This window comes from Allorhizobium paknamense (assembly GCF_030815125.1).
Taxonomy (GTDB): Bacteria; Pseudomonadota; Alphaproteobacteria; order Rhizobiales; family Rhizobiaceae; genus Allorhizobium; species Allorhizobium paknamense.
This window is the reverse complement of sequence record NZ_JAUSWH010000019.1, coordinates 1-90,463: the sequence shown is the minus strand read 5'-3', so window position 1 is coordinate 90,463 and position 90,463 is coordinate 1. Positions and strand designations below refer to the sequence as shown.

81 protein-coding genes, 1 riboswitch and 1 other annotated feature are annotated in these 90,463 nt (G+C 60.8%); of the genes, 31 read left to right on the top strand and 50 right to left on the bottom strand.

The window, feature by feature from the left end:
• Window positions 1-280: 280 nt before the first annotated feature.
• From rpiB to QO005_RS21165, 20 genes are all read right to left on the bottom strand, one after another.
• Window positions 281-742 (bottom strand): ribose 5-phosphate isomerase B, encoded by a 462-nt coding sequence (gene rpiB / locus QO005_RS21260; protein WP_307160018.1) that lies wholly within the window; start codon window positions 740-742, stop codon window positions 281-283.
• 12 nt (window positions 743-754) lie between these two features.
• Window positions 755-1,516 carry a triose-phosphate isomerase gene (locus QO005_RS21255; protein ID WP_307160017.1) on the bottom strand — a complete coding sequence of 254 codons (762 nt, stop codon included), beginning with the start codon at window positions 1,514-1,516 and terminating at the stop codon, window positions 755-757.
• The gene (locus QO005_RS21250; protein WP_307160016.1) at window positions 1,513-2,454 is read right to left on the bottom strand and encodes a sugar phosphate isomerase/epimerase family protein; all 942 of its coding nucleotides are present in this window, start codon (window positions 2,452-2,454) and stop codon (window positions 1,513-1,515) included. Before QO005_RS21250 ends, QO005_RS21255 begins: the two co-directional genes overlap by 4 nt.
• Before the next feature lie 3 nt (window positions 2,455-2,457).
• A complete protein-coding gene (locus tag QO005_RS21245; protein WP_307160015.1) occupies window positions 2,458-3,306 on the bottom strand; it encodes a TIGR01459 family HAD-type hydrolase in 849 nt (282 codons plus the stop codon).
• Window positions 3,303-4,589, bottom strand: coding sequence for an FGGY-family carbohydrate kinase (locus tag QO005_RS21240; protein WP_307160014.1), 1,287 nt, complete (start codon window positions 4,587-4,589; stop codon window positions 3,303-3,305). The genes QO005_RS21245 and QO005_RS21240 overlap by 4 nt, the downstream gene beginning before the upstream one ends.
• On the bottom strand, window positions 4,586-5,641 hold the full coding sequence (locus tag QO005_RS21235; RefSeq protein WP_307160013.1) for a class II aldolase/adducin family protein: 1,056 nt from the start codon (window positions 5,639-5,641) through the stop codon (window positions 4,586-4,588). Before QO005_RS21235 ends, QO005_RS21240 begins: the two co-directional genes overlap by 4 nt.
• Window positions 5,642-5,652: 11 nt before the next feature.
• Complete coding sequence (locus QO005_RS21230; RefSeq protein WP_307160012.1) at window positions 5,653-7,164, bottom strand: glycerol-3-phosphate dehydrogenase; 1,512 nt, start codon at window positions 7,162-7,164, stop codon at window positions 5,653-5,655.
• Window positions 7,165-7,178: 14 nt separating this feature from the next.
• Window positions 7,179-7,853, bottom strand: a complete 675-nt coding sequence (locus tag QO005_RS21225) for a class II aldolase/adducin family protein (RefSeq protein WP_307160011.1) — start codon at window positions 7,851-7,853, stop codon at window positions 7,179-7,181.
• 10 nt (window positions 7,854-7,863) lie between these two features.
• Window positions 7,864-8,901 (bottom strand): 2-hydroxyacid dehydrogenase, encoded by a 1,038-nt coding sequence (locus QO005_RS21220; protein ID WP_307160010.1) that lies wholly within the window; start codon window positions 8,899-8,901, stop codon window positions 7,864-7,866.
• The gene (locus QO005_RS21215; RefSeq protein ID WP_307160023.1) at window positions 8,898-10,472 is read right to left on the bottom strand and encodes an FGGY-family carbohydrate kinase; all 1,575 of its coding nucleotides are present in this window, start codon (window positions 10,470-10,472) and stop codon (window positions 8,898-8,900) included. The genes QO005_RS21220 and QO005_RS21215 overlap by 4 nt, the downstream gene beginning before the upstream one ends.
• Window positions 10,472-11,596 carry an ABC transporter ATP-binding protein gene (locus QO005_RS21210; RefSeq protein ID WP_307160009.1) on the bottom strand — a complete coding sequence of 375 codons (1,125 nt, stop codon included), beginning with the start codon at window positions 11,594-11,596 and terminating at the stop codon, window positions 10,472-10,474. Before QO005_RS21210 ends, QO005_RS21215 begins: the two co-directional genes overlap by 1 nt.
• On the bottom strand, window positions 11,593-12,711 hold the full coding sequence (locus tag QO005_RS21205; RefSeq protein ID WP_307160008.1) for an ABC transporter ATP-binding protein: 1,119 nt from the start codon (window positions 12,709-12,711) through the stop codon (window positions 11,593-11,595). Before QO005_RS21205 ends, QO005_RS21210 begins: the two co-directional genes overlap by 4 nt.
• A gap of 4 nt (window positions 12,712-12,715) precedes the next feature.
• Window positions 12,716-13,573, bottom strand: coding sequence for a carbohydrate ABC transporter permease (locus QO005_RS21200; protein ID WP_307160007.1), 858 nt, complete (start codon window positions 13,571-13,573; stop codon window positions 12,716-12,718).
• 10 nt (window positions 13,574-13,583) lie between these two features.
• Entirely contained in the window at window positions 13,584-14,510 is a 927-nt protein-coding gene (locus QO005_RS21195; protein ID WP_307160006.1) for a carbohydrate ABC transporter permease, read from the bottom strand.
• 123 nt (window positions 14,511-14,633) lie between these two features.
• Window positions 14,634-16,079, bottom strand: a complete 1,446-nt coding sequence (locus QO005_RS21190; RefSeq protein WP_307160005.1) for an ABC transporter substrate-binding protein — start codon at window positions 16,077-16,079, stop codon at window positions 14,634-14,636.
• 303 nt (window positions 16,080-16,382) lie between these two features.
• The gene (locus tag QO005_RS21185; RefSeq protein WP_307160004.1) at window positions 16,383-17,330 is read right to left on the bottom strand and encodes a sugar-binding transcriptional regulator; all 948 of its coding nucleotides are present in this window, start codon (window positions 17,328-17,330) and stop codon (window positions 16,383-16,385) included.
• Window positions 17,331-17,512: 182 nt separating this feature from the next.
• Entirely contained in the window at window positions 17,513-18,463 is a 951-nt protein-coding gene (locus QO005_RS21180; RefSeq protein ID WP_307160022.1) for a hypothetical protein, read from the bottom strand.
• 340 nt (window positions 18,464-18,803) lie between these two features.
• Window positions 18,804-21,881 carry an efflux RND transporter permease subunit gene (locus QO005_RS21175; RefSeq protein WP_307160003.1) on the bottom strand — a complete coding sequence of 1,026 codons (3,078 nt, stop codon included), beginning with the start codon at window positions 21,879-21,881 and terminating at the stop codon, window positions 18,804-18,806.
• Window positions 21,881-22,957 carry an efflux RND transporter periplasmic adaptor subunit gene (locus QO005_RS21170; RefSeq protein WP_307160002.1) on the bottom strand — a complete coding sequence of 359 codons (1,077 nt, stop codon included), beginning with the start codon at window positions 22,955-22,957 and terminating at the stop codon, window positions 21,881-21,883. The genes QO005_RS21175 and QO005_RS21170 overlap by 1 nt, the downstream gene beginning before the upstream one ends.
• The gene (locus QO005_RS21165) at window positions 22,954-23,571 is read right to left on the bottom strand and encodes a TetR/AcrR family transcriptional regulator (RefSeq protein WP_307160001.1); all 618 of its coding nucleotides are present in this window, start codon (window positions 23,569-23,571) and stop codon (window positions 22,954-22,956) included. Before QO005_RS21165 ends, QO005_RS21170 begins: the two co-directional genes overlap by 4 nt.
• Before the next feature lie 213 nt (window positions 23,572-23,784).
• On the opposite strand from QO005_RS21165, the gene QO005_RS21160 reads away from it, so the two are divergent.
• Entirely contained in the window at window positions 23,785-24,402 is a 618-nt protein-coding gene (locus tag QO005_RS21160; RefSeq protein ID WP_307160000.1) for a DUF922 domain-containing Zn-dependent protease, read from the top strand.
• Here the strand turns inward: QO005_RS21160 and QO005_RS21155 are convergent.
• Window positions 24,374-25,294 (bottom strand): LysR family transcriptional regulator, encoded by a 921-nt coding sequence (locus tag QO005_RS21155; protein WP_307159999.1) that lies wholly within the window; start codon window positions 25,292-25,294, stop codon window positions 24,374-24,376. The two genes, QO005_RS21160 and QO005_RS21155, sit on opposite strands and share 29 nt — an antisense overlap.
• 192 nt (window positions 25,295-25,486) lie before the next feature.
• Between QO005_RS21155 and QO005_RS21150 the strand changes: the two genes are divergently transcribed.
• The 5 genes from QO005_RS21150 (at window position 25,487) to QO005_RS21130 (ending at window position 30,605) form a co-directional block, all read left to right on the top strand.
• A complete protein-coding gene (locus tag QO005_RS21150) occupies window positions 25,487-26,662 on the top strand; it encodes an acyl-CoA dehydrogenase (RefSeq protein WP_370878128.1) in 1,176 nt (391 codons plus the stop codon).
• A 9-nt stretch (window positions 26,663-26,671) separates the two neighbouring features.
• A complete protein-coding gene (locus QO005_RS21145) occupies window positions 26,672-27,817 on the top strand; it encodes a CaiB/BaiF CoA transferase family protein (protein WP_307159997.1) in 1,146 nt (381 codons plus the stop codon).
• A 96-nt stretch (window positions 27,818-27,913) separates the two neighbouring features.
• Window positions 27,914-28,402 carry a nuclear transport factor 2 family protein gene (locus QO005_RS21140; RefSeq protein WP_307159996.1) on the top strand — a complete coding sequence of 163 codons (489 nt, stop codon included), beginning with the start codon at window positions 27,914-27,916 and terminating at the stop codon, window positions 28,400-28,402.
• A 265-nt stretch (window positions 28,403-28,667) separates the two neighbouring features.
• Complete coding sequence (locus QO005_RS21135; RefSeq protein ID WP_307159995.1) at window positions 28,668-29,723, top strand: P1 family peptidase; 1,056 nt, start codon at window positions 28,668-28,670, stop codon at window positions 29,721-29,723.
• Between the two features lie 15 nt (window positions 29,724-29,738).
• A complete protein-coding gene (locus QO005_RS21130; RefSeq protein WP_307159994.1) occupies window positions 29,739-30,605 on the top strand; it encodes a D-amino-acid transaminase in 867 nt (288 codons plus the stop codon).
• Between the two features lie 123 nt (window positions 30,606-30,728).
• Here the strand turns inward: QO005_RS21130 and QO005_RS21125 are convergent, their stop codons facing one another.
• From QO005_RS21125 to QO005_RS21100, 6 genes are all read right to left on the bottom strand, one after another.
• Window positions 30,729-31,337 (bottom strand): thiamine phosphate synthase, encoded by a 609-nt coding sequence (locus QO005_RS21125; protein WP_307159993.1) that lies wholly within the window; start codon window positions 31,335-31,337, stop codon window positions 30,729-30,731.
• Complete coding sequence (locus QO005_RS21120; RefSeq protein ID WP_307159992.1) at window positions 31,334-32,107, bottom strand: thiazole synthase; 774 nt, start codon at window positions 32,105-32,107, stop codon at window positions 31,334-31,336. Before QO005_RS21120 ends, QO005_RS21125 begins: the two co-directional genes overlap by 4 nt.
• A 1-nt stretch (window position 32,108) precedes the next feature.
• Entirely contained in the window at window positions 32,109-32,306 is a 198-nt protein-coding gene (thiS, locus tag QO005_RS21115; protein ID WP_307160021.1) for a sulfur carrier protein ThiS, read from the bottom strand.
• Entirely contained in the window at window positions 32,306-33,274 is a 969-nt protein-coding gene (gene thiO / locus QO005_RS21110; protein WP_307159991.1) for a glycine oxidase ThiO, read from the bottom strand. The genes thiS and thiO overlap by 1 nt, the downstream gene beginning before the upstream one ends.
• 1 nt (window position 33,275) lies before the next feature.
• Complete coding sequence (thiC, locus tag QO005_RS21105) at window positions 33,276-35,093, bottom strand: phosphomethylpyrimidine synthase ThiC (protein ID WP_307159990.1); 1,818 nt, start codon at window positions 35,091-35,093, stop codon at window positions 33,276-33,278.
• An 86-nt stretch (window positions 35,094-35,179) separates the two neighbouring features.
• Window positions 35,180-35,304, bottom strand: a riboswitch (TPP riboswitch).
• A 29-nt stretch (window positions 35,305-35,333) separates the two neighbouring features.
• On the bottom strand, window positions 35,334-36,371 hold the full coding sequence (locus QO005_RS21100; RefSeq protein WP_307159989.1) for a dipeptidase: 1,038 nt from the start codon (window positions 36,369-36,371) through the stop codon (window positions 35,334-35,336).
• Window positions 36,372-36,542: 171 nt separating this feature from the next.
• Here QO005_RS21100 and QO005_RS21095 point away from each other — a divergent pair, with 171 nt between their 5' ends.
• A complete protein-coding gene (locus QO005_RS21095; protein WP_307159988.1) occupies window positions 36,543-38,039 on the top strand; it encodes a serine hydrolase domain-containing protein in 1,497 nt (498 codons plus the stop codon).
• An 18-nt stretch (window positions 38,040-38,057) separates the two neighbouring features.
• Here the strand turns inward: QO005_RS21095 and QO005_RS21090 are convergent, their stop codons facing one another.
• From QO005_RS21090 to QO005_RS21080, 3 genes are all read right to left on the bottom strand, one after another.
• Window positions 38,058-40,055 carry a primary-amine oxidase gene (locus tag QO005_RS21090; RefSeq protein ID WP_307159987.1) on the bottom strand — a complete coding sequence of 666 codons (1,998 nt, stop codon included), beginning with the start codon at window positions 40,053-40,055 and terminating at the stop codon, window positions 38,058-38,060.
• A 130-nt stretch (window positions 40,056-40,185) separates the two neighbouring features.
• Complete coding sequence (locus QO005_RS21085) at window positions 40,186-40,359, bottom strand: hypothetical protein (RefSeq protein WP_307159986.1); 174 nt, start codon at window positions 40,357-40,359, stop codon at window positions 40,186-40,188.
• Window positions 40,356-41,795: an APC family permease gene (locus QO005_RS21080; protein ID WP_307159985.1), complete on the bottom strand. Its 1,440-nt coding sequence runs from the start codon at window positions 41,793-41,795 to the stop codon at window positions 40,356-40,358. The genes QO005_RS21085 and QO005_RS21080 overlap by 4 nt, the downstream gene beginning before the upstream one ends.
• A gap of 39 nt (window positions 41,796-41,834) precedes the next feature.
• Here QO005_RS21080 and QO005_RS21075 point away from each other — a divergent pair, with 39 nt between their 5' ends.
• A complete protein-coding gene (locus tag QO005_RS21075) occupies window positions 41,835-42,005 on the top strand; it encodes a hypothetical protein (RefSeq protein ID WP_307160024.1) in 171 nt (56 codons plus the stop codon).
• Entirely contained in the window at window positions 41,944-42,927 is a 984-nt protein-coding gene (locus QO005_RS21070; RefSeq protein WP_307159984.1) for an AraC family transcriptional regulator, read from the top strand. The genes QO005_RS21075 and QO005_RS21070 overlap by 62 nt, the downstream gene beginning before the upstream one ends.
• A 12-nt stretch (window positions 42,928-42,939) precedes the next feature.
• Here QO005_RS21070 and QO005_RS21065 read toward each other — a convergent pair whose 3' ends face one another.
• The gene (locus QO005_RS21065; RefSeq protein WP_307159983.1) at window positions 42,940-43,641 is read right to left on the bottom strand and encodes a pentapeptide repeat-containing protein; all 702 of its coding nucleotides are present in this window, start codon (window positions 43,639-43,641) and stop codon (window positions 42,940-42,942) included.
• A gap of 426 nt (window positions 43,642-44,067) precedes the next feature.
• Here QO005_RS21065 and QO005_RS21060 point away from each other — a divergent pair, with 426 nt between their 5' ends.
• From QO005_RS21060 to QO005_RS21025, 8 genes are all read left to right on the top strand, one after another.
• A complete protein-coding gene (locus QO005_RS21060) occupies window positions 44,068-44,655 on the top strand; it encodes an ANTAR domain-containing response regulator (RefSeq protein ID WP_307159982.1) in 588 nt (195 codons plus the stop codon).
• A gap of 145 nt (window positions 44,656-44,800) precedes the next feature.
• On the top strand, window positions 44,801-46,072 hold the full coding sequence (locus QO005_RS21055) for a CmpA/NrtA family ABC transporter substrate-binding protein (protein ID WP_370878127.1): 1,272 nt from the start codon (window positions 44,801-44,803) through the stop codon (window positions 46,070-46,072).
• Between the two features lie 346 nt (window positions 46,073-46,418).
• Complete coding sequence (locus QO005_RS21050; RefSeq protein WP_307159980.1) at window positions 46,419-47,717, top strand: CmpA/NrtA family ABC transporter substrate-binding protein; 1,299 nt, start codon at window positions 46,419-46,421, stop codon at window positions 47,715-47,717.
• A 69-nt stretch (window positions 47,718-47,786) separates the two neighbouring features.
• Window positions 47,787-48,683, top strand: coding sequence for a nitrate ABC transporter permease (gene ntrB, locus QO005_RS21045; protein ID WP_307160020.1), 897 nt, complete (start codon window positions 47,787-47,789; stop codon window positions 48,681-48,683).
• Window positions 48,684-48,694: 11 nt separating this feature from the next.
• On the top strand, window positions 48,695-49,489 hold the full coding sequence (locus QO005_RS21040) for an ABC transporter ATP-binding protein (RefSeq protein WP_307159979.1): 795 nt from the start codon (window positions 48,695-48,697) through the stop codon (window positions 49,487-49,489).
• A 5-nt stretch (window positions 49,490-49,494) separates the two neighbouring features.
• On the top strand, window positions 49,495-51,954 hold the full coding sequence (nirB, locus tag QO005_RS21035) for a nitrite reductase large subunit NirB (protein WP_307159978.1): 2,460 nt from the start codon (window positions 49,495-49,497) through the stop codon (window positions 51,952-51,954).
• A gap of 4 nt (window positions 51,955-51,958) precedes the next feature.
• On the top strand, window positions 51,959-52,297 hold the full coding sequence (gene nirD / locus QO005_RS21030; RefSeq protein WP_307159977.1) for a nitrite reductase small subunit NirD: 339 nt from the start codon (window positions 51,959-51,961) through the stop codon (window positions 52,295-52,297).
• Window positions 52,298-52,300: 3 nt separating this feature from the next.
• A complete protein-coding gene (locus QO005_RS21025; protein WP_307159976.1) occupies window positions 52,301-55,090 on the top strand; it encodes a nitrate reductase in 2,790 nt (929 codons plus the stop codon).
• On the opposite strand, the gene QO005_RS21020 is transcribed toward QO005_RS21025, so the two are convergent.
• Complete coding sequence (locus QO005_RS21020) at window positions 55,033-55,398, bottom strand: ArsR/SmtB family transcription factor (protein WP_307159975.1); 366 nt, start codon at window positions 55,396-55,398, stop codon at window positions 55,033-55,035. The genes QO005_RS21025 and QO005_RS21020 overlap by 58 nt on opposite strands.
• A 161-nt stretch (window positions 55,399-55,559) precedes the next feature.
• Between QO005_RS21020 and QO005_RS21015 the strand changes: the two genes are divergently transcribed.
• The 4 genes from QO005_RS21015 to QO005_RS21000 are packed head-to-tail and all read left to right on the top strand — an operon-like array spanning window position 55,560 to window position 58,181.
• On the top strand, window positions 55,560-56,504 hold the full coding sequence (locus QO005_RS21015; protein ID WP_307159974.1) for an MBL fold metallo-hydrolase: 945 nt from the start codon (window positions 55,560-55,562) through the stop codon (window positions 56,502-56,504).
• A gap of 3 nt (window positions 56,505-56,507) precedes the next feature.
• Window positions 56,508-56,927 carry a YeeE/YedE family protein gene (locus tag QO005_RS21010; RefSeq protein ID WP_307159973.1) on the top strand — a complete coding sequence of 140 codons (420 nt, stop codon included), beginning with the start codon at window positions 56,508-56,510 and terminating at the stop codon, window positions 56,925-56,927.
• Window positions 56,928-56,934: 7 nt separating this feature from the next.
• The gene (locus QO005_RS21005; RefSeq protein WP_307159972.1) at window positions 56,935-57,399 is read left to right on the top strand and encodes a YeeE/YedE family protein; all 465 of its coding nucleotides are present in this window, start codon (window positions 56,935-56,937) and stop codon (window positions 57,397-57,399) included.
• A gap of 5 nt (window positions 57,400-57,404) precedes the next feature.
• A complete protein-coding gene (locus QO005_RS21000; RefSeq protein ID WP_307159971.1) occupies window positions 57,405-58,181 on the top strand; it encodes a sulfite exporter TauE/SafE family protein in 777 nt (258 codons plus the stop codon).
• Window positions 58,182-58,562: 381 nt separating this feature from the next.
• Here QO005_RS21000 and QO005_RS20995 read toward each other — a convergent pair whose 3' ends face one another.
• Window positions 58,563-60,044 (bottom strand): SulP family inorganic anion transporter, encoded by a 1,482-nt coding sequence (locus tag QO005_RS20995; RefSeq protein ID WP_307159970.1) that lies wholly within the window; start codon window positions 60,042-60,044, stop codon window positions 58,563-58,565.
• 66 nt (window positions 60,045-60,110) lie between these two features.
• Window positions 60,111-60,166, bottom strand: a sequence feature (sul1 is cis-regulatory element that is thought to sense ions involved in sulfur or methionine metabolism; They are found in Alphaproteobacteria).
• 181 nt (window positions 60,167-60,347) lie between these two features.
• Between QO005_RS20995 and QO005_RS20990 the strand changes: the two genes are divergently transcribed.
• The gene (locus QO005_RS20990) at window positions 60,348-60,749 is read left to right on the top strand and encodes a four-helix bundle copper-binding protein (RefSeq protein ID WP_307159969.1); all 402 of its coding nucleotides are present in this window, start codon (window positions 60,348-60,350) and stop codon (window positions 60,747-60,749) included.
• Here the strand turns inward: QO005_RS20990 and QO005_RS20985 are convergent, their stop codons facing one another.
• Window positions 60,750-62,075 (bottom strand): NAD(P)/FAD-dependent oxidoreductase, encoded by a 1,326-nt coding sequence (locus QO005_RS20985; protein ID WP_307159968.1) that lies wholly within the window; start codon window positions 62,073-62,075, stop codon window positions 60,750-60,752. It abuts the gene before it with no gap.
• Window positions 62,076-62,301: 226 nt separating this feature from the next.
• Here QO005_RS20985 and QO005_RS20980 point away from each other — a divergent pair, with 226 nt between their 5' ends.
• Complete coding sequence (locus QO005_RS20980) at window positions 62,302-62,778, top strand: Lrp/AsnC family transcriptional regulator (protein WP_307159967.1); 477 nt, start codon at window positions 62,302-62,304, stop codon at window positions 62,776-62,778.
• A gap of 66 nt (window positions 62,779-62,844) precedes the next feature.
• A complete protein-coding gene (locus QO005_RS20975) occupies window positions 62,845-63,888 on the top strand; it encodes a LacI family DNA-binding transcriptional regulator (protein WP_307159966.1) in 1,044 nt (347 codons plus the stop codon).
• On the opposite strand, the gene QO005_RS20970 is transcribed toward QO005_RS20975, so the two are convergent.
• The 6 genes from QO005_RS20970 to QO005_RS20945 are packed head-to-tail and all read right to left on the bottom strand — an operon-like array spanning window position 63,889 to window position 71,999.
• Entirely contained in the window at window positions 63,889-64,944 is a 1,056-nt protein-coding gene (locus QO005_RS20970) for a carbohydrate ABC transporter permease (protein WP_307159965.1), read from the bottom strand.
• A 1-nt stretch (window position 64,945) separates the two neighbouring features.
• Window positions 64,946-65,938, bottom strand: a complete 993-nt coding sequence (locus QO005_RS20965) for a carbohydrate ABC transporter permease (protein WP_307159964.1) — start codon at window positions 65,936-65,938, stop codon at window positions 64,946-64,948.
• Window positions 65,928-67,031 carry an ABC transporter ATP-binding protein gene (locus QO005_RS20960; RefSeq protein WP_307159963.1) on the bottom strand — a complete coding sequence of 368 codons (1,104 nt, stop codon included), beginning with the start codon at window positions 67,029-67,031 and terminating at the stop codon, window positions 65,928-65,930. The genes QO005_RS20965 and QO005_RS20960 overlap by 11 nt, the downstream gene beginning before the upstream one ends.
• Before the next feature lie 19 nt (window positions 67,032-67,050).
• Window positions 67,051-68,379 carry a polygalacturonase PglB gene (pglB, locus tag QO005_RS20955; RefSeq protein WP_307159962.1) on the bottom strand — a complete coding sequence of 443 codons (1,329 nt, stop codon included), beginning with the start codon at window positions 68,377-68,379 and terminating at the stop codon, window positions 67,051-67,053.
• A 6-nt stretch (window positions 68,380-68,385) separates the two neighbouring features.
• Window positions 68,386-69,468, bottom strand: coding sequence for a beta-galactosidase BglB (gene bglB, locus QO005_RS20950; RefSeq protein WP_307159961.1), 1,083 nt, complete (start codon window positions 69,466-69,468; stop codon window positions 68,386-68,388).
• Window positions 69,469-69,479: 11 nt separating this feature from the next.
• Window positions 69,480-71,999, bottom strand: coding sequence for a hypothetical protein (locus QO005_RS20945; RefSeq protein ID WP_307159960.1), 2,520 nt, complete (start codon window positions 71,997-71,999; stop codon window positions 69,480-69,482).
• A gap of 227 nt (window positions 72,000-72,226) precedes the next feature.
• Between QO005_RS20945 and QO005_RS20940 the strand changes: the two genes are divergently transcribed.
• The 5 genes from QO005_RS20940 (at window position 72,227) to QO005_RS20920 (ending at window position 77,458) form a co-directional block, all read left to right on the top strand.
• Window positions 72,227-73,465: an ABC transporter substrate-binding protein gene (locus QO005_RS20940; protein ID WP_307160019.1), complete on the top strand. Its 1,239-nt coding sequence runs from the start codon at window positions 72,227-72,229 to the stop codon at window positions 73,463-73,465.
• Window positions 73,466-73,570: 105 nt separating this feature from the next.
• Complete coding sequence (locus QO005_RS20935) at window positions 73,571-74,311, top strand: FadR/GntR family transcriptional regulator (protein WP_307159959.1); 741 nt, start codon at window positions 73,571-73,573, stop codon at window positions 74,309-74,311.
• A 267-nt stretch (window positions 74,312-74,578) separates the two neighbouring features.
• Window positions 74,579-75,919, top strand: coding sequence for an MFS transporter (locus QO005_RS20930; RefSeq protein WP_307159958.1), 1,341 nt, complete (start codon window positions 74,579-74,581; stop codon window positions 75,917-75,919).
• Between the two features lie 210 nt (window positions 75,920-76,129).
• The gene (locus QO005_RS20925) at window positions 76,130-77,299 is read left to right on the top strand and encodes a zinc-dependent alcohol dehydrogenase (RefSeq protein ID WP_307159957.1); all 1,170 of its coding nucleotides are present in this window, start codon (window positions 76,130-76,132) and stop codon (window positions 77,297-77,299) included.
• A gap of 18 nt (window positions 77,300-77,317) precedes the next feature.
• Window positions 77,318-77,458: a hypothetical protein gene (locus QO005_RS20920; protein ID WP_307159956.1), complete on the top strand. Its 141-nt coding sequence runs from the start codon at window positions 77,318-77,320 to the stop codon at window positions 77,456-77,458.
• Here QO005_RS20920 and QO005_RS20915 read toward each other — a convergent pair whose 3' ends face one another.
• From QO005_RS20915 to QO005_RS20880, 8 genes are read right to left on the bottom strand one after another with little or no spacing between them, the layout of a single operon-like run.
• Window positions 77,459-78,175, bottom strand: a complete 717-nt coding sequence (locus QO005_RS20915; RefSeq protein ID WP_307159955.1) for a TIGR04290 family methyltransferase — start codon at window positions 78,173-78,175, stop codon at window positions 77,459-77,461.
• On the bottom strand, window positions 78,175-79,218 hold the full coding sequence (locus QO005_RS20910; protein WP_307159954.1) for a UDP-glucuronic acid decarboxylase family protein: 1,044 nt from the start codon (window positions 79,216-79,218) through the stop codon (window positions 78,175-78,177). The genes QO005_RS20915 and QO005_RS20910 overlap by 1 nt, the downstream gene beginning before the upstream one ends.
• Window positions 79,219-79,267: 49 nt before the next feature.
• Window positions 79,268-80,368: a CgeB family protein gene (locus tag QO005_RS20905; protein ID WP_307159953.1), complete on the bottom strand. Its 1,101-nt coding sequence runs from the start codon at window positions 80,366-80,368 to the stop codon at window positions 79,268-79,270.
• On the bottom strand, window positions 80,365-81,477 hold the full coding sequence (locus QO005_RS20900; protein ID WP_307159952.1) for a CgeB family protein: 1,113 nt from the start codon (window positions 81,475-81,477) through the stop codon (window positions 80,365-80,367). The genes QO005_RS20905 and QO005_RS20900 overlap by 4 nt, the downstream gene beginning before the upstream one ends.
• Window positions 81,474-82,601 (bottom strand): CgeB family protein, encoded by a 1,128-nt coding sequence (locus tag QO005_RS20895; protein WP_307159951.1) that lies wholly within the window; start codon window positions 82,599-82,601, stop codon window positions 81,474-81,476. The genes QO005_RS20900 and QO005_RS20895 overlap by 4 nt, the downstream gene beginning before the upstream one ends.
• Entirely contained in the window at window positions 82,601-83,722 is a 1,122-nt protein-coding gene (locus QO005_RS20890; RefSeq protein WP_307159950.1) for a glycosyltransferase family 4 protein, read from the bottom strand. Before QO005_RS20890 ends, QO005_RS20895 begins: the two co-directional genes overlap by 1 nt.
• Entirely contained in the window at window positions 83,719-85,764 is a 2,046-nt protein-coding gene (locus QO005_RS20885) for an NAD-dependent epimerase/dehydratase family protein (protein ID WP_307159949.1), read from the bottom strand. The genes QO005_RS20890 and QO005_RS20885 overlap by 4 nt, the downstream gene beginning before the upstream one ends.
• On the bottom strand, window positions 85,761-86,870 hold the full coding sequence (locus QO005_RS20880; protein WP_307159948.1) for an NAD-dependent epimerase/dehydratase family protein: 1,110 nt from the start codon (window positions 86,868-86,870) through the stop codon (window positions 85,761-85,763). The genes QO005_RS20885 and QO005_RS20880 overlap by 4 nt, the downstream gene beginning before the upstream one ends.
• A gap of 183 nt (window positions 86,871-87,053) precedes the next feature.
• Between QO005_RS20880 and QO005_RS20875 the strand changes: the two genes are divergently transcribed.
• The gene (locus QO005_RS20875; protein ID WP_307159947.1) at window positions 87,054-88,037 is read left to right on the top strand and encodes an MDR/zinc-dependent alcohol dehydrogenase-like family protein; all 984 of its coding nucleotides are present in this window, start codon (window positions 87,054-87,056) and stop codon (window positions 88,035-88,037) included.
• On the top strand, window positions 88,037-89,056 hold the full coding sequence (locus QO005_RS20870) for a Gfo/Idh/MocA family protein (protein WP_307159946.1): 1,020 nt from the start codon (window positions 88,037-88,039) through the stop codon (window positions 89,054-89,056). Before QO005_RS20875 ends, QO005_RS20870 begins: the two co-directional genes overlap by 1 nt.
• A 98-nt stretch (window positions 89,057-89,154) precedes the next feature.
• Here the strand turns inward: QO005_RS20870 and QO005_RS20865 are convergent, their stop codons facing one another.
• Both QO005_RS20865 and QO005_RS20860 read right to left on the bottom strand, forming a co-directional pair.
• On the bottom strand, window positions 89,155-89,403 hold the full coding sequence (locus tag QO005_RS20865) for a hypothetical protein (protein WP_307159945.1): 249 nt from the start codon (window positions 89,401-89,403) through the stop codon (window positions 89,155-89,157).
• 12 nt (window positions 89,404-89,415) lie between these two features.
• The gene (locus QO005_RS20860) at window positions 89,416-90,273 is read right to left on the bottom strand and encodes an SDR family oxidoreductase (RefSeq protein WP_307159944.1); all 858 of its coding nucleotides are present in this window, start codon (window positions 90,271-90,273) and stop codon (window positions 89,416-89,418) included.
• Window positions 90,274-90,463: the final 190 nt, after the last annotated feature.

The following is a 90,463-nucleotide window of genomic DNA, read 5'->3' as shown; positions in this document are numbered from 1 at the left end:
TCTCTTCAATTGTCAAATAACAGACACATCAAAGTGTCAAAAATTCCCGCAAGGCCAAACCGTTAAACCCGGCCCCAATCAGCATCTCAGCCAATTCCTGAAATTTAAAGTCAACCAGATCCAGCACCGTCCGGCGCTGCAACCCGTCGTCTTGTGAAGCGGTATGTAGTCCTGGGGCCGGGCCAAGTCAACAAGGTTTTTACAAAAATACGACGATAGCAGTCGAAAAACTTCCATCCGTCTGTAAAATCACGACTTTCCGATTCGCACGGGCTCTGCGTCAACGCTGCGCACGGTAGCTGTCGTCGATCGCTTCCATTTTCTGAACCTTGATGGCCGATCCGCCTCCCTGGAACTCATTGGCGAGGAAGATATCGACATACATCTTCGCCACATTGATCCCGGTGACGAGGGCTCCCAGCGTGATGACCTGGGCATTATTCGACGCGATGGCGCGTTCGGCGGTGTAGGCGTCGTTCACAGCCACGGCGCGGACGCCCGGCACCTTGTTGGCCGTAATCGCCATGCCGGCGCCTGTTCCACAAACCAGAATGCCGCGCTCGAATTCATGAGATGCAATGCGCTTTGCCAATTCGACGGCAACATCGGGATAATCGACAGGCTGGGTTTCATGGACACCGATATCCTCCACCGTCCAGCCCTTCGCTCTTAAATGATCCGCGATGGCGTTCTTCATCTGCAGACCGAGATGATCCGTACCGATAACGATCTTCTTTTCCATGGGATGTCCTCCTCAGCGTGTGACCGTTGCGCGCGCGACGCGGTCGAGAATGTCGAGATAGCCGTCTGCACTCCAGGCGGAACGGCCGATGAAAAGCCCGTTGATGTGAGGCTGTGCGATCAATTCCTCGCAGTTTTGCGGATTGACGCTGCCGCCATAGAGAACAGGCACCGGCCTTCCCAGGCAGGCCTCCGCGACCTCGGCAATTCTGGCGTGCCGCTCATCCGCATAGTCGGCGGTTGCCGGAATACCGTTGACGCCGATGGCCCAGACAGGCTCATAGGCAAGAAGCATAGGTGCTTGTTTCTGGTCGTCGCCGAGGCGGCTGAAGGCCATCTCCACCTGCCGCTTGAGCACCGGGTCCGCCGCCCCCTGCTCCCGCTCCGCCAGTGTTTCACCAATGCAGATCAGGGGCGTAAGGCCATGACGAACAGCCGCCTCTACCTTGAGCGCGACGGTGGCATCGGTTTCACCGAAATGTTCGCGACGTTCTGAATGGCCAAGCTCGACAAGGTCCAGTCCGCAATCCACCAGCATGGGAGGCGATATTTCACCCGTCCACGCGCCTTGATCATCCCAATGCATGTTTTGGGCGCCGACCTTGATGTCGGTTTGCGCCAGGGCAGACTTTGCCTGCCGTACGGCGGTGAACGGCGGAATGATGAAACGCTGAATGCCGGAGAACAAGCGGCCATCCGCCTTGAGGTGTTCGCAAAAGGCCAGCGTCTCTCCAAGCGTCTTGTTCATCTTGAAACTGGTGCCGATCCACATCATGCAGCACCTCGCTTGGACTGGTTGAAGCCGGTATCGATGAAGGGTTCCCAATAGGCAACGGATTCGCGGATCATCTCCACCACGAGCCGATCCGTCGGCTCCCGTTCACGGAAGGAGAGTTCCAGGCAGATTTCGTTGTCGGTTCCGCCGCCGCTTCGCACGGCCGCCAAAAGCTTTTCCGGCGTGATGCGGCCGTCAGCGTTGTAGGCGGCAGTAAAGGGCCAATGTCCCCCCTTGTTCATGGAGGATTGCTTGATGTGGATGATCGGCGAGCGTTGCGGGAAGGCTTGCGCCCAGGCGTAGGGGTCGATGTCGCGCGGATCCGGCGACGTCACATCCCCGTGGTCGATATCGACCATCATCTTCATCGGGATCGGCAGACCGGCGGCAGCGAGGCGGGCATCCAGCCGCCTGCACTCCTCGATCGTGTGGCCAAACTCCCGGCCCACCGACATCGGCTCCCAGAAGAGATAGTCGAGACCGGCAGCCTTGGCGTGTTCTGCCACCTCGTGCCAGCAATCGATGGCGATATTGATCAACTCTTCGCGGCGGCTTTCATCGTCATAGTCACGGTGGGTGAAGATCGCGAACTGCGTGCCCATGCCGTAAGCGCCAAGATTGGCGGAAATGTCGGCAAAGGTCTTGAACCAGTCGATATAATAGCGCCGCACATCGGCATCGGGATGGCCGAAATGGTTGAGACGGCCATAGGGGCCGGTCATGCCGGAGGTGACACGCACCCCTGTGCGCTCGAGCGCCTTGAACATGCGGCGCTCCATCTTGGTGATGGTCGCCGCCGGCCAGCCCGGATTGATGAATTCATGCGTCAGTTGAAGATAACCGATGCGAATGCGCTCAGCGACCGTTTCAATGAGATCGTCGGGATCGGCAAAGCGATTGACCAGTGGATTGGTGTTAAGGGAGAGCTTGAAGCCCATAGCCTAGCCTTCCTGCCATATAAAAGAGGGAATGATGAAATCGGGGATGGCCCCGTGGGCCTCAAAAAGCTCGGCCCTTTGCTCCGGGCTGGCGTTTGCCAGTATACCGGTGGTGACAAGCACGCTTTTCAACCCTGCTCCGGCCGCACCGGCAATATCGTGTTCGACGCTGTCACCAAGGCAGCACACGCGCGTGAGGTCCGCCGGTTTCAGAAAATCGAGGGCAGCTTGGTAAATGGCCGGAAAAGGCTTGCCGATCCACTCCACTTTGCCGCCGAGGCTCTCATAAAGTTCTGCGATACGGCCCGCGCCGAAGGCAGGACCATCCGCCGTCAACATGATCTTATCGGGATTGGTGCAGAGACAGGGCACATCCCGAAGCGCTGCGGGAGCAAGCAGATCATGGTAATGATCGATGCTGAAACGATCGCCTTCACTGGCCGCAATCAGGACAAGATCGGCCTCATCCGCATTTTGCGTCGGCGTGAAAGGGAGATCCTGAAGCGGTGAAAGATCCCCGTCCCGGCTGATCAGCAGGCAGCGCCCGGCGGAATGCGAAGAACGGCGCTCCGCCATCTGACGCCATGCAACCTCGCCGGAGGTGAGAAACCAATCCCAGCTCCCGGGCTGGAAACCGATCCCGGCCAGCCGCCGATCATTCTCCGCTGAACGCTTGCCGGAATTGGAGAGAATGACGATGCGTTTGCCTGCGGCCTTCAGCCTTTCCAAGGTCGCAGGCGCTTGCGGATAGGCTTGTTTGCCATCTCGCAGCACGCCGAACTGGTCGATGAGAAAATCATCGAAGCGATCCGCCAGGGCCGCAATGCCGGGAAGATGCTGGGGGGCGCTCATGAAAGCCCTCCCAGACCGGCGCCCTTCAACGCCAATCTTGCCGTTCCTGCCGCAGCCTCCTCGGAACACGCCGAGAGGAAGGGAACCTGCAATTTGTTCTGACGGATGGCAGACCACACCCTGTTTTGCGCACCGCCGCCAACGCTGTAAAGCCCGGCCAAAGGTGGCGCGCCCAGCGCCTCAAGCCGTCCATAAGCCAGTTTTTCGATATTGGCGATGCCCTCCAGCAAGGCATGCAGGAAATCCTCATCCCGCTCCGGGCGGGGCGTCATGCGCGGCTGCAAACTGGGGTCGTTCAAAGGGAAACGCTCCCCCGGCTTCGAGAGCGGATAGAAATCGAGCCCGCTTTCCTGTGCAGGATCAATCCGCGCAGAGAGTGCGGCCATCTGTTCCGCCGTGAAATGCGCCGCCAGAACCGCACCGCCGGAATTGGAGGCACCGCCAGCCAGCCACATATTGCCGATCCGATGACTGTAGATCCCGTATTCGGGTGCAAAAAGCGGGCGGTCGCAGAGCATTTTCACCGTCAGCGTCGAGCCGAGCGCCGTTACGCCATCGCCGAGATGACTGGCCCCGGTGGCGAGAAAGGACGCACAGCCATCCGTGGTGCCGGCAATGACGAGCACATCCTCCGGCAATCCGAAAACCCGGCCGACTTCTGCTGAGATCACGCCCATCGGCTCGCCCGCGGCAAGTACTTTCGGCAGGAGATGGCGGTGAAGACCGGTTTTTTCCATCCAGTCCGGCCACTGCCGCGCCACCGGATCATAGCCCGTCTTCAGCGCATTATTCTCATCTGTCAGATCGAAGCGGCCCGAGAAACGGCCTGCCAGCCAGTCGGCCTGATGCAGAATATGCGCTACATCAGGCAAGACCTGTAGAACGAGCGCCTTGGCAAGACCGGAGGTCGCGCCATGGGCGGCGCTGTCTGGCGGCGCATGGGCCGCAATCCGGTAAAGAATGGCCTCATCCTTTACCGGGTCATTATACATCATCGGCGTGGTGAGCACGGTACCCGAAGCGTCCACGGCCAGAATGGTCCCGGATGTGCCGTCAATGGCAAGCGCCCGCACCCGCTCCCTGTCCACCTGATCCAGAACCTGCCGCAGTGCGCTGCCGATGACCGTCCACCAGGCCTCCGGGGAGCGATGATCTTCGCTCACATCGGCAAGCCGCCTTGCACCTGTGGCAAGAACCACGCCATCCGGGTTCATCGCCACCGCTCTTGCGCCGGAGGTTCCCATATCAAGGCCAATGACGAGATCGCTGGATACCCCGGTCATTGCAGCGCCTGCCCGGCTCGCAACAGAGCCTGCCGGTATTTTTCCGCGTCCCACCCCAGCAGTTCGGCATTTTCCGCCGCCGTGAGATAGCGAAGCTGTGCGCCCTTTTCCAGCCTTGCGGTGACATCGCAGAGGCAGCGCGCCATGGCATAGGCGCCCTCGTTCAGGTCGCGCAGCACCAGCACGCCGCGCCCGGGAAAAAGCAGCAGGGGCGGCAGGCTCATCCCTTGTTCGGCATAGCGCATCTGCAAGGCGGCGGCATTTTCATTCGCCTTGGCAATCACCACGCCCTCTCCGAGGAACACCACATGATCCGGGTAGAGCGAGCCGCCCGCCGCCAATTGGCAGCTCACGAGATCGGTTGCCACATCATGCAGGCGCTCGTCACGCGGCAGGCCATAGGCGGTTCCCGCTGCCATGCGGTCCAGCACGGCAAGGTCCGGCACCGGCGCTTGCCGTGCCCTTAACCGAAGACGGCCTGTCACAAGAGAGAGCAGTGCTTCGGCCTCGGCCACCGTATCGCCCGCCACCACAAGACCGTGATTGGCAAGCACAAGGATATTCGTGTCAGGGCGCATCCGCTCCGCAATGGCTTTTGCCAGGGGCAGGCCCGGGCGGGCATAGGGAATGACGGCATAGGCAAGACCGGCAAGCTTTTCCGCCACCAGATGCGGCAGACCGCGTTGAACCGCATGGGCGATGGTCTCCACGCAATGCACATGCACCACGATCTTTTGCGGCATCAGGGCATGAACGGTGGTCTCAATCGACGGGCGAAGACCGGAGGCATTGGCGTCCTCGTCCACGAACCCTTGAGGCTTTTCAGTTGCCGGATCATCACGCTCCAGCGCGTCCAGCAGCGGATCGAGCCGCACCGGCACCATGATATCGCGTTGCAGGGCCTGGCGCAGCCAGAGACCGGAGGCCTTGATCCACATCAGGCCACCTTCCTTGATCGAGGTATTGCCGCCCGCCCCCTGCACCAGCAGGGGATCGGCCCCAACACTGGCAGACAGGGCCAGGAGCGCCTCGAATTCGGGAGATCGCATCATTACCCCTCCCCTCACGCCGCGATCCGGCGTTCAGCACACCAGGCCTCGAAGACCTCACGCTCATCCGCCGTCATGTGCAGGCCGTGCTTGGTGCGGCGCTCCAGAATATCGGCGGCGGTTTCGGCCCATTCCGTTTCCATGAGGAAGGACGCCTCACGTTCATAAAAGTCCGGGCCGAAACAGAACCCAAGATCCTCCATGCGCTCGCAGCCGGAGAGAAGCCGCTCCAGCCGCGTGCCGTAAAGGCGGGCATAATGCTTGAGCAGACGGGCCGGAAGCCAGGGATAGCGCGCCCGCATCTTGCCAAGAAACAGCTCGAAATCGGCATTGGGCATGTCGCCTCCGGGCAGAAACCCCTTGGCCGTCCAGGCTGGCCCCATGGCCGGAAAGAACGGTTTCAACCGGTCCAGCGCATGTTCGGCCAGCTTGCGGAAGGTGGTGATCTTGCCACCGAAGACCGAGAGCAGCGGCGGCTGGCCGCCTGCATCATCCAGTTCGAAGATATAATCCCGCGTCACGGCGGAAGGATTTTCGGCGTTATCGTCATAAAGCGGGCGCACGCCCGAAAAACTGTGCAGCACATCCCGCTCGGAAAGCTGCTGCTTGAAATAGCGGTTCACGGATTTCAGGAGATAGGCAATCTCGCTCTGATCGGCGGCAACATCCTCCGGCCGCCCTTCATAGGGAATATCCGTGGTGCCGATCAGCGCCATGTCCTTTTCGTAAGGGTTGATGAAGATCACCCGCTTGTCGGGGTTCTGCACCAGATAGGCCTGCTGCCCCTCCCAGAATTTCGGCACAATAATGTGGCTGCCCTTGACGAGGCGCACATTGCGGGCGGAATTGAGCCCGGCCACCCGGCCGATCACATCATTCACCCAGGGACCGGCGGTGTTCACCACCACCCGGGCCTGAACCTGCCGCTTCTTGGCGGTGAGAAGGCTGGTCAGTTCTGCCTCCCACAGACCATTGCCCCGGCGCAGCGTGGTGCAGGCGGTGCGGGTCAGCACCTCTGCGCCGCGCGCGCTGGCATCCAGCGCGTTCAGCACCACAAGCCGGGCGTCATCCACCCAGCAATCGGAATACTCAAAAGCCTTGCTGAACTCCGGCTTGATCGCCGCCCCTTCCGGCGCGGTGCGCAGATTGAGGCTGCGGGTGCCGGGCAGCCGCTTTCGTCCGCCCAGATGGTCATAGAGAAAGAGGCCCAGCCGCACCAGCCAGGCAGGCCGGTCCTCAGCATTATGCGGCAGCACGAAGCGCATGGGCCAGATGATATGCGGGGCGGAATTCAGCAGCACTTCCCGCTCGATCAGCGCCTCGCGCACCAGCCGGAATTCGTAATATTCCAGATAGCGCAATCCACCATGCACCAGCTTACCGGAACGGGAACTGGTGCCCTGCGCCAGATCGTCCTTTTCACACAGCAGCACGGAAAGCCCGCGTCCCGCAGCGTCACGGGCAATGCCTGCCCCGTTGACGCCGCCGCCGATGACGAGAAGATCATAAACCTTGTCGGAGGTCATGGCCGGTCCTCCCCTCAATGCGCCGCTTGCGACGGTTGCGGGCGATCTTGCAAGCCGTAGGAGGCAAAGCCCTGCAAAACACCGGCGATCTCCTCATCGGGCAGGATCACCGGCCCGCCGATCAGCAGGCTGTGGTAATATTGCTTGGCAATGGTCTCCAGCTCCACCGCCGCCCACATCGCCTTTTTCAGCGTCAGCCCGGTTGCCACCATGCCGTGATTGGCCATCAGGCAGGCGCTGCGGCCTTCCAGCGCCGTGGTCACGGCCTCGGAAAGTTCGGGCGTGCCGTATCGGGCATAATCGGCCACCTTGACGTCATTGCCGCCAAAGGCGGCGATCATGTAATGACAGGCCGGAATGGGCTTGCGCGCCATGGCCAGAATGGTCGCATACATGGAATGGGTATGCACCACTGCCCCGATTTCCGGACGCGAGCGCAGAATGTCGAGGTGAAAACGCCATTCCACCGAGGGCTTTTTCGGCCCGTGCCATTCGCCGTCGCGCCCGTTGAGCGGCATGGAGCAGATCATGTCCGGCATCATCTCGCCATAGGGAATGGCCGAGGGGGTGATCAGCATCCGGTCGCCATAGCGGGCGGAGATATTGCCGGATGTCCCCTGATTGAGGCCGCTGGCATTCATCATGCGGCAATGTTCGATGATCGAGCGGCGAAGTTCCTGTTCGTCCATCACGGCCTCCTCAGCAAGGGTTGACCGGCGGCAGACCGGCAATATAACGGCGCACTTCCTCTGCGGCCATTTCCGCGGCATAGGTCACGGTGCGCACGGAAGCACCCGCGATATGGGGGGTCAGCGTCACATTGGGCAGCTTCAAAAGCGGCCAATCCGGCGGCACCGGCTCTACGGCGAAGGTTTCCAGCATGGCGCTGGCAAGCGCACCGCCGGTCAGTGCCTCATAGAGCGCATCATAGTCGCAGAGCGGCCCACGGGCGGTGTTGATGAAAATCGCGCCCGGCTTCATCCGCTCGAAGGCGGCCTTGTTCATCATGCCTCTGGTTTCATCCGTCACGCGGGGATGCAGCGTGACGATATCGGCCTCGCCCAACAGCCGCTCAAAGCTAACCTGCTCCACCCCGGCATTGAGGTCATCGGCGGAAAGCTGCACATAGGGATCATGCACCAGAATGCGACAGCCAAAAGCGCGCAAAAGCCGCACCACCTTCGTGCCGATATTGCCATAGCCCACCACCCCGACCGTCATTTCCGAAAGCTCACGGCCCGTGCGGTCGGCGCGGTAGAGATCGCCCCGCCAATCCCCGGTCCGCAGGCTCTCATGCCCCAGCCGGATCAATCGGGTTTCGGCGAGGATCGCGCCAATAGTGAATTCCGCAACGGCGCTGGCATTGCGGCCGGGCGTGTTCACCACCCTGACACCCGCCTCGCGCGCCGCCGCCATGTCGATATTGACCGGCCCGCCCCGAGAGACCGCCACCAGCTTCAGATCCGGCAGGCGCTCGAACATCGACCGCGAAAAGGGCGCAAGCTGGGTGATGACGATTTCCGAATTGCCGATGAAATCGATCAGTTCCTCGGGCTTGCCCATATATTCCTTCAGGCCGTCCATGCCCTCCACGGCATAGCCGTGCTCCATCGGCTCATCCGGCCAGGGCTGTTCCAGAAGGCGAATGTCGTGCCCCTCGCCGCAGGCTGCCAAAACCTTATCGCGAAAGACGGTGGGCAACATGAAACGGTCGCCGATAATGGCTATCTTCTTCATTGCAAATGACCTTGATGTTCTGTGGCAGCCCCGTTGAGCAGCGTGTGCCAGACAGGGCGCAGCGCCAGACGCGACTGCTGATAGGCCGGGAACATCCCGGCATAGCGGCGGCTGAGGCCCGCATCCGGGGTCTCGATGCCGCCCTGGAAGGGCGTTACCCAATCGGCCACGCAGGCCGCCATATCGGGGTAGATGCCAAGCGACACGGCGGCGATCATCGCCGCCCCGGCAGCACCGGCCTCTTCGCGGTGATTGGTCTGGATTTCCGCCCCCAGCACACCGCCCAGAATGCGGCGAAGCGAGGCCGAGCGTGCCGCCCCGCCGGTCAGCCGCACGCGGGCGGGCAGCGGCCCCATCTCGCCGTAGCAATCGCGCGCGGCAAAGGCCAGGCCGTCAAACACCGCCTTCACCAGATCGCCAAAGCCATGGGCCATGGAAAGCCCGACAAAGGAGGCCCGCGCCGAGGCATCGACAAAGGGACCGCGCTCGCCCGCATCGGAAATATAGGGATGGAAAACCAGCGGCGATTCACTCGCCTCCGCCAGCCAGTCCTCGACATGGGCAAGGAGATCCGCCTTGCTCGCCTCCCGCCCCATGCCCTTCAGCACGCCTGCGGCCAGCGACAAAACCCAGTCGATATTCAGCGTTGCCGCCATGTTGGATTGCATCTGCGCATAAATGCCGGGAATAGGCATACACATGGTATAGCCGGTGAGATCATGGTTCAGCCGCACATCATCCGGCCCCAGCGCCAGCCGCATATGCATGCCGGTGGAGCCGATGATCGAGCAGCCGGTTTCCGTGCCCGGCTCGTAAAGCCCAGCCCCGAGCGCGGTGCAGACCACGTCCACATAGCCCAGCACCACCGGCGTTCCGGCCATCAGCCCCGTTTGCGCCGCCGCCACATCGGAAAGCGCATGCCAGGTGGTCGTCCCATCGACAATCTCCGGCAGGATCGGGCGAAGCGCGTTCAAACCCAGAAAGCCGATGACATTGGCGCTATAGCTGCGGCTGCGAAAATCGCCGAAGGTGAAGGAGGCCTCAGACGGATCGGTCGCCCGCTTGCCCGTCAGCTTGAAATAGAGCCAGTCCTTGCAGTGAAAGGCCGTGGTTACACCACTCAGCATTTCCGGCGCTTCATCCTTCATCCAGCGCAGTTGCGGGCCCTGCTGGCAGGCGGCAAGCCCGGCGCCGGTGGCGCGGAAACGGTCAATATCGCCGTTTTCGCCGCGCAACCGCTCCACCACCTCGCCCGCGCGGGCATCCAGCCACAGCCAGCCTTTGCCCACCGGCTCGCCCGCCGCATCGATCATCCAGGTGCCGTCGCCCTGTCCCGTCACGGCAATCGCCGCCGTGCGGGCGCCGAGATTGCCCAGCTTTTCGCCAAGGGCCTTCAGCACCTCAGCGGTATCGGCCCAGGTGCGGACCATGTCCTGCACCACACCGGCGCGGCATACGGTTTCATAGCTGTTGGGCCGTGCTGCCACGGCGATCTGCTGGCCGGACAGCGTGAAGGCAATGGCCTTGATGACCGATGTGCCCGCATCGATGCCGATGATGAGGTCGCGCATCATGCCAGTTCCTCGCCATGGCAGATGGCCCGGCCATTCTGCGGATCGAAGACATGCAGGCTTTCGGGAGCAAGACGAATGCCAATGACATCACCGGGCTTCAACTGCACCCGGTCATGCTCCACCAGCACCATGGTGTTTCCGGCAAAATCGGCGGCGATATGGGTCTGGTCGCCCAGCCATTGATTGACGGCCACCTTCACCGGCATGCCGCCTTCGGCCCGGCGCACGGAATAGGGCCTGACACCCAGCATCACCCGCTCGCGCTTCAAAAGCTCATCCCGCACGGCAGGCGAGAAATCCTGGGCGGCATAATCCAGCCGCAGGCCGTCCTTGAGGCCGAAGGAAATCCGCTCCGCAGAGCCGGAAACGCCTGCCTCAAACACATTCATCGGCGGTTCGCCCACAAAGGTGCCGGTAAAGAGATTGGCGGGCCGTTCCTTGATCTTCTGCGGCGTATCGAATTGCTGCAGAACACCGCCTTCCATCACCGCGATCCGGTCTGCCAGCGCATTGGCTTCGGTCTGGTCATGGGTAACGAGAATGGCGGTGAGGCCGCGTTCCTTGATGAAATGCTTGATGCGCCCGCGCAAAAGTGCGCGCAATTGCGGCTCAAGCTGGCCCATGGGTTCATCGAGAAGATGCAGGTCGGCATCGCGGATCAGCGCCCGGCCCAGGCTGGCGCGCTGCTGCTGGCCGCCGGAAATCGAGCTGGGATAGCGACCGAGAATATCCTCGATCTCCAGCAGCTTGGCGACTTCCGCCACCCGCTTTTCAACCTCGGCCTGCGACAGCCGGGCGGCTTTCAGCGCAAAGGCCATGTTTTCCTTCACCGTCAGCGGCGGGTAGAGCGAATAGCCCTCGAAGGCCATGGCGACATTGCGCTTCACCGGCGGCAGCATGTGCACAGGCCGTCCGCCAAGCGCAATCGACCCGCGCGACACCGCCTCGAAACCGGCGATCATCCTGAGCGTCGAAGTCTTGCCGCAGCCGGAAGAGCCGAGCAGCGCGATAATCTCGCCCTTCCTCACCTGCATGGACAGTTTCTTCACGGCATGCAGGCCGAAATCCACCGGACCGTAGAATTTATCGACCTGATCAAGAACCAGCTGGGCGTTGCTCATGCGGCTTCTCCCTTGCGCATGCGATGAAGATCATGATCGGAAATCCGCGCACCGCTTTCCTTGTCGAACAGGAAGGCATGGCTGCCATCGACCCGGATAAAGGCGGCGCCCGAGGTCGGCCCCGGCGTCCCGGCAGGCCGTGACACCAGAATTTCGCGCCCGCGCAGCGTGCGCACCAGCGTCACCGTCTTTTCGTTAAGCGGCGTTTCCGCCTCCACCTCAACGGGGATTGCGCCCTTGACCCCACCATCGGCAAAGCCCAGCGTTTCCGGGCGAAGGCCGATGACGCAGGCCCGGCCCACAACGCTTTCCGCCACATGCGGCAGCGCTACGCGGACATCGGAGAGTTCGACATAGACCCCTGCCCCATCCTTCTTTGGCGTCACCTCGAGAAGATTGATGGTGGGATCGCCAAACAGCCGGGCAATCTCGATATTGGCCGGGCTGTTATAGATCTCGTCCGGCGTGCCGAGCTGCGAGACCCGCCCGCCGGCCATCACGGCAATCCGGTCGCCCAGCGCCATGGCTTCCTTATAATCTTGCGTGACGTAGAGAACGGTCGCGCCCTGTTTTGCCAGAAGGCGCGGTAGCTCCAGCCGCATCTCGAAACGCAACTTGGCATCGACATTGCGCAGCGGATCGTCCAGCAACAGCACCGGCGGCTGGCCCGCAAGGGCGCGCGCCAGCGCCGTGCGCTGCTTCTGGCCATTGGAAAGCTGCTTGGGATGATGGCTCAGCACATGGTCGATCTTCAGGAGCTTCGCCACCGCTTCGACGCCTGCCTTGATCGCGCCCTGCTTTTCCCGGCGCGCCGTGAGCGGTGTGGCGATGTTGTCGAAAGCCGTCATATGCGGAAACAGCGCGAAATTCTGGAAGGCCATGCCGATGCCACGATATTCGGCATCGAGATCGGTCACATCCTCGCCGCCGATCAGGATCTTGCCCTGATCGGGATCGATCACGCCCGCGATCAGCCGGAGCAGCACCGTCTTGCCGGAGCCGGAAGGGCCGAACAGCACCAGCCGTTCGCCATCCTTCAGCGAGAGGCTGAGATCATCCAGCACCACATGGGTCTTGAAACGCTTGGTGATGTTTTTCAGTTCGAGTGTTGCCATGATCCTATCCCTTCACGGCGCCGAGCGAGAGGCCCTCGACCAGGTAACGCTGGGCATAGAGCGCAATGGCGAGCGTGGGCGCGATGGACAGCACGATGGCCGCCGCGATTTGTCCGTATTGAATGCCGGAGGCCGTGACGAAAGCGAGCGCGCCGACCGTCACCGGCTGCTTGTCGGCAGAAGCCAGCACCAGCGCGAAGACGAAGTTGTTCCAGGCAAAGATGAAGGCGAGCAGGCCTGCCGCCGCGATGCCGGGGCCAGCCAGCGGCAGCGCGATCTTGCGGAAGGTGGCGAACCAGGAATGACCTGCAATGCGATAGGCATATTCCACATCCGCCGAAATATCCTCGAAATAGCCGCGCACGATCCACAGGATCAGCGGCAGGCAGATGAGCTGGTAGACCCAGATCAGCCCCACATAGGTGTCGGAAAGGCCCATCCACTGGAAATACTGGGTGAGCGGCAACAGCACGAGCAACGGTGGCGCAAAACGGAAGGACAGGAGCGTGAAGGCAATATCCTCCGAGCCGCGGAACTTATGCCGGGCAAAGGCATAGGCCGCAGGCACGCCGAGGATCAGCGCGATCGCCACCGAGGCCACCGACAGAAAGACGGAGTTGCCGAGATTGCGCATGAAGGCGATATCCAGCGTGCCCGCCGCCGACGTGAGCTTGCCGGTGATAAGCGCCGTGTAATTTTCCAGCGTTGGCGTAAAGGCGAGCTTCGGCGGGATCGTCAGGATGGTCTCGTTGGTCTGGAAGGACATGAGCACGATCCAGATGATCGGGAACATGAAGAAGATGACGACGAGGGTCAGCGCAATGCCCCTCAGAACGGTTTCAAGTGGAGATGTCTGTTCCATTGCGGCCTCCTCACGCCTCGCCACGGGCGCGTTCGCGCAGCCGGAGCCAGTTCTTGATGAAGATGTTGGAGAGCAGGTACGTGATCGCCCAGAGGATGATCATCAGCGCTGCCGAGCGGCCGACATTGGTGGCCTGGAAGAAGTTGAGATAGGCTTCGACCTGGAACACCGTCAGCGTATCGCCGGGGCCGCCCTGGGTCATGGCGTAGATGATGTCGAACTGCTGGATGCTGTCGAGCAGGCGAAACAGCGTTGCCGTCAATATATAAGGTGTCAGCATCGGCAGAGTGATGCGGAAGAATACGAAGCTGTGCGGCACGCCATCGAGGCTCGCGGCCTCGAAGGGCTGGGTCGGCAGCGAGCGCAAGCCAGCCAGAAGCAGGATCATGATGAAGGGCGTGTAGACCCAGATATCCACCAGCACCACAGTCAGCAAAGCCGTGGAGGGCGAGGATGCCCAACGGAAATCATGCAGGCCGATCAGGCTTGCCAGATAGGACAGAATGCCGAAGCCGGGATTGGTCATGAGCTTCCACATCAGCGCAGCCAGGGCAGGCGCGGTCATCAGCGGCAAAAGCAGCATGATCGAGATGAAATTGTTGAGCGCGGAGCGCTTGCGCAGCAACAGCGCAATGCCAAGCCCCAGAAGAAGCTCGATCACCACCGTCAGAACCGCATAGGTCAGCGACACCTTCACCGTGTTCCAGAAGGCCGGATCGGTGAAGAAGGTGAGGTAATTCTCACCCCAGTTGAACTTGCGCGCCCAGGGCTGGCTGAGGCGATAGCGCTGGAAGGAATTCACCACGGCGGTGAAGAAAGGAACAAGAATGCCGATGCAGACCAGAAGAGCCGGCAGGCTCAGCACATAGGGCAGCACCCGCTTTGAAATGCGGAAACCGGAACCCGGTCTGGACGGCTGTGACGTTACGGAAGCCATGGCAAGCTCCACCTCATGCGTTCGGATAGACCGGCCCTGACCGGACCGGAAGAGCGATGCGAAAAGCAAGCGGCGGCCGGGCCCAAGGGAGTGCTGTTACCCGACCGCCTGCCACAGCGGGCCTCAGCCCAGTCCGGCCTCCTTCAGCTGCTTGTTGATGCTCGCCGCCAGCTGGTCGAGGCCTTCATCCACCGGCACCTGCTTGGCCACCATTTTCTGCAAGGTCGCCGCCCATTCGGTGGTGACGTCGAAGAACAGCGGCTGGGCGGTAAACTTGATGGACGCGCCGGGCGCCGAGCTGTTGAACATGTCCACATAGCCCGGATAGCTCTTGTTGAGCCGCTCGGTGAAGATCGGGTCTTTCCACACGGCCTGACGGACAGGATTCACGAAGTCCATCTTGGTCGCGCCGAAAATGGCGTGTTCCAGGCCCGTGGCCCATTGCAGGAAGTACCAGGTGGCGTCCTTGTCCTTGGAGAACTTCGACATGGCAAGCGACCAGATCCAGATATTCGGCGTTGCGGCCTTGGCATCCGGATTGGCGGCAAAGGCGGCATAGGCCAGATTACCCTTCTGCTTGTTGTCGCCGCCATTCATGAAGTAGCCGAGAATATCGGCATCGAAGATCATGGCGGAGGCTCCGGCCCCGAGATCGGTGCCGACCTGATACCAGGTATAGGTGGACCAGTCCTTTGGCCCGCTTTCCTGGATCATCTTCACCCACTTGGCGTGGAAAGCTTTGGATTCCTTGGTGTTCATTGCCGCCGACAGCTTGCCGTCGGCAGAAACGTTCAGATCCTTCTGGCCAAAATTCGCATAGCCGGAAAGGAAGCCCGGGTGGATCGTCGCCCAGGAGCGCGAACCGCGCACGCCGATACCGTAGACACCGCCGCCAACATCCTTGGTGAGCTTGGCCGAGGTTTCCACCATCTCGTCGATGTTCTTCGGCACGGACACGCCGACCTTGTCGAACATCTTCTTGTTGTAGGAAATGTTGTTCTGCTCAAAGCCCCAGGGAATGCACCATTGTTTCGCGTCGGCAGACCCCAGCGCCCCGCCCGGCTGGCCGTTCCAGGCGCAGGAATTCTTCACGCCCGGCAGGAAATCGTCCCAGGCATATTTGGGATTGGTCTTCTTCGGGTCCTTGATCCACTCGTTGAGGTCCATGATCCAGCCCGCCGGACCATAGGTCCAGGTCATGTAGGCACCGGTCATGAAGGCATCATATTCAGAAGACCCCGAGGAGAGCGCGGCCGTCACCTTGTCGAAATAGACATCTTCGGGGAAGACGTCGTAGGTGATCTCGATGCCCGTCAACTCCTTGAAATTGGCAAGGTTGGCGATCATGGCATCGGCGTAAGGGTGCTTGTTCAAAAGCAGCTTCAGCTTCTTGCCCTTGTGCGCCTTCCAGTCGAAGTCGGCGGCCAGCGCCTCGCTCGACATCATGTTCATCAGCGTGCCAGCGGTGCCTGCGGCCACACCCAGTGCGGTGAGGCCTTTCAGCAGGCCGCGTCTATCCGTTTCGCCGCGAAGAAACGCGCCGATCAGATCCTTTTCCTTCTCGTACATGACTTTCTTCTCCTCCGGGTCTCGACAGGCCACACGGGCCCGCCTGCCGGTCGCAAGACCGGCACTCCTCCTCTTTTCTCCGCCGGTCAGCCCCTCCAGACGTCCCGTCAGATCCCTTTCATTACGAACGCGCCGATCACTTTTCCTCGGCTAGTGGTTTGATTGTGACATTTGCACCCCTGTGCAGCACTCTCGAGAGCAAATGTCACAATCAAACCACTAGCAACCTTTTGATTCTAGTGGAATTTTCGAATTTGACATTTGATCCTCGAGATCGCCGCAAATGGGTATCAAATGTCAAATTCATTCCACTAGGATTCGCGCGGTCTTCTCATCGGTAATCAGACCTGTGAGAAAACCGCTCTTCAACACCGCCCGCATGGCGGCAATCTTGATGCCTCCGCCGGAAATCGCCACGATCCGTCGGTTGCGCAACTCATCACGCCCAAGCGTAAACGTGCGGTCGGACAGGCTCGTCTCGACCGGACGGCCCTCGGCATCGAAGAAATGCCCCAGCATTTCACCGACCCCGCCTCTGGCGCGAATATCATCGATCACATCCGTCTCGATCATCCCGGTCGCCACCAGCGAGGCTTCCCGCTCGGTGGTGCCGATGCCGACCATCAGCAGATCGGCACTCTTGGCGAGATCGAACACATCCTGCACCCCGCGCTGATTGAACAGCACATCGCGATCCTCCGCCGTATTGGCAAAGAAAGGCACGGGCATCACATAGGCCTCAGCCCCGGTGCGATCCGCCAGACGGTGGATCACATCATGCGGATTGGCCGAAAACTTGCGCGTCAACCCGCCGAGCAGCGAGACAAACCGCGCCTTTACACCGGAAGTGCGCGGCAGATATTCCACCGAGGCGGCCAGCGTGCGGCCATGGCCCATGCCGATCAGGCAGTCTTCACCGTGCTCCATCTCGCGGCGCAGAAATTGTGCACCCGCAATGCCCAACGCCTTCAGCGGCAGGGCATCGGCGTCGAATTCCGGCACCACTTCGCAATAATCCAGCCCGAAACGCTCACTCAGCGCCTGCTCAAGCGCCACGCATTCGGATACTTCGCCATCGATGAACACCTTCACCAACCCTTCCTGGTTGGCTTTGGTAATCAGACGATGCGCCTTCAAAGAGGTCAGCCCCAGACGCTTGGCCACTTCCGCCTGCGTCAAGCCGCCCGCGTAATGCAGCCACGCTGCCCGCGTCGCAAGACTTGAATCCTCATCCCTGCCATTGACCGACATGGACCCTCCCTCGCCGCCAATCCCCGGCTCCTTCAGGAACCCGAAGCTGCAGCGTGATATTTTTTTCTGTTGCTGAAATTTTTTTCAGATTTCGATTTGCTTGTCAACAGCCATGCCCACAAGAAAAAGGGGGCTCGCCACGCGCACCCCCACTTTTTTAGCGATACTGAAAATATAATCGATCAGCGGATGATCGGCTCTCCGTGAAAGCGGCGCCGCGACGGCTTGGAGACACCAAAGCCGATTTCCATCATCAGCCTCGGCTTTTTCGTCGGTACGGTTCCCATATGGAAGCCAAAGGGATCTTCCACGAACCCCGAGCCCGCCGGCCCGGTCAGCGTCACAGCCCTGTCAGGACCGTAATAATCCAGCACCTCATCCGCCGGATGACCGACCAGAAGCGTATATTGATGCTTCAGCATTCTCCGCTGATGGCTGCCCTTGACGAAGACATGCGGGCCGGTACCCTCATCCACCTCATTGATGTTGAAGAAGAATTTCAGCATCCGCCAGTCATCGAGGTCGAAGTGGAACTTGTCCAGCGAGGCCAGCCTGCGATCCGCCTCCGTCGCTTCGGTCGGAAAGCTCCACCAGACGCGGGTGGTAATCAGCCTGGCCTGCGCCCCCAGATATTGGCGGGCAATGGCGATCAGCAAGGGATCGCGCTGAATTTTCAAAGCCGCTTCGCATTCGAGAATCCGTTCGAAGAGATGGCCGCTGAGCAATGACCGGCCAAAACGCTTTTCCGCCTCCGCCTGTTCACCGGCCAGAAACTCCAGCCGCCGATTGAAATTGCCGAAGCAGGGAGTCTTCAAAGCAAAGGCGTGGATTTCGCGATGAATGGCCTCCGGCAATTGCAGACCGGTAAAAATGCCATCGCTCTTCAAAGCTGAAACCGCATTCCCCACCGTGGCGTCAAACATGGTATCGTCGCCTGCCACCATTGTCTTCGGCTTGCGCGCCAGCATCCAGTGAAGACGTCGCCCTGGCATGGTCCGGGCCAGCACAAACATCGGCAGCCAGGCGGGATTTTCCCGCACATCCGCAAGATAGGTGGGAATTCTGACCGCCATGCGCTTCCATCGGGAACCGCTGCGGGCGACGGCCTCAAGATCCTGCGGTGGTGAGCTCATCGTCTGCATCACATATCTCCTTGCAATCCAAGATTGCTTTGATTGTTGCGTTCGATTCGAATGTTATGCCCACTTCCCGTCGCCAAACCTGCCATCTCATGGAAGGTTTGTCAAAACATTTATGAATTTCAGCTATTTATAAAAATTCCCTTTATGACAATTAGCCATTACAACAAAATCCGCGCATTCTACCTGTGATGGCACGCGCACTTCTACTGCGCCGCACCAAAAACCCTTGTGCAGGACAATATTTCTGAGAAAAACCGGCCTGCCCCAAACAGAAAAAGCGGCGAAAAGATCGCCGCTCCTTTTATTTTGACTGGGTTCCCTGCCGATTTTCTCAGGCGAGCTTTTGCTCTCCACTTTGCACGGTCAAAAGCCACAGTATCAAACAGGGTAACAGTGTCAGGGTCAGAACCGTCGCTCCTGCCAGACCGCCGATGATCGCATAGGCCATCGGGCCCCAGAAAATCTGCACGGCAATCGGAATCATGCCGAGGATGGCAGCGCATGCGGTCAGCACAATGGGCCGGGCCCGGTGCATGGCGGCCTGGACAATCGCCTGCCGCACGGGCACCCCCTGCGCCACGATCTCATCCACCTCCTGGATAAGAATCACCGCGTTGCGAATGATCATGCCGGAAAGCGCGATCACCCCCAATTGCGCCACAAAACCCATGGGCGTCCCGGTCGGCAGCATGGCTGCCACCACGCCGATCAGCCCGAAGGGCGCCATGGCCACGGCAAGGGCCATGCGCGAGAAGCTCTGCAATTGCACCATCAGCAGCGCCAGGATGACGATCAACATGATCGGGATCACGGCGAAGACCGAGGCATTGCCCTTGGCCGCTTCCTCCGTAATGCCGCCGGCCTCGATGGCATAGCCTTCCGGCAACGAGGCCCGAAGCGTTGCCAACCGCCCCTCCAGCCCTTCGGCGACAGTGGCGGCTTGCACGCCCTTCGGCACATCGGCCTGCACGGTGATCACCGGCTTGCCCTGGCGATGCCAGATCACCGGCTCTTCCATGCCGTAATCAATGTTGGCGACCTGCCGCAACGGCACGGCACGGCCATCGCTGCCCCGCAGCGTCATGTTTGCGAGCGTGGCAACGGAATTGCGGTCCGCTTCCATCCCCTTGACCACCACATTGACCAGCCGGTCACCGTCGCGCACCGTCGTAACGGTCGAGCCTGAGAACAGGGCCGCGATTTCGCTGGCAACCGATTCCGAACTCATGCCAAGTGCCCGCGCTTCGATCTGGTTGACCACCACGGTCAGGCGGCGTTGCGGTTCGCCTGCGGTCAGGTTGACATCGCGGGTCAGCGGATCATCCCCCACCAGGCTCGCCGTTTTCAGGGCCAGTTCCCGCACCCTAGCATAGTCCGGGCCGGTCACGCGGAACTTCAGCGGCCAGCCGACCGGCGGCCCCAGTTCCAGCGGAGAAACCCGGGTGATCGCCTCGGGAAAATCCCGGGCAAGAGCTGCCTCAAGCCGCGCCCGTACCGCGTCGCGCTGCTCGATCCCCTTGGTCACGACCACCGTTTCGGACACATTGTCGTTTTCCAGCAGCAGATCCATCGGCAGGTAAAAGCGGATGGAGCCGGAGCCGACATAGGTGGTGAAGTGATCCACATCCGCATCGGCCTTCAGCAAGGCTTCCACCTGCCGGGCCCGGGCATCGGTGGCTGCTCGCGACGCATTTTGCGGCAAAGTCAGGCTGACAAGCAGTTCCGGACGGTCAGAGGCGGGGAAGAACTGCTGCTCCAGCCGTGTTGCACCAAAGCCGGACGCGATCAGAAGACCGACCGCCCCCATGAGTGTGATCCAGCGATGCGACAGCGAAAACTCCAGCACGCACCGATAGGCCTTGACCACCCGGCCACTGCCGTGGTCAACGGCTGCCATGGTCTTCGGCAGCATCCAGGTGCCGAGAATGGGCGAAAACAGCACCGCCACGATCCAGGAGGAGATGAGCGAGATCAGCACCACCATGAACAGCGAGAAGGTATATTCCCCGGCGCTGGACTGGGCGAACCCCACCGGAATGAAGCCCGCAATCATCACAAGGGTGCCGGTCAGCATGGGAAAGGCCGTCGTCTCATAGGCATGGCTGGCAGCCACTGTTCTATCCTTGCCGCCTTCCAGGCAGGAGACCATGCTCTCCACGGTGATCATGGCGTCATCCACCAGAAGGCCCAGCGCAATGATCAGCGCCCCCAATGAAATCCGCTGCAGGCCGATCCCGGCAAGGTCCATGCCGAAAAAGGTCATGGCCAGCACCAGCGGAATGGAGGCGGTGATCACCAGCCCCGCCCGCGTGCCAAGCGAGATGAAAGAAACCGCCAGCACGATGACGATAGCCTCGATCAGCACTTTGACGAAGCCGCCCACTGCATCCTTGACCACCGTCGTCTGATCCGCCACCTGGATCATCTCGATGCCATGCGGCAGGGTCGCGGCGATGCTGCCCATCCTGTCCTTCACCGCCGCGCCGAATTCCAGAAGATTGCCGTTATCCGCCATGGAAATCGCCAGCGCAATCACCGGCTCGCCATTCACCCGCACCGTGGGTGCTGGCGGATCGACAGGCTGCCGGGAAATCGTCGCCACATCCTCCAGCCGGATGAAGCGGCCATCCACCTTGAAGGTCATGTCATGCAGGCTCCGCTCCGAAATGAAGGCGCCGCTGACACGCAGGGAAATATTCTCTTCGGATGTGCGCAGAATGCCGGTTGGCGTGACCGCATTCTGGGCGCGGATCGCCTCCAGCGCCGTGGCGGGGTCCACACCGAAGGACGCCAGCTTGGCAGGCGAGAATTCGATGACGATCTCCTCTTCCTGCACGCCCAGAATATTGACCTTGCCGATATCGGGTACGGAGAGAAGTTCCGCCCGGATATCCTCGACACGGTTTCTAAGTTCTGCCGGGGAGAACCCTTCCGCATGAAAGGCATAGATGCTGCCGAAAGTATCGCCAAACTCATCGTCGAAGAACGGTCCCTGCACACCCTGCGGCAGGCTAGGGGCAAGATCGCTCATCTTCTTGCGGACCTGATACCAGATATCCGGCACCTTTTCCGGCGGCGTGCTGTCGCGCAGATTGACGAAAATCACGGACTGGCCGGGCCTTGAATAGCTCTGGGTAAAATCGAGATAGGGCGTTTCCGAAAGCTTCTTTTCCAGCTTGTCGGTCAGGAGATTGACGGTATCCGCCGTCCCCGCCCCGGGCCAGGCGGCAGAGACAACCATGGTCTTGATGGTGAAGGGCGGATCCTCATTGCGTGACAGCCGCTGATAGCTCCACACACCCGCAAGCAGGGTGAGGATCATCAGGAAGATCACGAAGGATTGGTGCTTCAACGCCCAGGCTGAAAGATTGAAACTCTTGCGGCGCGGTGGATCGGCGAGATGCGTCATCACTTCGCCTCCCCTTCCAGCGAGACCTCTTCCCCGTCGCGAAGCTTGCTGACACCCGCTGTCGCGACGATATCGCCCGCGGCAAGGCCATCGGAGACCAGCAGCGTCTGCTCATCGAAACGCTCCAGCGTCACCGGGCGATAGGCAAGACGGGACTTTGCCCGGTCAAAAACGAAAACCGCCGTCTTGCCATCGGCATTGGTCAGGGCCGAGGCAGGCAGCTTCACCAGCATTTTCGGCGCCAGCACCATGCTGCCGATCACGGCCGCCCCGAAAGGCATGCGCGCGCCGCCCTCACCCAGCGCCACCTTGACGCGGAAGGTGCGGGTGATGGGATCGGCGGAAGGCGTAATTTCACGCACTGTGCCGGAGGCTTTTACACCGGGATCGGAAATCAGCCTGACATCCACCGGCGGCGCTTGCGTCTTTGCGGCCAGAAGCTTTTCCGGCACGTCGAACACGGCATCCCGCTCCTGACTGGAAATCAGCGTCACCACCATCTGGCCCGCCTGCACCACCTGCCCTTCATTGGCGCCCACCGCCGAAATAATGCCGTCGCGTGGCGCCTTGATATCGGTGTAGGACAGGGTCTCTTCCGCGTTGGAGAGCGCCGTCGTCGCCTGATCGAGGCGCGAGCGCGCGCTTTGCAGATTGGCTTCCGCCTCCTGCAATTGCGCCCGGGAGACGATATTGTTGGCAAACAGGTCGCGGTTGCGCCGGGCCGTGGCTTCGGCAAGCTCAAGACCGGCCTTCGCCGTTTCCAGTTCGGCCTGAGCAGTGCGCAAATTGTTGCGCGAAGGCGTTTTGTCGATGCTCGCAAGAAGATCGCCTGCCTTGACCGGCGTGCCGTTTTCCACCCGCATGGTCATTTGTCCATCGATGCGAAAGCTCAGAGCCGTCTCGAAACGGGGCTTGACCTCGCCGGTCTGCACGACAGTTTCGCCGAGCGGTTGCACCTGCGCTTCCACCCATTTGATCGGGCGGACTGCTTTTTGCGCAGGCTGGTCTTCGCTGCAACCGGCCAGCACGGCAAGGGCCGTGGCAAGAACCAGCAGATTGCCTGGTCTGGGCATCATGTCCGAACTCCTGTGGTGGAAAGGCCCTTCATCAAGGCCGAGGTGATGTCTTCAACGAGCTTTCCGGCATCGCCCAGGTCAAAGCGCGTCAATGTGCAGGCAAGGGTCACCGCGCCATGCACACCCGCCCAGAGCATATGCGTGACATGGGCGGGATCGGCGGACGCGATCAGCCCTGCCTCCATGGCCCGGGCAACCTGCCGCTGCAGAATTGTATAGGGTGCAATGGCTTCGGCATCGCTTTCCAGCGACGCCAGCGCACCCTGGTCGTTTTCAAGGAAAAGCAGGCGGAAACGATCCTTGTCCTCCAGGGCAAAGGCCGCATAGGCCGCCATCATCTCCGAAATCGCACCGAGGGGATTTTCGGCCCCTGCTTCGATGGCGCCGAAGCGCGTCTTCAACTCCGCAAGTGACACCGCCGAACAATCGAAGATCAATTCGATCTTGCTTGGATAATAGCGGTACAGCGCCCCAGCCGTAACGCCGAGGCGCTCGGCAAGCTTGCGCATCGACAGTGCGCCCAAGCCAACCTCGGCAACGATGGTAATCGCCTCGCGGCGAATGCGGGCACGGAAATCATCCAGTTCCGTCTCTGTCATGGCCTGTCTCGGCATGGGATCTCCTTTCTGTGTGCGCGTTCAATAAACGCGTTCACAGAAATGGTCCACCAACCGCCAGATGATTCTTCACGGCCACTTTTTCTGGAAACACTTCATCTCCTTGTTTTTGCGTGTTTCCGGACGGAAAACCGGATTCCACTTTTCCTGGAAACACTCTGGGGCTAGAAAAAGCGCAGAAACCGACCCTGCATAAGAAGGTGCGCCGCGATGCCATGCCCCGGAGTTTCCCGCCAAGCCATTCGCGCAAGCCTGGTGATGCTTGCGGGCATGGTCGCCTCAAGCCCGGCGCAGGCAGGTGGCACGACACGGGAGGTGATCAAGCCTTACGCTATTTCCGGCACATCAGGCCCTGAGCTTTATGCTTCGATTGGCGAGAAGGGACCGGCCATCGGCAATGGCGGCCGCGCCATCGCCCACACCACCTTTACCCTGACGTGGAAGCGCAGCTATGAGCCACAGGGCCAGGCCTGTGTGCTCACCCAGGCCGTACCGACTTTGACCATCACCTATACGCTGCCCCGCCCGTCCGGCAGCCTGAGCAGCCCTACGCGTGAAAACTGGCAGGCCTTCATTGCCGGGATCGAGACCCATGAGCGGACGCATGGCGCGCATATCAAGGTGATGACGGCGGAAATCGAAGCGGCAAGCCTTGGCCTTCGGGCCGAAAACGACCCGAAGTGCCAGAAAGTCCGTGAGGAACTGAACCGTCGCCTGAAGGAGATTTCAGACCGCAAGCGGGAAAAGGACCGCCTGTTCGAGCAGGAGGAAATGAAGAACGGCGGCAATATCCAGCGGCTTATTCTGGCTCTGGTGAACGGCCACTGAAGTCAGCCACCTCCTGTAGCAGCCAGTCGGAAAAGGCCTTGAGCGGCATGGATCTGGGCCTGCCATCGGGGGCGACGAGATAGTAATGGCTCTGGCTTTTGACCCGGTGATCCAGCGCCACCACCAGTTGGCCGCTTTGCAGCTCCGGCCTGATCAGAAAGAGCGGCATCAGCGCCACCCCGAGCCCGGCAATGCAGGCTTGCGCCACCGCCATGAATTGCTCGAAGCCCATGGCTGCGGAAGGGTTGACCTCAAGCCCGAGGCTTTCGAACCAGTGCCCCCAGGCCAGCGGGCGTGATTTCATCTGGATCAGCGGCAGGCGAAGCAGATCGGCCGGCCCGGCAATGGCGTGGCGCTTCAAAAACTCCGGACTGCAGACCGGCGCCACCGTTTCATCCATCAGAAAAGTGGCGGTGGCGCGTGGCCAGTTCGGGCCGCCAATATGAATGGCGGCATCGATGCCCTCCGCCTCGAAATCGAACTGGCCAATCCGGGTGGCGAAATTCAGCGTGATCTGCGGATAGGCAGCCACGAAACGCGGAATGCGCGGCAAAAGCCAGCGCGTGCCGAAGGTCGGCGGAATGGCAAGATCCAGCTTGTTGTCCTGCGCGCCGGTCATGGCTTCCAGCGATGCCGCACGAATGATGGAAAGCGCCTGCTGGATGGAGCGATGATAGGCTTCGCCGCGCGCCGTCAATGTCACCCCACGGCCGTTGCGCAGGCAAAGCGCCGTGCCAAGCTGTTCTTCCAGCGCGGCAATCTGGCGGCTGATCGCGCCTTGCGTCAGGTTCAATTCCTGCGCGGCAGCCGAAAAACTGCCCCGCCTCGCCACGGCATCCAGCGTGACCAGAGAGGCGATCGAGGGGAGCAGCCGTCTTTGCAAGAGATCCATGGGATATGAGTATTCCTCATACCTCGTGGCGTAAAGATCGTTTTTCACACACTGATATTTTTGTCAGAATGGAGCATTTCCAGGAAAAGTGTTTAGCGGTTTTCCTTCCGGAAATGCGTGAAAACAAAGACCGAAAGCGTTTCAGTGCAACACTCAAGCGCTTTAGGCCGAAGAGACGGAATGAGGTTGGCGATGAGCTTTGCGTGGAACGATCCCTTTTTGCTGGAAGATCAACTCTCGGACGAAGAGCGGATGATCCGCGATGCGGCAGCCGCCTTTGCCAAGGCTGAACTTCTGCCGCGCGTCGAGGACATGTATCTGCATGAAAAAACCGAGCGCGATCTCTTCCCCCTCATGGGTCAGGCCGGTCTGCTGGGCGTGACGCTGCCGGAAAAATACGGCGCGGCCAATGCCAATTACGTCAGCTACGGGCTTGTAGCGCGGGAGGTGGAGCGGGTCGATTCCGGCTTCCGCTCGATGATGAGCGTGCAGTCGTCGCTGGTCATCCACCCGATCTTTGCCTATGGCTCGGAAGAACAGAAGGACCGATATCTGCCGGGTCTCGTCTCCGGCGAACTGGTCGGCTGCTTCGGCCTGACAGAGCCCGATGCAGGCTCCGATCCCGGCGGCATGAAGACGCGGGCGGAAAAGATCGAGGGCGGCTACCGGCTGCGCGGCTCGAAGATGTGGATCTCCAACGCGCCGATCGCCGATGTTTTCGTCGTCTGGGCAAAGTCTGAGGCGCATGGCGGCGAGATCCGGGGCTTCGTGCTGGAAAAAGGCATGAAGGGACTTTCCGCTCCCAAAATCGGCGGCAAGCTGTCGCTGCGCGCCTCCATTACCGGCGAAATCGTCATGGATGGCGTCGAGGTGGGCGAAGATGCGCTGCTGCCCCATGTTTCCGGCCTCAAGGGCCCCTTTGGCTGCCTCAACCGCGCCCGCTACGGCATTTCCTGGGGCGTGATGGGTGCGGCCGAGGATTGCTGGTTCCGTTCCCGCCAATACGGCCTGGATCGCAAGCAGTTCGGCAAGCCGCTGGCGGGCATGCAGCTTTACCAGAAGAAGCTGGCCGACATGCAGACGGAAATCGCCCTTGGCCTGCAAGGCTCGCTCAGGGTGGGCCGCCTGATGGATGAGCATAAATTCGCGCCGGAAATGATCTCCATCGTCAAGCGCAACAATTGCGGCAAGGCGCTGGACATTGCCCGCATGGCTCGTGACATGCATGGCGGCAACGGCATTCAGATCGAATATCATGTGATGCGCCACGCCCAGAACCTGGAAACGGTCAACACCTATGAGGGCACGCATGATGTGCATGCCCTGATCCTGGGCCGGGCGCAGACCGGCATCCAGGCGTTTTTCTGAGCACCGCCCATGAGCAACGCCCCGCTGGCCGGTCTGAGGATCGTAGAACTTGCCCGCATTCTGGCCGGCCCGTGGATCGGCCAGACCTTTGCCGATCTCGGCGCGGACGTCATCAAGGTGGAAAGCCCGGAGGGAGACGATACCCGCAAATGGGGGCCGCCCTTCATCGATGACGGCGCGGAACGGTCTGCGGCCTATTTCCATGCCTGCAATCGCGGCAAGCGCTCGATCATTGCCGATTTCACCAGCGCCGAAGACCTTGAAACCGTACGCACACTGATTGCCACGGCGGATGTCGTAGTCGAAAACTTCAAGGTCGGCGGCCTGAAAAAATACGGGCTGGATTATCAGAGCCTGAAAGCGCTCAATCCGAAACTCATCTACTGCTCTGTCACCGGTTTCGGGCAGGACGGCCCCTATGCCGAACGCGCCGGTTACGATTTCATGATCCAGGGCATGAGCGGCATCATGGACCTGACCGGAGAACCGGATGGGCCGCCGGAAAAGATCGGCGTTGCCTTTGCCGATATTTTCACCGGGCTTTATGGGGTCATCGCCATTCAGGCGGCCCTTGCTCACCGACAAAAGACGGGGGAAGGCCAGTTTATCGACATGGCGCTTTTCGATTGCATGGCCTCGGTGCTGGCCAATCAGGCAATGAACTATGCCGCCTCCGGCATCGTGCCGAAGCGCATGGGTAATGCCCATCCGAATATTGCCCCCTACCAGACCTTTGCCGTCGCCGATGGCCATATCATCATCGCCTGCGGCAATGACGGGCAGTTTGCCAGGCTTTGCGGGGTGCTGGGCCTGACCGACCTGCCGGGTGATGCGAGATTCGCCACCAATGCCGCCCGCGTCGCCCATCGCGGCGATCTGGTCCCGCTGATGGAAGCGCGCACCCGGCAGTTTCTGCGGGACGATCTGCTCGCTGCGCTCGAAAAGGCGACCGTGCCCGCGGGCCCGATCAATAGCGTGGCTGACCTCTTTGCCGATCCGCAATTTGCCCATCGCGGCATGAAAATCGACGCAGGCGGCGTGCCGGGCCTGCGCACGCCGATCCGCTTTTCCAATGCTGACCTGGCAACGGGCCGGCGCTCGCCACGTCTCGGCGAGCATGGGGAGGAGATCAGGGCGGAGATTGAGCAGGGGTAGTTTCGAAAACCTGCCTATGGGCAGAATTTCTGCCGTCTTGCGCTGGTATTTCAGGCTTTTATCTCTGGATCAATATAGCCTCGAAGGAACCAAGCCATGAAACACCACCTCTTGTTTGCCGCCCTTGCCTTAAGCCTTGCCGGACCCGCGCTTGCGCAGGAGCCTGTCATCGGCGCTGCCGATCCCGATGCGCTTTTCACAAGCCCTGATCCGGTCTTGAACCGCAACAAGCAGACGACCTACAAGATCATCAAGGAGTTGCTGGAAGCCGGGCATTGGGACCGCGCCGATCAATATCTGACGGAGCGCTATATCCAGCATAATCCGAACGCCGCCTCGGGCCGCCAGGGCGTCATCGACTACTTCACCAAGGTGCTGAAGGTTGCGCAGAAACCGATCCCGGACAAGATGCAGACGAAGATCGTCTCCGTCGTTGCGGAAGGCGATATCGTCACCGTGGCCTATCCCCGCGAAGTGAAGGACCCAAAGGACCCCTCCAAGACCTACACGACCACCTGGTTTGACAGCTGGCGCTTCGTGGACGGCAAGGCCGATGAGCATTGGGACAACGCACTGAAGCCGTAAGCGTTTCGTCTCTCGCCCCGAATCCGGGAGGGGATGGCGCGAAATCGCCCTTCCCTTCCCGCATATTCGGCGTATTGTCCGCGCCGGAGTAATACGAAGAGTCATTGCAAATGACTCTTCGTATTGCCTTTTCGAATATCTCAAGCCTCTGACGCAGTTGAGATATTCGAAATTTCTTCAAGGCGAGGATGCGTTAGCATCTTCGAGCCTTGGTTTAAAAACGCGGCCTTCCGGAAACGGCAGGCTTCGAGACGGACGATGCAGCATGCAAAGACAACGCCTTCGTGAGCTTGGGGCCATCGGCAGCCATTATGCGCCGGGGCCCTTGAACGTCATCACCGATGTCGCTGGTGTGAAGGTCGGCCATATCACACTGATCGAAGGAGAGCGGACGCGCACCGGCGCCACCGCCATTTTGCCGCATGGCGGCAATCTCTTTCAGGACAAGGTGCCCGCTGGGCTTGCCGTGCTGAACGGCTATGGCAAATTTGCAGGCTCCACGCAGATCATGGAACTGGGCGAGATAGAAACGCCGATCCTGCTCACCAATACGTTGGCCGTTGGCCGCGCCATCGAAGCAATCAACCGGCATATCATGGCCTTTCCCGGCAATGAACGGGTCGTATCGCTGAATGCCGTGGTGGGGGAAACCAATGATTCCCGCCTGAACGATATTCGCGCGCCACGTCCGAGTGTGGAGGAAATGCTGGCCGCCATTGATGCCGCCCGAAGCGGTCCGATGGCGGAAGGCGCGGTCGGCGCAGGCACAGGCACTGTGGCCTTCGGGCTGAAGGGCGGGATCGGCACCAGTTCCCGGCGGGTGACGATCGGCAAGCATGACTTCATGCTCGGCATTCTGGTGCAATCGAATTATGGCGGGCATCTGCGCATAGACGGCAGGCCCTATGCGGTTGATTCAGCCCACGACCGAAACGGCTCCATCGTGATGATCGCCGCCACCGATACTCCTCTCTCCGACCGCAATCTGACCCGCCTTGCCGAACGCTGCTTTGGCGGGCTTGCCCGCACAGGGGCGGCACTGAGCAATGGCTCCGGTGATTATGCGCTGGCCTTTTCAACGGCAGAGGCCGTGCGCCGCACGCCGGAACGGCGCAAGGGCCTGCATGCCTATCCCGATCTTTCCAATGACGCCATCTCGCCCTTGTTCGAAGCAATGATCGAGGCCGCGGAAGAGGCCATCCTCAATTCGCTCACCATGGCCACGCCGATGACCGGCTTCAATGCCGCCAAGGGCAAGCCCTCAACGATTGATGTCCTTTCGCTGGAGGCCGTGCGCAAAATGCTATCCAAAACAGACTGACCATCAGGAGTTTCCATGTCCGCCCCTTCCCCGCGCATTGTCTATATCAACGGTGAATTTCTGCCGGAAACCGAAGCCAAGGTTTCCGTTTTCGACCGCGGTTTTCTGTTCGGCGATGGCATTTATGAAGTCACCGCAGTTCTGGGTGGCAAGCTGATCGACAGCGCTCTGCACATGGCGCGGCTGGAGCGCAGTGTGAAGGAAATCGGCGGTTTCCTCCCCGTTTCGACAGAGGAGATCGTCGCCATCGAACGGCGCTTGATGCAGGAAAACGGGTTGAGCGAAGGCCTGATCTATCTGCAATATACGAGAGGCGCCGAAGACCGCAATTTCCTCTGGTCGGAAGGCTTGCAGCCGACGCTGGTGCTTTTCACCCAGGCCAAGAAACTGGATCACAGCAAGATCCTGGAAAACGGCCTGAAGGTGAAGATCGTGCCGGACCAACGCTGGGAGCGCCGCGATATCAAGAGCGTCTGCCTATTGCCGCAGGTTCTGGCAAAGCGCATCGCCGCCGATGCCGGCTGCGACGAGGCGTGGATGGTGGAAGACGGCTTTGTAACGGAAGGCGCTTCCTCCACCGCCTATATCGTGACCGCCGACGGCAAGATCATCACCCGCGCCAACAGCAACACCACGCTGCCCGGCTGCACCCGCGCCGCCCTTTTGCAGGTGGCGGCGGAACAGGGGCTGACGGTGGAAGAACGCCCGTTCAGCGTCGAGGAAGCCTTTGCCGCCGTCGAAGCCTGCCTGACCAGCGCCTCGAACTTCGTGGTGCCGGTCACCAGCCTCGATGGCAAGCCGGTCGGCACCGGCAAGCCCGGCCCGGTGGTGAAGCGGTTGCGCGAGCTTTATATGGAAAACGCTCTGAAAACCGCCATTTAAAGCATGTCGCGCAAAAGTGTGGGGCGGTTCTGCGATAACGACATGCGTTAAAACAAGAATTTAAAGCACGTTGCATGAGGCTGATAAGCCGCAACGTGGTTTAAATCAGAATGCAGAGGCGGATTATTGCCTCTGCTTTTCCGTCGCAGCCAGCCATTGCCGCGTGCGGGCTTCCGGGTCTGCATGGCGGGTAATGTCGGTGACGACGGCGGCACTGTCAGCGCCATGGGCGAAAACATCCGCCAGCCGTTCAACCGTGACACCGCCAATGGCGACGAGCGGCAGGTTGCCGACCTTTTGCTTCCAGCTTGCAAGCCGGGGCAGGCCCTGCGGCGCCCATTTCATCTGCTTGAGAATGGTGGGCCAGATCGGACCGAGCGCCACATAATCCGGCCCCGCCGCCAGCGCCGTTTCAAGCTCGGCTTCGTCATGGGTTGAAAGGCCGAGCTTCATCCCGGCGGCGCGGATGGCCGTAAGATCGGCAAGGGCCAGATCCTCCTGACCCAGATGGATGTAATCGCAATCTTCCTCAATGGCGACCTGCCAGAAGTCATTGATGATCAACTGGCAGCCATGGGCAGCGCAGACGGCTTTCGAGCGGCGGATATGGGCGCGCAGTTCATCGTCCGTCACATCCTTCATGCGCAATTGCACCAGTTTGACGCCGAGCGGCACGAGGCGCTCGATCCAGTCGGCACTGTCCACGATGAGATAGAATGGATCGAGTCTCATGCAAAAACGCCCTTGCCAATAATGGGGGTGGAGGGAACCGCCATATCCCGCGGCTCCAGTGGACCGGCCTGAAAGGCCAGATGACCGGCTTCGATGGCCCGCGCGAAGGCTTCCGCCATCATTGCTGGATCGCCCGCGCCCGCCACGGCAGTATTGAGCAGGACGGCATCATAGCCGAGTTCCATCACCTGCACCGCATGCGAGGGACGGCCGATCCCGGCATCGACAATCAGTGGGATATCGGGAAACTCCGCCCGCATGGATTTGAGTGCCGCCACATTTTGCGGACCCATGGCAGAGCCGATCGGCGCGCACCAGGGCATCAACAGCTTGCAGCCTGCCTGTAACAGCCGCTCGCCCACCACCAGATCGTCGGTGGTATAGGGAAAGACCTCGAAGCCGTCATCGCAGAGAATTTTCGCGGCCTCGACCAGTTGGAACACATCAGGCTGCAGCGTGTCGTGATGGCCGATCAGTTCCAGCTTGATCCAGTTGGTGCGAAAAACTTCGCGTGCCATTTTCGCCGTCAGCACGGCTTCGGAAACGCTGTGGCAACCCGCCGTATTGGGCAGGATATGGACGCCGAGCTCGCGGATCAGCTCGAAAAAAGCCCCTCCCGCCTTGCCGCCCGCCGTTTCCCGCCGCAGCGAAACGGTCACGATTTCCGTGGCCGAGCGGCGCACCGCCTCCGCCAGAATGGCAGGCGATGGATAACGCGCCGTGCCAAGCAGCAGCCGGGATGAAACCTGCCGGTCATAGAGTGTCAGCATGTCAGCCTCCCTGCATGGGAGCGAGGATTTCCACCCGGTCTCCCGCCTTGAGCGGCCAATCGGCCCGCTCCTCGCGATGCACCAGATCACCATTGACGGCGGTGGCCAGCCAGTCGCCCTCATAGTCCAGCGCGGTCAGCAGGTCAGCAAGGGTTTGGGCGGCGCAGTCCTGCGCCTCGCCATTGACGATCACGCGGATCATGCGCTTTTCCTCCGGTCATTGACGTTCAGCTTTGCGGCCAACTGCCGGGCCATGGCAGGGGCCAGGAGAAAGCCGTGGCGGTGCATGCCCGCAATAGCAAAGCCTTGCTGGGTTTCCACCACACGCGGCAGGTTATCGGCAAAGGCAGGGCGGATGCCGACGCCGGTTTCCACCACGCGCGCCTCGCCGAAAGCCGGATGCAGGGCATAGGCAGCGTTGAGAAATTCCATCAGCGAACGAGCGCTGATCGGGCCATCGTCCTCCGCCTCGATCATCGTTGCCCCCACCATGAAGCGATGGCCCGCACGCGGAACGATATAGATTGGATGGCGCGGATGCAGTAGGCGGACAGGCCGCGACAGCGTTACCTCCGGCGTTTCCAGATAGATCATTTCCCCGCGTACGCCGCGCAGGCCGGACAGGTTTTCCATGGCGGCAGCGCCCGTGCAGTCGATGGTGCAGGCGTAGCGGCCTGCCGGTTCGACTCCAAAATGGAAGCGAATACCCCTGCCGAGAAGCGCCGTATAAAGCCCTTGCAACGCCTTGCGCGGGTCAAGATGCGCTTCTCCCGCGAAAAACAGACCGAGGCGGAAGCGGCCCTCCAAAGCCGGTTCGAGATCGGCAATGGCCGCCGCGTCCAGCCAGTCATGACCCGAGGTGCGGCTTGCGAAGCGCTTCAGATCGCTCTGGTCGCGTTCGGTCGAAAGCACCAGTGTTCCTTTGCGCATCACCTGACCGGGGAGCGCCTTGTCCCACCAATCGGCGGCGGCGAGGCCCAGCGTCAAAACCGCTTCTTCCGCCGCCTCCCGCTCGCACCAGGGCGCAAGCATGCCTCCCGCATAATGGGAAGCACCATGACCAACCTCAGCGGATCGCTCGTAAACCTCCACCTCGATGCCTTGCGAAACCAGCTCAAAGGCGGCGGTGAGGCCGGCAACGCCGGCCCCCTTGATCAGAACGGTCATCTTATTCTCCGGCGTTCGGCACCGGCATGTAAAGATCGCCGCCTTCGCGATATTTCGCCGCCATGGCCTCCAGCCCCTCCTTCTGCGCCTCGGCGCGGATGTCATGAGAAATGCGCATGGAGCAGAATTTCGGCCCGCACATGGAGCAGAAATGCGCGACCTTATGCGCTTCCTTCGGCAAGGTCTCGTCATGGAAGGAGCGCGCGGTATCCGGGTCGAGCGACAGGTTGAACTGGTCTTCCCAGCGGAACTCGAAGCGGGCCCGCGACAACGCATCGTCCCGCACCTGGGCCGCCGGATGGCCCTTGGCAAGATCGGCGGCATGGGCCGCGATCTTGTAGGTGATGACGCCGGTTTTCACGTCATTGCGGTCGGGCAAGCCCAGATGTTCCTTGGGCGTGACATAGCAAAGCATGGCCGTGCCAAACCAGCCGATCATGGCGGCCCCAATGCCGGAAGTGATGTGGTCATAGCCCGGAGCAATATCCGTGGTCAGCGGTCCGAGCGTATAGAATGGCGCTTCGCCGCAGGTCTTCAACTGCTTGTCCATGTTCTCCTTGATCTTGTGCATGGGAACATGGCCGGGACCTTCGATCATCACCTGACAATCCTTGGCCCAGGCAATCTGCGTGAGTTCTCCCAGCGTTTCCAGCTCGGCAAACTGCGCGGCGTCGTTGGCATCGGCAATCGAGCCGGGGCGCAGGCCGTCGCCCAGCGAGAAAGACACGTCATAAGCGCGGCAGATGTCGCAAATTTCCTCGAAATGCTCGTAGAGGAAGCTTTCCTTATGGTGATGCAGACACCACTTCGCCATGATCGACCCGCCGCGCGAGACGATGCCGGTGACGCGATTGACGGTGAGCGGAATATAGGCAAGCCGCACGCCGGCATGGATGGTGAAGTAATCCACCCCCTGCTCCGCCTGCTCGATCAGCGTATCGCGGAACACGTCCCAGGTGAGATTTTCGGCAATGCCGCCAACCTTTTCCAGCGCCTGATAGAGCGGCACCGTACCGATCGGCACCGGCGAATTGCGGATGATCCACTCACGGATATTGTGGATGTTGCGGCCCGTGGAGAGGTCCATCACCGTATCCGCACCCCAGCGGATGGCCCAGACCATTTTTTCCACCTCTTCGGCCATGGAGGAGGTCACGGCGGAATTGCCGATATTGGCGTTGATCTTCACCAGAAAATTCCGGCCGATGATCATCGGCTCGCTTTCCGGGTGGTTGATGTTGGCGGGAATGATGGCGCGGCCGGAAGCCACTTCCTGGCGCACGAATTCCGGCGTTACATAATCCGGGATATGGGCGCCGAAGCTTTCGCCATCCCTTTCCAGTTTCTCTTTCGCGGCCTTGCGTCCCAGATTTTCGCGGATGGCGATGAATTCCATTTCCGGGGTGATGATGCCGGCGCGGGCGTAAGCCAATTGTGTCACGGCCTTGCCGGGCCTGGCGCGCAGCGGCTGCTGAAGCGCGGGAAATTCCGGTGTCAGCTTGTCGCCCTGGGCAAAGCCGTTGTCTTCCGGCTTGACGATGCGGCCCTGATAAGCCTCGACATCGCCGCGCTTCAGGATCCAGTCGCGCCTGAGCTTCGGCAGACCGGCATCGATGGAAATGGTCGCGGTCGGATCGGTATAGGGGCCGGATGCGTCATAGACATTCACCGGCGGTTCGCCAGAGGTGGGGTGCAGCGCGATCTGGCGCAGCGGCACGCGGATATCCGGATGCAGTTCACCGGCAATATGAATTTTCGTGGAGGCAGGAAGCGGACCCGTGGTGACTTCAGGGGTGGGGAAGGAAGGGGCAATATTCATTTTCGAGGCTCCAAATTGGTTTGGAGACCCAGTCATGACCGCCGGAATGATGAAATGACGCCGTCAAACCCTTTACGGGTATAAAATAATCAGCGCACGCACCGTCCCTACGCCAGTATGAACTGGATCAGGTTCAACGGGTCACCGCGCTGCGTGATTGCTCACGCCCAGCGGAATCTCAGCCCCTTGCGGGACACCCCTGGTGAATGGCCAAATGGTAAGCCCTGAAAAGCCCTCCCGTCAAGCGCCCCAGCTGCGCTCAAGCACCGAGAGCCAGTTGCCGTGGCAGATTTTCTCAACGCTTTCAGCGTCAAACCCACGCGAAACAAGGCCATCGGCAATCAGCCTCAACCCCATCACGTCGCGCATGGCGGCGGGAATGGTGGTGCCATCGAAATCCGAGCCCAGCGCGACATGGTCGATCCCCATGCGGCTCACCAGATAGTCCACGTGATTCAGCAGGATATCCACCGGCGTCTCCGGGTTTTTCACCCCATCGTCCCGCAGGAACAGCACGCCGAAATTCACCCCGACAACGCCCCCCGAATCACGAATGGCATCAAGCTGCCGGTCCGTCAGGTTCCGGCTGTGCGGGCATAAGCCATGGGCATTGGAATGGGTGGCGATCAGCGGCGCGGCGCTGAGTTTGGCGATGTCCCAGAATCCCTGCTCGTTCATATGCGAAAGATCGATGACGATCTTCAGCTCATTGCAGGCACGGACCAGATCCTTGCCCGCCTCAGTCAGTCCCGGACCGATATCCGGCGAAGAGGGGAAACGGAAGGGCACGCCATGGGCAAAAATATTCGGCCTGCTCCACACCGGCCCCAGTGAGCGAAGCCCCGCCTGATGCAGCACGTAAAGCGCATCGAGATCGGCGCCGATGGCTTCCACGCCCTCGATATGCAGCACCGCGGCAAAGCTCTGGCGCTCGAAGGCGGCACGAATATCCGCCGCCGACCGGCAAACACTGACACGGCCCGCAGACTGGCGTTCGATCTCGAACAGCAGCCGCGCCATGGCCAGCGTCTTGCTTAGCGCCTCCGGCTGGGCGGGCGGCAGAAAATTCTTCTCCGCGTCCAGCCCGGCAGGAGACGGAATGAAAATGGCGCAAAACCCACCGCCAAGCCCTGCCGACAAGGCCCGCGGCAAATCGATATGACCTTCGTCCTCCCCTTGAAGAAACCGCCCCACCGGATCCGGCTTGCCGGAATGCAGCAAGCGGAGCAGCGTGTCGTTATGACCATCGAAAAACAAAGGCTTTGCAGGGGAAGACATGGTTATTTCCTTTCATGCGGACCTTCTGTGTAACGGTGGCCAAGGCGCAGGAAAAGGAGAAAGTTTGAAGCCTTTTCCTGCTTCTCTGAACACATGGATTTTATGTGCAAACAGCATTGGTCATCGCCGCCAATGCTGCTAACGAAAGTCACACATCAGCGCAGGTGACGCATGACAAATGAACTGAACTGGCAAAAGGCGCAGGAAAAAGCGCAAGGCTGGGTATCCGCCTGGAAGGCGGAGGAACCCGGCGGCGCTGTGATCGGCTTCGACAGGCAGGGCATCCGCTTTGCGCTGGCAGGCGGCCTCGAAAGCCTCGCCACGCTTCAGCCCTTTAGCCCCGACAGCGTCGTGCGCTACGCTTCCGTCACCAAACATGCCTTCTGCTCCATGGTGCTGGCCAATCCTCACGCGATTGCGCTGGATGACAGGCTGGGCGATCACCTCACGGAATTGCAGGCCCCGCTGGCCGATGTCACCGTCGGTCGAGCACTGGATATGAGCGGCGGTCTGCCGGATACCCGCGAATGTCTGACCCTGCTTGGCCTCTCCGTCTATACCAGCACGGAAGCCAAACCGCTTCTCGACTTTCTTGCCCGCCAGACCCGGCTGAATTTCGAGGCGGGAACCGAGGTCTCCTATTCCAACACCGGCTACCGGCTGGTGGAGGCTGCCCTGGAGAGGAAGGGCCTGTTCTTCAAGGATTATATCCGCGCTGCCGGTCAGGATGTCGGGGCCACATTCGATGCGCCGGATGTATGGCACGATCCGGTGCGCGGCCTCGCACCCGGCTATTGGGATGATGGCCGGACATGGCAATTGTCGGCAGCGGGCCTGCACATTTCCGCCTCCGGCAGCATGACCGGCAGCGCCCTGTCGCTCACCCGCTGGCTGCAGGCGCTGCTGGTAGAAGAAAAAGTGCTGGGCCGTCTGGCCGAACGCCGCTTCCTGAAGAATGACCGGCCAAGCGGGTATGGCCTGGGCATTGCCGAAACGATTTTGGGAGAGCGCCGGTTTATCGGCCATGGCGGCTCGCATCCCGGCTACAAGACCTATTTCCTGCTCGATGCCGAAAGGAAGCTCGGCTTCGTCATCGTCTCCAACCGGGAAGACACCAATGGCTCGAAGATCGCCCAGGAGGCCATGGCAGCACTGCAAGACCTGCCACTGCCGACGCCCGCCGCCCTGCTGAAAGACGGGTTTTATCTGGCCGAAGACATTGCCTCCTGGATGGTCGTCAAGGGTGCCGCCGCCGCCGTTCTGGATGCGGAAGATGCGCTTTATGACGACGATGGCGGGTGGGTCTCCTCTCGCTCATCCACCTCACCTCTGCGGCTCACCATGGAGGGAGAGGCAATCGTGGGCGAAGTCGGCCATGCAGCACGGCGCTATCTGCCAATCTCGGATGAACCGCTCGATCCATCTTTCCATGGCCGCTGGGACAGTCCGGAAGGCGCAAGCCTGATCCTGGAAGACGGCGCGGTGACCATGGGCATCGGCCCCACCCGCCGCCGCATGCCGCTGAAAGCTCTCGGCCGGGACTGCTTCCTGTTCTGGCTGCAAGACGGCCCCTGGAGCAAGCGCGTGCTTTTGCATGTGATGGACGGGCAGCGGCTGGAATTGATCCTGAGCCGCGCCCGGATGATCGAGTATCATCGGGCGAATTGACGTCGCCCGAAGCAGGTCTCATGAGTGGCAGCAGCCTGACGTTTTCGTTTCGGCAAGCTCGGCGCCGCAGCAGTTTTCGCGGTTGTCGACGCTGTGGCCGTTCTTTTCCGGTGGCAGATCCATGGAAATATTGGAGGCAAAGAAGCCGTTGGGCTTGAGGGTAAAGCCCGCATATTCTACCGGCATGATCGGAAAATCCTCCGGCTTGCAGACATGGGTGTGGCCGAAGGAATGCCAGAGCACGAGGTCGGCGTTTTCGATGTTGCGGTTCTGCTGCACATATTTCGGCAGACCGTCGCCACCGGCATGTACATTCGGATAATCGCCGCTGCCGTATTTTTCCTTGGGATCGTAGGCCGTGACCCAAATGTGCTTTTTCGCAAAACCACCCCGTTGCGCAACAGTCGAGCCCTCCTGCGCCAGCATGACCGGTGAAGGCATGACCACCATCTTATAGCCCGGCGCCTTGCCGACCGAATTTTTCAGATTGGGGTTCTGTACCTTCCAATAGCGCCCGGTCTCGCCATTGGCGATGTTCGGGCTGTCCAGTTCGCGTTTCAGCACCTTGGCCGTGGTATCGAAAACGTTGCCGTAAGGATTGTCTTCCCCCCAGGGGCGAGGCACGAATTCATGCTCGGTCACGGTATTGCCGCCGCCGTCGATATCCATGTGCAGGCGGGCATTGAAGAAGTGCTGATGCGTCGGACCGCCGAGATTGTCATCCACCATGCCGCCCCAGCGATAGGTTTCTCCGCTCGCCACTGCCGCCGTCTGGATGATGCCGGTGAGCTTCGCTTCCAGCTGGATCGTACCATCCTGATAGAGATACCAGTAGAAGCCGTAGTCGTAATTGCCAACGGTGGCGAAGAAGGAAATCACCAGACGCCGCGAGCGGCGCACCTCGAAAATGCCATTGCGGAATTCGTAATGCTTCCAGAGGATGCCATAATCCTCCTCATGCATGCAGATGGCGTTTTTCATCACGAACGGCTGACCGAAATCATCGGCGGCAGGCACATCGAAGTAATGGATGTGGCCGAGGCAATCGCAGCCGAGTTCCAGACAATTGGCCAGACGGCCAAGACCATATTCGCCGGCATCGAAGGCGCTTTTCCAGTAGTGGTTTGCCGTTGGGTCGGCATAGGGCACCACCATTTCCGTGACCGAAGCCCGGAAGATGACCGGACGGATCTTTTCCCCCTCCTTCACGGAAAGCTCGTGCAGCACCAACCCTTCGCGCGAGGTGAAACCGACCCGGAAGCTCCAGCCCTGCCACTCCACTTTCCAGCCATCGACAGTGAAGCTCGGCCCTTCCGGCTGAACGATATTCAGCGGCTTCAGATCAGGCCGGGTCACGGGAAAGGTTTCGCGGCCATAATTGCGCTTCTTCTTCGGCACGGGAATGATCTTTTCATCATCCACCAGATCCGTCACCTGGTTCAGCGTCAGATCCACCACGGCCACAACGCCTTCGATGGGATGGGCGTAACCATTGTCGCGCTCATCGCCGCGCCAATAGGACACGGCACGGACGATACGCTTGCCGCGCTCGAAATCCCGCCCGAAATAACCGGAGGAGAAGGGATCGATCTGGATGAGCGGAATGTCCTCGTCCGTAATACCGCGCTTCTTGACGGCGGCGATCCAGCGCGGATCGTTTTTGACGATGGCCTCGACCGCTTCAAACTCGCAGAGCATGATCGGCGGCTGGCCATAGGGCATTTCGTCCAGGGGCAGGCGCTCATGCGCCGTGACCATACCGTCAGAGAGATCCACCAGGGACTCATAGGCCTCGCCGGTGACGAGATCCAGCGACAACAGGAAGGCGAGCCTCGGCAGCCCATGACCGGCGCGATAGGCGGCAAGCGCTTCCTTGCCGGGCTCCTCCAGCCGGATGATGGGGAAACGCACCGTCTCGGCCAGATCCTTTTCCGCCTTCAAAATGGCGACGGCACGGGAGATTTCAGTGAGGCTCAATGGATCGAGCGGATAAATCGTGGTGACCAGGGCATCCATGGTTCGACCTTTCTTTGATAGCGTATTCCGAGCGTTTCAGTGTTTCGCGGAAGCACTGAAACGCTCCAACTCTTTGTTTTTAGGCATTTCTGAAGAGAAGACCGTTTTCCCGTTTTCTCAGGACAATGCTCTAGCGGGAGGTGCAGATGTCGTCTGCCATGGCCATGCCGGAATGGATGCAGAAGACATTGCACAGGAGATGCGATTGGGCGGCAGCCATGAAGAGCGTGGCGGCCAGCAGGCTGGGCAGCATCCATGCCAGCAGCCGGTCGGAGCCTTGAAGAGAAGACGGGATGAAGGTCATTCGAAAGCCTTTCCAAGAGATGCATAGAGTTCAGGACGGGACTTGCTGAGTTGAAGAGCAAACGCCGCTCCCAGGAGGCCAACCAGCAGCATGAGATAGGGGAAGGCCTTGACGATCAGGCTTTCGGAGCCGGCCAGCAGCGAGAGATTGGCGATGACCAGCACCAGTGCGCCTAAAAGCCCCAGAAGCGACAGCGCGGGCGCGATTGTGCTGGTCCAGAGGCCATAGGTTTCGGGCATTTTGCGCAGGAAAAGAATGACGGCGAGAGAGACCAGAACCTGCACGGCGAGAATGCCAATGACCGCAAGCGCCGACATCCAGGAAAACAGCACCGCGTAGGGATCGACGCCCGCAATCACGAAAGCCATCAGCGCGAAGGCGGCAATACCGCTCTGTACCGCCCCTGCCACATGCGGCGAGCCATGAGTGACGTGCACCGCGCCCAGCGCCCGCAGGATCACGCCTTCCCGGCCAAGCGCAAAGAAATAGCGGTTGATGGTATTGTGGAAGGACAGGACGCAGGCAAACAGGCTGGTGATCAGCAGGAGATTCATCACCTGCACCGACCATTCCCCAAGCAGCGCGGCGGCGGCGTTGAAATAGAAGGTTTCAAGCCCTGCGGCGGCAACGGTCTGCACCTGATCAACGCCGTAATACTGGGTAATGGCCCAGGTGGAGAAGGCGTAGAAAACGGTGATCAGCAGCACCGCCACATAGGTGGCAAGCGGAATGGTCTTTTCCGGGTTTTCCGCCTCTTCGCCAAAAATCGCGGTCGCCTCGAAGCCGATGAAGGAACCGACCACGAATACCAGCGCCACGCCCAGCCCCGGTTGAAAGACCGTTGCGGGGGCAAAGGAGGTGACGTTCAGACCACCCGTGGGTCCGTGCGCCAGGATTGCGACATCCAGCAGCAGCAGAATGGCGATCTCGCCGGTCATGCACAGGCCCAGAATGGCTCCGGAAAAGGCGATGTTGCGCCGCCCACACAAAAATACCAGAAGCAACACCGCAAAAGACCAGAGGAACCACGGCAGGTTTACCCCCAGCGGCTGCATGGCGCCTGCCATGAACACGCCGAACAGGCCATAAACGGCAAGCTGCACGGCGCTGTAGGTTACCAGCGCCATCATCGCCCCGCCGATGGCGGCGGGCTTGCCCAGTCCCTGGGCGATATAGGTGTAAAAGGCCCCCGCGCCGCCGACATGCCGCCCCATGGCGGTAAAGCCGACGGCAAAGAGCAGGTAGAGCAGACCGGCCAGCACAAAGGCACCCGGAACGCCGGCGCCGTTCCCGAAAGCGAAAGCCGCGGGCGATGCGCCGACGACAGCCGTCAGCGGCGCTGCCGCCGCCACAACGAAAAAGACGATATGGGCAAGGCCGACGGAATTTTTTGCCAGTTTCCCATCGGAAATGGGCAGATCGGTTTCTAATGCCATGGGAACCCCTCTTTGGTTGATTTTCGTCAAAGAGTAGCCATGGCTTCTGGCATCGAAATTGCATTTTACGCCAATGTTTCGATCTTCCATGCCACCTTGAACCTGGCGGAGCGGCTAAATGGCAGTTGCATCTCCTTTGAGCAGCAAAATGCCGGCAATTGCCTCAATTCGCGCTTCTGTTCTGCTGCCCATCGTGCATTTTCTGGATAAGATCACCGGCAAGACCGACCTCCTGCTGGCCTCGCACGGCCTTCTGCGCAGCCAGTTGCAGGATCCTTACGCCGTGGTTCCGATGGCGCGCTATGTCGCCTTCTTCGAGGATGCGGCTCTGCTGGCCAGGGATCAAAGTTTTGGAATGCGGCTTGGCGCCACCTTCAAGGCCGCCGATATCGGCCCGATCGGCATGCTTTTTTCCCTCTCCGCCAGCATCCACCATGCCTTTCAGCGGCTCTCCAAATATGTGAACGGCATTCAGAGCGCCACCGCGTCGGGCCTGATGGAAGAAGGTGCGCATCTGGTCTGGGCCTATGATCTGGTCGATCCGGACATGTGGCCGCGCCGGCAGGAAAGCGAGTTCACCCTGGCAGCTTCCTGCCAATTGGTACGGTCCTGCTTTTCACGCAGCTGGAAACCGCTGGAAGTGCATTTCGAGCACGCAGCGCCCAGAGACCCTGCACCGCTCGAGCGGTTTTTCCGCGCACCGGTCCTGTTCGATCAACCGGGCAACCGGCTGATCATGGACAAGCAGGAGGCAGAAAAACTGCATAGACTCGAGGATATGGCGCTGATCGGCGTTCTGGAGCGGCATGTCGCCGATCTTTTGCGCGACAGCGGACAGGCCGAAAGCGTTACGGCCAAGGTACAGGCGCTGATCGCCATTTCGCTTGGCCATAAAAGCATTACCCTCTCCTCCATTGCCGCGGACATGAAGCTTTCGCCGCGGACCCTCCAGAGGAAGCTGGACGAGGAGGGCACCAATCTGCGGACATTGCTTCAGGAGCACCGGCAAGCCATTGCCGAACTGCATCTCTCCCAGGCTGGCAGCAGTCACAAACGCGCGGCGCAATCCGCCGGCTATTCCGATGCGACATCGCTATGGCGGGCACGCCGGCGCTGGCGTCAAAGCCAATGAGTAGTGGAGGCTTCAATCGGCCGGACAGGGCCAGCTGGCGGGCACCTTCAACCCCGGCGGCAGCTTGGTCGATTGATCGCCGCAGGCGAGATCGATCTGGTCCTGAATGAGACCGGTAGCTTGTGACAGATCGAGCCCTTCGATCCGCGTGCGGAACATGAAGGCATCCTCGAAATCCACGGGCTCCTTGATCACCGCATTCTGCAAGATAGCGCGGGAGAGATTGGCAAGCTTGAAACGGGCACCGGAGATTATGGCCTTTTCCATGTTCACGCGGCCAAGTTCCGCCTTGGTGAAATCGGTTTCCAACAGGCTGGCTCCGCTCAGATTGACGCGCTGCATCTCGGCGGCAATGAAACTCGCCTTGTCTGCCGTCAGCGATCCCATTTCTGCCCGATAGGCCTCGATGCGATCGAACTTGGCGCCCTCCGCCCGGGAATTGGCCAGCGAAGCCCGGATCAATGTCGCTTTTTCAAAATTCGCGCCACGCAGGCTGGAATTGGAAAGATCCGTCATGCTGAAATCGGCATTGTAGAGATTGGCATCATCGAAATCACTGCCGCCCAGCATCAGTTGCCGTTTGCGACAATCGGACCAATCCACCTTGGCCGCCGGACCATAGCGGCAATCGGCGGCAACGCCCACGCCCCGCAGAGCCGACAATGCGAAAACCAGTATCACGACAAGCCACAGAGCCTGTCCCCTCACCGCCATCAGATCGCTCCCCAACCGATGTTGATTTCCCTTTTACAGCGCCGTGCGTTTTATCAAACGCACAAGGACGCTGTAACACTTTTAATCTGCTGCATAATTTTCACCTTAAATCGGTTCCGATTTAAGGAATTATGCAGTAGTTGACCGAAGCTAAAGGATCATTCCCCGGAAAAACAGGGGGAAAGGGCAAATTATTGAAAAGAACTGGTAAACTGCATGCGAGCAGCCGGATCGAAGGTCGCTGCCTTCCTGTGTATAACCTGCCATTGCCCCGCAAGCAGGCGTCAAACGGCGACGATTTTCTGTGAAGTCAAGAAACTGATATTCCACAATTTTCAGCATATCGTCCGTGAGTTGCCCCTTTCCCCCGGCATCACGGTTGCAAGACAGATTGTCAACTCTGTCATGCTGGTTTAAGCCATCACCGTGACCCATGCCGAACTGACCATTCTTGTGATCGATGAAAACGCCATCCGCGCCTCGATTATCGAGGAGGGCCTGCGGGAGGCAGGGCATAGCCATGTCACCATCGTCCATTCCGTTCAGGGTATTGCCCGCACCATTGAGACGCTGTCGCCCGATGTGATTATCATTGATCTGGAAAATCCCAATCGGGATATGCTGGAGCATCTCTTCCAGCTTTCGCGCAGCATCAGCCGTCCCATTGCCATGTTCGTGGACCGGGCCGATACGCAATCCATCGCGGCGGCGGTGGAGGCGGGGGTTTCAGCCTATATCGTCGACGGGCTCAAGAAGGAGCGCGTCAAGCCGATCCTTGACATGGCGGTCATCCGCTTTCGCGCCTTTGAAAAGCTGCAACGGGAACTGGCGGAAGCGCGCAATGCGCTGGAAGACCGCAAGGTCATCGAACGCGCCAAGGGCATCTTGATGAAGCTGCGCGGCCTGTCCGAGGAGGAGGCTTTCGCCCTGATGCGGCAGACGGCCATGAACGAGAAAAAGAAGCTGGCGGAGATTGCCCAGAGCGTCGTTACCGCCGCCGGCCTGTTGATGTAACGGGGCTGATACGAACGGTCATTGAAGATGACCGTTCGTACTCCCCTTTCGAATATCTCAAGCCATTGATGCATTTGAGATATTCGAAATTCTTTCAAGGCGAGGATGCGTTAGCATCTTCGAGCCTTGGTATGAGAGAAAGCGGATCATGACCGGAGACAAGCTGCCACCATCCTCGCTGACCGCACCGAAAAGCGTGAAGGCTGAAACGCGCCATCTGCGCGCGGGTTTCATTCCGCTGGTCGATGCCTCCGTGCTGCTCGTCGCTGCGGAACTCGGTTTTGCCACAGCCGAGGGACTTGCCATTGATCTGGTCAAGGATGTCTCCTGGGCCAATGTTCGTGACAGGCTGGCCTTCCGGCAATTCGACATTGCCCATATGCTCTCCCCCATGCCGGTGGCGGCCATGTTGGGGCTGGGCTCCAACCCGTCGCCCACCATCACGCCGTTTTCGCTCGGCCAGGGCGGCAATGCCATCACCTTGTCAGTGGCTCTCTACCGTCAGATGGCGGACCTGGCGGAAACCGCAAGCGCCCCCGATGCGCTGGTTCTGGCCGAGGCGCTGGCACGGCTGATCGAAAAGCGCCGGGATAGCGGGCAAAACCCGCTGACGCTGGGTGTGACCTATCCCTTCTCCTCGCATAATTACGAATTCCGCTATTGGCTGGCCGCTGGCGGCATCAATCCCGACCGCGACGTGAAACTGGTCGTCGTGCCCCCGCCGCTCACATCCGACGCGCTGGCGGCGGGCGCCATTGACGGTTTTTGCGTCGGCGCGCCGTGGAACATGGTGGCCTCCGAGCGCGGTGTAGGCCGCATCGTCGCCATCAAGCAGGATATCTGGCCATCCGCGCCGGAGAAAGTCATCGGTCTTCGCCCGGAATGGGCGGCTGACAATGAGGAGACGGTGCTGCGGCTGATCGTGGCGCTGGACAAGGCCGCCCGCTGGTGCGACGATCCCGGCCATCACGACGATCTCGCTGCCTTGCTCTCCGATCAGCGCTTCATCGGCGCCCCGCGCGACATTATCCGCCATGTGCTGCAAGGCCAGTTCAGTCTCGATGCCGAAGGCAATCGCCGGGTCATTGCCCATTATTTCCGCTTCCACGCCGAAAACGCCAACTATCCCCGCCCCAGCCAGGCGCTTTGGATCTACAGCCAGATGATCCGCTGGGGGCAGACCCGCTTCAGCGCGGCGGGCCAAAAGGCAGCAGCGGCAGCCTACCGGCCCGATCTCTACCGGCAGGCGCTGAACCTGCCCGACAGCATGGCCGAGCAGGATCTTCGCCGCGAAGGCGAGGCGGAAAACGATCGCTTCATTGACGGCTATGTGTTCGACCCCGCCGAGATTGAAGCTTATGCGGCAGCCTTTCCCGTGCAGGCAGATGCGGGCGAAACGCTCAGCGAAGAGCCATAAACGCCTGCTGATTTATTGCGCAGCGCCCAAGATTGCATCACGGACACCCGTTCCCCTGCTGCACCGAAAAATGGCAATGTAAAAATTATCAAGTAAAAACAACAGCATTTTCCTGCAAGCACCAAACTGGCACGCACCTTGCATTGCTCTCTGCACGCGGTCAACGGCGACCAGCGTAAGAGCAGCGCAGCGAACTGCGCTTTTCAAAGACATTGACGTCGCAAGATTTTCTGAGCGGACCACCTCCCAGGTCCGATCGCAAATCTTCGCGGCGTTTTTTGTTTTTGGCATCCGGCACCGAGCCAAGCCCGCCACCATACAAAACCAAGGGATCGAGGGGATAAACATGAGCAAGACCATCACCACAGGGATCAGTCGCCGCAGTCTGCTGAAAACATCGGCCACGCTGGCAACGCTTGCCAGCGCCCGCACCCTGCTGCCGTCCGGCGCGCTTGCGGCCTCTGCCGCACCGGAGGTCAAGGGCGTAAAGCTTGGCTTTATCGCGCTGACCGACGCAGCCCCCTTGATCGTCGCCAAGGAAAAGGGGCTGTTCGACAAATACGGCCTGACCGAGGTGGAGGTTGCCAAGCAGGCCTCCTGGGGCGCCACGCGCGACAATCTGGTGCTGGGGGGTGCGGCAAACGGCATTGACGGCGCCCATATTCTGACCCCGATGCCCTACCTGATCTCAACCGGCAAGGTCACCCAGAACAATGTGCCGGTGCCCATGTCGATCATCGCGCGGCTCAATCTCGACAGCCAGGGCATTTCGGTGGCGCAGGACTATGCCGCCACCGGCGTGGAACTGGATGCTGCGAAACTGAAGGACGCCTTTGCCGCCAAAAAAGCCAAGGCGGGCGAAGTGAAGGTGGCCATGACCTTCCCCGGCGGCACCCATGATCTCTGGATCCGCTACTGGCTGGCCGCAGGCGGCATCGACCCCGACAAGGACGTTTCCACCATCGTCGTGCCGCCGCCGCAGATGGTGGCCAACATGAAAGTGGGCAATATGGACGCCTTCTGCGTGGGCGAGCCCTGGAATGAACAGCTCGTCAATCAGGGCATCGGCTTCACGGCCTGTACCACCGGCGAGCTTTGGAAGGGCCATCCGGAAAAGGCGCTGTCGCTGCGCACCGACTGGATCGAGAAAAACCCCAAGGCCACCGAGGCCCTGCTGATGGCGGTGATGGAAGCGCAGATCTGGTGCGACAAGATGGAAAACAAGGAGGAGATGGCCACCATTCTCGGCAAGCGGCAATGGTTCAACGTGCCGCCAAAGGATGTGCTGGGCCGCCTCAAGGGCAATATCAATTACGGCAATGGCCGCGTGAAGGAAAATACCGGCCTTCAGATGAAGTTCTGGCAGGATCATGCCTCCTATCCCTTCAAGAGCCATGATGCCTGGTTCATCACCGAAAACATTCGCTGGGGCAAGTTCGCCGCCGACACCGATATCAAGGCGCTGGTGGACAAGGTGAACCGCGAGGATCTGTGGCGTTTGGCCGCCAAATCGCTCGGCGTCGCCAGTGCCGATATTCCAGCCTCCACCTCCCGCGGGAAAGAGACCTTCTTCGACGGCAAGGTCTTCGATCCGGAAAACCCCAAGGCCTATCTCGATAGCCTCGTCATCAAGGCCAGCGCCTAGAGCATTTCAAGGAAAAGTGGATACCGGTTCTCCGTCCGGAAATGCATAAAAACAAAGAGTTAGAGCATGATGAACGCCACAGCCCGTAAAACCGAAAACCCGACCCAGCTGCCAAGCTCCGCGAAAAGTGGCACGGTCATCGCACTGAACCGCCGTCCGCTCCCCCGGCTGAATGCCCGGCGGATCGGCATGGCGCTCATCACCAATGTTCTGCCGCCCTTCGTGGTGCTGGCGGTGCTGATTGGCATCTGGCAGATTGCCTGTTCGCATCCGGGCGCATCGCTTCCGCCCCCCTCGCAGGTGTGGGAAGAGGCGCATGACCTGATCACCGCGCCCTTCTTCAACAACGGTCCGCAGGATCTGGGGCTTGCCTGGCGGGTGCTGGTCTCGCTGGAGCGGGTGGCCATCGGCTTCGGCCTTGCCGCTGTGGTTGGCGTCATTCTCGGCGCCATTGTCGGCCAGAGCCTCTGGGCCATGCGCGGGCTGGATCCGATCTTTCAGGTGTTGCGCACCGTGCCGCCGCTGGCCTGGCTGCCGCTGTCGCTGGCCGCCTTCCAGAACGCCAATCCCTCCGCCATTTTCGTGATCTTCATCACCTCCATATGGCCGGTCATCATCAACACGGCTGTCGGCGTGCGCAATATTCCGGAGGATTACCGCAACATCGCCCGCGTGCTGCGGCTGAATCCGCTGGAATTCTTCATCCGCATCATGGTGCCGGCCGCCGCCCCTTACATCTTCACCGGTCTTCGCATCGGGGTCGGCCTGTCCTGGCTTGCCATCGTCGCGGCGGAAATGCTGACCGGCGGCGTGGGCATCGGCTTCTTCATCTGGGATGCCTGGAACTCGTCCCGCCTCTCCGACATCATCGTCGCACTCGCCTATATCGGCGTGACCGGCTTCATTCTCGACAAGCTCGTCGCGCTTGTCGGCAGTGTCATCACCCGCGGCACCGCCAGAAACTGAAGGAGCGCGCCATGAGCTATCTGAAAATCGACCATATCGACAAAAGCTTCGAGCGCGGCGGTGTGAAAACCGAAGTGCTGAAGGATGTGACGCTGACCATCGGCAAGGGCGAGTTCGTCTCGATCATCGGCCATTCCGGCTGTGGCAAATCCACGCTGCTCAACCTGATTGCCGGGCTGACGCGGGTGACGAGTGGCGCGGTGCTGCTGGAAAACCAGGAGGTCAATGCGCCGGGGCCGGAACGGGCCGTGGTGTTCCAGAACCATTCGCTGCTGCCCTGGCTGACGGTCTACGAAAACGTCAACCTCGCCGTCTCCAAGGTGTTTGCGGGCAAGAAGAGCAAGGCCGAGAAGCATGACTGGGTGATGCGCAATCTCGACCTCGTGCAGATGGGCCATGCGAAAGACAAGCGCCCCTCCGAAATCTCGGGCGGCATGAAGCAGCGCGTCGGCATTGCCCGCGCCCTGGCCATGGAACCGAAAATCCTGCTGCTGGACGAACCTTTCGGCGCGCTCGACGCGCTGACCCGCGCCCATCTTCAGGATGCGGTGATGGAGATCCACACAAGGCTCGGCAATACCATGATCATGATCACCCATGACGTCGACGAGGCCGTACTGCTCTCCGACCGGATCGTGATGATGACCAACGGCCCTGCCGCAAAAATCGGCGAAGTGCTGGAGGTGCCGATCCCGCGCCCGCGCGACCGTATCGCGCTGGCCTCTGACCGAACCTATCTGAAATCCCGCGAAGCCGTGCTGAAGTTCCTCTACGAACGCCACCGCTTCGTCGAAGCCGCGGAGTAATCCTCATGCTGGAAAACAGGGCAGAAAAACTGGTTATCATCGGCAATGGCATGGCGCCTGGCCGTATGCTGGAAGAATTGTTTGAAAAGGCTCCCGGCCTCTACGAGGTGACGATCTTCAACGCCGAACCGCGCGTCAATTACGACCGCATCATGCTCTCACCGGTGCTGTCGGGCGAGAAATCCTATGAGGACATCATCATCCATACAGATGAGTGGTACGAAACCCATGGCGTAACGCTGCACAAGGGCGCGAAGGTCACAGAGATCGACCGTCACGCGAAGACCGTCACCTCCGCCAACGGCATGACCGTTCCTTACGACAGGCTGGTGATCGCCACCGGCTCGCTGCCCTTCATCATTCCCGTTCCCGGCCACCAGCTTCCCGGCGTGCTCGCCTATCGCGATCTCGATGATGTCGAGAAGATGCTGGACAAGGCAAAGAGCGGTGGCCGCGCCATTGTCATCGGTGCGGGCCTGCTCGGCCTTGAGGCGGCTTACGGCCTGAAGCGGCAGGGCATGGAGGTAACCGTCATTCACCTGATGCCGACCATCATGGAGCGGCAGCTCGACCCCGCCGCCGCCTATCTTCTGGAAAAGGCGCTTGCCGAGCGCGGCATCGAGATCATCACCAAGGCCAATACCAAGGCAATTCTCGGCACCGACAAGGTGGAGGGCATCGAGCTTGAAGATGGCCGCGTCATTCAAGGCGACATGGTCATCATGGCGGTCGGCATTCGTCCAGCCTCGCAGCTCGCCAAAGAAGCAGGGCTTGCCGTCAATCGCGGCATTGTCGTCGATGACGGCATGCAGACATCCGATGCCTCGATCTATGCGCTTGGCGAATGCGCCGAACATCGCGGCCAGTGCTACGGGCTGGTCGCTCCGCTTTATGAAAGTGCGCGGGTGCTGGCCGACCGGCTGACCGGAGGGCACGCCGAATATCACGGCTCCGTCACCAATACCAAGCTGAAGGTCACCGGCATCAACCTCTTCTCCGCCGGGGATTTTGCCGAGGCGCCCGACCGCGAGGAAATCGTGCTGCGCGATGCCAGTGCCGGCATCTACAAGAGGCTGGTGCTGAAGGACAACCGCATTATCGGCGCGGTCCTCTACGGCGAGACCGCCGACGGCTCCTGGTTCTTCGACATGATGAAGAAGGCCACCGATATTTCCGCCATGCGCGAAACGCTGATTTTCGGCCAGTCCTATCAGGGGGGCAGCCCGCTGGACCCTATGGCGGCCGTTGCAGCCTTGCCGGATGATGCGGAAATCTGCGGCTGCAACGGCGTCTGCAAGGGCAAGATCGTCACCACCATCACCTCCAAGGGCCTGACCTCGCTGGATGAGGTGCGGGCCCATACCAAGGCTTCCGCCTCCTGCGGCAACTGCACCGGCCTCGTCGAGCAGTTGATGAGCCTGACGCTGGGCGATGCCTATAACCCCAAGGCCGTACAGCCCATGTGCGGCTGCACCGATCTCGGCCATGACGATGTGCGCCGCCTGATCAAGGCCAAGGGGCTGAAGACCATTCCCGCCGTCATGCAGGAGCTGGAATGGAAGACCTCCTGCGGCTGCGCCAAATGCCGCCCGGCGCTGAATTACTACCTCGTCTGCGACTGGCCGGATGAATATGCCGATGACTACCAGTCCCGTTTCATCAACGAGCGGGTGCATGCCAACATCCAGAAGGATGGCACCTATTCCGTCGTACCGCGCATGTGGGGTGGCGTTACATCCTCATCCGAGCTTCGCGCCATTGCCGATGTGGTGGACAAGTTCGACATCCCGATGGTGAAGGTCACCGGCGGCCAGCGTATCGACCTTCTCGGCATCGAAAAGGAAGACCTTCCCGCCGTCTGGGCCGATCTCGGCAAGGCCGGTTTCATCTCAGGGCAAGCCTATGCCAAGGGTCTGCGCACGGTGAAAACCTGCGTGGGTGAGCAATGGTGCCGCTTCGGCACGCAGGATTCGACCGGCCTCGGCATCCGGATCGAAAAATTCATGTGGGGCTCGTGGACGCCCGCCAAGCTGAAGCTTGCCGTCTCGGGCTGTCCGCGCAACTGCGCGGAAGCGACCTGCAAGGATATCGGCGTGATCTGCGTGGATAGCGGTTTCGAGATCCATTTTGCAGGTGCTGCCGGTCTCGACATCAAGGGCACGGAAGTGCTCGGCCTCGTTAAAACCGAGGACGAGGCGCTGGAGCATATCGTGGCGCTGACGCAGATGTACCGCGAACAGGCCCGCTATCTGGAGCGCATCTACAAATGGGCCAAGCGCATCGGCTATGACGAGGTGCGCCGCCAGATCATGGAGGATGCCGACAAGCGCCGCGCCTATTACGAGCGTTTCGTCTTCTCCCAGACATTCGCCCAGGTCGATCCCTGGTCGGAGCGCGTCTCCGGCAAGGACAAGCACGAGTTCAAGCCGATGGCGACCATCGGCCAATTTGAAGCCGCGGAGTGACATCATGGAAGAGAACTGGATCGCCATTGGCCGGATCGAAGACATTCCGCTGCGCGGTTCGCGCTGCGTCAAGACGCCCTTCATGACTATCGCCGTTTTCCGTACGGGTGAAAACGAGGTCTTCGCCATCGAGAACCGTTGCCCGCACAAAAACGGCCCCCTCTCCGAGGGGATCGTCCACGGAAAATCCGTCACCTGCCCGCTGCACAACTGGGTCATTTCGCTGGAAACCGGCAAGGCCCAGGGCGCGGACGAGGGCGAGGTGGAAACCATTGCGCTTCGCAATGATGGCGGTGCGCTCTCCATCCGCCTGAAGAGCCCGATGATGGTGGCGGCGGAGTAGAGCATGACACACGAGGTCAAGACCACCTGCCCCTATTGCGGCGTCGGCTGCGGTGTCATCGCCCGCGTCACTGATGCGGGCGACGTCAGCGTCAGCGGCGATCCCGATCATCCGGCCAATTTCGGCAGGCTCTGTTCGAAAGGCTCGGCGCTTGCCGAAACGCTGGGGCTGGAGGGCCGCGCGCTTGACCCGATTGTGCAGGGAAAAACAACGACCTGGGATGAGGCGCTCGATCTGGTGGCCGGGCGCTTTCAGGAAACGATTGCCGAGTATGGACCGGATTCGGTGGCCTTCTACCTCTCCGGCCAATTGCTGACGGAGGATTATTACGTCGCCAACAAGCTGATGAAGGGCTTTATCGGCTCGGCCAATATCGACACAAATTCCAGGCTGTGCATGGCGTCGTCAGTTGCAGGCCACCGCCGCGCCTTCGGCTCGGACACCGTGCCCGGCACCTATGAGGATCTGGAACTGGCCGATCTGGTGGTGCTGGTGGGCTCCAACATGGGCTGGTGCCATCCCGTGCTCTATCAACGGCTGGCCGCAGCCAAGGCGAAGCGCCCGGGCATGAAGGTGGTGGTGATCGATCCGCGCCGCACCGCGACCTCCGATCTTGCCGATCTGCATCTCTCCATCGCCCCGGACGGCGATGTGGCGCTTTTCAACGAACTCCTGCTTTCGCTCATGGAACAGCGCAAACTGGATGAGGGTTATATCCTCGGCAACACGGAAGGTTTCGAGGAGGCCGTCGCGGCGGCAAGGAGGATGGGCCTTGCCCATGCTGCCGCGACGGGACTATCTCACGAAGAAAGACAGGCATTTTTCCGCCTGTTCGGCCAGACGGAAAAGGTGGTGACCTGCTACAGCCAGGGGGTCAACCAGTCTTCCATCGGCACCGATAAGGTCAATGCCATCATCAATTGCCATCTGGCCACGGGCCGCATCGGCAGGCCCGGCATGGGTCCGTTTTCGCTGACCGGCCAGCCCAACGCCATGGGCGGGCGCGAGGTCGGCGGGCTTGCCAATATGCTGGCCGCCCATATGGTCATTGAAAACCCAACCCATCGCGAGCGGGTGAAGCGCTTCTGGAACGCGCCGGCCATGGCCGAAAAGCCGGGACTGAAGGCCGTGGACATGTTCGAGGCGGTGGCAGATGGGCGGATCAAGGCGTTGTGGATCATGTCCACCAATCCAGTCGTTTCCATGCCGGATGCGGACCGCGTGAAGGCGGCTATCGAAGCCTGCCCCTTCGTCGTCGTGTCCGACATGCAGGCCGATACGGATACGGCACGGCTTGCGCATGTGCTGTTGCCCGCAAGCGGCTGGGGCGAAAAGAGCGGCACGGTCACCAATTCCGAACGGCGGATTTCCCGCCAGCGGCCCTTTCTCACCCCTCCCGGCACGGCAAGGCCCGATTGGTGGCACATGGCGCAAGTGGCGCAGCGCATGGGCTTTTCCGGCTTCGACTATACCTCGCCCGCCGAGATTTTCGCGGAACACGCCGCCCTTTCCGGCTTTGAAAATGATGGTGAGCGCGATTTTGACATCAGCGCCCATGCCGGCATCGATCAGGCCGATTATGAGGCGCTTTCCCCCTTCCAGTGGCCGCAACGGCATGGTCAAAGCCGTACCACCACACGATTTTTCGCCAAAGGCAGCTTTTACCATGCCGATCGCAAGGCGCGTTTCATAGCCCTTGAGACCGCACCGCCCTGCCGGACGGACAAGGCTTTTCCGCTGGTGCTGAACACGGGCCGGGTGCGGGACCACTGGCACACCATGACGCGCACGGGTAAAAGCGCCCGTCTTTCCGCGCATCTGGCCGAACCCTTCGTGGAAATCCACCCCCGGGATGCCGCAGGCCTTGGTATTGCCGAGGCCGATCTGGTGCAGGTGGAAAGCGCCCATGGCGGCGCGGTGATCGTTCGCGCCCTGCTGACGGATCGGCAAAAGCCGGGCCGCCTTTTCATCCCCATGCACTGGACGGGCGAGACGGCGGCGCGCGCGCGCATCGATAGCCTGGTGCCAGCCGTGACGGACGCCCTTTCCGGTCAGCCAGCGCTCAAACATGTGCCAGTCAAGGCCCGTCGCTATCAGGCAGCGGCTTATGGCTTTGCCATTAGAGCATTTCCAGGAAAAGTGGGAACCGGTTTTCCGTCCGGAAATGCGCAAGAACAAAGAGCTAGAGCGTTTCCGTGTTTCCGTGAAACATTGAAACGCTCTAGCGCCAGCAAGCCCGATCTGAAGGGATTATCCTATTGGGCTCTCGCCAAGGCGGACGGCGGATACCGCGCCGAACTGGCCTTCGATGCGGCTGTTGATTGGGAAGACTGGGCCAGAGAGGCCTTCGCACTCGGAAAAAACGCGGAGATGATCGGCTATCACGACGCTGCAAGCGGCGACGCACGGCTTGCCTTTTTTGAGGAGAACAGGCTGGTTGCCGCAGTTTTCGTCAGCCGCCAGCCGGTAGCGGTCTCACGGGATTGGGCAAGCGAGCAGCTCGCCCAGGATTTCTCGGATCGCCGCGCCCGGCTTTCGGTCATCGCGGGCCGCCCCGGCGCGGGCGCGGTGGATCGCGGCGCCATTGTCTGCGCCTGCTTTTCGGTCGGCGTCAATCAGATCACCGATTGCCTGCGAAAGGGATGCACAACGGTCGAAGACGTGGGGCGGCAGCTTTCCGCAGGCACGAATTGCGGCTCCTGCCGTACGGAGATCCGGCGGCTGATCGACAAGACCTATGCGTCTTCTTCGGAAACCGCATCGACGTCATTGCCGGAGAGCGTCAGCGCCTGATCGTCACAGAACATGTCGTAAAGCAGGCCCATCATCGCCTCCACGCGCTGATCGGCGATGGAATAGTAGATCTGTGTTCCCTGGCGGCGGGTTTTGACCAGTTCGGCCTGCCGCAACTCCTTCAACTGCTGGGAAAGCCCCGGCTGCTTGATGCCAAGCGCATCCTGGATTTCACCCACCGAACATTCCCCACCGGCAATATGGCACAACAGGATCAGCCGGTTTGAATTGGCAAACTGCCGCAGAAACTCCGCCGCCTGCGGCGCGCGACGCATCAGCAGTTCCACTGGCACCTGCGGGCGTTTCATCTCTCCAACTCCTGAGCCTCTTTTAAAGAGTATGGCCGTAGGCAACCGTTTTAGCACATAACGAACTCCCTATCACAACACGATTGGGAAAGCCAATGATTCCGTATTTACATTATTACGTTATTACCGTAAATATGTACTTATAGCCAGAGGAGCTTCCCATGCCCGCTCACCACCCCGTTATCGACACTGCCACGGATACGGCACGCAGCATCATTGAAACCGCCCTTTCCGATCCCTCTAAAAGGCCGATCGTCACCTCGTTTTTCGATCCCGATACCTTCACCATCACCCATATCGTCAAGGATCCGCAGTCCTCAGCGGCGGCGGTCATCGACAGCGTGCTGGATTATGATCCGGCCTCCGGAGAGATGACCAGCCATTCGGCAAGGGCGGTGATCGAGAAGGTCAAGACAGAACGGCTGGAGGTAGCCTGGCTGCTGGAGACTCACGCCCACGCAGATCATCTTTCCGCAGCGCCGCTGCTTCAGCAGGAGGTGGGAGGCGAACTTGCCATCGGCCAGGATATCATTCGGGTGCAGGAGGTTTTCGGCAAGATTTTCAATGCCGGAACGGAATTCGAACGCGATGGCAGCCAGTTCGATCATCTCTTTCAGGATGGGGACCGTTTCACTATTGGCGGGCTGGACGCCGTGGCCCTGCATGTGCCGGGCCACACACCGGCCTGCATGGCCTATGTGATTGGCGATGCCATCTTTCCCGGCGATACGCTGTTCATGCCGGATTTCGGCACGGCGCGCTGCGATTTCCCCGGTGGCGATGCCCGCACGCTCTACCGCTCCATCCAGCGGCTGATGGCGCTGCCGGATGCGGCCCGCATGTTCCTCTGCCACGACTACAAGGCGCCGGGGCGCGAGCACTATGCCTGGGAAACCACGGTGGGCGAGCAGCGGCGCGGCAATATCCATGTTCATGAAGGCGTGGACGAGGAGAGCTTTTACGCCATGCGCACGACGCGCGATGCAACGCTTGCCATGCCCCGGCTGATCTTGCCCTCCGTGCAGGTGAACATGCGGGGCGGACAATTGCCGCCTGCCGAAGATAACGGCGTGCACTATCTCAAAATCCCGCTGCACAAGGCCTGAGCCATGACCCTCGCTTCCTTTCTGCCTCCCCTCGCCGGCGGTCTGCTGATCGGCCTTTCGGCCGGGCTTTACCTGCTGCTGAACGGGCGGATCGCCGGCATTTCCGGCCTGATCGCTCAGGGCAGCGGCCTTGTCGGCGGGCGGATCTTCCTGCCCGCCGCCGCCTTCCTTCTCGGCATTCCCGCAGGCAGCGCGCTGATGGCCCTCCTCTTCGGCATGCCGCAGGTCAGCGTCAGCGCATCACCGCTTCTGCTTGTGCTTGGCGGTGTGCTGGTCGGTTTCGGCACCCGGCTGGGCTCTGGCTGCACCAGCGGTCACGGGGTCTGCGGGCTGGCGCGGCTTTCGCCCCGCTCGCTGGCGGCAACGCTCACCTTCATGGGCGTTGCAGGTGTCACCGTCTTTATTCTTCGCCATGTTGCGTGAGGCCGCCATGTCACTCCAGACCACGATTTCCGCTGCCCGGAACCGTCAGGCAAGCCCCACCGAAACCATCGCCGCCCTTGGATGCGGGCTGTTGTTCGGCATGGGGCTTGCGGTATCCGGCATGATCGACCCGGCCAAGGTGCTCGGCTTTCTCGATGTGGCGGGAAACTGGGACCCAGCGCTTGCCTTCGTGATGGGCGGCGCGCTGATCCCTTCCTTTCTTGCCTACCGCATTCAAAACCAGCGCAGCCGGCCCATGCTCACCCAGCAATTTCATGTGCCGCAAGGCAGGACCATCGACCGGCGGCTGATCGGCGGTGCAATCCTCTTCGGCCTTGGCTGGGGTCTGGTCGGGCTCTGTCCCGGACCGGCCATTGCCGCCCTGATCACAGGAAAATGGGAGATTCTGCTGTTTTGTGCTGCCATGCTGGCCGGAATGAGGCTGTTTCGGCTGCTGCCGCAGAAAGGATGACGGCCATGCATCTCACCCTGTTGCAATATGGCCTTGGCGGCCTGTCCGGCGGTCTTGTCGGCTTCACTCTCGGGCTCTTCGGCGGTGGAGGCTCGATCCTGGCCGTGCCGTTGATGGTCTATCTGGTCGGGGTGCCGAATGCGCATCTTGCCATTGGCACCAGTGCGCTGGCGGTGGCGGTCAATGCCTTTGCCAATCTCATCGGCCATGCGCGCCTCGGGCATATTCGCTGGCGCTGCGCCCTCATCTATAGCGCTGGCGGGGTTACAGGGGCTTTTTTCGGATCCAGCATTGGCAAGACATTGAATGGCGACCATCTGCTTGCGCTGTTTGCCGTGCTGATGCTCGCCGTTGCGGGCATGATGTTTCTGAAACGCGGCGATGAAGGCGATCCCGCAGCCCAATGCGGCAGCGGCAATATCGTCAAGGTTTTGGGCTTCGGCGGCGCAACCGGATTGCTCTCCGGCTTTTTCGGCATTGGCGGCGGCTTTCTGATCGTACCCGGGCTGATTGCCTCCACCGGCATGCCGATTCTCTACGCCATAGGGTCATCGCTGGTATCGGTGGCGGCGCTCGGGGCAACCACGGCAGCCAATTATGCGTTTTCCGGTTATGTGGATTGGCTGCTGGCCTTTGTCTTCATTCTCGGCGGCATTGCTGGCGGAGCGGTCGGCGCGGTTGCGGCAACCCGTCTTTCCGCAGGCAAAGGCAGGCTCAACGGCCTGTTCGCCGCCCTCATCGTGCTGGTTGCCGTCTATATGCTCTATAGATCTCTGGGATAGAGCCTGTCGCGCAAAAGTGTGCAGCGGTTTTGCGATAACGACATGCGTTAAAACAAGAATGTAAAGCACGTCGCATGAGGCTGATAAGCCGCAACGTGCTTTAGAACTTCACGCACCCAAAACGAAAAAGCCTGCCGCGGGAGGAGGTGCGGCAGGCTTTCCGAAAAGAACCGAACGGCAACTGGGAGGAGGAGTGTTGCCGTTCCTGCCGGGTCGTTTGGGAGGAGGAGTAACTTCCCGGCTATCGAAGCTCTGTGGGAGGAGGAACATTGCTTCGATGATTTGACTATACAGGATCCTCGCTTAAAAACGAGGCAGTTTTTCGCAGAGCAGCCATGCGCTATGCGCGTAGCGCATGGTAAACACCTGCTCCCAACCTGATCAGTGTAACGTTACGGCAGCCGTCTCCCCGCCCTTCTGATGCAGCGCGAACCGCTCCATCATTCCCGCACTTTCACTGTTCAGGCCATGGACGATCACCTCCGCCCCCTGGCTGCGGAACTTGATCACCACCCGATCCAGCGCGCCGACGGCGGTAATGTCCCAGAAATGCGCCCGGCTCACATCGATAACCACGCGCCGGGGTTCGGCATCGAAGTCGAAATGGCCGAGAAACACATCCGCCGAAGCAAAGAAGATCTGCCCGTCCACGACATAGCGCATCTCCCCCTCGCCCCCCTGCTCCGCCCGGACATGCACGAGCTTTGCCACCTTGCCGGCAAAGAACACGCCCGACAGCAGCACGCCCACAATGACGCCCTTGGAAAGGTCATGGGTTGCCACCACCGTCACCACGGTTGCCAGCATGACGAAGGAGGACGAGCGTGGATGCCGCACCAGATCGCCGATCGACGACCAGGAAAAGGTGCCGATGGAGACCATGATCATGATTGCCACCAGCGCCGCCACCGGCACGACACGCAGAATATCGTCCAGCACCAGCAGCAGGATCAGCAGGAAGGCACCGGCCACGAACGTGGAAAGCCGGCCCCGGCCACCGGAGGTGACGTTGATGACCGACTGGCCGATCATGGCGCAACCGCCCATGCCGCCAAACAGCCCGGCCATGACATTGGCGATGCCTTGGCCCACGCATTCCTGGCTCTTGTTGCTGCCCGTCTCCGTCATCTCATCGACGATCCGTGCGGTCAGCAGGGATTCGAGCAGCCCCACGGCGGCCAGCGCCACCGAATAGGGGAAGATGATCCTCAACGTTTCGAAGGTCATCGGTACATCCGGCCACGCAAGAACCGGCAGGCTTGACGGCAACTCGCCAAGATCGGCGACGGTGCGCACATCAAGCCCCAGCAGGTAGGTGGCCAGCGTCAATACGGCGATGGCCACCAGCGGCGATGGCACGGCCTTGGTCAAACGGGGCAAAAGGTAAATGATTGCAAGCGCAATGGCGATCATCACATAGGTGGAGGGCGGACGGCCCACCAGTTCCGGCAATTGCGCCAGAAAGATCAGGATTGCCAGGGAGTTGACGAAGCCGGTCATCACGGAGCGGGAGACAAAGCGCATCAACCGCCCCAGCTTGAGCAGGCCGGCAATGACCTGCAGCACCCCCATCAGCAGCGTTGCAGCAAAGAGATAGGGCAGTCCATGCTCGCGCACCAGCGAGCCCATCAGAACGGCCGTGGCGGCAGTGGCCGCGGAGATCATTGCAGGACGGCCGCCGACGATGGCGGACGTGCAGGCAATCACCACGGAGGCAAAGAGGCCGATCTTCGGATCGACCCCGGCAATCACCGAAAAGCCGATGGCTTCCGGAATGAGGGCAAGAGCAACGACGATGCCGGAAAGCACATCGCCACGGATATTGGCGAACCAGTCTCGCCGGTATTTTTGAATGGGTGTCATGGGAGAGTTCACAAAGTTTCAGCGCTGACCGGCAGGACCGGTCCAACATGTTTCAAGAATGTTGTGCGTTGTCTGGCGGATCGGCGGCCAGAATAGCCACCCGGAATTGCACCGGGTCCAGGGTGAATGCGGCCTTTATACAGATCGCGGCCGCCAAGTTCAATTGCAAAACGTCACGCCCGCCGGAACAGCATCGGTTCCGAAATGTTGGACCCCGGTCACCAACCTTCAGAGCATTTTCGAGGCGAAAGCGGAAACCGGTTTCCCGTTCGGAAATGCGTGAACACAACAGGAGCACATATCATGCATGTTCGGGAAATGATTTCCACGCATCCGCACGTTCAGGGTCAGACGGTCGATGCGCTGCTGAAATGCATCGAGCTTTGCTATGCCTGCGCCCAAACCTGCACCAGCTGCGCGGACGCCTGCCTGGCGGAAGATGGGGTCAAAAATCTGGTGCAATGCATTCGCCGCAATCTCGATTGCGCCGATCTCTGCGCCGCGACGGGTGCGATGGCCTCACGCCGCACCGGCTCCAACATCGAAGTTCTGCGTGCCGCCCTGCAAGCTTGTGCGGAAGCCTGCCGCGTCTGCGGCGAGGAATGCGGCCGCCACGCCGAAATGCATGAGCATTGTCGCATCTGTGCGGAAGCCTGCCGGGATTGCGAGAGCGCCTGCCGCGAGGCCCTGCCGCAGGTCCACTGATCAAAAGGCCGCGACCTTGCCCCAGGCAGAGCCTTCCAGCCGTTCGGGCCGGTAATCCTGCTCATCGACAATCGGTTTGCGACCGGTGATCAGGTCGGCGATCAGATGACCGGCCCCCGGCCCAATGCCGAAGCCGTGGCCGCTGAAGCCTGCGGCCAGCACGAAACCTGGTAGGCCGGGCATTTCGCCGATGGCAGGAACGCCATCGGGCGTGCTGTCAATATAACCAGCCCAACTGGCCGAAACCTTCGCCTCCTTCAAACCGGGCAGAAGCTCCACGGCACGGCGGTGGGTTTCATGGATCAGTGACATGTCCGGGCGCGGGTCCAGCACCCTGTTGCGCTCCATCGGCGTTTCCTCGTCCAGACGCCAGCGACGCAGGCTTTCGTGCCCATTGCGAACGCCTTCGAGCGTGCCTGGCCTCAGACTTCTCCACCGGCGCAGGAACATCGGCAGAAAGGTCTTGCCGAAGCGGATGTTCTGCGCCGTTGGATCGACGCTCGCCCGTCCGCTGATTGCCAGCGTGTGCCCCCCCGACCCGCGCTTGGTGATGGAAACGCGCGCCGTGTGCAAGGCGTCAGGAATGCCTTCCGCGCCCTGTTCGACAGCCAGAATGGAGTACCGCACGGAGGATTGCGGAAAACGCATACCAAGCTGATGGCAGAAGGAGGAAGCCCAAGCTCCACCCGCCATCACCACGATGGGGGTTTTGATCGTGCCCTTTTCCGTCACCACACCGCTCACGCGGCCCGCTGCCGTTTCAATGCCCCGTGCCGCGCATTGCTGATGCACCGTGCCGCCGAACTTCATGATTCCGCGTGCGATGACGGGCGCGGCGCGCTGGGTGTCGGCAATGCCGTCGCTCGGCGAAAACACGCCACCAAGCCATTGTCTTCCCGTGGCGCGGCCACGCTCGGCAGCCTGCTCGGACGACAACATATGCGTGGTGACACCGACAGTTCTGGCAAAATCCCGCCACTTCGCCCAACCGGCAATTTCGGCTTCGTTGTTGGAAAGATAAAGCAGGCCGCAGCGCTGGAAGCCGACGCTTTCGCCGATCTCGCCCGCCATGGCCTCCCACAGGTCGAGGCTTCTGGTGGCCATCGGCAATTCCCGGGCATCCCGGTTCTGCTGGCGGCACCAGCCCCAGTTACGGCTGGATTGTTCGGCGCCGATAAAGCCCTTCTCCACCAAAGCCACGTTCACCCCGCGCATGGCGAGGTAATAGGCCGCACAGGTGCCGACAATGCCGCCGCCGATCACCACCACATCCGCGCTCTGCGGCAGGCTGGGCGAGCTTTCAATCCTCATCAACGGCACACGCATGGCTCAAATCTCCTGAAATCGCCGCCATGCTATGCCGGACCGCAGAGGTTCGGCCCCTGCAAAGCGTCGATAAACAGAATTTTCTGCCGTTTCGCCGGGATATTTAAGCGCATCAGACGTTGTGAAAAACGACTAGCTTATCAACTTGTCAGACTACAGAACGGCAGAATATGCTGTGCGTCACCAAAGGCGCTTTGCCGCCTGCCCTGCCATGAATGGACCGTCCATGAAACTCGACCGTATCGACATCAAGATCCTTCACGAGTTGCAGAAGAATGGCCGCATCACCAATGTGGAACTGGCGGAACTGGTCAATCTTTCGCCCAGCCCCTGCCTGATGCGGGTGAAAAAATTGCAAGCCGAAGGCTATATCGAAGGCTATTCGGCCCAGATCAATGTCAGCAAGCTCGGCCAGACGCTGACGGTTTTCACGGAAATCACCCTTAAAAATCACCGTCAGATCGATTTCGCCCGCTTTCTGGCCGCCGTGGAAAAAGTGGATCAGGTGATTGAATGCCATCTGGTGTCCGGCGGCTATGATTATATGCTGAAATTCGTCACCGCAGGCATCGGCGAATACCAGACAATCATGGAGCGATTGACCGATATGGATATCGGGATCGACAAATATTTCAGCTTCGTGGTGCTGAAATCGCCTATCGTCAAGAATCACATGCCCCTCACCAGCCTTTTCAGCGCTTAAGCCTTTGTTTTGCTTTCCAGAGCCGGATGATTGTCTATAGTCACCCGGAGAACGAAAGGGGCAGTCGTGAAGCGCAAGGTGGGGCTGAAAGACGTAGCGGAAGCAGCGGGCGTATCGCTCAGCACGGCATCCCATGCGCTGAATGGCACGGCCCCCATCACCGTGGAGGTGCGCGATCGCGTGCTGACCGCCGCCCGCCAGCTTGGCTATCTGGAAAAGCGGCGCAGCAAGGCGACTATTGCCTCGCTGCGGTCCCTGCTTCTGGCGGTGAGCCAGGATGCTGCCCCCCGCAGCGATCTCAATCTCGTCAGCTGGACCATTCTGAATGGGCTGCGCCAGGAATGCGAGCGTCGCGCCATTCGCCTCGTGCCCTTCATCAGCGAAACGAGCCGCATCGATGCGCAGGACATCAAACGGCTGGCAAAGGCAGAAAATGTCGATGCCGTTGTCGTGCTGAATGACGACCGTGCGGAACTGGCGCGCGGGCTGGCGCAGCTTTCCCTGCCGGTGGTGCTGCTGAACGGCGAAGACCCAGCCATGAAGCTGGATACGGTGACGGGCGAAAACCGCTTTGGCGCGCGGGCCGCCACCGAGCATCTGCTGTCGCTCGGTCACCGGCGCATCCTGCACCTCACCTGGGGGGCCGGGCGCACCACCATTCGCAGGCGTCAGGACGGGTTCATCGACGCGCATCTCCTGGCTGGCCTTCCCGCCCCGCTCGACATGATCGTGGAAGCGGAAGGCTTCGAGCCGATTGCAGGGGAAAAAGCCCTTCATGCACTTGTTGCCGAAGAGATCGGCTTGCGCGGCGCCACGGCGATTTTCTGCGCCGCCGACAATCTGGCCTTCGGCTGCCTGAAGGCACTGAAGGATCTCGGCATCCGGGTGCCGGAAGATATCTCCGTCCTGGGCTTCGATGACATCATGCCCGGCGAGTTTACCGATCCGCCGCTTTCGACCGTTCACCTGCCAACCGACCGGCTGGGGGCGGCGGCGCTCAGCCTGATCGAACAACGGCTGATCGCAAACGATCCCATGCGTCCCGCCCACCGACTGGAACTCGGCTGCCGCCTGGTGCTGCGCGGCAGCCTTGCATCACCGGGAAGGTGATTACTTCATACCCGTTCCGGCAATGCCCGTGGTGATGTATTTCTGCAGGAACAGGAAGACCACCGTGACCGGGGCAAGGCTGAGAAAGGTCATGGCCAGGATATAGTGCCACTGCACCGAAAACTCGCCCTGGAAGGCATTGAGCCCCACTTGCAGGGTGAAGTTTTCACGGCTGCTCAGAACAATCAACGGCCAGAGAAAGTCATTCCACCGCCACAGCACCGAGAAAATGGCAAGCACCGCCAGCGCCGGTGCGGTCAGCGGCAGGATGATGCGCCAGAAGATGCGAAACTCGCTGGCGGCATCGACGCGGGCGGCCTCGATCAGTTCATCCGGGATGGTCAGCATATATTGCCTGAGCAGAAACACGCCCGTGGGCGTGGCAAGTGTCGGCACGATCACGCCCCAGAGATTATCGACCAGCCCGACGCCGACGATCACCAGATAGGCCGGCACCATAACCACTGTGAGCGGGATCATCAGCGTCGAGATGATCAGCACGAAAATCGCCTTGTCGCCGCGAAAGCGGTATTTCGAGAGCGCAAAGGCGGCCATGGCATTGATGATCAGCGTCAGCACCGTGGCGACGAAGGTGACGAAGACGGAGTTCTTCAAAAAGGTCAGAAAGTCGAAACGCGTCAGCGGATCGGAGTAGTTTTGCGTAGCAATGGTCAGCGTCTGGACCGGGGTAATGTCCTTGACATTGACACTGACGGGCGGGCCTGGATTTTTCGGATCGACAAGCTGCGCCTTCAAGCCGATGCGGCGGATCATCGCCATCTCCTTCGTCTCGCCATTCACCTCTGCCCGCCAGAGCGACAGCGGCTTGTCATACCCCGGCACCGTAACCTCCTCAGCCGCCCTTGGCAGGAAGGTCGGCGGAAAGCGGGTGATTTCCGCCTCCGGCTTCAGCGAGGAGATGCCCGCCCACACCACCGGCACCAGCACGGCGAGCGTGCCGAGGATTAGCCAGGCCCAGGAGACGATATCGGTCAGATCCACGCGGCCCGGGCGGCGGGTGCGGGTGAGAAATGCGATTGCGTTGAGATTGGCCATGTCATTGCTCCATCTTCTGACCGAGCCGAAGCTGAATCAGTGTCAGCACCAGCAGCACGCCGCCCATCAACACAGAGGCCGCCGAGGCAAGGCCGAACAGGCGAAGGTCTCCGCCGAAAGCGACCTGATAGATAAATTGCACGATGAAGCTGTTGGCCGTGCCGGGGCCGCCGCCATTGGTCAGCACCCAGGCCTCATCGAACACCTGCACGGAGCGGATCATCAGGAGGATCAGCACCACCAGCAGGTTGGGCGCAAGCAGCGGCAGCGTAATGCGAAACAGCATGCGTCGCGGCGAAGCGGCATCGATGGCGGCGGCCTCATAAAGATCCTTCGGAATGGCCTGAAGCCCCGCCAGCAGGATCAGCGTGTAAAAGCCCATATGGCACCAGACGGACACCACCACCACGAAGAAACGCGACCAGCCCACCTCCAGCAGGAAGATTTCCGGCGGCACGCCCAGCATTTGCAAAAAAGCGTTGAGCAGGCCGTTGCGATCGAGAAACCATTTCCAGATCAAGCCGATGACCACCGGCGACAGCAGCACCGGATAAAAGAACATGGCGCGGAAAAAGCCCCGCCCCGCCATGGCGCGGTTGAGAATGAGCGCCGTCGTCAGCGCCACCAGAAGTGTGGCCGTGACGTTGAAACCCACGAACCACAGCGTATTCCAGATGGCGATCCAGAACAGCGATTCCTGGCAGGTTCCGGGCTGGGTATAATCCTGGCAATTCAGCAATTGCCGGAAGTTATCCAGTCCGACAAAGGGCCGGTCCGTCACGAAGAGCTCCGTGCCGCCGGTAAAGGCATAGCCGATGGAAATGGCAATCGGCAGAAAGGTGAAAATGCCAAAGAGAATGAGGTTGGGCGCCAGAAACAGATAGGGCATGCGCTTGCGCCCCATCAGCCTTTCCAGCCCGTTCAGCGGCAGTTCCACCAGCCGCATCACACTTTCCACGGCGCGGCCAGTCCAAGCAACGATGTCAGCGGCCATGGGCAGACCCTCCGCTGGAGAGGCAAAGCTCGCTCTTCGGATCGAAGACATGCACCCGGCCAGCCTCCGGCATCACCGTCAGGCGGCTTCCCGGCTCCGGCGCAAAATGGCCAGGGCGGTGAATGATGATCTGCTCCCTGTCACCTTCCAGATAGCCGTAGAGATAAGTTTCGGTGCCCAAGCTCTCGTAATAGTCGACGATAAAGTGCAGGCCCTTCTCCGCCAGCACGAAATGGGCGGGACGGATGCCGACCAGCACATCCTGGCCTGACGCCACGCTGCCCGGATCGACGTTTGCCGCAAGGGCCGCGCCGTGGCCGGTCTGGATCAGGGCATTGCCGCCCTCGGCCCGTTCCACCTTGCCCTTGAGAATGTTCATGCGCGGCGAACCGAGGAAACCGGCAACGAAGAGATTGCGGGGCCTGTCAAAAAGTTCAAGCGGCGTGCCCACCTGTTCGATACGGCCAGCCCGCAGCACCACGATCTTGTCGGCCATGGTCATGGCCTCCACCTGATCGTGGGTCACGTAGATCATCGTCGTCTTGATATCGCGATGCAGCTTGGTGATTTCAGCGCGTGTCTGTACGCGCAACGCCGCATCGAGGTTGGAAAGCGGCTCATCGAACAGGAAGATATCCGGTTCGCGGACAATGGCCCGGCCAATGGCCACACGCTGCCGCTGGCCACCGGAAAGCTGCTTGGGCTTGCGATCCAGATAGGGCTCGATGGCCAGCATCCGGGCCGCTTCCGCAATGCGCTTGTCGATCTCCGCCCTTTTGAACCGAAGGTTTTCCAGACCAAAGGCGAGATTCTTGCGCACGCTCATATGTGGATAGAGCGCATAGGACTGGAAGACCATGGCGATCTTGCGCTCGGCAGGCGAAAGCGCTGCCACGTCACGCCCGCCGATCTCGATGCCGCCGGAGGTAATGTCCTCCAGACCGGCGATGATCCTGAGCAGCGTGGACTTGCCGCAGCCGGAGGGGCCGACGAAGACCACGAATTCTCCGTCGGCAATCTCAAGATGAATATCGTGCAATACCGCGACAGCCCCGAAAGACTTGTTCAAGGCGGTGAGTTTCAATGCTCCCATGTCCTCCTCCTCCCGCCACTTATTCCGCTGCCATCAGCAGCGTCTGGCTGTTCCAACCCATGGGCAATGGTTCAGGCCGGTCAATCTCCACCTCCAGCAGCGCCATGCCCTTCACACCTTCGGTATAAAGCCCCGGCAGACCGCCCGGATAATCCTCAAGGCCGATGATCCGGCCATCGGCGCCACGCCGGTAGGCATTGGCCCGGCCCGCCTCATCCGGCTGAACCGCAAGATCGGCATTCGTCGGGCGCAAATCATAGCGCTGGCCGGTGCCAAGCACACCCGGACGCTGCCTGACCCTGACCCGCGAAAGCCGCAGATTGTGAATACCGGCAGCGGAGGTCGAAATGGCGGTGATCGCCCCCTCCATCACGCCCGTCACATCCTCCACCAGCAGATTGACGACGGCGCCCGCCGGTTTTTCCGGGCGGCGATCCACCACCGTCACGGTCAGCGCCTCGCCGGAGCCCCAGAAACCATCCGGCGTTTCGCGGCAGTCAAGGGCGATGCGCGAGAAGCGGACATTCGAGACCCGCCCGCCATCGCGGGAGAAAATGCCAAGCCCGCGATTGGAATCCACCACCTTGCAATCCTCAAAGACGATATTGGTAAAGTCGCCATGGCTTTCCGTGCCAAGCTTCAGGGCGCAGCTCAGGCTGGAAACACTGGAATGACGGACGGCGACATTCTCGCAGGTGCCGATGGCCTTGCCATCCGGCCCGGCGCTGGTTTTCAGGCAAATGCCGTCATCGGCGGTGACGATCACGCAATGCTCCACCAGTGCCTGCCGGCAGGCATCCAGCACCATGCCGTCGGTATTGGGCAGGCGGCGATTGTTCTCAACCGTGACATGGGAAACATGCAAGCCTTCGCAATTGACGAAATGCAGCGTCCACATCGGCGAATCCTTCACCGTCACACCGCTGACACGCACATTCCGGCAATGTTCCATCACCAGTACGCGGGGGCGCAATTCCGCCGGAATGAGGGTGCCGACCGCCTCGTCATTGCCGATGATGAAGCCTTCGCCGCCCGCCTCGATCACGCCTTCGCCGGTCAGCGAGACGTTTTCTGCACCGCGCGCCACGATCATGGCGCGGTCGGATTTTTCGGCAATCACATCCACGCGTGTTTCAGCATAGGCCTCATAATCCGGTACCGGTCGCAGCACCGCACCCTTGCCGATCACCAGATTGACCCCGGAGGCAAGGCGCAAGCCCCGCACCGTGTGAAGGCCGGCCTCCAGCACCACCTCGCCGCCGCCAGCGGCGCTCACCGCATGCACGGCATCCTGAATGGCGGCGGTATTATCCCCGTCCCGGGGTGCGATCTTCCTTGTCATAGGCATGGTCTTTCAAGCGGTCTTCATCATCACGTCGATCAAAAGCAGCATGGCCAGCGCCTGCCCATAAGGGGTCGGCAGGTTGGGAATGCGGCGGTAGAAATCGAGATCATGGCCCATGGGCGTTCCGTCGGAGACGCCATGCACCACACCTTCCGCATCGATCTTGCCAAGCACGGCGGCAAGGGCGCGATCGGCATGAACTTTGTCGGAGGGGGCGAGAATGCCCGCCTCGATCCCGCGCAGAATGCCATAGGCAATGCCTGCCGTGGCCGAGGTTTCGGTGGGCGATGTCGGATCATTCAGCAAGGTATGAAAGAGGCCGTCCTGCCGCTGAAACGCCTTTAGCGAGCGCACCTGGCTTTTCAGCACATTGGCGAGGAAACGGCGGTCCTTGTCGGCAAGATCCGGCACGATCACGAAGAGTTCGGGAATGGCCACCGTGATCCAGGCATTGCCGCGCGCCCAGAAAGCACGGGCGAAATTATGCCGCCCCAGAAAGGTCCAGCCGTGATACCACAGGCCCGTGACCGGATCGGAAAGATAGCGGGCATGGACGAGGAACTGGTAAACCGCTTCATCCACCCAATCCTTCCGCGAGAAGACCATCCCGGCCTGCGCCAGGAACAGCGCTGCCATGAACAGCGTATCGTCCCAAAGCTCGCCCTCGTTCAGGCGCTCCTTCACCACATGCTGAAAGCCGCCATCCTCGGTTTTCGGCAGATGATGCACAAGCCAGTCAGCCCAATCCTCCACAAGGGCGCGGAAATCCGGCCGGTCCACATGCTGGATGAGAATGGAAAGCGGCAGCATCGGTGCGGTGCTGTTGATCTGGCGCGGCGGCAGGCCGCGACCGATCTGCATGGCATACCAGTCCACCAGATCGGCAAGGGCTTTTCTGTCATCGGCGGCAATGGCGCGGCGCAGGAAGCCATAGAGACCCACGCCCACTTCCCAGTCCCATTCGTCGAACTGGATGCCGGAGGCGCTTTCGCTGACCAACCCCTCCTTGATGCCCTTCAGGCGGCTGAAGGCTGCCGCCACGTTGTCAATGGTTTGGCGAAGGCCCTGCTTGTCGATGCTTGCACTCTTCATGGAGATGTCCGTCATGCGTAAAAGGGTGGAATGGCAAAGCCGCCGAGATCGCTGTCATAGGTCAGCTGCGGCTCCGGCTGGGTGTGGGAAAAGGGCTGCGGAACGCCGCCGATCAGGAACGTGCCGTCATAGGCCAGGCTCACGGGCTCCCGGCCCGGGGGGATCAGCGTCAGACGCTTCGCCTCCGGCTCGAAGCGGGTTTCGGTCGCCTGCACCCGGCTGATGAAGTGCCGGAAGGCGGCCTCATCGCCAGAGCCGACCACCGCCGCCCAGCCGCAAACCGGCCCTGGAGAGCGAAATTCCCGGCCAGCCGTCGCGCCGTTTTCAACGGCCTCCAGCACATTGGTGGCAAAGAGGGCGCAAAAACCCCGGCCCGAGCGGTTAAAAAGCCAACGACCATCCAGCACAATCTCATCCATCCCGTCCCGCCCGGCATAGGCATGGGTCCAGGGAAGACGGGCCTGCCCGACATCGGCAATGAAGAGGGCGAGATCGCAATGCTGCGCTACCCGCGGCAGTATACCATTGCCCGCCCAGTAGGAGGGACGCTGCGAACCCCAGGGATCATCCTCGCCGGGATGATTGACCCAGAGCCGCGCCATGGGATGCCCCTCGAGGCGGATATCCAGCACATGCTGCTGATGGCCGGGCTTTCCCGTCTTGTGATCGACAACGGTGGAAAGCTGGGCTCCGTCATTTTTGAAGAGCACGAGATGGGCGGCTTCCAGGCCCTGGGTGTAACGCGCCTCGATGGCGCGTCCGGGTTTCAGATCGGCAAGCGCCATCAGCCGTTCCGGCGGGCAATACCGGCCTGCCGCAAACATCGGCAGCGAGGCGACGCCGCCGTTCAGCCAGCCTTGTCCGAAGGCCACCCAGGCAAAGGGCGCAAGCTCGGTCAGTGGCCCTGCCCGCAACTCCTTGTCATAGGCGCGGCCTTGCGAACCGGCGGGCACGCCGCCCAGCGTGTGCAGCGCCACCATTTCGAAAATCAGATCCAGCAAATGCCGGGCGCGAGCGGAAATCGCCTGTCCCGCCCAATGCTCGAGCGCCAGAAGTCCGATAAAATCGATGGGGTAGTACGCTGCCGAATTCCACTCCGCCAACCCATGCGGCTCGACCGCATCGAACCACAGGCCAAGCCGGGCGGTGGCAAGGGCAGCCTGTTCCGCGCCTGTCCGGCCCGAGGCGGTAAAGATCGCTTCCGGCAGCCAGAGCCCTGCCAGCAACTGGCTGGTGTGGAAGCAGAGAACATGGTTCTCGCTCCAGAACCACATGGCGTCATTGCCGGGCTCATCTACCCAATAGCGATAATTCAGCACCGAGTGGCGAATGCGGGCCAGCATCGGCGGCTCGATCGCCTCAGGATGGGCCATGACCAGCCACAGAAGCGGCACCATGATGAAATCGGAGCAATCGTCGCGCCGGTCGATGGAAGCAAGCGTTGCTTCCATGATGTCGGAAAAGGCCTGGGGCTGGATCTGACCGCTGGCTGCCATGGCCAGCAGGCGACCGATGCGCGGCGCGCCATGACGGGCGGAAAAGCGCAGCGCTTCGGCCTTGCGATCCTCCAGCAGGGCTGCGGCCGGTCTTGCAGCAAGACCGCCCATGAAGGCCGCATCCATGCTGCGCCGGGCAGAGGCCTCGCCTTCGCCCACCTTCACCTTCACACCGTGATAGCCATCCGGCAATGCTTGATGCGGCACGGAAAGGCGGGTTTCTCCTGCTTTCAGGATCAGGCTTTCCCGCGCCAGCATCGCACGATCATGCCCATGGCTGACGATCTCCACAGACACCGGCAGATCGCGATCTGCGGGCCTGTCGAAGATCAGCACCAGCGGCGAGCAGACAAAGACATCGCGTTCCGGGCGCAGATCCCGGACCAGCGCCTCCAGCCGGTCCGCCTCCTGCTGGTCGATGGCAACCGGCAGAACAACGGTGAGCGGCTCATCATCCAGAAGTTCCAGTTCGAAGAACCAGACGGTATCACGCTCGGCGAGATCCTCACTATGCAGCAGAATCTCATTATCCCCCGCCTGGAGGGAAAGCGTGACCTCGGTGACGGAAACGCGGTTGCGCTGGAAAGGCTCGAATCGCACCTGCTCCTCGCCATTCACCCAGATGCGAACGCCGCCGCATGTGGACAGGCGGAAGGTGACGCGCCTTGGCGCGGGCGAAACAAAGCAGCCGGACAGCCAGCGCCGGACATGGGTGGGCACATGCCAGAAATGCGTAAATTCGACCCGGCGATTGGTGCCCGGCAGGTTGATATGCCCCACCGGCCAGTCCCGTTCGGGAAAAATGCGCCGCCCCACCATGGTCGCCCAGAAGGCCTTGCGGCAGGGCAGATCGCCAACATCCACGAAACCGTTGATAAAGCGATAGCGCACACGATCCTCGGCAGGCGCGGCAATGCCCGGAAAATCCGCCTTGATCAGGTCCGACACCAGCCAGGCGGTTACCGTCTCACCATGCCCCACCCGGTAGAGCGGGCGGGCGGTGCCCGCCTGTACGGGCAAAGAGCCAGTCTCCATGAATCGCCTCCCATCGATCATGAAAATATTTCAACTACCACTCCCTTCGCCCGAAAAATCGATTGAAGCGGTAATTTTCGCAAAGCAAACAGCTTGACGACGCGTCTGTCAAGACGCAAAACTTGCTCCATCATGTTGCCTCAAGAGGAGAAGCAACAGGGTAATGAAATTATTTTCATTGGGAGGACAGAATGCTGAAGACTTTGAAGGGCCTTGGACTGGGCCTGATGGCGCTTTACGCGTCCACCGTCACGGCCCAGGCCGAGACCAAGACGATCACCTTCCTTTTCACCGACGACGACCAGGCCTATGTCGAGCGGATGGCAGCGCTGAGCAAGGAATTCGAAAAGAGCCATCCGGATGTGAAGGTGAATTTCGTCTCCTCTGGCTATGATGCGGTTTCCAAGCAATTGCCGGTGCAGCTTGCGGTGGGAGAAGGGCCGGATGTCGCAAAGATCACCGACTGGCAGCTTGCGCCCTATTATCTCGACATGCGGCCCTATATGAAGGATGCCGCCGCCTATGAGAAACTGCATGGTGACAGCCTCAACCTCTTGCGCATGCCCGGCATCAACGATCCGAAATCGATCAATGGCTATGTGGCCTCGCAGACCTTCAACCTGCCTTTCGTGAACAAGACGCTGTTCGAGCAGGCGGGCGAGCCACTGCCCGGCCCAACGGCGACGCTGAAGGAGATCGTGGAGGTCTCGGCCCGCGTCGCCAAGAAGACCGGCGTGCAGATCCCCTTCACCATGGACCGCTCCGGTCATCGCTTTTCCGGCGGCGCTTTTTCCTACGGTTCGAATTATGTGGTGAACGACAAATTCGTCTTCCCCGACGAGCCCGCCAAAAAATACATTGCCGACCTTTACAGCTGGACGCAGAACGGTTCCTTCCCCAAGGAAATGTGGGGTGCTGCCGGCGGCTCTCAGTACAAGAACATGGGCGATGAATTCGTGAACGGCAATGTCGTCACCTATCTGGCCGGCAACTGGATGGTGAACCCCTTCCAGAAGAAGATTGGCGATGCCTTCGAATGGACGGCGCTCAACGCCCCCTGCGGCGATGCCGGCTGCTTCGCCATGCCCGGCCAGACCGCCATTGTCGGCTTCAAGCGCACCAAATATCCGGAGGTGGTGGGCCAGTTCATCGAGTTTTTGGGCTCTGAAAAAGTGCAGCGCGAAATCGCCGAGAATTTCGTCATTCTCACCGGGGCAAACATCGACAATCCGCACTACAAGCTTTCGGACCAGAATGCCAAGGCAGCCATGGCGGTCTTCCTGGCCAATGAGAAGAACGCGCCGCCCGCTGCCCGTGTCCTGGAACAGAAAAAAGGATCTTCAGCCCTTTACCAGCAGATCGTGCAGCGCATGAGCCAGCTCATCGTTGGCGAGCTTTCGCTGGATGAGACCTACAAAGCTCTGGTTGCCGATACCGACAAGATCAACGCCGCCACGGGTAAATAAATGTAAAACTGCTTGCCTGGACCGGGGCATCATTGTCATTTGATCTTGACTTTGGCGCTCCGGTATCGCCTACTTGAACCAATAGCAATTGGTTCGCACCAAAGCATGCCGAATTTCGAGAATTCCAATCTGGCACTGGACAGGCTTCGTGAGCTTTTCGCCCGCGAGACCCCCGAGGCTGGGTCGAAATTACCGACAGAAAGAAACCTGGCGGATATGCTGGGCGTGAGCCGCCGCGCCATTCGCCGTGCGCTGGAAGTGCTGGAGGCCGAGGGCCTCGTCTGGCGCAGGCAAGGCTCCGGCACCTTTGCCGGGGCAAGGCCAGTACAGGCACTGGCTACGGCCGGATTGACGCTTTCCGGCTGCGACCCGCTGGAGGTCATGGAAGTGCGGCTGCGGCTTGAGCCGCAACTGGCGCAGCTTGCCGCGATGCGGGCAACGCCTGAAAGCGTCGAGGCCATGTATCAGCTGGCGCAGAAAATCACCGAAAGCGACGATGCCGACGCCCAGGAATTATGGGACGGGGCGTTGCACCGTCGCATAGCCCAATGCGCAGGAAACCGGCTTTTCCTGACGCTTTTCGACCTCGTCAATCAGGTGAGACAGGAAGAGGCCTGGCGCACCATGCGCGAACAGGCGCGCTATGCCTTTCACTCCCTGGAAATGGCACACCAGCAACATCTTTCGATCATTGATGCCATCGCCAACCGCGACGCCATGGGCGCGGGCGAGGCGATGCGAAGCCACCTGCTTGTGCTTCATGAAAGCCTCACACGCATTACATCCTGCACGCTCGAGGAGTTGTCGCCTGGTCGAGGCACAACAGCGAGAGCCACGGGCCTGTAAGGCAAGGTACCAGTTTCGATCGTTTCGCCCCGCACGGCGGAATGATCCCCAGGCGGGCGGCGCGGTGACGATGGCACGCCGCCCGCCCTTTTTTACATCATAGAGTTTGGGCCGGAAACCCGCCCCTCCTTTGGTTCAGCCGATCATACAGAACGCTCGCCAACCTTCTCCTGAACAAGCGATTTTCGTTTGGTTTTCCGGTAATATGCAGTATGGGTCACGAAAAAGCCGGATTTGAAACAGGCCGGACTTGCAACAGGTAGACCCATGTCCCCCACCCATGCTTCCGCCGCTCCGCGACGCCTCACCTCCGCAGATTTTCGCACGCTTGGCCTTTCGGCCCTTGGCGGGGCGCTGGAGTTTTATGACTTCATCATTTTCGTCTTCTTTGCAGGCGTGATCGGCAAGCTTTTCTTTCCGCCGGACATGCCGGACTGGCTGGTCACGATCCAGACCTTCGGCATTTTTGCCGCGGGCTATCTGGTGCGGCCCATCGGCGGCATCGTGCTGGCGCATTTTGGCGATATTTTTGGCCGTAAGCGGGTCTTTGCCTTCTCCATTCTGCTGATGGCGCTTTCGACGCTCGGCATGGCCGCCATGCCGACCTATGCTTCGATCGGCGTTGCCGCTCCAGTGCTGCTGATCGTCATGCGCCTGCTGCAGGGCGCCGCCATCGGCGGGGAAGTACCGGGCGCCTGGACCTTCGTTTCCGAACATGTGCCCTTCCGCCGCGTCGGACTGGCCTGCGGTTTCCTGTGCTCCGGCCTGACGCTCGGCATCCTGCTCGGCTCCTTCATCGCCACCATCATCAACACCGTCTTTTCGCCTGCCGATGTTGCCGCTTATGCCTGGCGCATTCCCTTCTTCCTGGGCGGCATTTTCGGGCTGGTCGCCGTCTATCTGCGCCGTTGGCTGAGCGAAACGCCAATCTTCCAGGAAATGCGCGAAAGCCGCAGCCTTGCGCCCGAATTGCCGCTGAAAACGGTGCTGCGCGATCATCCGCGCGCCATCATCATGTCGATGCTGCTGACCTGGGTGCTGTCCGCCGGTATCGTCGTCACCACGCTGATGACGGCAACGCTTCTGCAAAAGCTCTACGGCTACAGCGCCCAGCAATCGCTGGCCGCGACCAGCTTCGGCACCTTCTTCCTGATCATCGGCACCACAGCCGCAGGCGCGCTGGTGGACAAGATCGGGTCGGCCAAACTCTTCATAGGCGGCAGCCTGTTCTTCGCCGCAGCCACCTTCGCCTTTTACAGCTTTGCGGCGGTCTCGCTGCCAGTGCTGTTCGGGCTCTATGCCATCATGGGGCTTTCGGTCGGCATTGTCGGCGCCGTTCCCTATGTCATGGTCCGGGCCTTTCCGGCCCGGGTCCGCTTCAGCGGCCTCTCCTTCTCCTATAATGTTTCCTACGCCATCTTCGGCGGGTTGACGCCGGTCGCGGTCAGCACACTGCTGGCGGTCAATCCCATGGCCCACGCCTACTACCTGCTTTTCATCGCAGCGCTCGCCTTCGGCATCGGCGTATGGCTGGCCGGAAGCGGCGGAGAGATCGAAGCAGAAGCGGGGATCGAGGAACTGGCCTCGCGAGGCATGACGGGGCGCTGACCCCTGCCGCTCATCAAGGGAACACAGCACGGACCTCCCGGTTAGACAACCGGGAGCAGCAGGCCGACACGACAGGGCACCTCCTCCCAAACCGATCCCGCTTCAGGCGCATCGCGGCAGACGAGCCGCGATCACTGCGTTCTGAGGCCTCGTTTCATACACGCCCAGGCGGAAAGCACCTTTCCGGGACGTGTTCAGGAGGAAAACCCCGTGAAAGCATTAGCATGGCATGGCAAGAGCGACATTCGCTGCGAAAGTGTGCCCGATCCCGTCCTCGAAGACAGCCGCGACGCCATCATCAAGGTCACGTCCTGCGCTATTTGCGGTTCCGACCTGCATATTTTCGATGGCATGATCCCTTCCATGCAGCATGGCGATATCGTTGGCCATGAGACAATGGGCGAAGTCGTGGAGGTGGGGCGAGATTGCAAGACCCTCAAGCCGGGCGATCGGGTTGTCGTTCCCTTTTCCATAGCCTGCGGCGAATGCTTCTTCTGCCAGCGCGGGTTCTACAGCGGCTGCGAGCGCTCGAACCGGAACCGCGAACAGGCGGTGAAAATGTGGGGAAATTCGCCCGCCGGGCTGCATGGCTATTCGCATATGCTGGGCGGTTATGCGGGCGGACAGGCCGAATATCTGCGCGTGCCCTATGCCGATGTCGGGCCGATCAAGGTCCCCTCCAATCTCACCGACGATCAGGCACTGTTCCTCTCCGACATTTTCCCCACCGGCTATATGGCGGCGGAATTCTGCAACATTCAGCCGGGCGATACCATTGCCATCTGGGGCTGCGGACCTGTGGGCCAGATGGCGATCCGTTCGGCCTTTCTTTTGGGCGCAGAGCGGGTGATTGCCATCGATACCGTGCCGGAACGGCTGGCGCTGGCCCGCGCAGGCGGCGCGCTCACCCTCGATTTTCTGGAGGAGGATATCTACGACCGCATCATGGAACTGACGCATGGGCGCGGCGCTGACGCCTGTATCGACGCCGTTGGCACCGAGGCCGATTCCGCTTCCAGCTTCTATGCGCGGATCGACCGGCTGAAGGTCGCGACCTTCATGGGCACGGACCGGCCGCATGTTCTGCGGCAGGCCATTCATTGCTGCCGTAATTTCGGCACTGTTTCCGTGGTCGGGGTTTACGGCGGCTTTCTCGACAAGATCCCCATGGGCTCGGCCATCAATCGCGGCCTGACCTTCCATATGGCCCAGACTCCGGTGCAACGCTACATGCCGCGCCTGCTGGAGCGTATCGAAAAGGGCGAGTTCGATCCCTCCTTCGTCATCACCCACAAGGGGCGTCTGGAGGACGGACCGGACTTCTACAAGACATTCCGCGACAAGAAGGATGGCTGCATCAAGGTCGTGCTCAATCCATAAGCCCCGAGGAGAAAAGCCATGACCCGATCCATATGGATAGGCCTGATCGTGCTGGTGCTGCTTTTATTGGGCGGCCTCGTCCTCTTCGGCAATTATAATGGTAACAATGGCAACGGGGATGCGGGAAAAAGCTTCCCGCCCCATTCGATGCAACAGTGATTACCGGCATCGGCAGAGATAAACCTCCGGCTCGGGCTGAGCCTCGATGGCAAAGCCCGCGCTGCGCAACAGCGCTTCCACCGCCGCCCGGTTCGGAATGAACCAGTTGGTTGGATCGCCCGCATAGCGATGCTCGATGAAAAACAGTTGCGGCATGTCTGCACGATTGAAGATTTCCCATTCGCTAAAGGGGTAATCCTCCTCAAGTTTCGCTAGATCGCGTGAGCCCCGCTGCATGGACTGGAACAGCAGGAGGTCGTCCGCGACATGCTCACGGATCAGATCCAGTGCCAGCAGCGGGTGGCGCAGGTGGTAGAACACGCCCATGAACAGCACGAGATCGAAGCGCTGTCCAAGTTGCGCCACGTCATACACGCCGAGTTCCCGAAACTCGATTTCCAGCCCCTCCTCGCGGGCGGCAAAGCGCGCCTGGGCCAGATAATGGGGATCGGAATCAATCCCCACCACATGCTCTGCACCGCGCCGCTTCATTTCCATGGCGTAGAAACCGGCATTGCAGCCAATGTCCAGCACCGTCTTACCCGTCAGATCCTGCGGCACGACATGCTGAAAGCCCTTCCACTTGAAGGCTGGATAATCGCCCAGAAAATGGTCCGGCGCGGTTTGCAGGCCCTGGATGCGCAGATTGTGAAACCAGGGCCCAAGCTCCGCGATGCGCTGCTCCAGGCTGCGCTTTTCAGCCTTGCGGGCATCCATTATCGTGCTCCCACTTCGAACGCGGGCTGAACGCCTCCCACCACCGAAAGCCGGGGTTTAAGCACGGGTGAAGGTGCAGGAAGGGTTTTCTCAAACCAGTCTATGGTCAGCCGCAACCCCTCGGCAAGACTCACCTCCGGCGCCCAGTTCAAAAGCTCACGGGCTCGGGAAATGTCGGGGCGGCGGCGGCGGGGATCATCCTTCGGCAAGGGGCGATAGACGATCTCCCCGCTGCCGGGAAGTTCCGCCCGGACCCGTTCGGCAAGTTCGGCAATCGTGAATTCCTGAGGATTGCCGAGATTGACGGGCACGCAAGGATTTTCCTCCACATTCATCAACGCCGCCAGCCCGCGAATGAGATCGGAAACATAGCAGAAGGAACGCGTCTGCTCGCCCGTACCATAGACCGTCAGTTCGCGGCCCTGCAAAGCCTGCACAATCAGATTGGAAACGATGCGGCCATCATCCGGCTGCATGCGCGGGCCATAGGTGTTGAAGATGCGGGCAATGCGCACATCCGCCCGCCCCAGCCGCAGATAATCGAAGCACAGCGCTTCCGCCGCCCGCTTGCCTTCGTCATAGCAGGCGCGCGGGCCGGTGCAGTTGACGTGGCCCCAATAGTCCTCGCGCTGCGGATGCTGTTCCGGATCGCCGTAAACCTCGCTGGTCGAAGCCTGAAGCAGGCTTGCGCCCTTCTCCTCGGCCAATTGCAGCAGATGGCCTGTGCCGCGCACGCTGGTCATCATGGTATGAATGGGATCAGCCTGGTAATTGGGAGGGGATGCGGCACAGGCAAGATTATAAATCTGATCCACATTTTCCGGCACGGTCAGCGGCTCGCAGATATCGTGCTCGATCAGCCTGAAAGCGGGGTGGTTGCGCAGTGGCGCTACGTTCTCCAGGGAACCGGTCAGAAAATTGTCGACCGAAATGACCCGGTGCCCATGGGATAGCAACATATCGCTGAGATGCGACCCCAGAAAACCGGCTCCTCCCGCCACCAGAACCGTCTTGCCCTGTCGGCGATCGTTCTTTTGCAGCATGTCTGTCTCCTCTCGATGAAACGTCTGCGGACGGCTCTTCCCACCTCTGTCAGGCAGAGAGCGCCCGTTTGGCATGTGGAAGGCGCGCCGCGCTGAGTGCCTGGACCAGTTCGCGGCCCCGGGCCTCTCCGGTATGGCTGGCCAGCACGATCTTGGCGGCACGCTCGGCCTGGCTTTGACGGCTGGCTTCCGGCAGGGTCTCCAGCACCGTCACCACATCTTCCGGACGGCGAGCGATGACCAGTGCGTCGCCCTCCGGCAGCAGGCTGTCCAGGCCCTCCCAGGCATCGCTGATAATGGGCGCATGACAGGCCGCCGCCTCGAAAAGGCGCACGCTCGGCGACCAGCCAAGTGCCACCATGTCGGCGCGCGTGACATTCAGGGTAAAGCGCTGACGGCTATAGAAGGAGCGATGCTGTTCCGGCGGCAGATGCTCGATCCGGACAACATTGGCGGGCCAGTCTATGCTATCCGGGTAGGACGGTCCCGCCACGACGAAGCGGCGATGCGGCAAGCGCCGCGCCGGTTCGATCAACAGCCGCTCCAGAACCGGCTGCCGGTCGGAACTGTAGGTTCCGAGATAGCCGAGATCCCATTCGAAGGCCTCGCCAGTGGGAAAATAGCGGTCGGGATCGACGGAGCAGTAGAGCGCCCTTGCCGTCCGCACGCCATATCGCTCTTCCAGAAGCGTGAGCACCGTGCCGCCGGAAAAGGAAAAGTAGACGTCGAACAGCGGAAATTGCCGCCGCGCAATATACTCCTCATCCCCCCGCTCGATCTTGGCCAGCGTCACCGGCGTATCGATGTCATAAAAGCAGAGGCAGCGGGGAGAAAGCGCGTGAACGAGGTCGATCACCGCCACGCCGTCCGGCACATAGGAGCCAATGACGACGGCGTCCGCCGCGCGGATCTCGGCCGCAAATTCCCCGGCAAGCTGTTCAGGCCTGTCATAATAGGCCAGCCGGCAGAAATCCGGATGCGGCATGTCGCGGGCATTGGCATACCAGGGCATGTCCCGTTCCAGGAAAAGGCAGGAATGATGCGAGGCATTCAGGCCCCGCAGCAGGGAGCGAAATGTGGTGGCATGGCCATTACCCCAGGAAGAAGAAAGCGTCAGGCCGATGAAGACAATGTTCAGCGGTTTCGTCATGCCACCGCCTCCATCCGGGAGCCGAGTCCCGGCCCTGTCCCCTCGCGCCAATCGCGAAACAACTGATCGGCCAGCCGCGCGCGATTGTCATAGGTGTGATCGGCCAGCACACGTTTCAGCGCTCGCTTGCCGATCTCGCTTGCCTTTTCGCGGCTAAGGTCTGCGAGAAGATCCACCACATCCTGTCCGTCCCGCGCCACCAGCACCTCTTCACCCGGTTTGAGGAAGAGATCGATCCCCTCCCAATGGTCGGTGATCAGGCAGGCGCCTGCCCCTGCGGCCTCGAAAACGCGGGTGGCGGGAGAAAAGCCGGTTTTCGCCATATCCGCCCGGGAAATATTCAGGACGGCCTTCGGTGTGCAGTTGAAGGCATTGTGATCCCGGGTCGAGACATGGCCGAGATAATGGATATTCGGCGTCATGGGCTTGTCCGCCCAGCCAGACCCGCCCAACAGAAAGCGCTGCCCCGGCAGAGCTGCGGCAGGCGCCAGGAAAAACGTCTCCACACGCGCTTCGCGATCCGGCAGCCGGTTGCCGAGAAAGCCGAGATCGGCATCGAATTGCGCCTGCGGCGGCGCGGGGTGATGCGTCTCGGGATCAAGAGCGTTATAGATCGGCACGCATTGGCGGGCACCGAGGGCACGGTAGGCCGTCACAACCGGATCACCGCCGCCATAGGTCAACACCATATCGAAGCGCGGAAGCGCGCGCCGCAGCGGATGGGTATCCGACAGCGCCATATCCGCCAATGTCGCGGGGGCATCCACGTCCCAGAAAATCTTGAGCGCATCGGGGCTGGCAGAGGCAAGCAGTTGCTCGACCAGCTGATCATCTTCAAAACCGACACCGCTCGCCTTGACGACGATATCGGCATGGGCCGCCTCCGAGGTGACGCGGCGCAAATCCCCGGCGTTCGGCTGGTAGACAACCACGCGGCACCAGTCCGGCTCTTCGATATCGCGGTTTTTCTGCCGGTCGAAGACATCGGGTTCGAAGAAGGTGACCTCGTGGCCGAGCGCTGCAAGGGCCCGGATCAGCCCCCGATAGTAGGTGGCTGCGCCGTTCCAATAGCAGGACAGGAGGCTTGATCCATAAAAGGCGATCTTCATTCCGCAGCCTCCTTCGGCAAAATCTGATCCCGTACCCGTTTGGTGCCGCTCACGGCCAGAATATCCAGCAATTGCTCCACCCGATGCGCACAGGTGTGACGCTCACGGATCGTCCGCAGCCCATGTTCGGAAAGCTCCCGGCGCATGGCGTCATCGGCCAGCAATTGCTGCATCAACGCCTGCATCTCCTTGCCATCGCTGGCGAAAAGGAAATCACGACCGGGGGTGAAAAGCTGCTCGCTATACTCCCAAGGGGCGGAAATCAGCGGAATGCCGCAGGCCAGCGCCTCGAAAACCCGGATGGTCGGGATCCCGGGCAGATGCTCCACATAGGGCCGGCGTGGCACATGAATGGTGAACCGATGGGCGGCAAACACCTCGGGCACGGCGGCATTGGCAATCCAGCCGCGATAGTCGATCCCGGCTCTGCTCAGCGCTGCCAGCGCGTCATCCGGATAGCGCACACCATGCACGCGGGCAGAAAGCTTGAGATGGGCCACGGGCTCGATCAGGAATTCCATGAGCTCCCGCGAACGCTCGTCATCTCCCCAATTGCCGATCCAGACCAGATCCCGCTCCGGCGTCCTGTCGGGATGCGGATGAAACAGCGTCTCATCTGCCGCCTCATGCCAGGTGAAGACGTTGCGGCCCCAGCCCGCCTTCAGATATCGCTGCCGGAGCGTCTCGCCAAAGGCGAGCACCCCGTCATAATCGCGAAGGTCCATGGCGGCGATATCTTCCCCGGCGGAGACAGCGCGGTGATGGGTATCATGGAAGAGAAGCGTGAAATTTCCCGTCCGGCGGGCGCGGCCAAGACGGGCAATCAGTTGAGGTTCCGTCCACTCATGGACAATCACCACATCGGCTTCGCCGACTGCCTCTTCGTGATCGAAATCCACGTCATAGACCTCGGTGCGAAGATCGGGAAAATCCGCATGGAAGGCTGTGATCGCTCCCGGCCCCGCATCGGCCAGCAGGTTTTCCCGGCTCCAGGACACCTTGGGCTCCAGGGCCAATGCCGTATGGCCCCGGGCCTGCAGGTTCTTCATGATGCCGCGCAGGAAATGCGCATTGCCGTGGTTCCAGTCGGACATCAGGGAATGGGTATAAAACAGAAACTTCATCAGGACCTCACGGAAGACAACCGCATCTGGGACAGGCGGGCAGCGGGAATGGTTTCGGCATAAAGCGCCATCATCTCTGCCGCCTGGCGGTCGAGGGAAAATTGCCATGCCCGGCGAAGGGCCTCCGTAGCCAGCGCCTCGCGCCGCCCGTGATCGCGCGCCAGAAGGCGAATGGCGGCGGCAAAGCTTTCGGCATCGTAGGGCGAGGCAAAAAGGGCAGCCCCATCCCATAATTCCCGGTAGGTCGGAATATCGGAGAGAACCAGCGCCGAGCCTGAAAGCGCCGCCTCCAGCACGCTCAGGCCGAACGGCTCGAAAAGCGACGGCGACGCAAAGATCGCGGCATCGGACAAAACGGAGAGCATGGCGGCATAGGGCATGGCGCCGAGGCCGCGGGCAAAGCGCAGTTCCAGCCGCTCACCGTTCGGGCCTATGGTGGCTCCCGCCATCAGCACCGGTGTTTCGGTCAGGCGGGCCGCCTCATCCAGCAGGCGGCCATTCTTGCCCTCATCCCACCAGCGCCCGGCGGCAAACACCATCTCCTGCTTTTGCCCCGGATCGGTCACGGCTTTGCTGGCATTATGCACGACACTCAGATGGGGAAGCGGACCATAGCATTCCAGCAGCGCAGCCGCGTGGCTTCGGCTGGGCGCAATCACCCGATCCGCCCTGTCCAGTCCGCGCCGGTTGGCGCCCCAGTGCCAGAGCCAATCTGCCGGCGGCTCTCCTCCACGCACGGCCTTGAACCAGGTGGAGACGCAGGAATGGGACACCACCACCACAGGCCGTGAGGTTTGAAGCCCATCCGCCTGGGAGGGCAGATTGAGATGCAGAAGATCGACCTCATATTCGGCGGCGATGGCAGACAGCAGACCCGGCACCGCCTTCAGATCCTCCGGTCCTTTCGCCATCCAGTCCAGCGGCTGGCCAAGCCACAGCAACTCCCCAATTTCCGCCGCCTCGGCGATCTGATGGGTTTTGGGCGAAGGTCCAAAGCCGGCAAAGACGATCTCAATGCCGGATTGCGCCAGTTCTCCGGCAAGGTCCATGGCATATCGCCAGACCCCGCCGACCGCATCCACCGTCATCAGGATGCGTCGGGGCATAAATGGCGGGTTCATACCGCGACCCTCCGCCGGGGCGATGCGGCGGCGGCTGAACGGTGGAGATGGGGAAAGCGATGCTCCACCAGCCAGTCATGCAGCCGCCGTACGCCATCGCGCCAGCCGACTTCGGCGCGCCAGCCTGTGGTCTCCTGCAATAGCCGGGTATCGGCAACGAAATAGAGTTGGTCGCCAGCGCGCCAGGGTCCATGACGGACCACCGCGCGTTGGCCGGTCACCTGATCCATCTCGCGGATCAGGCTCTTGAGGCTGACGGCATTCTTAGCCCCGCCGCCCAGATTGAAGGCCCGGCCAGAGACCCTGCCAATATCGCGGTGCACGGCGCGATAGGCATTGACGGCATCATCGATAAACAGAATATCGCGCACCTGTTTGCCATCGCCATAGAGGGAGATTTCCTCCCCAGCCAGCGCCCTGATCAGGAAATGCGCCACCCAGCCCTGATCCTCCGTGCCGAACTGGCGGGGACCGTAAATGCAGCTCATGCGCAGAACAGCAGAAGGAATGGCAAAGGATTTGGCATAATCCAGCACATATTGATCGGCCACGCCCTTGGAGCAGCCATAGGGCGTGCAGAAATCCAGCGGACGCTGCTCAGAAACCCCGTGGGCGCGGATGCCGGCCTCGGCGGGACTATACCGATCCTCCGTCTCGACCATGGCAAGATCGGTCAAGGCACCATAGACCTTGTTGGTGCTGGAAAAGATCACGGGCGCTTTTCGTCCCGCTTTGCGCACCGCTTCCAGCAGGTTGATCGTGCCCCGGGCATTGACCTCGAAATCGTTGAGCGGCTGGTCCAGACTGGTCGTGACCGCCGTTTGCGCGGCGAGATGGAAAACCGCGCCCGCATCCGCCAGCACCGGCTCCAATCCCGGCAGGTCCCGGATATCGACAAGCGCCGGGTGAACCCGGGTGCCGTGCCGCTCCTGCAACCAGGCAAGGTTCTGGTCGACGCCGGGGCGGCTCAGATTATCGACCAGGATGACATCCCGGCCTTGCCCGAGAAAGCTTTCCGCGAGATTGCTGCCGATGAAACCGCATCCCCCCGTGATCACCACCGGCTCGGCTGCTCGGGCGATCGCGGGGCTCGACAGTTGCGCCACGTCCTTCACCCGGGGAAGCCCTCCCTCCGTCAATAGCCGGGCCAGAAGCTTCGGATGACCAGCATGATCGGCAATGCCCAGGTGGTAGTGGCGCGGATCGAACCACAGCCCCTCCTGTACCGGCACATCCGGGGCAATATCCTGATAGCTGTACCAGTAGGTGCGCGCGACAGGCTGTTCGACAGCGCTGACGAAGCGGCGCACCTGTTCCAGCTCGTCATTGCGCCAGGTGGAATAGCCGGTTTCGGTAATCCAGATCTCCGCGTCGCGGTTATAGCGATCGATGATCTGGCGCATTTCCCCAAGATGCAGATCCCAGCCACCCCAGCTTCCCGCCTCACTGTCCCAGGTGCCGGGAAAGCCATGGAAGCCGACGGCGTCCACCACCGACAGCACCCCGCGCTCGCCCATCAGGTTCAACCAGTAGGGATCGAAGGGGCATGGCCCGCCCAGCACCGGCTTGAAGCCGCGATGCCGGGTCCAGTAGGCAGCCCCGCCCACCATTTCACAGAAGAGATCGAAATCCGGATCTTCCCGCCAGTCCCAGTCCAGCAGATTGTTCGGCTCGTTCCACAGTTCCACATGGGTGAAGTGCTCACCGTAACGCGTCAGCATGTGGTCGACGAAATCGGCATAATCCTTGAGCACCATCGGTGCACCGGAAGAACGGCCCGTGCGGGAGAGCGACGGCGGGGTATAATGAATGCAGGGCAGAAGTTCGATCTGACTGGCGACCTTGGGGATCATCCAGTCAAACCACTCCTCCCCTCCCGGCGCCAGGTATTCAGCCCAGGAGAGATGGGTTCGCAGATAGCCTGCGCCCGTGCCGAGAATATCTTTCAGCACCCTTTCGGTGCGCTCATATTCGCCTGGACGAAACCATTCGACAAAGCCAAAGGCGCGGTCCCTGCTGGTGGGCGGGGTCGGACTGGTCATGATACAAGCCCCCTTTCCTCAAGCTGCCGGCGCATTTCCGCCCCGCGGTCTATCGCGCCCACTTCGCGCACCCAGGCTGCAAAGGGCCCGAGGCTGTCCTCCAGACGATGGCGCGGCTCAAAACCCAAGAGTTCACGGGCCTTGGAGATATCGGCAAAGCAGTTGCGGATATCGCCCGCGCGGGCCTTGTTCATGATCTCGGGAGCAATGTCCGGCACGCCCATGGCCTCGGCCAGCATGGTGGCGACATCGGAAATCGCATAGGCCCTGCCGCTGCCGACATTGACGACATGGCCGCTGACGCGCGGCTTTTCCAGCGCAAGCCGGAAGGCGCGCGCTACATCCAGCACATGCACGAAATCCCGTTTCTGACGGCCGTCCTCGAAGATCATCGGTGGCTGGCCATTGGCGAGCCGCGAGGCGAAATTGACCAGCACGCCGGTATAGGGATTGGCCAGGGCCTGGCCTGTGCCAAAAACATTGAAGAGGCGAAGGGCACTGGCCGTGACACCATAGGCCTCGCCGAAGATCAGCACGGCACGTTCCTGCGCATATTTGGTCAGCGCATAGATCGAGGCGAGATCGACCGGTTTTTCCTCATCCGTGGCAATGGGCGTGACGATCTCGCCGTTCGGACCCACCGGGTCCCACTGCCCCGTTTTCACGGCATCGGTGCGGCGGCGCACCCGCTCGAATCGCGCACCGTTATCTCCCTGGTAAAGCCCCTCGCCGTAAACGCTCATGGAGGAGGCCACGACGATCTTCTTCACCGAACTGCCGATCATTGCTTCCAGCAGAACGGCGGTTCCGAGATCATTGCCGCCGACATAGCGGGCAATCTCGTACATGGATTGTCCCACCCCGACCTCGGCTGCCAGATGCACGACGCCGTCACAGCCCTGCAAGGCCCGGGAAACGGCCTCAGCATCGCGGACGTCGCCCTGGTGAAAGTCCACACCCGGCGGCAATTCCGCCTGCACATCGCCATGAACCTGTTCTATCAAGGCATCCAGTATGCGAACAGTATAACCATTTTCCACGAGTTCTGCCGCAACATGCCGGCCGATAAATCCTGATCCACCTGTAACGAGAATGGTTTCTGACACGGAAAATCACCTGAAAGTGAGGGTTGTTGATGCGCACCCCAACCGGACCCTCTGGTGATTGTTCCATGCTTCTTGTTCTTCAATGTCATTTTCTTGATCAATGACATCTTCATCTTCTTCCGGAACCAAAGCAGCAAGTTCCGGTTAGGCGGGCATCACGACCCATCACAAGGGAGAGGATGCATGGATCAGACACGAAGCCTTGCCGGTAGCATGCGCGGCGCGGTGATAACAGGGGCGGGACGGATGCGGGTGGAAACCGTAGCCCGACCGGAACCCGGGGCCGGAGAGGTTCGCATCAGGCTGGAAGGCTGTGGCGTGTGCGCCTCCAATCTCGGCCCCTGGGCCGGACCGGACTGGATGCAGTTTCCGACCGAGCCGGGCGGTCTTGGCCATGAAGGCTGGGGAGTGATCGATGCTGTCGGCCCCGATGTCACGAGTGTGAAACGCGGAGAGCGGGTAGCGGCCCTTTCCCATAAGGCCTATGCCGAGTTTGACATTGCCTCTGCCGACGCCGTCGTTGCGCTGCCGGAAGCCCTGGCGGGCAAACCCTTTCCTGGCGAGCCGCTGGGCTGCGCGATGAACATCTTCCGCCGCAGCGCCATCAAGGCAGGCGACACGGTTGCCATCATCGGCATCGGCTTTCTGGGAGCGCTGTTGACCCAGCTTTGCGTGGATGCCGGGGCCAGGGTCATCGCCATTTCCCGCAGGCCTTTTTCCCTCGATCTGGCCCGCCGATGCGGTGCCGGGGACGTGATCGAGATGCGCGATCACTGGGACATTATCGAAAAAATGCGAGCCTTGACGGATGGCCGTTTTGCCGATGTCGTCATTGAGGCGGTTGGCAAGCAATGGCCGCTTGATCTTGCCGGAGAACTCACTCGCGAACGCGGGCGGCTGGTCATTGCCGGCTATCATCAGGACGGGCCGCGACAGGTGAATATGCAACTCTGGAACTGGCGCGGTCTCGATGTCATCAATGCCCATGAACGCGACCCATCCGTTTATAGGGACGGTATCCGGGAAGCGGTAGAAGCGGTCGTCAGCGGCCGGATTGATCCCATGCCCCTTTTCACCCACAGGTTTCCGTTGGAGGAACTCGACCGGGCGCTGGATGCGACGCGCGACCGCCCCGACGGTTTCTTGAAAGCACTGGTGATGTTTTGATGACGATGCTCAAACCTTCCTCTTTTCCCTCCCCCGCCCTTACCCTCGGCTTTCTCGGAACCGGCTGGATTGGCCGCCACCGCATGCAGGCCCTGCTCGGCACGGGCCTTGCCGAGGCACAAATCGTGCTGGAGCCTTCAGAGGCCATGCGGGAGCAAGCCATGGCGCTTGCACCCGCAGCACAGGCGGCTTCCTCCATGGATATGCTGCTGGCCTCGGATGTGGATGGCGTGGTGATTGCAACGCCGAGCGCCATGCATGCCGAACAATCCATTGCCTCCCTTCGCAGCGGCAAGGCGGTGTTCTGCCAGAAGCCGCTGGGGCGCTCCGCCGATGAAGTCCGGCAGGTGGTGGAAACCGCCCGGCAGGCGGATAGACTGCTGGGCGTCGACCTCTCCTACCGCTACACACAGGGTTTGCAGCAGATCCGGGACCTGGTGAGATCGGGCGAATTAGGCCATATCCATGCCGCTGATCTGACCTTTCACAATGCCTACGGGCCGGACAAGGACTGGTTCTATGACAAGGCGCGCGCTGGTGGCGGCTGTGTCGTGGATCTGGGCGTGCATCTCGTCGATGCCGTCTTGTGGATCCTGGATTTTCCGGAGGTGATAAAGGTCAGCAGCGCACTCTATGCAGGAGGAGAGCGCATTGGCGCAGACGATCCCCGGGTGGAGGATTATGCGGTTGCCACGCTGGAACTTGCGACCGGGGCCGTTGTTCGCATCGCCTGCTCATGGCGGCTGCATGCCGGTACGGATGCTGTCATTTCCGCCGAGTTTCACGGCAACAGGGGCGGCGCACGCTTTGCCAATGTTGGCGGGTCTTTCTATGACTTCGAAACCAGCGTCTTTCACGGCACTGCCCGCAGTCTTCTTTCCTCTCCACCGGAAGATTGGGGCGGAGAAGCCGCTTGCCATTGGCTGCGGCAACTGGCCACCGGGCAGCGCTTCGATGCGGAGGCAGAACATCTCGTCACGGTCGCGGAAACACTTGACCGGATTTATGCAGCGGCGTGATCGGATTGAAGCAGGCAATCGTCAGGTTCAGATTGAACCTGACGATTGCCACGGATTTGACTTTTGCCTGTCTGAAGCAGCATTTTCCCTCTGCGGGACTAACCCCGCCACTGCCCCTCATTCATATCTTTCTCATCGTAATTCAGATCCCATTCCTTCTTCGGCTTTTTCTGACCGGGAGGGGTCTTGTGCGCGGTGGCGTCGTCGGCGTGGGTGATGTCTCGCGGCTTGGCGCTGGCAACACCATTATTGTCACGAATGGTGTCGCCTTTCGCAAACTGGCCCGCTGCATCTTTGCGGATCGTTTCGGCGTCACTGGTGTTCTGCGGTCTATCGGGCTTGGACATGAGTTTTCTCCGTCAAATGATCGGCTTGCCGCCGGTGACGGCAATGGTAGCCCCGGATGTGTAGCTGGACAGTGGATCGGCCAGCATGACATAGGCGGTCGCCAGTTCCGCCGGCTGACCGGGGCGCTGCATGGGGACCTGCTTGCCGAAATTCTTCACCGAATCCTCCGGCATTGTGGAGGGAATGAGCGGCGTCCAGATCGGGCCGGGTGCAACGGCATTGGCGCGAATGCCCTTTTCGGCCAGCATCTGCGCCAGTCCTGCCGTAAAGTTCTGGATGGCGCCCTTGGTGGTGGCATAGGCCAGAAGCTTCGGGCTCGGACTATCGGCATTGATGGATGTCGTATTGATGATCGCGCTGCCCGGCTTCATATGGGCCACGGCGGCCTTGGTCAGATAGAACATCGCATGGATATTGACGCGGAAGGTCAATTCCCACTCCTCGTCGGAAATCTCCGAAATATCGCTGAATGTGGCCTGATGGGCGGCATTGTTGACGAGAATATCGACGCCGCCAAGTTCCCGCGCCGTGCGCTCCACAATCTCCCGGCAATGGCCGGCATCCTGTACATCGCCCTTGATCAGCAAGGCTTTCTGCCCGGCCTTTTCGATCCAGCGGCCGGTATCCTCCGCATCCTCATCCTCGGAAATATAGGCAATGGCGACATCGGCGCCCTCGCGCGCGAAAGCAATGGCGACGGCCCGGCCAATACCGCTATCGCCGCCGGTGATGATGGCTTTCTTGCCCTTGAGCTTGCCGGAACCGACATAGCTTTCCTCGCCATGATCGGGGCGTGGCGACATATCGGCGGTCTTGCCGGGCATGGGAACTTTCGGCGTATCGAAGGGGGGCGTAGGGTACGAATCCAAGGTCGTTCCTCCTGTCTTGCTGTTTGCGAATGGGACAGGGACAGAACAAGACCGGGGATCGCTTGTTCCCGAGAAAGACGAGCCGGAGCAAAAGCTAAAGTATCCGTTATGATCAAGTGATCTTCGGGACCCATTTCCTGTTTTTTTTCAGCAGTGCGTTTGCGAGGACGATGAGCTTTCGCATGACAGC

What these genes read in the sequence shown, in the direction of transcription:
- rpiB (WP_307160018.1), bottom strand. Translation starts at nt 742, where the DNA reads ATGGAAAAGAAGATCGTTATCGGTACGGATCATCTCGGTCTGCAGATG.
- QO005_RS21255 (WP_307160017.1), bottom strand. Translation starts at nt 1,516, where the DNA reads ATGATGTGGATCGGCACCAGTTTCAAGATGAACAAGACGCTTGGAGAG.
- QO005_RS21250 (WP_307160016.1), bottom strand. Translation starts at nt 2,454, where the DNA reads ATGGGCTTCAAGCTCTCCCTTAACACCAATCCACTGGTCAATCGCTTT.
- QO005_RS21245 (WP_307160015.1), bottom strand. Translation starts at nt 3,306, where the DNA reads ATGAGCGCCCCCCAGCATCTTCCCGGCATTGCGGCCCTGGCGGATCGC.
- QO005_RS21240 (WP_307160014.1), bottom strand. Translation starts at nt 4,589, where the DNA reads ATGACCGGGGTATCCAGCGATCTCGTCATTGGCCTTGATATGGGAACC.
- QO005_RS21235 (WP_307160013.1), bottom strand. Translation starts at nt 5,641, where the DNA reads ATGATGCGATCTCCCGAATTCGAGGCGCTCCTGGCCCTGTCTGCCAGT.
- QO005_RS21230 (WP_307160012.1), bottom strand. Translation starts at nt 7,164, where the DNA reads ATGACCTCCGACAAGGTTTATGATCTTCTCGTCATCGGCGGCGGCGTC.
- QO005_RS21225 (WP_307160011.1), bottom strand. Translation starts at nt 7,853, where the DNA reads ATGGACGAACAGGAACTTCGCCGCTCGATCATCGAACATTGCCGCATG.
- QO005_RS21220 (WP_307160010.1), bottom strand. Translation starts at nt 8,901, where the DNA reads ATGAAGAAGATAGCCATTATCGGCGACCGTTTCATGTTGCCCACCGTC.
- QO005_RS21215 (WP_307160023.1), bottom strand. Translation starts at nt 10,472, where the DNA reads ATGCGCGACCTCATCATCGGCATCGATGCGGGCACATCGGTCATCAAG.
- QO005_RS21210 (WP_307160009.1), bottom strand. Translation starts at nt 11,596, where the DNA reads ATGAGCAACGCCCAGCTGGTTCTTGATCAGGTCGATAAATTCTACGGT.
- QO005_RS21205 (WP_307160008.1), bottom strand. Translation starts at nt 12,711, where the DNA reads ATGGCAACACTCGAACTGAAAAACATCACCAAGCGTTTCAAGACCCAT.
- QO005_RS21200 (WP_307160007.1), bottom strand. Translation starts at nt 13,573, where the DNA reads ATGGAACAGACATCTCCACTTGAAACCGTTCTGAGGGGCATTGCGCTG.
- QO005_RS21195 (WP_307160006.1), bottom strand. Translation starts at nt 14,510, where the DNA reads ATGGCTTCCGTAACGTCACAGCCGTCCAGACCGGGTTCCGGTTTCCGC.
- QO005_RS21190 (WP_307160005.1), bottom strand. Translation starts at nt 16,079, where the DNA reads ATGTACGAGAAGGAAAAGGATCTGATCGGCGCGTTTCTTCGCGGCGAA.
- QO005_RS21185 (WP_307160004.1), bottom strand. Translation starts at nt 17,330, where the DNA reads ATGTCGGTCAATGGCAGGGATGAGGATTCAAGTCTTGCGACGCGGGCA.
- QO005_RS21180 (WP_307160022.1), bottom strand. Translation starts at nt 18,463, where the DNA reads ATGAGCTCACCACCGCAGGATCTTGAGGCCGTCGCCCGCAGCGGTTCC.
- QO005_RS21175 (WP_307160003.1), bottom strand. Translation starts at nt 21,881, where the DNA reads ATGACGCATCTCGCCGATCCACCGCGCCGCAAGAGTTTCAATCTTTCA.
- QO005_RS21170 (WP_307160002.1), bottom strand. Translation starts at nt 22,957, where the DNA reads ATGATGCCCAGACCAGGCAATCTGCTGGTTCTTGCCACGGCCCTTGCC.
- QO005_RS21165 (WP_307160001.1), bottom strand. Translation starts at nt 23,571, where the DNA reads ATGCCGAGACAGGCCATGACAGAGACGGAACTGGATGATTTCCGTGCC.
- QO005_RS21160 (WP_307160000.1), top strand. Translation starts at nt 23,785, where the DNA reads ATGCCATGCCCCGGAGTTTCCCGCCAAGCCATTCGCGCAAGCCTGGTG.
- QO005_RS21155 (WP_307159999.1), bottom strand. Translation starts at nt 25,294, where the DNA reads ATGGATCTCTTGCAAAGACGGCTGCTCCCCTCGATCGCCTCTCTGGTC.
- QO005_RS21150 (WP_370878128.1), top strand. Translation starts at nt 25,487, where the DNA reads ATGAGCTTTGCGTGGAACGATCCCTTTTTGCTGGAAGATCAACTCTCG.
- QO005_RS21145 (WP_307159997.1), top strand. Translation starts at nt 26,672, where the DNA reads ATGAGCAACGCCCCGCTGGCCGGTCTGAGGATCGTAGAACTTGCCCGC.
- QO005_RS21140 (WP_307159996.1), top strand. Translation starts at nt 27,914, where the DNA reads ATGAAACACCACCTCTTGTTTGCCGCCCTTGCCTTAAGCCTTGCCGGA.
- QO005_RS21135 (WP_307159995.1), top strand. Translation starts at nt 28,668, where the DNA reads ATGCAAAGACAACGCCTTCGTGAGCTTGGGGCCATCGGCAGCCATTAT.
- QO005_RS21130 (WP_307159994.1), top strand. Translation starts at nt 29,739, where the DNA reads ATGTCCGCCCCTTCCCCGCGCATTGTCTATATCAACGGTGAATTTCTG.
- QO005_RS21125 (WP_307159993.1), bottom strand. Translation starts at nt 31,337, where the DNA reads ATGAGACTCGATCCATTCTATCTCATCGTGGACAGTGCCGACTGGATC.
- QO005_RS21120 (WP_307159992.1), bottom strand. Translation starts at nt 32,107, where the DNA reads ATGCTGACACTCTATGACCGGCAGGTTTCATCCCGGCTGCTGCTTGGC.
- thiO (WP_307159991.1), bottom strand. Translation starts at nt 33,274, where the DNA reads ATGACCGTTCTGATCAAGGGGGCCGGCGTTGCCGGCCTCACCGCCGCC.
- thiC (WP_307159990.1), bottom strand. Translation starts at nt 35,093, where the DNA reads ATGAATATTGCCCCTTCCTTCCCCACCCCTGAAGTCACCACGGGTCCG.
- QO005_RS21100 (WP_307159989.1), bottom strand. Translation starts at nt 36,371, where the DNA reads ATGTCTTCCCCTGCAAAGCCTTTGTTTTTCGATGGTCATAACGACACG.
- QO005_RS21095 (WP_307159988.1), top strand. Translation starts at nt 36,543, where the DNA reads ATGACAAATGAACTGAACTGGCAAAAGGCGCAGGAAAAAGCGCAAGGC.
- QO005_RS21090 (WP_307159987.1), bottom strand. Translation starts at nt 40,055, where the DNA reads ATGGATGCCCTGGTCACCACGATTTATCCGCTCGATCCATTGAGCCTC.
- QO005_RS21085 (WP_307159986.1), bottom strand. Translation starts at nt 40,359, where the DNA reads ATGACCTTCATCCCGTCTTCTCTTCAAGGCTCCGACCGGCTGCTGGCA.
- QO005_RS21080 (WP_307159985.1), bottom strand. Translation starts at nt 41,795, where the DNA reads ATGGCATTAGAAACCGATCTGCCCATTTCCGATGGGAAACTGGCAAAA.
- QO005_RS21075 (WP_307160024.1), top strand. Translation starts at nt 41,835, where the DNA reads ATGGCTTCTGGCATCGAAATTGCATTTTACGCCAATGTTTCGATCTTC.
- QO005_RS21070 (WP_307159984.1), top strand. Translation starts at nt 41,944, where the DNA reads ATGCCGGCAATTGCCTCAATTCGCGCTTCTGTTCTGCTGCCCATCGTG.
- QO005_RS21065 (WP_307159983.1), bottom strand. Translation starts at nt 43,641, where the DNA reads ATGGCGGTGAGGGGACAGGCTCTGTGGCTTGTCGTGATACTGGTTTTC.
- QO005_RS21050 (WP_307159980.1), top strand. Translation starts at nt 46,419, where the DNA reads ATGAGCAAGACCATCACCACAGGGATCAGTCGCCGCAGTCTGCTGAAA.
- ntrB (WP_307160020.1), top strand. Translation starts at nt 47,787, where the DNA reads ATGAACGCCACAGCCCGTAAAACCGAAAACCCGACCCAGCTGCCAAGC.
- QO005_RS21040 (WP_307159979.1), top strand. Translation starts at nt 48,695, where the DNA reads ATGAGCTATCTGAAAATCGACCATATCGACAAAAGCTTCGAGCGCGGC.
- nirB (WP_307159978.1), top strand. Translation starts at nt 49,495, where the DNA reads ATGCTGGAAAACAGGGCAGAAAAACTGGTTATCATCGGCAATGGCATG.
- nirD (WP_307159977.1), top strand. Translation starts at nt 51,959, where the DNA reads ATGGAAGAGAACTGGATCGCCATTGGCCGGATCGAAGACATTCCGCTG.
- QO005_RS21025 (WP_307159976.1), top strand. Translation starts at nt 52,301, where the DNA reads ATGACACACGAGGTCAAGACCACCTGCCCCTATTGCGGCGTCGGCTGC.
- QO005_RS21020 (WP_307159975.1), bottom strand. Translation starts at nt 55,398, where the DNA reads ATGAAACGCCCGCAGGTGCCAGTGGAACTGCTGATGCGTCGCGCGCCG.
- QO005_RS21015 (WP_307159974.1), top strand. Translation starts at nt 55,560, where the DNA reads ATGCCCGCTCACCACCCCGTTATCGACACTGCCACGGATACGGCACGC.
- QO005_RS21010 (WP_307159973.1), top strand. Translation starts at nt 56,508, where the DNA reads ATGACCCTCGCTTCCTTTCTGCCTCCCCTCGCCGGCGGTCTGCTGATC.
- QO005_RS21005 (WP_307159972.1), top strand. Translation starts at nt 56,935, where the DNA reads ATGTCACTCCAGACCACGATTTCCGCTGCCCGGAACCGTCAGGCAAGC.
- QO005_RS21000 (WP_307159971.1), top strand. Translation starts at nt 57,405, where the DNA reads ATGCATCTCACCCTGTTGCAATATGGCCTTGGCGGCCTGTCCGGCGGT.
- QO005_RS20995 (WP_307159970.1), bottom strand. Translation starts at nt 60,044, where the DNA reads ATGACACCCATTCAAAAATACCGGCGAGACTGGTTCGCCAATATCCGT.
- QO005_RS20990 (WP_307159969.1), top strand. Translation starts at nt 60,348, where the DNA reads ATGCATGTTCGGGAAATGATTTCCACGCATCCGCACGTTCAGGGTCAG.
- QO005_RS20985 (WP_307159968.1), bottom strand. Translation starts at nt 62,075, where the DNA reads ATGCGTGTGCCGTTGATGAGGATTGAAAGCTCGCCCAGCCTGCCGCAG.
- QO005_RS20980 (WP_307159967.1), top strand. Translation starts at nt 62,302, where the DNA reads ATGAAACTCGACCGTATCGACATCAAGATCCTTCACGAGTTGCAGAAG.
- QO005_RS20970 (WP_307159965.1), bottom strand. Translation starts at nt 64,944, where the DNA reads ATGGCCAATCTCAACGCAATCGCATTTCTCACCCGCACCCGCCGCCCG.
- QO005_RS20965 (WP_307159964.1), bottom strand. Translation starts at nt 65,938, where the DNA reads ATGGCCGCTGACATCGTTGCTTGGACTGGCCGCGCCGTGGAAAGTGTG.
- QO005_RS20960 (WP_307159963.1), bottom strand. Translation starts at nt 67,031, where the DNA reads ATGGGAGCATTGAAACTCACCGCCTTGAACAAGTCTTTCGGGGCTGTC.
- pglB (WP_307159962.1), bottom strand. Translation starts at nt 68,379, where the DNA reads ATGCCTATGACAAGGAAGATCGCACCCCGGGACGGGGATAATACCGCC.
- bglB (WP_307159961.1), bottom strand. Translation starts at nt 69,468, where the DNA reads ATGAAGAGTGCAAGCATCGACAAGCAGGGCCTTCGCCAAACCATTGAC.
- QO005_RS20945 (WP_307159960.1), bottom strand. Translation starts at nt 71,999, where the DNA reads ATGGAGACTGGCTCTTTGCCCGTACAGGCGGGCACCGCCCGCCCGCTC.
- QO005_RS20940 (WP_307160019.1), top strand. Translation starts at nt 72,227, where the DNA reads ATGGCGCTTTACGCGTCCACCGTCACGGCCCAGGCCGAGACCAAGACG.
- QO005_RS20935 (WP_307159959.1), top strand. Translation starts at nt 73,571, where the DNA reads ATGCCGAATTTCGAGAATTCCAATCTGGCACTGGACAGGCTTCGTGAG.
- QO005_RS20930 (WP_307159958.1), top strand. Translation starts at nt 74,579, where the DNA reads ATGTCCCCCACCCATGCTTCCGCCGCTCCGCGACGCCTCACCTCCGCA.
- QO005_RS20920 (WP_307159956.1), top strand. Translation starts at nt 77,318, where the DNA reads ATGACCCGATCCATATGGATAGGCCTGATCGTGCTGGTGCTGCTTTTA.
- QO005_RS20915 (WP_307159955.1), bottom strand. Translation starts at nt 78,175, where the DNA reads ATGGATGCCCGCAAGGCTGAAAAGCGCAGCCTGGAGCAGCGCATCGCG.
- QO005_RS20910 (WP_307159954.1), bottom strand. Translation starts at nt 79,218, where the DNA reads ATGCTGCAAAAGAACGATCGCCGACAGGGCAAGACGGTTCTGGTGGCG.
- QO005_RS20905 (WP_307159953.1), bottom strand. Translation starts at nt 80,368, where the DNA reads ATGACGAAACCGCTGAACATTGTCTTCATCGGCCTGACGCTTTCTTCT.
- QO005_RS20900 (WP_307159952.1), bottom strand. Translation starts at nt 81,477, where the DNA reads ATGAAGATCGCCTTTTATGGATCAAGCCTCCTGTCCTGCTATTGGAAC.
- QO005_RS20895 (WP_307159951.1), bottom strand. Translation starts at nt 82,601, where the DNA reads ATGAAGTTTCTGTTTTATACCCATTCCCTGATGTCCGACTGGAACCAC.
- QO005_RS20890 (WP_307159950.1), bottom strand. Translation starts at nt 83,722, where the DNA reads ATGAACCCGCCATTTATGCCCCGACGCATCCTGATGACGGTGGATGCG.
- QO005_RS20885 (WP_307159949.1), bottom strand. Translation starts at nt 85,764, where the DNA reads ATGACCAGTCCGACCCCGCCCACCAGCAGGGACCGCGCCTTTGGCTTT.
- QO005_RS20875 (WP_307159947.1), top strand. Translation starts at nt 87,054, where the DNA reads ATGGATCAGACACGAAGCCTTGCCGGTAGCATGCGCGGCGCGGTGATA.
- QO005_RS20870 (WP_307159946.1), top strand. Translation starts at nt 88,037, where the DNA reads ATGACGATGCTCAAACCTTCCTCTTTTCCCTCCCCCGCCCTTACCCTC.
- QO005_RS20865 (WP_307159945.1), bottom strand. Translation starts at nt 89,403, where the DNA reads ATGTCCAAGCCCGATAGACCGCAGAACACCAGTGACGCCGAAACGATC.